The 115,343-nt window shown below is 70.0% G+C and carries 97 protein-coding genes (1 of these 97 running past the window's edge); 56 read left to right on the top strand and 41 right to left on the bottom strand.

All coding sequences use genetic code 11. The annotated features are described in order from the left end of the window. Window positions 1–111: 111 nt before the first annotated feature. Window positions 112–795, bottom strand: a complete 684-nt coding sequence (locus tag ABN273_RS37440; protein ID WP_349453866.1) for a DUF8829 domain-containing protein — start codon at window positions 793–795, stop codon at window positions 112–114. 457 nt (window positions 796–1,252) lie between these two features. Beyond that, complete coding sequence (locus ABN273_RS37445) at window positions 1,253–2,215, bottom strand: acyl-CoA desaturase (RefSeq protein WP_349453867.1); 963 nt, start codon at window positions 2,213–2,215, stop codon at window positions 1,253–1,255. Between the two features lie 215 nt (window positions 2,216–2,430). On the opposite strand from ABN273_RS37445, the gene ABN273_RS37450 reads away from it, so the two are divergent. The 4 genes from ABN273_RS37450 to ABN273_RS37465 are packed head-to-tail and all read left to right on the top strand — an operon-like array spanning window position 2,431 to window position 7,814. Then, complete coding sequence (locus ABN273_RS37450) at window positions 2,431–3,798, top strand: cytochrome P450 (protein ID WP_349453868.1); 1,368 nt, start codon at window positions 2,431–2,433, stop codon at window positions 3,796–3,798. Between the two features lie 2 nt (window positions 3,799–3,800). Continuing rightward, on the top strand, window positions 3,801–5,387 hold the full coding sequence (locus ABN273_RS37455; protein WP_349453869.1) for a peroxidase family protein: 1,587 nt from the start codon (window positions 3,801–3,803) through the stop codon (window positions 5,385–5,387). Further along, window positions 5,384–7,561, top strand: a complete 2,178-nt coding sequence (locus ABN273_RS37460) for an alpha/beta hydrolase family protein (RefSeq protein WP_349453870.1) — start codon at window positions 5,384–5,386, stop codon at window positions 7,559–7,561. The genes ABN273_RS37455 and ABN273_RS37460 overlap by 4 nt, the downstream gene beginning before the upstream one ends. A gap of 10 nt (window positions 7,562–7,571) precedes the next feature. Then, window positions 7,572–7,814: a hypothetical protein gene (locus ABN273_RS37465; RefSeq protein ID WP_349453871.1), complete on the top strand. Its 243-nt coding sequence runs from the start codon at window positions 7,572–7,574 to the stop codon at window positions 7,812–7,814. A gap of 371 nt (window positions 7,815–8,185) precedes the next feature. Here the strand turns inward: ABN273_RS37465 and ABN273_RS59780 are convergent, their stop codons facing one another. Together ABN273_RS59780 and ABN273_RS37470 are read right to left on the bottom strand one after the other, a co-directional pair. Continuing rightward, window positions 8,186–8,311, bottom strand: coding sequence for an integrase core domain-containing protein (locus ABN273_RS59780; protein ID WP_502911188.1), 126 nt, complete (start codon window positions 8,309–8,311; stop codon window positions 8,186–8,188). A 172-nt stretch (window positions 8,312–8,483) separates the two neighbouring features. Then, window positions 8,484–9,833: a sensor histidine kinase gene (locus tag ABN273_RS37470; RefSeq protein ID WP_349453872.1), complete on the bottom strand. Its 1,350-nt coding sequence runs from the start codon at window positions 9,831–9,833 to the stop codon at window positions 8,484–8,486. A gap of 464 nt (window positions 9,834–10,297) precedes the next feature. Between ABN273_RS37470 and ABN273_RS37475 the strand changes: the two genes are divergently transcribed. The 5 genes from ABN273_RS37475 (at window position 10,298) to ABN273_RS37495 (ending at window position 13,442) form a co-directional block, all read left to right on the top strand. Further along, window positions 10,298–10,423 (top strand): hypothetical protein, encoded by a 126-nt coding sequence (locus tag ABN273_RS37475; RefSeq protein ID WP_349453873.1) that lies wholly within the window; start codon window positions 10,298–10,300, stop codon window positions 10,421–10,423. 53 nt (window positions 10,424–10,476) lie between these two features. Then, on the top strand, window positions 10,477–10,620 hold the full coding sequence (locus tag ABN273_RS37480) for a hypothetical protein (protein ID WP_349453874.1): 144 nt from the start codon (window positions 10,477–10,479) through the stop codon (window positions 10,618–10,620). Between the two features lie 243 nt (window positions 10,621–10,863). Further along, complete coding sequence (locus ABN273_RS37485) at window positions 10,864–12,000, top strand: sensor histidine kinase (protein WP_349453876.1); 1,137 nt, start codon at window positions 10,864–10,866, stop codon at window positions 11,998–12,000. Then, the gene (locus ABN273_RS37490) at window positions 11,997–12,692 is read left to right on the top strand and encodes a response regulator (RefSeq protein ID WP_349453877.1); all 696 of its coding nucleotides are present in this window, start codon (window positions 11,997–11,999) and stop codon (window positions 12,690–12,692) included. The genes ABN273_RS37485 and ABN273_RS37490 overlap by 4 nt, the downstream gene beginning before the upstream one ends. Before the next feature lie 42 nt (window positions 12,693–12,734). Next, the gene (locus ABN273_RS37495; protein ID WP_349453878.1) at window positions 12,735–13,442 is read left to right on the top strand and encodes an FkbM family methyltransferase; all 708 of its coding nucleotides are present in this window, start codon (window positions 12,735–12,737) and stop codon (window positions 13,440–13,442) included. A gap of 116 nt (window positions 13,443–13,558) precedes the next feature. Here the strand turns inward: ABN273_RS37495 and vanY-N are convergent, their stop codons facing one another. After that, window positions 13,559–14,128: a D,D-peptidase/D,D-carboxypeptidase VanY-N gene (vanY-N, locus tag ABN273_RS37500; RefSeq protein ID WP_349453879.1), complete on the bottom strand. Its 570-nt coding sequence runs from the start codon at window positions 14,126–14,128 to the stop codon at window positions 13,559–13,561. Window positions 14,129–14,330: 202 nt separating this feature from the next. Between vanY-N and ABN273_RS37505 the strand changes: the two genes are divergently transcribed. Genes ABN273_RS37505 through ABN273_RS37515 form a run of 3 tightly spaced genes read left to right on the top strand, consistent with a single transcriptional unit; the run spans window position 14,331 to window position 17,003 of the window. Continuing rightward, window positions 14,331–15,005, top strand: a complete 675-nt coding sequence (locus ABN273_RS37505) for a response regulator (RefSeq protein WP_349453880.1) — start codon at window positions 14,331–14,333, stop codon at window positions 15,003–15,005. Window positions 15,006–15,012: 7 nt separating this feature from the next. Continuing rightward, window positions 15,013–16,518 carry an ATP-binding protein gene (locus ABN273_RS37510; RefSeq protein WP_349453881.1) on the top strand — a complete coding sequence of 502 codons (1,506 nt, stop codon included), beginning with the start codon at window positions 15,013–15,015 and terminating at the stop codon, window positions 16,516–16,518. After that, on the top strand, window positions 16,515–17,003 hold the full coding sequence (locus ABN273_RS37515; protein ID WP_349453882.1) for a GerMN domain-containing protein: 489 nt from the start codon (window positions 16,515–16,517) through the stop codon (window positions 17,001–17,003). The genes ABN273_RS37510 and ABN273_RS37515 overlap by 4 nt, the downstream gene beginning before the upstream one ends. A gap of 47 nt (window positions 17,004–17,050) precedes the next feature. On the opposite strand, the gene ABN273_RS37520 is transcribed toward ABN273_RS37515, so the two are convergent. Continuing rightward, complete coding sequence (locus ABN273_RS37520) at window positions 17,051–18,103, bottom strand: aldo/keto reductase (protein WP_349453883.1); 1,053 nt, start codon at window positions 18,101–18,103, stop codon at window positions 17,051–17,053. 128 nt (window positions 18,104–18,231) lie between these two features. On the opposite strand from ABN273_RS37520, the gene ABN273_RS37525 reads away from it, so the two are divergent. The 4 genes from ABN273_RS37525 (at window position 18,232) to ABN273_RS37540 (ending at window position 21,416) form a co-directional block, all read left to right on the top strand. After that, window positions 18,232–18,879 (top strand): TetR/AcrR family transcriptional regulator, encoded by a 648-nt coding sequence (locus ABN273_RS37525; protein WP_349453884.1) that lies wholly within the window; start codon window positions 18,232–18,234, stop codon window positions 18,877–18,879. Between the two features lie 159 nt (window positions 18,880–19,038). Then, window positions 19,039–19,812 carry a hypothetical protein gene (locus ABN273_RS37530; protein ID WP_349453885.1) on the top strand — a complete coding sequence of 258 codons (774 nt, stop codon included), beginning with the start codon at window positions 19,039–19,041 and terminating at the stop codon, window positions 19,810–19,812. Window position 19,813: 1 nt separating this feature from the next. Beyond that, window positions 19,814–20,005: a hypothetical protein gene (locus tag ABN273_RS37535; RefSeq protein ID WP_349453886.1), complete on the top strand. Its 192-nt coding sequence runs from the start codon at window positions 19,814–19,816 to the stop codon at window positions 20,003–20,005. A gap of 526 nt (window positions 20,006–20,531) precedes the next feature. Beyond that, on the top strand, window positions 20,532–21,416 hold the full coding sequence (locus ABN273_RS37540) for an alpha/beta fold hydrolase (protein ID WP_349453887.1): 885 nt from the start codon (window positions 20,532–20,534) through the stop codon (window positions 21,414–21,416). Window positions 21,417–21,498: 82 nt separating this feature from the next. Here the strand turns inward: ABN273_RS37540 and ABN273_RS37545 are convergent, their stop codons facing one another. Next, on the bottom strand, window positions 21,499–22,440 hold the full coding sequence (locus ABN273_RS37545) for a LacI family DNA-binding transcriptional regulator (RefSeq protein ID WP_349453888.1): 942 nt from the start codon (window positions 22,438–22,440) through the stop codon (window positions 21,499–21,501). Between the two features lie 218 nt (window positions 22,441–22,658). Here ABN273_RS37545 and ABN273_RS37550 point away from each other — a divergent pair, with 218 nt between their 5' ends. Genes ABN273_RS37550 through ABN273_RS37570 form a run of 5 tightly spaced genes read left to right on the top strand, consistent with a single transcriptional unit; the run spans window position 22,659 to window position 27,314 of the window. Next, window positions 22,659–23,399, top strand: a complete 741-nt coding sequence (locus tag ABN273_RS37550) for an ABC transporter permease (RefSeq protein ID WP_349453889.1) — start codon at window positions 22,659–22,661, stop codon at window positions 23,397–23,399. Continuing rightward, window positions 23,396–24,187, top strand: a complete 792-nt coding sequence (locus tag ABN273_RS37555; RefSeq protein ID WP_349453890.1) for an ABC transporter permease — start codon at window positions 23,396–23,398, stop codon at window positions 24,185–24,187. The genes ABN273_RS37550 and ABN273_RS37555 overlap by 4 nt, the downstream gene beginning before the upstream one ends. After that, window positions 24,184–25,161 (top strand): ABC transporter ATP-binding protein, encoded by a 978-nt coding sequence (locus tag ABN273_RS37560; protein WP_349453891.1) that lies wholly within the window; start codon window positions 24,184–24,186, stop codon window positions 25,159–25,161. Before ABN273_RS37555 ends, ABN273_RS37560 begins: the two co-directional genes overlap by 4 nt. A gap of 24 nt (window positions 25,162–25,185) precedes the next feature. Then, window positions 25,186–26,244 (top strand): extracellular solute-binding protein, encoded by a 1,059-nt coding sequence (locus ABN273_RS37565; RefSeq protein ID WP_349453892.1) that lies wholly within the window; start codon window positions 25,186–25,188, stop codon window positions 26,242–26,244. After that, window positions 26,241–27,314: an adenosine deaminase family protein gene (locus ABN273_RS37570; protein WP_349453893.1), complete on the top strand. Its 1,074-nt coding sequence runs from the start codon at window positions 26,241–26,243 to the stop codon at window positions 27,312–27,314. The genes ABN273_RS37565 and ABN273_RS37570 overlap by 4 nt, the downstream gene beginning before the upstream one ends. A 645-nt stretch (window positions 27,315–27,959) precedes the next feature. Here ABN273_RS37570 and ABN273_RS37575 read toward each other — a convergent pair. Further along, complete coding sequence (locus tag ABN273_RS37575) at window positions 27,960–28,910, bottom strand: LysR family transcriptional regulator (protein ID WP_349453894.1); 951 nt, start codon at window positions 28,908–28,910, stop codon at window positions 27,960–27,962. A gap of 187 nt (window positions 28,911–29,097) precedes the next feature. Between ABN273_RS37575 and ABN273_RS37580 the strand changes: the two genes are divergently transcribed. The 8 genes from ABN273_RS37580 to ABN273_RS37615 all read left to right on the top strand — a co-directional run bounded on the left by ABN273_RS37580 (window position 29,098) and on the right by ABN273_RS37615 (window position 38,943). Then, entirely contained in the window at window positions 29,098–29,916 is an 819-nt protein-coding gene (locus ABN273_RS37580) for an alpha/beta fold hydrolase (RefSeq protein ID WP_349453895.1), read from the top strand. Between the two features lie 261 nt (window positions 29,917–30,177). After that, window positions 30,178–31,785: a phospholipase A2 gene (locus tag ABN273_RS37585; RefSeq protein WP_349453896.1), complete on the top strand. Its 1,608-nt coding sequence runs from the start codon at window positions 30,178–30,180 to the stop codon at window positions 31,783–31,785. 307 nt (window positions 31,786–32,092) lie between these two features. Then, window positions 32,093–33,997 (top strand): S8 family serine peptidase, encoded by a 1,905-nt coding sequence (locus tag ABN273_RS37590; protein ID WP_349453897.1) that lies wholly within the window; start codon window positions 32,093–32,095, stop codon window positions 33,995–33,997. 288 nt (window positions 33,998–34,285) lie between these two features. After that, window positions 34,286–35,170 (top strand): alpha/beta fold hydrolase, encoded by an 885-nt coding sequence (locus ABN273_RS37595; protein ID WP_349453898.1) that lies wholly within the window; start codon window positions 34,286–34,288, stop codon window positions 35,168–35,170. A gap of 106 nt (window positions 35,171–35,276) precedes the next feature. After that, window positions 35,277–35,636, top strand: coding sequence for an alcohol dehydrogenase catalytic domain-containing protein (locus tag ABN273_RS37600; RefSeq protein ID WP_349453899.1), 360 nt, complete (start codon window positions 35,277–35,279; stop codon window positions 35,634–35,636). 65 nt (window positions 35,637–35,701) lie between these two features. Then, on the top strand, window positions 35,702–36,109 hold the full coding sequence (locus tag ABN273_RS37605; protein ID WP_349453900.1) for a zinc-binding dehydrogenase: 408 nt from the start codon (window positions 35,702–35,704) through the stop codon (window positions 36,107–36,109). Window positions 36,110–36,427: 318 nt separating this feature from the next. After that, a complete protein-coding gene (locus tag ABN273_RS37610; protein ID WP_349453901.1) occupies window positions 36,428–36,862 on the top strand; it encodes a cupin domain-containing protein in 435 nt (144 codons plus the stop codon). Window positions 36,863–37,104: 242 nt separating this feature from the next. Next, window positions 37,105–38,943, top strand: coding sequence for an RICIN domain-containing protein (locus ABN273_RS37615; RefSeq protein ID WP_349453902.1), 1,839 nt, complete (start codon window positions 37,105–37,107; stop codon window positions 38,941–38,943). 92 nt (window positions 38,944–39,035) lie between these two features. Here the strand turns inward: ABN273_RS37615 and ABN273_RS37620 are convergent, their stop codons facing one another. From ABN273_RS37620 to ABN273_RS37640, 5 genes are all read right to left on the bottom strand, one after another. Continuing rightward, on the bottom strand, window positions 39,036–39,956 hold the full coding sequence (locus ABN273_RS37620; RefSeq protein ID WP_349453903.1) for a VOC family protein: 921 nt from the start codon (window positions 39,954–39,956) through the stop codon (window positions 39,036–39,038). Window positions 39,957–40,303: 347 nt separating this feature from the next. Continuing rightward, entirely contained in the window at window positions 40,304–41,974 is a 1,671-nt protein-coding gene (locus ABN273_RS37625) for an amylo-alpha-1,6-glucosidase (RefSeq protein ID WP_349453904.1), read from the bottom strand. A gap of 17 nt (window positions 41,975–41,991) precedes the next feature. Continuing rightward, window positions 41,992–42,798 (bottom strand): carbohydrate ABC transporter permease, encoded by an 807-nt coding sequence (locus ABN273_RS37630; RefSeq protein ID WP_349453905.1) that lies wholly within the window; start codon window positions 42,796–42,798, stop codon window positions 41,992–41,994. Then, complete coding sequence (locus ABN273_RS37635; protein ID WP_349453906.1) at window positions 42,795–43,745, bottom strand: carbohydrate ABC transporter permease; 951 nt, start codon at window positions 43,743–43,745, stop codon at window positions 42,795–42,797. The genes ABN273_RS37630 and ABN273_RS37635 overlap by 4 nt, the downstream gene beginning before the upstream one ends. Before the next feature lie 4 nt (window positions 43,746–43,749). Then, complete coding sequence (locus ABN273_RS37640) at window positions 43,750–45,027, bottom strand: sugar ABC transporter substrate-binding protein (RefSeq protein WP_349453907.1); 1,278 nt, start codon at window positions 45,025–45,027, stop codon at window positions 43,750–43,752. Between the two features lie 253 nt (window positions 45,028–45,280). Here ABN273_RS37640 and ABN273_RS37645 point away from each other — a divergent pair, with 253 nt between their 5' ends. Then, on the top strand, window positions 45,281–46,306 hold the full coding sequence (locus tag ABN273_RS37645) for a LacI family DNA-binding transcriptional regulator (RefSeq protein WP_349453908.1): 1,026 nt from the start codon (window positions 45,281–45,283) through the stop codon (window positions 46,304–46,306). A 1-nt stretch (window position 46,307) separates the two neighbouring features. Here the strand turns inward: ABN273_RS37645 and ABN273_RS37650 are convergent, their stop codons facing one another. Further along, window positions 46,308–47,144, bottom strand: a complete 837-nt coding sequence (locus tag ABN273_RS37650) for a MauE/DoxX family redox-associated membrane protein (RefSeq protein ID WP_349453909.1) — start codon at window positions 47,142–47,144, stop codon at window positions 46,308–46,310. After that, window positions 47,141–49,051 (bottom strand): ABC transporter ATP-binding protein, encoded by a 1,911-nt coding sequence (locus tag ABN273_RS37655; protein WP_349453910.1) that lies wholly within the window; start codon window positions 49,049–49,051, stop codon window positions 47,141–47,143. The genes ABN273_RS37650 and ABN273_RS37655 overlap by 4 nt, the downstream gene beginning before the upstream one ends. A 293-nt stretch (window positions 49,052–49,344) precedes the next feature. On the opposite strand from ABN273_RS37655, the gene ABN273_RS37660 reads away from it, so the two are divergent. Both ABN273_RS37660 and lanL read left to right on the top strand, forming a co-directional pair. Then, on the top strand, window positions 49,345–49,515 hold the full coding sequence (locus tag ABN273_RS37660; protein ID WP_165959921.1) for an SflA family class IV lanthipeptide: 171 nt from the start codon (window positions 49,345–49,347) through the stop codon (window positions 49,513–49,515). 143 nt (window positions 49,516–49,658) lie between these two features. Then, entirely contained in the window at window positions 49,659–52,337 is a 2,679-nt protein-coding gene (lanL, locus tag ABN273_RS37665; protein WP_349454005.1) for a class IV lanthionine synthetase LanL, read from the top strand. Between the two features lie 91 nt (window positions 52,338–52,428). Here lanL and ABN273_RS37670 read toward each other — a convergent pair whose 3' ends face one another. Then, a complete protein-coding gene (locus ABN273_RS37670) occupies window positions 52,429–53,325 on the bottom strand; it encodes a LysR family transcriptional regulator (RefSeq protein ID WP_349453911.1) in 897 nt (298 codons plus the stop codon). Between the two features lie 70 nt (window positions 53,326–53,395). On the opposite strand from ABN273_RS37670, the gene ABN273_RS37675 reads away from it, so the two are divergent. Continuing rightward, window positions 53,396–54,529 carry a YeiH family protein gene (locus ABN273_RS37675; protein WP_349453912.1) on the top strand — a complete coding sequence of 378 codons (1,134 nt, stop codon included), beginning with the start codon at window positions 53,396–53,398 and terminating at the stop codon, window positions 54,527–54,529. A gap of 40 nt (window positions 54,530–54,569) precedes the next feature. On the opposite strand, the gene ABN273_RS37680 is transcribed toward ABN273_RS37675, so the two are convergent. Then, on the bottom strand, window positions 54,570–55,442 hold the full coding sequence (locus ABN273_RS37680; RefSeq protein ID WP_349453913.1) for an LLM class F420-dependent oxidoreductase: 873 nt from the start codon (window positions 55,440–55,442) through the stop codon (window positions 54,570–54,572). A gap of 422 nt (window positions 55,443–55,864) precedes the next feature. Here ABN273_RS37680 and ABN273_RS37685 point away from each other — a divergent pair, with 422 nt between their 5' ends. Next, window positions 55,865–56,071, top strand: coding sequence for a cold-shock protein (locus ABN273_RS37685; protein ID WP_349453914.1), 207 nt, complete (start codon window positions 55,865–55,867; stop codon window positions 56,069–56,071). 123 nt (window positions 56,072–56,194) lie between these two features. Here ABN273_RS37685 and ABN273_RS37690 read toward each other — a convergent pair whose 3' ends face one another. From ABN273_RS37690 to ABN273_RS37700, 3 genes are read right to left on the bottom strand one after another with little or no spacing between them, the layout of a single operon-like run. Then, a complete protein-coding gene (locus ABN273_RS37690; protein ID WP_349453915.1) occupies window positions 56,195–56,704 on the bottom strand; it encodes a hypothetical protein in 510 nt (169 codons plus the stop codon). Window positions 56,705–56,750: 46 nt separating this feature from the next. Beyond that, window positions 56,751–62,849 carry an NUDIX domain-containing protein gene (locus ABN273_RS37695; protein ID WP_349453916.1) on the bottom strand — a complete coding sequence of 2,033 codons (6,099 nt, stop codon included), beginning with the start codon at window positions 62,847–62,849 and terminating at the stop codon, window positions 56,751–56,753. A 49-nt stretch (window positions 62,850–62,898) separates the two neighbouring features. Next, entirely contained in the window at window positions 62,899–63,306 is a 408-nt protein-coding gene (locus tag ABN273_RS37700; RefSeq protein WP_349453918.1) for a YbaB/EbfC family nucleoid-associated protein, read from the bottom strand. A gap of 115 nt (window positions 63,307–63,421) precedes the next feature. Here ABN273_RS37700 and ABN273_RS37705 point away from each other — a divergent pair, with 115 nt between their 5' ends. The 4 genes from ABN273_RS37705 to ABN273_RS37720 all read left to right on the top strand — a co-directional run bounded on the left by ABN273_RS37705 (window position 63,422) and on the right by ABN273_RS37720 (window position 66,063). Continuing rightward, window positions 63,422–63,727, top strand: coding sequence for a hypothetical protein (locus ABN273_RS37705; protein ID WP_349453919.1), 306 nt, complete (start codon window positions 63,422–63,424; stop codon window positions 63,725–63,727). Window positions 63,728–63,904: 177 nt separating this feature from the next. Next, window positions 63,905–64,618 carry a GntR family transcriptional regulator gene (locus tag ABN273_RS37710; RefSeq protein WP_349453920.1) on the top strand — a complete coding sequence of 238 codons (714 nt, stop codon included), beginning with the start codon at window positions 63,905–63,907 and terminating at the stop codon, window positions 64,616–64,618. Window positions 64,619–64,721: 103 nt separating this feature from the next. Further along, window positions 64,722–65,189 carry a ribonuclease E activity regulator RraA gene (gene rraA, locus ABN273_RS37715; RefSeq protein WP_349453922.1) on the top strand — a complete coding sequence of 156 codons (468 nt, stop codon included), beginning with the start codon at window positions 64,722–64,724 and terminating at the stop codon, window positions 65,187–65,189. Between the two features lie 97 nt (window positions 65,190–65,286). After that, window positions 65,287–66,063, top strand: a complete 777-nt coding sequence (locus tag ABN273_RS37720; RefSeq protein WP_349453923.1) for an SDR family oxidoreductase — start codon at window positions 65,287–65,289, stop codon at window positions 66,061–66,063. Between the two features lie 7 nt (window positions 66,064–66,070). Here ABN273_RS37720 and ABN273_RS37725 read toward each other — a convergent pair whose 3' ends face one another. Next, entirely contained in the window at window positions 66,071–66,559 is a 489-nt protein-coding gene (locus tag ABN273_RS37725; protein ID WP_349453924.1) for an NUDIX domain-containing protein, read from the bottom strand. Between the two features lie 180 nt (window positions 66,560–66,739). On the opposite strand from ABN273_RS37725, the gene ABN273_RS37730 reads away from it, so the two are divergent. Further along, the gene (locus ABN273_RS37730) at window positions 66,740–67,660 is read left to right on the top strand and encodes a DMT family transporter (protein WP_349453925.1); all 921 of its coding nucleotides are present in this window, start codon (window positions 66,740–66,742) and stop codon (window positions 67,658–67,660) included. A gap of 112 nt (window positions 67,661–67,772) precedes the next feature. Next, a complete protein-coding gene (locus ABN273_RS37735) occupies window positions 67,773–70,487 on the top strand; it encodes a SpoIIE family protein phosphatase (protein WP_349453926.1) in 2,715 nt (904 codons plus the stop codon). A 22-nt stretch (window positions 70,488–70,509) separates the two neighbouring features. Here the strand turns inward: ABN273_RS37735 and ABN273_RS37740 are convergent, their stop codons facing one another. Further along, window positions 70,510–70,824 carry a winged helix-turn-helix transcriptional regulator gene (locus tag ABN273_RS37740; protein WP_349453927.1) on the bottom strand — a complete coding sequence of 105 codons (315 nt, stop codon included), beginning with the start codon at window positions 70,822–70,824 and terminating at the stop codon, window positions 70,510–70,512. A gap of 140 nt (window positions 70,825–70,964) precedes the next feature. On the opposite strand from ABN273_RS37740, the gene ABN273_RS37745 reads away from it, so the two are divergent. Further along, window positions 70,965–71,732, top strand: a complete 768-nt coding sequence (locus ABN273_RS37745; protein WP_349453928.1) for an alpha/beta fold hydrolase — start codon at window positions 70,965–70,967, stop codon at window positions 71,730–71,732. Between the two features lie 236 nt (window positions 71,733–71,968). Here the strand turns inward: ABN273_RS37745 and rpoB are convergent, their stop codons facing one another. Together rpoB and ABN273_RS37755 are read right to left on the bottom strand one after the other, a co-directional pair. Then, a complete protein-coding gene (rpoB, locus tag ABN273_RS37750) occupies window positions 71,969–75,433 on the bottom strand; it encodes a DNA-directed RNA polymerase subunit beta (RefSeq protein WP_349453929.1) in 3,465 nt (1,154 codons plus the stop codon). A gap of 204 nt (window positions 75,434–75,637) precedes the next feature. Beyond that, window positions 75,638–75,949 carry a hypothetical protein gene (locus ABN273_RS37755; protein WP_349453931.1) on the bottom strand — a complete coding sequence of 104 codons (312 nt, stop codon included), beginning with the start codon at window positions 75,947–75,949 and terminating at the stop codon, window positions 75,638–75,640. A gap of 139 nt (window positions 75,950–76,088) precedes the next feature. Here ABN273_RS37755 and ABN273_RS37760 point away from each other — a divergent pair, with 139 nt between their 5' ends. The 4 genes from ABN273_RS37760 (at window position 76,089) to ABN273_RS37775 (ending at window position 78,824) form a co-directional block, all read left to right on the top strand. Next, complete coding sequence (locus ABN273_RS37760) at window positions 76,089–76,502, top strand: ribonuclease domain-containing protein (protein WP_349453933.1); 414 nt, start codon at window positions 76,089–76,091, stop codon at window positions 76,500–76,502. A 7-nt stretch (window positions 76,503–76,509) separates the two neighbouring features. Next, a complete protein-coding gene (locus ABN273_RS37765) occupies window positions 76,510–76,899 on the top strand; it encodes a barstar family protein (protein ID WP_349453934.1) in 390 nt (129 codons plus the stop codon). 34 nt (window positions 76,900–76,933) lie between these two features. Then, window positions 76,934–78,472, top strand: a complete 1,539-nt coding sequence (locus ABN273_RS37770; RefSeq protein WP_349453936.1) for an OmpA family protein — start codon at window positions 76,934–76,936, stop codon at window positions 78,470–78,472. A 157-nt stretch (window positions 78,473–78,629) separates the two neighbouring features. Then, window positions 78,630–78,824 (top strand): DUF5708 family protein, encoded by a 195-nt coding sequence (locus ABN273_RS37775; protein WP_349453937.1) that lies wholly within the window; start codon window positions 78,630–78,632, stop codon window positions 78,822–78,824. Here the strand turns inward: ABN273_RS37775 and ABN273_RS37780 are convergent. The 3 genes from ABN273_RS37780 to ABN273_RS37790 form a co-directional block, all read right to left on the bottom strand. After that, window positions 78,791–79,282 (bottom strand): peroxiredoxin family protein, encoded by a 492-nt coding sequence (locus ABN273_RS37780; protein ID WP_349453938.1) that lies wholly within the window; start codon window positions 79,280–79,282, stop codon window positions 78,791–78,793. The genes ABN273_RS37775 and ABN273_RS37780 overlap by 34 nt on opposite strands. Before the next feature lie 50 nt (window positions 79,283–79,332). Continuing rightward, window positions 79,333–79,926, bottom strand: coding sequence for an RNA polymerase sigma factor (locus tag ABN273_RS37785; RefSeq protein WP_349453939.1), 594 nt, complete (start codon window positions 79,924–79,926; stop codon window positions 79,333–79,335). 69 nt (window positions 79,927–79,995) lie between these two features. Next, entirely contained in the window at window positions 79,996–81,009 is a 1,014-nt protein-coding gene (locus tag ABN273_RS37790; protein WP_349453940.1) for a hypothetical protein, read from the bottom strand. A 129-nt stretch (window positions 81,010–81,138) separates the two neighbouring features. Between ABN273_RS37790 and ABN273_RS37795 the strand changes: the two genes are divergently transcribed. Continuing rightward, window positions 81,139–82,236: a sensor histidine kinase gene (locus tag ABN273_RS37795; protein ID WP_349454006.1), complete on the top strand. Its 1,098-nt coding sequence runs from the start codon at window positions 81,139–81,141 to the stop codon at window positions 82,234–82,236. Continuing rightward, window positions 82,176–82,805 carry a response regulator gene (locus tag ABN273_RS37800; RefSeq protein WP_349453941.1) on the top strand — a complete coding sequence of 210 codons (630 nt, stop codon included), beginning with the start codon at window positions 82,176–82,178 and terminating at the stop codon, window positions 82,803–82,805. The genes ABN273_RS37795 and ABN273_RS37800 overlap by 61 nt, the downstream gene beginning before the upstream one ends. Window positions 82,806–82,854: 49 nt before the next feature. Here ABN273_RS37800 and ABN273_RS37805 read toward each other — a convergent pair whose 3' ends face one another. Then, window positions 82,855–84,615, bottom strand: coding sequence for a right-handed parallel beta-helix repeat-containing protein (locus tag ABN273_RS37805; RefSeq protein WP_349453942.1), 1,761 nt, complete (start codon window positions 84,613–84,615; stop codon window positions 82,855–82,857). Window positions 84,616–84,679: 64 nt separating this feature from the next. Here ABN273_RS37805 and ABN273_RS37810 point away from each other — a divergent pair, with 64 nt between their 5' ends. The 3 genes from ABN273_RS37810 (at window position 84,680) to ABN273_RS37820 (ending at window position 86,795) form a co-directional block, all read left to right on the top strand. After that, window positions 84,680–85,531, top strand: coding sequence for a TetR/AcrR family transcriptional regulator (locus ABN273_RS37810; RefSeq protein WP_349453943.1), 852 nt, complete (start codon window positions 84,680–84,682; stop codon window positions 85,529–85,531). Window positions 85,532–85,618: 87 nt separating this feature from the next. After that, the gene (locus ABN273_RS37815; protein ID WP_349453944.1) at window positions 85,619–86,218 is read left to right on the top strand and encodes a TetR/AcrR family transcriptional regulator; all 600 of its coding nucleotides are present in this window, start codon (window positions 85,619–85,621) and stop codon (window positions 86,216–86,218) included. Between the two features lie 205 nt (window positions 86,219–86,423). After that, window positions 86,424–86,795, top strand: coding sequence for a sensor histidine kinase (locus tag ABN273_RS37820; RefSeq protein WP_349453945.1), 372 nt, complete (start codon window positions 86,424–86,426; stop codon window positions 86,793–86,795). Window positions 86,796–86,837: 42 nt separating this feature from the next. Here the strand turns inward: ABN273_RS37820 and ABN273_RS37825 are convergent, their stop codons facing one another. From ABN273_RS37825 to ABN273_RS37855, 7 genes are all read right to left on the bottom strand, one after another. Continuing rightward, window positions 86,838–87,551 carry an alpha/beta fold hydrolase gene (locus ABN273_RS37825; RefSeq protein WP_349453946.1) on the bottom strand — a complete coding sequence of 238 codons (714 nt, stop codon included), beginning with the start codon at window positions 87,549–87,551 and terminating at the stop codon, window positions 86,838–86,840. Continuing rightward, complete coding sequence (locus ABN273_RS37830) at window positions 87,548–89,023, bottom strand: glycoside hydrolase family 43 protein (RefSeq protein WP_349453947.1); 1,476 nt, start codon at window positions 89,021–89,023, stop codon at window positions 87,548–87,550. Before ABN273_RS37830 ends, ABN273_RS37825 begins: the two co-directional genes overlap by 4 nt. Next, the gene (locus ABN273_RS37835; RefSeq protein ID WP_349453948.1) at window positions 89,020–90,165 is read right to left on the bottom strand and encodes a glycosyl hydrolase family 95 catalytic domain-containing protein; all 1,146 of its coding nucleotides are present in this window, start codon (window positions 90,163–90,165) and stop codon (window positions 89,020–89,022) included. The genes ABN273_RS37830 and ABN273_RS37835 overlap by 4 nt, the downstream gene beginning before the upstream one ends. Beyond that, window positions 90,063–91,112 (bottom strand): glycoside hydrolase family 95 protein, encoded by a 1,050-nt coding sequence (locus tag ABN273_RS37840; protein WP_349453949.1) that lies wholly within the window; start codon window positions 91,110–91,112, stop codon window positions 90,063–90,065. Before ABN273_RS37840 ends, ABN273_RS37835 begins: the two co-directional genes overlap by 103 nt. A gap of 126 nt (window positions 91,113–91,238) precedes the next feature. Further along, complete coding sequence (locus tag ABN273_RS37845; RefSeq protein WP_349453950.1) at window positions 91,239–92,810, bottom strand: DUF3502 domain-containing protein; 1,572 nt, start codon at window positions 92,808–92,810, stop codon at window positions 91,239–91,241. Between the two features lie 28 nt (window positions 92,811–92,838). Beyond that, entirely contained in the window at window positions 92,839–93,705 is an 867-nt protein-coding gene (locus ABN273_RS37850) for a carbohydrate ABC transporter permease (RefSeq protein WP_349453951.1), read from the bottom strand. Then, a complete protein-coding gene (locus ABN273_RS37855) occupies window positions 93,702–94,688 on the bottom strand; it encodes an ABC transporter permease (protein ID WP_349453952.1) in 987 nt (328 codons plus the stop codon). Before ABN273_RS37855 ends, ABN273_RS37850 begins: the two co-directional genes overlap by 4 nt. A gap of 251 nt (window positions 94,689–94,939) precedes the next feature. Here ABN273_RS37855 and ABN273_RS37860 point away from each other — a divergent pair, with 251 nt between their 5' ends. Together ABN273_RS37860 and ABN273_RS37865 are read left to right on the top strand one after the other, a co-directional pair. Then, window positions 94,940–95,926: a hydroxyacid dehydrogenase gene (locus ABN273_RS37860; protein ID WP_349453953.1), complete on the top strand. Its 987-nt coding sequence runs from the start codon at window positions 94,940–94,942 to the stop codon at window positions 95,924–95,926. Between the two features lie 179 nt (window positions 95,927–96,105). Then, window positions 96,106–97,206 carry a LacI family DNA-binding transcriptional regulator gene (locus tag ABN273_RS37865; RefSeq protein ID WP_349453954.1) on the top strand — a complete coding sequence of 367 codons (1,101 nt, stop codon included), beginning with the start codon at window positions 96,106–96,108 and terminating at the stop codon, window positions 97,204–97,206. A 91-nt stretch (window positions 97,207–97,297) separates the two neighbouring features. Here ABN273_RS37865 and ABN273_RS37870 read toward each other — a convergent pair whose 3' ends face one another. Further along, complete coding sequence (locus ABN273_RS37870) at window positions 97,298–98,500, bottom strand: esterase-like activity of phytase family protein (protein ID WP_349453955.1); 1,203 nt, start codon at window positions 98,498–98,500, stop codon at window positions 97,298–97,300. A 239-nt stretch (window positions 98,501–98,739) separates the two neighbouring features. On the opposite strand from ABN273_RS37870, the gene ABN273_RS37875 reads away from it, so the two are divergent. Then, window positions 98,740–101,778: a protein kinase domain-containing protein gene (locus ABN273_RS37875; RefSeq protein ID WP_349453956.1), complete on the top strand. Its 3,039-nt coding sequence runs from the start codon at window positions 98,740–98,742 to the stop codon at window positions 101,776–101,778. On the opposite strand, the gene ABN273_RS37880 is transcribed toward ABN273_RS37875, so the two are convergent. Together ABN273_RS37880 and ABN273_RS37885 are read right to left on the bottom strand one after the other, a co-directional pair. Further along, a complete protein-coding gene (locus ABN273_RS37880) occupies window positions 101,779–102,798 on the bottom strand; it encodes an LCP family protein (RefSeq protein WP_349453957.1) in 1,020 nt (339 codons plus the stop codon). 38 nt (window positions 102,799–102,836) lie between these two features. Beyond that, window positions 102,837–103,949, bottom strand: a complete 1,113-nt coding sequence (locus ABN273_RS37885; RefSeq protein ID WP_349453958.1) for a D-glucuronyl C5-epimerase family protein — start codon at window positions 103,947–103,949, stop codon at window positions 102,837–102,839. A gap of 91 nt (window positions 103,950–104,040) precedes the next feature. Between ABN273_RS37885 and ABN273_RS37890 the strand changes: the two genes are divergently transcribed. Together ABN273_RS37890 and ABN273_RS37895 are read left to right on the top strand one after the other, a co-directional pair. Continuing rightward, window positions 104,041–106,869 carry a methyltransferase domain-containing protein gene (locus ABN273_RS37890; protein WP_349453959.1) on the top strand — a complete coding sequence of 943 codons (2,829 nt, stop codon included), beginning with the start codon at window positions 104,041–104,043 and terminating at the stop codon, window positions 106,867–106,869. Further along, a complete protein-coding gene (locus ABN273_RS37895) occupies window positions 106,866–107,906 on the top strand; it encodes a glycosyltransferase family 4 protein (RefSeq protein WP_349453961.1) in 1,041 nt (346 codons plus the stop codon). The genes ABN273_RS37890 and ABN273_RS37895 overlap by 4 nt, the downstream gene beginning before the upstream one ends. Here the strand turns inward: ABN273_RS37895 and ABN273_RS37900 are convergent. Together ABN273_RS37900 and ABN273_RS37905 are read right to left on the bottom strand one after the other, a co-directional pair. After that, a complete protein-coding gene (locus tag ABN273_RS37900; protein ID WP_349453962.1) occupies window positions 107,873–109,099 on the bottom strand; it encodes a polysaccharide deacetylase family protein in 1,227 nt (408 codons plus the stop codon). The two genes, ABN273_RS37895 and ABN273_RS37900, sit on opposite strands and share 34 nt — an antisense overlap. A 74-nt stretch (window positions 109,100–109,173) precedes the next feature. After that, on the bottom strand, window positions 109,174–111,252 hold the full coding sequence (locus tag ABN273_RS37905; protein WP_349453963.1) for a SpoIIE family protein phosphatase: 2,079 nt from the start codon (window positions 111,250–111,252) through the stop codon (window positions 109,174–109,176). Window positions 111,253–111,588: 336 nt separating this feature from the next. Between ABN273_RS37905 and ABN273_RS37910 the strand changes: the two genes are divergently transcribed. Continuing rightward, window positions 111,589–114,192 (top strand): hypothetical protein, encoded by a 2,604-nt coding sequence (locus ABN273_RS37910; protein ID WP_349453964.1) that lies wholly within the window; start codon window positions 111,589–111,591, stop codon window positions 114,190–114,192. A gap of 68 nt (window positions 114,193–114,260) precedes the next feature. On the opposite strand, the gene ABN273_RS37915 is transcribed toward ABN273_RS37910, so the two are convergent. Then, a protein-coding gene (locus ABN273_RS37915; protein WP_349453965.1) for a LacI family DNA-binding transcriptional regulator crosses the window boundary here: on the bottom strand, window positions 114,261–115,343 show its 3' portion. 24 nt of this gene lie beyond the right edge of the window; only the last 1,083 of its 1,107 coding nucleotides appear in the window; its start codon lies off the right edge, out of view; it ends in the stop codon at window positions 114,261–114,263.

A 115,343-nucleotide genomic window follows, 5' to 3' on the forward strand; every position in this document is an offset into this window, starting at 1 on the left:
AACCTCATCCGCCTGGATGCCTGGTGGAACGGACACCCGCTCGACCGGACCCGCACCAGCCACCTCGCCCGCCTCGAACTGGCAGAACTCGCTCTCGCAGCCTGAGACGAGTTAACCAGCAGGATCGAAGGAACGCATGATGACGCCGCCCGCGGCTCTGGCGGCCCGGGCGAAGCTCAGCATCAGGGACAAGGCCATGATCTCCATGCTCATGGCTCTCATCGCGTTCTTCCCGAGCTCGACCTCTGCGACAACCTCCAGGGGGTCGTGCGCTCCGTCGCTCACGTGGCAGGTGAACATGTGCGGGCCGGGACCCACGTGGGTCGAGAGCCACGCGAGCAGGTCGGCGGTATGTTCCTCCGCTTCCAGCACCACTCCGTGCGGCAGAGGGTCCAGCAGATCCATTGTCCGGATGCTGAGCGTCCGGAGCCGTTCTCGATGCGCGAGCGAGGCCACGAGTTCGGCGATGGGCTCGCCCCGATATGGGAAGGGCTCATCCTCCTCGCACACAGCCAGGGCGTATCGAGCCCTGCTCATGGCCGAGTCGGGCGGCAACTGCTCCGCCTGGCAGTATTCGGAGTATTCGGCGGGGATGAAGGCCCCGGTCATGACTCTGTGGCCGGCCCCGAGCATGGAGCGCATGGTTTGCTCGCATACGGCGAGATATCGATCGTAGTCGTCGAACTCGAATGACGGGTAGGACGCCGTCATGGTGGCCAGGTCAAGCTCGTCCAGGAGCAATGCCATACCGATGACATCGCCCCGGCGGGTCTTCCGCCTTCGCTTCTTTCCCATGCGGGGACAGTAGTGAGGGCCGCCCGCCTGCATGCTCCCCGAACCGCATTCTGTGGACAAGGCGGTCCGGCGTGTGCCGCACCCAGTTGGCCGGCGAGAACGCTGTTGAGCCGCACAACCTGGATCGCCCAAGAACGCGCGGTTGCTCGGTGGTTGCTCGCATGTGCGCGATACAGCGCGGCAAACACAGGTACCGGCCGACAGGACAGCGGGGAGAATACCGGCCACAGCACTACAAAACGACACTCGGTGGCACTGAGCTGCACCGTTGCGCAGGGGCTGGGGTTCTTCGTGTCCGGCTGTCTACGGCTCTTGCCGAGCGTTTGCGGGTACCTGCGCCAAATACGTGCGCACGTTCGTGGCGGCCTGGCGATCACTCATCGCGGAGTGCGTCAGTAATGCGGCGCCGGCCGTCGATCGCTGCGGCCAGGTCTCTATGGGCGGCAGGCTCGCCGTGTCATCGCAGGGAGTCGGCACCGTAGTCGGGACTGTGGTCGGTGCGGTGGGTCGTCAGGCGATCGGGGTTCGGCCAGCGTACGCCGTGGGCCCAGCCCGCCCGCTCGAACCAGCGGATCAGCCGCGCGCTGGGGTCGAGCTGGCCCTTGAGCACGCCGTGCCGGGCGCAGGTCGGCTCCACATGGTGCCAGTTGTGCCAGCCTTCGCCGAGTGTCAACATCGCCACCCACCACACGTTGGACGAACGGTCCCTGGTGCGGAACGGGCGGTCACCGAAGGTGTGGGCGATCGAGTTCACCGACCAGGTGACGTGGTGCACCACGGCGTAGCGGATTAGACCGCCCCACAGGAGCGCGCTCCACGCGCCCGACCACGACATCGACCACAGTCCGCCGGCGGCTGCCGGGAGCGCGAACGACATGAGAACGACCGCCGGGTAGGCGGCGTCGAAACGTCGCACGTCCGGGTCGGTCAGCAGGTCCGGCACCCAATGCCGGCGACTGGAGCGGTGATGGGCCGTGTAGAACCAGCCGATGTGGGCGTGCAGCATGCCGCGCAGCAGCGCCAGGCCGCTGTCGCCGTAGCGCCACGGCGAATGCGGATCACCTGCGCGGTCGGCGTACTTGTGGTGGCGGCGATGCTCGGCGGCCCACAGCGTGAGGGGGCCTTCGACGGCCATGCCGCCGGCCAGCATGAGCGCGATCCGTAGCGCCCGGTTGGCCTTGAAGGCGCGGTGGGTGAAGAGGCGGTGGTAGCCGATGGCGATCCCGAAGATGCTCACCAGGTACATCGCGACCGCGATGATCAGGTCGCGGGGGCCGATGCCCCAACCCCAGGCAGCCGGCACCGCGAGGGCCAGCAGCAACACGGGCAGGACGACCAGGACGATCAGATAGGCGGTGCGGCGGCCGGTGGTGACCGTCACCGTCTCCACCGTGCCCGGCTGCGGCATGGGTGACGGCACGTCTCCTCCCATGGTGATGCGGAACGATCGGGCTCCCATTCAACGGCCAGGCCCATGGACTGTGGCAATGCCCTGACAGTGACGGGGCAATTACCGTGAGGAAGCAAAACAATGCACTCGGCTGTCATGAAGAAAAGGTGTGACACCTCCCTAGATTGTGATTGCACAACGTGATCATCGTTGTGCGCTCCGACATCAGGCGGAAGGTCCACGGAATGGGTGCTGTCGATCAGGCGACCACGGGCGGCCATCTGGAGAGATACGACGAGGCGCTGGCCAGGGACCCGATGTCCGCGTTCAGCCTGGTCCGGGAGTGGATGCGTACCGACTGGCGGAGCCTGTTCGCCGAGTTGCGCGAGCGGCGCCCCATCTTCGTCACACCCGCATTCACGGTCGTGACCCGCTTCGCCGACGTCGCCGAGGTGCTCTCCCACGAGCAGGTCTTCTCGGTACGTGCCTTCGGTCCGCGCCTCGACGCCGCGCTGGGCGCCCCCTTCATGCTGGGCAGGGACGCCACGCCGATGAACTGGCGGGAAAAGGGCCTGATGCAGCTCATGCTCGACCCGCGGGACGCGGCCGACGTGCGGGAGCTGGCCGGCTGCCTCGCCGACGAACTGCTCGACGCCGCCTGGCCCGACGGACGCCTCGAAGCGGTCAACGGGCTGTTCCGCCCTGTCGCCCTCGGCGTGTGCGCGCGGTATTTCGGCGTTCCCGGCCCCGATCCGCAGACCCTGGGCCGGTGGACGCGGGCCATCGTCGCCGACGGCTTCGCCAACTTCCTCGGAGATCCGGAGATCCAGGCCGCGTCCGTCAGAGCCGGCACCGAGCTGGTCGGATACCTGCGAGACCGCCTCGCCGAGCACCGGGCCACGCTGCGGGCCGGACGGGACCTCCCCGACGACGTCTTCGCCCGCCTCGTCCGCTCCTCCCTGCCCGCCGGGGCCGCCGTGACCGACGACCGCATCGTGATCAACATGGCCGGACTGCCGCTGGGCTTCGTGGAGAGCGCGCCGGGAGCCATGGTGGAGGCGGTCGAGCAGCTCCTGTTGCGCCCGCGGGTGCTCGCGGAGGCCACGGCCGTCGCCGGAGACCCCGAACGGTTCGACCCGTACGTCTGGGAGGCACTGCGGTTCAGCCCGTTCTTCAAGCTGCTTCCCCGGCTGTGCGAGCGCGACCATGTCCTGGCCGCCGGCACCCCGCGCAGCACGGTGATCCCCGCGGGCACGTTCGTGCTTGCGGCACCGGCCTCCGCCATGTTCGACGCGGCCGTGGTGCCGGCACCCGACGAGTTCCGCCTCGACCGCCCTCGCCACCATCAGCTGTTCTTCGGCTCCGGTCATCACGCCTGCCTCGGCGTGCACGTGGGCGGCGCGGTGATCGCCGAGACCGTACGCCGCCTGCTGCTGCGTCCCGGCGTGCGTCCGCTCCCGCCGCCGGCGGGCCGCGTCAAGCGGACACTCGGGATCTTCCCCGACACCTTCGCCCTCGGGCTCGGCACCGAGGGGCGGGTCGCCACCGAAGGGCTCGCCACCGAAGGGCTTGGCGCCGAAGAGCGGCTCGGCATCGACGGGCGGGAAGGCTGACGATGGCGGCGAGCCGAGCACGCGCACGCAGCATCGCCACGGACGGTCTCGCCAACCGGCTCAGGTTCCTGGCCCTGACCAACGGCCGACCGTTCTGGGACCTCGTACAGAGAAGCCAGCCGGTCCGGCGCGCGATCAACGCCTCGCTGATCGACCATGCGATCCGCGAGATGCCGCCGCGCCCCGAGCCGCTGAGCACCATGGCCGACTACACCTCGTGGGCCTCCTTGACCGACCGCACCTACAGCGGCAGGCACCTGCCCCCGATCGCCGTCGCCGAAGGGAACCGTCCTACTCCCGAGAGCGCCGGCCGCCTGTTCACCCGCGGCGAATCCATGATCCCCTGCCCGCGCTCCACGGTGCTTTTCGCGTACTTCGCCCAATGGTTCACCGACGGTTTCCTCCGCGGCGACACCAACATCCCGCGCGACCCGCGCAAGAACAGCTCCAACCATCACATCGACCTGAACCAGGTGTACGGCCTCGACGAGGCGGCGACGGCCGCACTGCGCGCGTTCGACGGCGGGCTGCTCAAGAGCCAGCTCATCAACGGCGGCGAGTTCCCGCCCTACCTGTGCGAGAACGGCAAGATCAAGCCGGAGTTCGCCCCGCTGAGCGTCATCCGCTTCGACCAGCTCTCCGACGCGCAACGCGACACGCTGTTCGCCACCGGCAGCGATCGGGGCAACGGCCAGATCGGCTTCACCATGCTCACGGTGCTGTTCCTGCGCGAGCACAACAGGGTGGCGCGGCTGCTCGCCAGGGAACATCCGCGCTGGGACGACGAGCGACTGTTCCAGACGGCCCGCAACATCCTCATCGTGCTGCTGATCAAACTGGTCGTCGAGGAGTACATCAACCACATCACCCCCTACCAATTCCGGTTCACCCTGGACCCGCGGCTGTCGGCGCGGCTGGCCCGCGCGCCCTGGCACCGGCAGAACTGGGCCTCGGTGGAGTTCAACCTCGTCTACCGCTGGCACAGCCTGATCCCGTCCCACCTGACGGTGGGCGGGCGTGACCTGCCGATGGCCCAAACCTTTTTCGGCAGTGCGCTGATCCCCGGCCCCGGCCTCGGGCGGTTGTTCGAGGACGCCTCCAGCCAGCGGGCCGGCCGCATCAGCCTGTTCAACACCGACCCCGTCCTGCGCGAGATCGACGTGGCCAGCATCGCCGACTCCCGGGCGCTCGGCCTGGCCCCGTACAACGACTACCGCGAGCACTGCCGCTTCCCCAGAGTGCGTGCCTTCGAGCAGATCTCCAGCGATCGGCGGGTCAGCGGCGCGCTGCGCGAGCTCTACCGCGACGTGGACGACGTCGACCTGTACGTCGGGCTGTTCGCCGAGGAACCCGGATCCCCCGCCGCGATCCTGCCTCCGCTGCTGACCAAGATCATCGCTATTGACGCCTTCTCCCAGGCGCTCACCAACCCGCTGCTGGCTCCGCGGATCTTCAACGCCGCCACGTTCTCCCCGGAGGGTGTGCGGGTCATCGCGGCCACGCGCACGCTGTCGGACGTGCTGCGCCGCAACACGCCGGAGGACCTGAGCCCCCGCCTCGTCAGCATGTCCCGGCGGACCCGGTCATGACCGCGGAGAACGATCCGGCCGCCGGGCCGCTGCGCGCCGCGGCCCGCGAGCTGGTGGACATCGCGCTCACGATCCAGGACGCGGCGGCTCACGCCACGGCCGCGCTCACCGACGACGCACTGCTGCGCGCCCTGCCACACGCTCCCTCGGCGGCCCGGCAAACCTACCGAGCGCTGCTACGGGCCACGACGAACCGTCAGGGCCTCGGGTGCGCGCTCACCGGCGGCCGGCTGGCCACCGTGTCCGCCAAAGCCGGTGCCATGCTGGGGGCCGAGAGTCTGGCCGTACGTGTGCTGGCCACGTCGCTTCGGTTGCGCGTGGCAGCCGTGGCGGTCGCTCACCCCGAGCTGACCGGGGACCCCATGCTCGCCCGGCTCATCGACGCGGCCGCCGCCGACCGCGATCTGGAGGCCGTCCGGGCCCTGCGCTCCCTGCTCAAGGACCGTGGTGCGGTGCACGCGCTCAGCCAGCTCGCCCCGGTCTTCGGCGAGGTTCTCGCGCTGCGCGCGCTGCTGGACGAGAACCCGCTCAACGACGCCACCGCCTGGCTCATCGCTACGGGAAAGGGCTTCGCCACCGCCGATCCGATCACCGGCATGAGCAACAGGGCCGTCGCCGTACTCGACACCGGGGAGGGCGCCGCGCGCCGGATCGAGCTGACCGCGGCCGAGTCGGCCCGGCTGTGCACGCGGGGGTCGTTGCTCGGCTTCCTGGGCAACATCAGCACGATCGGCACCACCGGGCGGGCCCTCGTCCAGAGCGTCGAAGGACCCGACGGTGTGATCCGCCACGTCCTCCAGGCGCCGGGCATGCGAGTGGGACGTCCCGACGGCGAATCGCCCCAGGACCTGCTCGGGGCGTTCAGCAGCGCCGTCCTGGCCAGCAGCCCCTACAGCCGCGCCCTGGCCGAGGCCGTCGCCGACTACGGGCTTCCTCCGGGCGCTGAACTGGCGCTCGTCGGACACAGCGCCGGCGGGGCGGCGATCATGAACCTGGCGCAGGACCCTGACTTCTGCGCCCGTCACACGGTCACCCACGCCGTCGCCGTCGGCTCGCCCGTCGACTTCAAACACCCCGCCGACCCGCGCACCTGGGTGGCCAGCGTCACCAACCAGCACGACATCATCCCCACCCTCGACGGGCAGGGCGCCGGCACCTGCTTCGACCTGCACCCTGACTGGTACGTGGTCGATTACGGCGATTCCACCCACCTGTTCCCGCACTGCCACAGCATCGAGCACTACCTCGCCAACATCACCGACCACCTGCCTGAAGCTCGCGATCTCATCGACGAGCGGCTTACGCCCTTCCGGGGGCAGGTCGTGCGTTCCCAGGCGTACCTGCTGTTCGACCGCCCGCCCGACCCGGAGGAGTTCCCCTTCCTGACCGTGCCCACCCGCGCCGTGGAAAGTCCGGAGGGAACCGTCGAACTGCCGATCAGGTGCCGCGACGGCAACGCGCTCACGGCGTACTTCGCCGTGCGCCCGACAGCGGCGGCCGGCCTGCTGGAGGGCACGGGGCTCGGTCCCGCCGTACAGGTGGCGGGCCATGCGCTGGTCGCCGTGCACGCTGCCTGGAACCGGCACACCAGTGCGGGCGGCTACGGGGAGTTGCATGTCGGCGTCGTCGCACCCGGCCCGTTCCGTCGACGCTCCCGTCCTCCCGTCTGGTCCGACCTGCTGAGGCGACGTTCCTGTCTTTCCGTCTGGCCTGACCTGCTGCGGGCGGCGGACCTGCGCCGCTCCGGCAGCTTCCTCGTCGGCTCCGCGGTCGACACCACGATCGTCCGCGCCCTCGGCCCGCGGCTGTGGGGCGGCGAGACGTACCTGACCCCCCTGGAGCTCCGGCTCGGCACCCGGTCCGCCCACGTCACCGTCGGCCAGATCCTCACTCTGCGTGGACGGCTCGGTCCTGGACTGCCCCTGAGCGATCCCGGCCTGGTCGGCTACACACGCGAGGCCGGTGCCGTGCTGCGGTCCTGCGTCCGGACCCGCGGGCAGGCCCGGCTGCACCCGGCGCCGTCATTGCGGCTGGTCGTCGAGCCGCAGTCGACCCACCCGCTGGCCGACCAGCTCTGCGAGCTGGGGCTCGACGGCGCCCGCCCGCTGCTGTGCCTGTCGGCCACCACCCGCCAGACGCTCCGGGACGCCGCCGTCCCGGTGCCGCCCGCCTGACGGAGGAGTCATGTCCGCCCAGATCGCCGCGATCATCGCCCACGCCGAAGTCCTGCGTTCGGACGCCCGCGCTCTTGCCGCCTGTACCGAGCGCCTGCGCGCGATCGAGGCAGGGCTGAAGGCCGGCGGCGGGGCACCGCATTGGCTGCACGCATCGGTGACCGCCCACCTCGCCGCCTGCGCGGCGGCCGCCGCCGACCTGGAGACGGCCGCGCAGCGCCTGAGCCGCTACGCGGACGAGGCGAGCCCGTGACAGGGGCGACTCGCCACACGCGGGCCAACGACAATAAAGCGAAAGCGGGCGTCGCGATCAGGGCGTGTGTCTCATGGACATGGCCGGTAGGCTCCCTTGCGCCTGAAGGGTGACAGCACTCCACGGGCGAGGATCGTTGGCCACGCCGCGCGAACACATATCGCCGACGGTAAAGGATGTGCGGTTGCTCGCGTGTACGCGATACAGCGGGGCATCCATCGGGTTCAGGTCCCACCCGCCCTACCTAATCCACCTGCGGCGCTGCATCAGGCATGGACTCCGTGGGTCGGACGCCATCCCGCGCGGGGACCGAACGGGGACCGCCCGCAGCATCGCCGACGCGATCTTTATGCCGTCCCCGCCTGCAGCGGTCAAAACTCGCACTCACCTTGATCGGGAGGTGGTTGCCCACGAGCCTGATGCGGCCGATGCGCGTTGTAGTGATCGATGTACTCGTTCAGGGCCGAGCGCAGGTGACGTTGGCCGTAGATCAGCATGCGGTCGGTGCGCACCGAACGGATCCAGGCCGCGGCCCAGCGACATCAGCCAGCCGAACACCCGGAGCGCGAGCAGATAGAGCAGGCGGACAAGCACAAGACGCGGTCTTTCCTGCGGGAACGGACCCCATGGGGACCAGCGACTGACCGGGCTACGACGCCGGGAGTAGTTTCAGCCAGGCGCCAGTGGGAGGCTCAGGACGAATTTGGCGCCTTGCGGTGAGTCCTCCACGGTCAGGGTTCCTTGGTGCACTTGGGCGATGGCCCGCGAAATGGCAAGGCCGAGACCGCTTCCTTGCGGATCACGCCGGCGCCCTTCCGCCAAGCGGACGAAGGGTGCAAAGACCTGCTCGCGGTCCGCTGGGAGGATGCCGGCGCCGTCATCAACCACACTGACCATCGCCTGTCCGCCCAGGCGCGCCACACGGACCTCAACACACGTCCGGGCGTGACGCTGGGCGTTGAGGAGAAGGTTCATCAGCACCTCGGTGAGTTGCACGGGGTTGCCGTACACCTCCACGTCCTCTTCGGCTTGGATTCGGACCGGGACCGTGGTGTCCTGTCGTGCGACTTCCTGCCGTACCAGAGCAGTGAGATCTACCTGTTCGTGCTTGTGCGGGGAGGTGCGCACGCGAGTCAGCGCCAGCATCTCGTCGATGATCAACTGGCAGCGGTCCAGTGTGGACAGAGAATCTTCGACCGCAACGCGCGGGTCCACATCGGAATACAGCAACGCCTCTTCCAATTGGGTACGTAGCCCCGTCAGCGGGGTGCGCAGCTCGTGTGACACCATCGAGGCGAAATGGCGCTGATGGTCGACCGCTTCCTGCAACCGCGACAGGGTTTCATTGGCGGTGCGGGCCAGCCGCGCGATCGCGTCCCGCCCGGGCGGTTGCGGGACGCGCAAGCTCAGGTCGGTCACGGTGACCTGGGCGATCCGCCTCCGTATCGCCTCGACCGGGCGCAACGCCTGCCGGACCAGTATCCAGGTCGCCCCAGCAAGAATTGCGCTGCCGATCAGGGCGCCGCCGCCGAGGACAAGCTCCAGGGCGTGCGTGGCCAGGATCGTGGGTTGACGGCGACCGGCGTAGACGATGTGGGACTCGCCGCCCCACAACAGCTGCTCCTCTTGCGGCGAGGGCCTGACAGCGGTGAGCATCACACACTGCGCGGCGCTACATTCCGTGCGGTGCTCGATGCGGTCGTCGGATGGGGGCCAGAACTCGCTCAATCTCGGCCGTCCCGCAGCGGCTCTGTTGGCCGACACGACCCGTCCGGATGAGTCGATGAGCTGGATCAGGCTGACGTCGGAGGTGGTCACTGGGGGTGGAGGCCGTGCCTGGTTCATCGCTCCGATCCAGTCGACGGCCGCGCGCTCGGTGTTTTCGAAGATCCGCTGCTCGACTTCTACGCGGATCATCAGATCCGCGGCGATTCCGATCACGCTGAGAGCTATCAGCGACAATAGTCCCGTTGCCAACGTCAGGATGGCCTGGACAGAAAGGCGGCTGGGAAGCGACACTTGTTACCTTTCTGGTCCTGCTTGCCTCGCAAGAGATGCCAGACACGTTCAGCTCTCGTTGTTGCCGCGCCTTTCTCGCTGCCGGCGTGTGTCCGGCATGCAGGCCTGACGGTCACTGAGAATCGCCAGCGCTCCGCACCGCCGGAAGTTGTCCTGTCCATGGGCTCTGTGAAAGGTGGCCTTGCATGCTCACCGCTATCACTTCCCAGGCCGGTCATGGTGGGCGACCACGCCTACGGTCAAATTTCTTCGATGCTTTGTCCGGTTTCTCGGCGCATGCTCCAAGCGCCAGTCATGCCGTCGGCTCGCAGTTGCTCCACCGACGGTGTGGTCGTTGCTGTACCGGCGCAGCCGATGGCCGTCTGTACCTGCCGTTAACGTCATCTGTGCAGGTCAAACGGGGTTCCTGACCCTTCGCGACGTGTACCTGTTCCGGCTGCCGACAGCCACCGGGGCGGAGCAGAATGATCATTCGTGCTCTTCCGCTGGGCGAGGAAGCGTCATGCTCGCATGTGCGCGTGCTTCGCCGCTTTGTCCCCGCGGCGGCCTTCGACAAGCAGATCCGCGAGCTCAACCGGATGCCCGGCTGACAACCCAGCTCTCGCCCCACAAGCACACCGACACGAGGGCTGGCAAGGCAGTCGTGGCCGAGGCCCTGCACGTCGGCCTCATGGACACCGACATGGGGGCGCGATTCGACGGTTCGGAGAGCAGCCCGGAGGACGTCGTACGGCAGGCGTTCGACGGCGTCGAGGAGGCGCGTTCGAGGTGCTCGCCGGCGAGTTGACCCGTAACGTCAAGCGTGCCCTCTCCGCCGTCCTGTACCCCGAGCCGGCAAACTTGGCCAAACGATCAAGCCGGGCGCCTTGGCGGGAGTGGATGAGGCCGAGGGTTTGGTGCCGGTCATGTGCCTGCCTTCAGAAGCAGGATGACCTCGTCGGCCGCTGCCGGGAGGTCGCCGGGGCCGGATTCGATGAGCACGTAGGGTTGTGGCGTGTTGAGCATCGTCCATAGCGCTCATCGTGCTCGGGTGCCCGCTTCCCCGGCCGACCCGGGGAAGCCCATGGTGCCGCGAAGTCTGTACTTTGTCGCCGCGGGATTGGCCGCCCTGCTCAATGGATGGGCGTTCGCGGTCGTTCTCGGGGCGGGCGTTCCCGGGGTGCTGTTCGGGGCGTTATACGGGCTGCCGGTGGTTGTGGCGTGGTACCGGCCGATGGTCGCGTGGTGGCTCATGCTGGGGCTGCTTCTCCTTGCGACGGCGCTCAGCGTCGCCGACTGGCGGCCCTGGCTCCTGAGTGAGTCGGTGACACAGGCACCAGTGATGTTCACCCTGGCGCTGGTGTCCGCGCGGCGGGTCACGGCCGTGGCGTTCCTGACCACGCTGGCGGCGGGGGTGTTGTCAGTGCTCTGGGTACGGCCCGAGTCGCCGCACGTGGTGCAGGCCATGGTGAGCTGGAGCCTGGAGCTGCTGGCTGTGACGATGATCGGGCACAGCTACAGGATGCGGCGGCTGAGCACCCTGCGGGTCGCGGAGGAGCACGGCAAGCGGCGGCTGCTGGAGGAGCGCGCGCGGATCGCCCGTGAGCTGCACGATCTGGTGGCTCATCACATGTCGGTCATCGCGGTGCAGGCCTCGACGGCCCCGTACCGGATCAAGGGCGGGGCATCGGAGGAGGTGCTGCGGGAGTTCCGCGACATCAACGCCGCCGCGAGCACCTCGCTGACTGAGCTGCGGCAGCTCCTCGGCGTGCTGCGGGGCGATCGGGACAACCCGCTGACAGCACCGCAACCGAGCCTCGACGGGCTTGCCGAGCTGGTGGAGTCGGCGCGGCGGGCGGGCACGCCGGTCAACCTGGAGCTGCCGGAGCACACTCCCGAGGTCGGCGCGGCCATGTCACTCACGGTGTATCGGATCGTGCAGGAGGCGCTGAGCAACGTGATCAAGCACGCCAACGGTGCCGCGACAGCGGTGACGATCGCCCTGGACGGCCGGAACCTCGTGGTCGAGGTGGTCAATGAGGCGGGGGCGGAGTCGGTGCCCGGATCCGGGTACGGGCTGGTGGGCATGCGCGAGCGGGTGGCCCTGGCAGGTGGTGAGTTGTTCGCGGGAACGCTGGCCAACGGGCGTTACGCCGTGCGGGCCGTACTGCCGCAGGGGGAGAAATGATCTCCGTTCTGGTCGCGGACGATCAGGCGATGGTCAGGGGAGGGTTCGCGGCGCTGCTGTCGGCGCAAGCCGATATCGCGGTCGTCGGCGAGGCCGCGGACGGCCTGGAGGCGGTGGACCTGGCCAGGAGGACGCGGCCGGACGTGGCGCTCATGGATGTCCGCATGCCGCATCTCGACGGGCTTGAGGCCACCCGGCGGGTGGTCGAGAGCGTTCCCGGCACCAAGGTGGTGATCCTGACCACGTTCGACATCGACGACTACGTGTACACGGCGCTGCGCGCCGGGGCCAGCGGTTTCCTGCTGAAGGACGCGCCGCCGGCCGATCTGATCAGCGCGGTGCGCGTGGTGGCCGCGGGAGAGGCGCTGCTGGCGCCGTCGGTGACGCGGCGGCTCATCGAGGAGTTCACGAGCAGGCAGTCGATCGACGAGCGCGAGGCGTTGCGGCTGAACGTGCTCACGCCCCGCGAGCTCGACGTGCTCAGGCTCATCGCCGACGGCCAGTCCAACGCCGACATCGCGGGCAGCCTGACGATCGCGGAGGAGACCGTCAAGTCTCACGTGGGACGGATCCTCGGCAAGCTCCACCTGCGCGATCGGGCGCAGGCCGTGGTGCTGGCCTATGAGAGCGGCCTGGTGGTGGCCGGGCGTCACTCCGCAGAGGCACGGCGGAGCAGACGGTTGCGCTCCTGAGGGTGATCCGCGTGCGCCGATCTCACCCCTACCGTCCTTGGCATGATCAGATTGTCGACGGCGGCCATGGTGGCCCGCACACTTTCCCGGGAGTCCGAACTGCGCGGGTTGTCGCAGCTCGTGGGGCGTGGCGACGTGTGCCTGGACATCGGCGCCGCCTACGGGATGTACACCTTTCCCCTCGCTCGCCTGGTGAGGCGCACCGGGCAGGTGCACAGCTTCGAGCCGCTGCGCCTGCCGTACCAGATCCTGGAGTCGGCACGGCAGGCCGCGGGGGCCCGCCACGTGATCACCACCAATGCCGCGCTTGGGCCCTCCAACGGGCGGCAGAGGCTCCGCTTGCCGTACCGGTTCGGGCTGCCCAACCACGGCTGGGCTCACCTGCAGGTGGGGGTGAAACGTCCGGGTGATTCCGGGGGCAAGACCCTGGAGGTGCCCGTTTACACCATCGACCACGTGTGTGAGACCCGCAGGATTCCATGGGTGGACTTCATGAAGGTGGACGTGGAGGGGTTCGAGTCGGCGGTCCTGGAAGGCGGGCGCCGCACGATCGAGCGCCACCGGCCCAACCTCCTGCTGGAGATCGAGGACCGTCATCTCGACAAGTACGGCATGAGCGCGGCCGACGTGACGGAGCCGCTGCTGAGGATGGGATACCGCATGTACATCTGGCGGCGCGGCCACTGGCAGAGGACCGACGCGATAGACCATCGGCGCCGCAACTACCTGTTCAGCAGCCGGCTTCCCTGACATCGAGCTGGACCGGATCGATGGGGTCACGGGCCGACCTTCTCGAGGCGATCGACCAGCGCATGCACCAGCGTCAACATCCCCAAATCGCACACATGGGTGGACCCGGACCTGGGCTACTGGTCCCCGTTCTCGATGACGTAGCCCACGCCGGGGTGGGGTCGTCGCCGTGGTGGCGTGCCGCCGCAGTCTGGGCGGTGCTCGAAGTGCCACCACTCGTTGTCGTACATGCGGTAGAGGTCGTAGCGGGCGCCGTGTTCCTCGAGCCAGCGCGCGCCTTCGTGCGGGCGCACGTCCAGCGCGATGCCCTTGACGTGGCTGGATTCCGCCGGTGGCAGCACGAGCATTCGTGCCGAGGCCGGGGAGCCGGAGCGGCGCACCTCCTCGTCGAACATCCGTTGCTGGACAACGGGATCGCGGTATCCCGAGGTGAGGCCGATGAGCTGGCCGTGACGCCAGAGCGCCTCGGTGCGCGCCGCGGTGAACGCCGCCATGGCACCGTCGGTGAGCCCGGTGAGGTCCTCGGCGGGGAATCGCATCCGTAACGCCCAGCGGCAGGCCAGTTCGCGGGCGCGGCCGGGATGGCGGACGAACGCCGCGGGCAGCAGGAGCACCGCCAGCACCAACGTGACCGCGGCGTACAGCCGGTCCCGGGGCCGAGGTGGGAGGGTGCGTGGTTCGTTCATGACGAATACGATTGGCGCCGAATGTGCGTGCGTTGTCAGCCGCATGTCACCGTTTCTCGACGGCTGCGACCGTCGGCGCGATCGTCGGCGCGACCGTGACACAACCATGACACGGCGCGGACGAGGCGGAGACACGGCCGGCCCACAGTGGATGGGGTTGACCGGCGGGCGAATTACGGAGCGTGCTGTGAAACTCGGCGGCGTGTCGCGAGTGTTGTTGATCGAGGATGACCCGGCCGTGCGGGAGGGTCTGGAGCTGGCCCTGACCCGGCATGGGCACCGGGTCCGCGCGGTGGAGTCCGGCGAGCAGGGGCTGGACCGGCTGCGTACGGACCTTCCCGACGTCGTCGTGCTCGATCTGATGTTGCCTGGCATGGACGGGTTCGAGGCCTGCCGCCGCATCCGGGCGACGGGGGAGGTACCGATCATCATGCTGACCGCGCGCGGCGACGACATGGACGTGGTGGCCGGGTTGGAGGCGGGCGCCGACGACTACGTGGTCAAGCCGGTGCAGCCCAGGGTGCTCGACGCACGCATTCGCGCGGTGCTCCGGCGGATCGGCCGGGACCAGGCGGAGCTGGAGCGGTACGGGGACCTGACCATCGATCGGGCCGGGCTGGTGGTCGCCAACCGCGGCGTGCCGGTCAGCCTCGCCCCGACCGAGCTGCGCCTGCTGCTCGAGCTCTCCGGCACGCCGGGCCGGGTGCACAGCCGCCAGCAGCTGCTGGAGTCGGTGTGGGAGCACGGGTATTTCGGCGATTCGCGTCTCGTGGACGCATGCGTGCAGCGGTTGCGCGCGAAGATCGAGGACGACTCGGCGGCGCCCGTCTACGTGCAGACGGTGCGTGGGTTCGGGTACCGGTTCGGGCCGGTGTGAACAGCCGGTGACACCTCGGCCGAGCCTGGGGCTGCGTGCCCGGCTGTTGCTGGCGTTCGCACTGCTGTGCGTGGTCACCGCGGCGGCGGTGGCCGGCGGGATCTACGTCCAGGCCCGCAACGACATCCTGCAGCGGGCCCAGGATGCCGCGGTGGAGGCGATGAGAGGCCGCCTGCAGACGGTCTTCCCGTTGTCGAGTGCGACGCCGGACTCGGAGGAGCTCGACCGGATCGCCCGCACCGTGGCCGACGGGAGCGGCCCCGTCATCGCCGTCTACCACGGCATGTACTCGACGGTCGGATGGGCGCCGGGGCTCGGCCCGCCGCCGGGGGACGGGAGGGCGCCCAGGAGCGCGTCGCCCCTGCATCCCGGGGTGATTCCACAGGGGCTGCGGCAGATGGTGGCGGTCGACGGCGACATCGGGTGGCAACGCGTGGTGTGGCAGGGCGCGCCCTTCCTGATCATCGGCGCGCCGTTGCTGATCACCGAGCGGGGCGGGGAGGCGCGGTGGTCCGGCATCGAGGTCTACATCGGGCACAGCCTGCTTCCCGAACAGCGCAGCATCGACGGGCTCGCCGCGTCCGCCTGGCTCACCGGGGGGGCGGCCCTGGCGTTCGCGGTCGCCCTCGCGTTGCTGGCCACCCGTGGCGTGCTGGGCCCGGTGCGCGAGCTCGGCCGGGCGGCACGCCTGCTGGGCGAGGGCGAGCTGCGGACCAGGATCGCGGTCCGCGGCTCCGATGAGCTGGCCGACGTGGCACACACCTTCAACAACACCGCCGCGGAGCTGGAACGGCACGTCGAGCAGCTGCGCGGGATGGAGGCCGACGCCCGCCGGTTCGTGGCCGACGTGTCCCACGAGCTGCGCACCCCGCTGGCCGCGCTCGCCGCGGTCGCCGACGTCCTGGACGAGGAGGCGGCCCGGCTGCCCGAGACCGCCGGCAGAGCCGCCAGGCTGGTCAGCCAGGAGACGCTCAACCTCACCGGGCTGGTGAACGACCTCATCGAGATCAGCAGGTTCGACTCCGGCGTCGCGGCCCTCGCGCTGAACGAGGTCGACGTGACCGAGCTGGTGCGCGCGACCCTGCGTACCCGGGGCTGGCCGGAGCAGGTGCACACCGAGCTTCCACCCGCGGTGACGGCACGGCTGGACCCGCGCCGAGTGGACGTCATCCTCGCCAACCTGGTCGGCAACGCCCTGCGGCACGGCGAGCCACCGGTGTCGGTACGGCTTTCCGCCGACCCGCACTGGATCGCTCTCGAGGTCCGCGACCACGGACCGGGGCTGGACGAAGCGGTGCTGCCGCACGTGTTCGACCGGTTCTACAAGGCCAGCGCGGCCAGGGCCAGGTCCGAGGGCAGCGGCCTCGGCCTGGCCATCGCGCGGGAGAACGCGCGTCTGCACCGAGGCGACCTCACCGTCGCCAACGCCCCGGACGGCGGCGCCGTCTTCACGCTGCGCCTGCCGCGCCGGGCAGACGATCCGGACGGGCAGATCAAGGGAGGCCCCGAGTGAAGACCGGGCTCGCCCGCCGCATGCTCGCCGCGGGCCTCGTATCGCTCGTCACCGTGGCCGGCTGCGGCGTACGGCCCAGCGACGCCATCTCCGCCGGCGACCCGCCGAGCGGACCCGTCGCGCCAATCACGACGATCACCCTCTACCTGGTGAAGAACGGCCAACTCAGCGAGGTAACGCGGCGGCCCGGCGGTCGTCCAATGTTCCAAGCGGACACGCTCGCGCTGCTGGCAGCCGGACCCACCCCCGAGGAACAGGCGCGCGGATTCACCACCGACGTCCCGCCCGAAGCCGGCCCGTTCTCGGTGACCGCCAAGCCGGCCGGCGACTTGGTGGTGACCCTGTCCACTCCGGCCGGCGAACTGTCCACACTGGCCGTCCAGCAGATCGTGTGCACGGCCGCCGCCAGGGCGCCGGAAAAACCTGTCCAGGTCACCGTCGTCGGTGCTGGGCAGAGCGTCGGCCCCCGGAGCTGCCCGGCGTAACGGTAGCGACCTGTCCCTCTACTTTGGCTGGATCGCCGTGGTCTTGGTCAGGCGGCAGCGCGTTCGTCGAGCGGCCGGCGGCGCAGGCGCGCGTGCTCGATGGCGGGCGGGTTGTAGGCCATGTCGAGCGTGCCGATGTCGGTGCCGGGTGGCACGATCTCGTCGATCCGGTCGAGGATCTCGTCGGTGAGCGTGACGTCGACGCCGGCGAGCAGGTCGTCGAGGTGCTCCATGGTGCGCGGTCCGATGATCGCGGACGTGACGCCGGGGTGGGCGACCGCGAAAGCCATGGCCATGTGGGTCAGCGGGATCCCGGCGTCCTGGGCCAGCGGGATGAGCTGCTCGACAGCGTCCAGACGGCGCTCGTCGCTCAGGTGCTTGAAGCCGAACCGGGACCTGTGTGTGGTGTTCTGCTGGTTCTTGCGGTAGCGGCCGGTGAGCAGGCCTCCGGCGAGCGGGCTCCAGACCAGGGTGCCCATGCCGTACTGCTGTACTACGGGGAGGACTTCGCGCTCGATGCCGCGGTTGAGTATCGAGTACGGAGGCTGCTCGGTGCGCAGCCGGGTCAGGCCGCGCCGCTCGGCGACCCAGTGGGACTGGACGATGTCCGAGGCCGGCAGCGAGGAGGTGCCGATGGCCCGGACCTTGCCGGCACGCACCAGGTCGGTGAGCGCTGAGAGGGTCTCCTCGATGTCGGTGTCGGGGTCGGGCCGGTGGATCTGGAACAGGTCGACGTGGTCGGTGCCCAGGCGGCGCAGCGAGCCGTCCAGGGCGCGGACCAGCCAGCGGCGTGAGGCACCCGACCGGTTGGGAACGACCGGGGTGGCGCCGCTGGGGTCGTAGTCCACGGGAAACCTGGCCTTGGTGGCGAGCACGATGTCGTCGCGGCGCCCCTTGAGGGCCTTGCCCACGATCTCCTCGGACTCGCCGTGGGAGTACATGTCGGCGGTGTCGATGAAGTTGATCCCCGCGTCCAGGGCCTTGTGGATGATCTTGATCGAGTCGTCATGGTCAGGGTTGCCGACGGCGCCGAACATCATCGCGCCGAGCGCGTAGGGGCTGACCTTGATGCCGGTCCGGCCGAGAGTGCGGTACTGCATGACGCTTCTCCTGGGGTTGTGGTCGAGGTGTGGTGGGGGCTCGTTCGGATGCCGTACGCTCAACGAAGCGGAACGTCTTTCCGGAACTATACGGAAAGGCTTTCCGGTTATGCAAGCGAAGGAGTGCTGTGACGGAGAACACGGCGCCGGCCGGAGTGGACTCGACCGGCTCGGCGGGTGCGGGCGGACCCGGACGCGGGCCGCGTCGGCTGCGAGCCGACGCGCAACGCAACATCGACTCCTTGCTCGAAGCAGCGAAGGCCGTCTTCGGCACGTCAGGCGTGGACGCGCCCGCGAAGGAGATCGCCGATCTGGCCGGCGTCGGAGTCGGAACGCTGTACCGGCACTTCCCGCAGCGCTCAGACCTGGTCAAGGCCGTGTTTCAGCGCGAGGTGGATGCCTGCGCCGACGCGGCTCCGGCGCTGACCGCAGCGCACGAGCCGGCAGTAGCACTCGCGAAGTGGCTCCACCGGTACACCGAGTTCCTCGCGACCAAACGAGGACTCGCCACAGCCCTCCACTCGGGCGATCCGGCCTTCGACGCCCTGCCCGGCTACTTCATGCAGCGACTCGGCCCCACCCTTGGGTCACTGCTCGAAGCCGCGACAGCAAGCGGCGAGATTCGTGCCGGCATCAGCCCCAAGGACCTCCTGTACGCCGTCGCCAATCTGTGCATGCCGGTGACGGACGAGGGAGTCGCGTACAGCCAACGCATGGTCGCGCTCCTCATCGACGGGCTGCGCTACGGCGCCGGTAGGAGCCAGGCTCGCCCCTGAAGTCGTACGCAGACCGGTTCCTTCCTGCGGGATCCGAGCGGACAGGCGGAGCAGTCGCGCGACCTGTTTCGACGCTGCCCCTTGGCACGGAGCCTGGACGCCTGCGATTTCCCGGTCATGATGGGAGCGAGCCGACCTTTCCTCCGAAGGGTGTCCCGCATGCCGGTGTTCGGGCTTATCGTGCCGTGCTCGCTCCTTCCTTTCGGGCTGGGCCTGTCTGTCCTGATCGTGTTGGTCCTCGAATGGCTGGCGCCGGACGTGATCCCGTTCGAGCTGGGCACCTTCTGGGCGGTCCGGCAGCCCTTCTCGACGGCCTTCGGCGACTCGATCGTGCAATCCTGGCCCGTGCTCGCCGCCGGGGCTCTGCTGACGCTGATCTTCCTCCCCGCCAAGCGGCAGCAGCAGCGCCACCTGGCTCTGTACGGCGCGCCGGAGGGCCGGGTGGTCACGCTCGGCCCCGGTGCGGTCGTCTTCAACAGCGTGCTGGAGGAGGTCCTCTTCCGGTGGCTGCTGTTCTACGCGGCGATCGCCGGCGCGGTGGCGATGGACTACATCGTGCTCGGGTTCGCCGAGCTCCACCCGGTCCGGTGGTTCTTCACCGAGCTGCTGATCCCGGCCGCCGACTGGGCCACCGCCGGGCGATTGCACGATGTGCTGACCGCCGGCCCATGGACGGTGGCCGCCGCCATGCTCACCAGCAACGGCCGGTTCCGCAACGGCCACGCCTACCAGGGGCTCCTCGGCTTCGCCTGGTCCTGGTACATGGGGATGTTCCTGTTCCTGATCATGTTCGAGCACGGCCTCCCGCTGGCGATCGCCGTGCACGTGGCCTACAACCTGGTCATCCTGGCCGTCCACCTGGCCATCGTGGGCACGATGCCGCGCCTGCTGCTGCTCGAGCGACCGCCCCTCCCGTACGAGGGGGAAGAATGATGTGCGCAGGCTACGCGCCGCACGGCTGCCCTTCGTCGCCGCGGTCGGCAAGGAGTCCACGTCGGCCCTCTGGCTCGCCGGAGCCACGCAATCGGCGCTCAAGTCCGTCGTCGACCAGCACGAGACGATCAACCGGCTCGGCGCGAAACTCTCCGGCACCGAGGACCTGCACACCGCCATCGCCATCCGCTAACCGCACCGCCGCGACGGCCGTGGAACCCGGCCCCCTGCAGGACCAGTTCGTCCAGTCAGCAGACCGCCTCTTCGAGGCCGTTCTGTCGCGCTACGAGTGAACCGCCGGGCGGGGCCGCGGACGAGCTGTCCACGGCCCGTGGCGAGTTGCCCGACCGCAGTGTCGATGCTCTGCGGGCTCCCTCCCGACGACGCTCGAGTTCGACTCGAACGTCGCACTATCGATCTTCAAGCGCAACTGGCCGGCGCCCGGCTTCACTTGGATGGGCATCGAGGCCTTCACCGCCTGTTCCTGCTGGAGGAGGAGGATCGGCGAACGGTCCTCATGGGCGAGCTGTTCTGGGTGGAGGATGTCGTCGTGATCTGCGGGCCGACCGGCTCATGGCCACTGCGTGGAGCCCGCATGACGACGGCGAGCTCCGCGGGAGCGCCGAGGCCGATCCGTGCTCCCGGCCGGTCGGCGACACACGGACTGACCAACCAGATGACTGTCGGTGCCTTGGGGAAGTCGAGCGAAAGGTGCTTCCATGCCTACATCACCCTTACCCACCATCACGGATCCGGCCGCTGTCTCGGCTGACCAGACCCGCATCGGCTACCGCACCGTGGGCACCGGGCCAAGCCTCGTCCTGATCCAAGGCGCCATGGGCACCTGCGAAAACTTCACCGAACTCGCCGACCTGCTCTCCGACTCCTTCACCGTGATCCTGCCCGACCGCCGCGGCCGCGGCCTGAGCCCACGCCCCTTCGAACCCGGCCACCAGGCCGCCCGAGACATCGAAGACCTCGCCGCAATACTCAACGCCACCGGCGCCACCGACATCTTCGGACTCAGCACCGGCGCACTGCTAGCACTCGAAGCCGCCCGCACACTCCCCAACATCCGACGCGTCGCAGCCTTCGAACCCCCCATCTACCTCGACGGCCTGCCCACCGAACTCATCACCCGCTTCCACCACGACACCACCCACGACGACCTGCCCGCCATGCTGATCACCGCCATGAAACTCACCGGCCTCGCCCCACGCCCGATCGAACTCATCCCGCGGCTCCTCCTGGAAGCCGCCATGCGCCTCGTTCTACGCCGCGAAGCCCGAGCAAAGCCAGGGCGTTACGCCTCCACCGCCGAACTGGCCCGAGCCCTGCCCTACGACATCGCCGTCGTCGAGCAACTCCAAGACATCACCCGCTACAGCGCCATCAACGCCGAAGTCCTGCTCCTCGGCGCCGAACACAGCCCGCCATACATGCGAGCCGCACTGAACGCCCTGGCCAACACCCTCCCCACAGCCCAACGCATCGAACTGGCCGGCGTCGGCCACGGCGCCGCCTGGAACACCGACCGCAGCGGCAACCCCCACACGGTCGCCCCCGCCCTACGCCACTTCTTCAACCCCGCACAACCGAACTGAGCAAGCCCGACCAAGAAGTAGGCCGGACGGCGTCCTCGGCGCGGGCCGCCGGGCGAACCGGATCCCTCTGCGGGCGATCCCCCTAGCTGATCGGGACGGTGAGGCGGCGGCTGGTGGGGGGTTGCTCCCTGCGTTCGCCGAGGAGGGTCATGAGCTGATCCATGGCCACCTCGCCGAGCTTTTCGCCGTCCACGTCGATCGAGGGCACGTCGCTCAAGCCGAGGCTCTCGACGATCACGCGCTCCGAGCTGACGACGACATCGCGGATTCCGCGGCTGAGCAGGGCGAACATGAGGCCGAGGCCGATCGAGGTCGCGTAGGGGACTACGGCGGTGGCGCGGGCGGCCACCACGGCCTCCGTCGTCTCCACTCCGGCGGCGAACGTCGAGGGGTAGGGGCCGAGCATGGTCAGCGTCGCGCCGCTCGACTCGGCCGCGGCGCGGATGGCTGCCTGGCGCTGGCGATCCTGCCAGGAGCCCGCCGGACCGCCGATGTAGACGATGCGCTCGTGGCCCTTCTCGACGAACCAGGTGACGAGCGCGCCGAAGGCGGTGGCCGTGTCGGCGACTGCCGACGTCATGCCCTCGACCTCGCGGTCGATGAGCACGGTCGGCTTGAACGACGCCGCGGCGCGGACGATCTCGTCTGAACCCCGGGGCGCGGTGAGCAGGAAGCCGTCGACCTGGTGCGCGAGTTGCTCGACCGCAGCGAGCTGGGCCGCGTGCTCCAGAGAGTGCACCGCGATGGTCAGCTGCATGCCCGAGTCGGCCGCGCGTGCCTGGGCACCGCCGATGATCGGGGTGAAGAAGGTGTTGTCGAGCGTGGGCACCACGACGGCGACCACCCCGGTCCTCCCCCGGGCCAGCTGGGTGGCTGCCCGGTTGGGGACGAATCCGAGCTGCTCGGCGGCTGCGCGGACGCGGGCCACCGTTTCCGGGGCGGCCAGGTCCGGCCGGCCCAGGGCGCGGGAGGCCGTCGCCTTGGAAACCCCGGCCAGCGCGGCGACGTCCGCGAGTGTCGGCACTGATCTCCTCCTTGAGTCGTTACCCGGAATTCACACGGGGGTTTGTGCGTGAGGCCGCTCATAATCTATGGTCAGGCTCATGCAACCGGTTCCACAACCGGTTCCACTGCAAGCGTACGCCACAGAGAAAGGACGCCGACATCTCCCGCACATCGGCCTTTCTACTGGTGCCTGGTCTCGTCCTTCTCATCGCAGGTTTCCTCGTTCCCTCCGCCGCGATGCTCTTCGCGCCGCCGGACGTGCCGACCAGCGAGATCTTCGCACGTCTGGGCGAGATGCTCACGGATCCCTACGACCTGGAGGTGATCGGGCGCACGGTCGGGCTGGCCCTGGCTGTCACGATCATCTGCGTCGTCCTCGGCTTCCCCATCGCCTACTGGCTCGCCCGCTCGCCGTCACGCTGGAGCGGGGTCTTCCTGGCAGTGGCGATCTTCCCATTGATGCTGAGCAACGTGGTGCGGACGTTCGGCTGGCTGGTGATTCTCGGCTCCAAAGGGGCGCTCGGCCAACTGCTCGTCCAGCTCGGCATCGTCGACGTGGCGCCGCAGCTGCTCTACACCAAGCTGGCGATCGTCCTCGGCCTCACCCAGCTGTTCCTGCCGCTGGCGATAATCTCCTGCTACTCGGCCGTCGCCCAGGTCGATCCCGGCCTGGACGACGCCTCGCGCGGGCTCGGCGCGAGCAGGATCCGTACGATGTGGAACGTCGTCATCCCGCTGACCATGCCGGGCATCGTGGTGGCCGCCACCCTGGTCTTCGCGGGGTCCGTCACCGCCTACACCACGCCCTATCTGCTCGGCGGGTCCAGCCAGCGGATGCTCTCCACGCAGCTGTTCAACTACGCGAGCACCACGGTCGACTGGGCCTCCGCCTCGGCGACGGCGCTGATCATGACGGTTCTGGTCTTCCTGGTCTCCGGGCTGTCCTCGCTGATCGGGCGGAAGGGGGCCACCTCATGAAGCGGCCGATCACAGCGGCGCTCGCGGTCATCGGCTACGTCATCATGATCGTGCCGATCATCTTCGTGGTCGCCACCGCTTTCACGGCGGGAAGCACCCTGAGGTTCCCGCCCGACGGGATCTCGCTGCGCTGGTTCGACGAGGCGCTCGGCTACGAGCCGTTCATCGAGGCCGCGATCTCCAGCCTGGAGCTGGCCGTGCTGGCCACCGCGCTCGCGCTGCTGATCGGCGTGCCTGTCACGCTCGCCGTCCACCGTGGCAAGCTTCCTGGCAAGGGCCTGGTCGAGGGGTTGTTCCTGTCGCCGCTCATCGTCCCTGAGCTGGTCGTCGGCCTCGCGCTGTTCCAGCAGCTGATGATCGGCCTGGATCTGGACAACTTCAGCACCCTGCTGGTCGGGCACACGGCGCTGATGCTGCCTTATGCGGTACGCGTGACCGGCGCCTCGCTCGCGCTGGCCGACCCCGTCCTGGAGGAGGCCGCCCGGGGTCTCGGCGCCTCGCCGCTGCGCGCGTTCTTCAACGTGACGTTGCCCGTCCTGCGTCCGGGGATCTTCTCCGCCGGGCTGCTCAGCGTGGTCACGTCGTTCAACAACGTGCCGCTGTCGCTGCTGCTGCAGGGCCGCGACTTCCGGACGCTGCCGGTGACGATGCTCGACTACGTGCAGCAGTCCTATGACCCGATGGTCGCCGCCGCTTCCACCCTCATCCTGGCCGCCACCGTGGTCATCGCGGTGATCGCCGAGCGCACGGTCGGATTCGCCAAGATCTTCGGAGGGATCAACCAATGACCGCCGCCGCCGAGTTGATCGGAGTCTCCCAGAGGTTCGGCTCCTTCACCGCCGTCGACAAGATCGACCTCGCCGTGCCGGCCGGGAAGCTGACGACGCTGCTGGGCCCGAGCGGCTGCGGCAAGACCACCACGCTCAGGATGATCGCGGGCTACTCGGCGCCGACGTCGGGGACGATCCGCATCGACGGGATCGACAGCACGCGCACGCCGCCGGAGAAGCGGAATCTGGGGATGGTCTTCCAGTCGTACGCGCTGTTCCCGCACATGACGGTGGCCGACAACGTCGGGTACGGGCTCAAGCTACGCAAGGTGCCGTCCGCGGAAAGACGGTCGCGGGTCATGGAGACGCTCGAGCTCGTCGGGCTCGCGCACCTGGCCGACCGCAAACCGAAGAAGCTCTCCGGCGGGCAGCAGCAGCGGGTGGCGCTGGCCAGGGCGATCGCGATCAGGCCCAAGCTCCTGCTGCTCGACGAGCCGCTGTCGAACCTCGACGCCCGCCTGCGCGTCCAGATGCGGGCCGAGATCAGGCGCATCCAGGCGGAGACCGAGCTGACCGTCATCCTCGTCACCCATGACCAGGACGAGGCGCTGGAGATGTCCGACGAGATGGTCGTCATGAACGAGGGCAGGATCGTGCAGCAGGGCCCTCCTCAGCAGGTCTTCCCCCGTCCGGCCGACCGCTTCGTCGCCGAGTTCCTCGGCTACGAGAACTTCCTCACCGCGGCCGACGGCACCCCTCTGACCATCCGGCCCGAGCATCTGCGCATCGCCGAGCAAGGTCACGGCCTTGACGCGACGGTGGTCGACGTGGCCTTCCGCGGCGTCGACCTGCTGGTCTCGCTCGACGTGGTCGACCCGTCAGGCGCGACCGTCAGGCTGCTGGCCGACGTACGCAGCGGCGCGACCCTGACGCCCGGATCGAGCGTCACGGTGATCGCGCCAGACGACCATCTGGTCTCACTCCCCCGCTGAAAGCCCGCTGAAAGAAGGAAGCCCATGCCCACGCGCCGCGCCGTACTGGCCGCTGCTCTGACAGTGCTCGCCGCAGCCGGATGTTCCGGCTCCGGCGCCGGCTCCAGTGAGAAGCAGGCCGATCAGAACACCATCGTCGTCAGCACCTTCCCCTTCGGTGTGAAGGAGTTCGAGCAGGCGGTCGTCGCTCCGTTCACCAAGCAGACGGGGATCAAGGTCGAGCTGGACACCGGGTCCAACTCCGACCGGCTGTCGAAGCTGAAGCTCGCCAAGGGCGAGCCGGAGGCGGACGTGGTGCTGATCTCGGACTACTTCGCCGCGCTCGGGCAGAAGGACGGCCTCTTCCAGAAGGTCGACGTGCCCAACATGAAGGAGCTCGCGCCGTTCGCGACCGAGGGCGCCTACGAGGGGCCGGCCTACACGCACCAGCTCAACGGGATCATCTACAACACCGGCAGGCTCAGCCAGAAGCAGGCCGCCGACTGGGCGCTGTTCGCGAACGCGGCGAACAAGGGAAAGGTCGCGCTTCCCGATATTTCGGTGACCGCCGGACAACTCATGATCTCGGGGGTGGGTGAGTCGTACGGCAAGGGCCCGTACGACATCGACACCTCGTTGCAGACCCTGGCCGGCTGGGCGCCGAACGTCCTGCAGTTCTACACCTCCTCGACCGAGGTCACGAACCTGCTGACCCAGGGCGAGATCGTCGCCGCCGACGCGCTGAGCGGCTTCGCCACCAAGCTTGTCACCTCGGGCGAGCCGATCGCCTGGACGGCTCCCGCCAAGGGCCGCTACATGGCCACCAACCGGGCGATGATCCCCAAGGGCGCGCGCAACCAGCAGGGAGCGGCGAAGTTCATCGACTACATGCTGTCGGCCGAGGCGCAGAGCGCCATGGCGAAGGCCGTCGGTGACCTGCCCACGAACTCGAAGGCCGAGATCCCGGCCGACATCGCCAAGGTGACGGGCGAGGCGGCGAAGGACCCCGTGGCCGCCGGGTTCAAGACCCTCGACCCCGCCCAGCTCGTCGACACCCGCGCCACCTGGGTCGACCGCTTCACCCGCGAGGTGGCCGGCAAGTGAACCTCGACCTGATGCCCAAGGTCGATCTGCACTGCCACCTCATCGGCACCGTGCGCGCCTCGACCTTCGCCGAGCTGGCCAGGCGGGAGGGGCTCGACCTGCCCGACGCGCCCGAGCAGATCTACGCGGACGTGAACTCGCTCCCGCCGGACCCGGCACTCTACCTGGACACCCGGATCCCGGTTCCGCAGGGCAGGAGCGCGGACGAGCCCGAGGTCTCCTACTCCCTGTTCCAGGTGTCCTCGTGGGTGCTCCAGGTGCTGCGCGACGCTGACGATCTCACCAGGATCACCTACGAGGCGTTCGAGGACGCCCACCGCACCAGCGCGACCAGGCATCTCGAGCTCTCCTTCGACGCGCTGACCGAACAGCAGGAGAAGCTCGGCTACGCCACGGTGGTCGAGGCGTACGCCGAGGGCATCAGGATGGCAGAACGCGACTTCGGCATGTCGGGCAGGCTCATCGCGGCCATCGACCGGAGCAAGTCGGGCGAGGAGGCGCTCTCCTGGGTACGCACTGTCGTGGACAACCCGCACGACTACGTGGCGGGGATCGGGCTGGACAACCTGGAGACCGCCGGGCCGCCCGAGCGGTTCGAGGCCGCCTTCCGGCTCGCCGGTGCGGCCGGGCTCCGCCGTACCGCTCACTCCTCCGAGCACGCGCCCGTCGCCGCCAACACGATCACCTGCCTCGACGTGCTCGGGTGCGACCGGATCGACCACGGCTACTTCGTACTCGAGGACGACGAGGTCGTCGCCAGGGTCAGGGACGAGCAGATCCCGTTCACCGTCATCTCGACCACCTCGCGGCGCTCGTGGCGGCCGTGGCGGCGGGCGTCGATCGCGGCGATGCTCGAGGCCGGGCTCAACGTCATTCCCGCTTCCGACGACCCCGGGATGTTCCCGACGTCGCTGGCGAACGAGTACCGGATCCTCTCCGATCAGCTCGCCGTGCGGGATGAGCGGTTGCGTGCGATGGCGCTGGCCGGGGTGGAGGCGTGTTGGCTGCCGGAGCCGGAGAAGGACGCGCTGCGCGAGCGCTTTGAGAGAGAACTCGCGAGCGCGGAGTGATCGGCGCCGGATGGTTGACCTTGTTCGGGTCGTACGTGAGTGACAAGGTCAGGTGAGACACCTCTCTCACAGGAGGTCATGCGCCGATGGCTGTCGCGGGCCCGGGGCCAGTGAATCGGCTCGAACGCTGGTTGCTGGCACGAGCATGGCGATGGTGTGTCTTCGAGGCGATCGCCGCTGTGGGGATCCCCCTCTGCGCCGTGGGCTTGGCGTACGGAGGAACATGGCTCGCGATACATGGCCCCGGCTGGCTGAGCCCGGCTTTCGGCACTGTGCTGTTCCTGGTCGGCTTCATCGGCGGCTCCGTCTCTTCATTCCTCTACGTACGAGGCGAGAGGTGGATCTTCCTCCAGTTCCCCGCGGCCTTCGCGAGCGGCATCCTGCTGGGCGTGGCGTCCGGCGCAGTGAGCGCGGCCGTGGCCGGCGACGTGTTGCGCTCCCGGGGCGAGCCGACGACGTGCAGCTCTGATCGCGGCGGTCGTGCTGCGGCTCAGCTATGTGGCCGTTGTTGTGCTCATCCTCCGATACCGACCCGACAGGCGCTGACCGACATGGCGCGCTGCATGGCGGGCGCAGCGGCGCGCTCAATACGCGCCAGCGGGTGGTTCGGGCGGTCGACCCAGGCGTACATCCGAGCGATTCACGCTAACCGGGTGGCCGCAGCCCGGCCTCGGGTTCGGGAAACCAGGCTTCCTGCGGCACCGTGAGCCAGAGGTGGGCGGCGGTCAGCTCGTCCGCGGCCCGGTGCAGGGCGCGCAGGCCGGGGTGGTCGGTGTCGGCCCGCCAGATCATCGCCCAGGGGAACAACGCGACCGGCTCCACCAGCGGTCGCAGGACGGCGCCGGGCACGGCGGGCTGAGTCGTCATGGTGAGGATGGGGGCGTTGCGGTCGCGGATGTGCTGGGCGAGTTCGTCGACGCCCTGAACGTGCGGGTGCGCCAGGGCCGGGTCGACTCCGAAGGGCGCCAGCAACTGGAGCACCGCGTGCTCCCAGCCCGGCGTCGCGTGGTTGCCTGCGCGGATGCAGACCCCGGTGCCGCGAAGCGCTTCCAGCGGCACGGCGTCGGCCTGGGCCAGCGGGTGGTGTTCGGGCAGCAGTACGGCGATGGGCTCATGTCGTACGGCACGCTGCCGTACCCCGTCGAGCCGGCCCGGCACGCGGCCGAAGGTGACGTCCACCTTCTCGGCCAGCAGCAGCGGCACGGCCGCCTCGGTGCCGGTGTGGAAGCGGGCGAAGAACTCCACCTCGGGAGCCCGTCGGCGCGCCTCCGCCAGCACCAGCGTGGGGGTGAGGCCAGGGCCGACGACGTCGACGGTCAGCGACTGGGGCTCGCCGCGTAGTTCGAGCAGGGTCGAGTCGTACAGTCCCAGGATCTCGCGCGCCCGGCTCAGCAGCAGCCGCCCGGCCGGGGTGAGCGTGACGCGTCGCGTGGTGCGCTCCAGCAGCCGGGCCCCGATCCGGTCCTCCAGCCGGCGGACGTCACGGCTGAGCGCCTGCTGGGCCACGAAGAGCCGCTGGGCGGCCCGGCTGAAATGCAACTCCTCGGCCACGGCCACGAAGTGGCGCAGCAGGCGGATCTCCACGTCGTCAGGCACGGTTCCTTCATAACCGATTGACACGCCTGGCGCGTGAATCGCGTTCGAACAGGTGTTTGACACCACGACGCCGGGGCCGCCACGATGGCCGTGCAAGATCCACCGATCGGCTCGTGGCCGCGACAGTGCCACCCTTGCTGACCGCAGTCGTCAGATCTCACACCGCCCCCGCACTTAGGAGGACGCCATGACCCCCACGATCACCACCGCCACGCTCGACGTCCCGGGCGCGCGCCTGTACTACGAGGTACGCGGGCAGGGCCCGCTCGTGGCGCTGCTCGGCGCCCCGATGGACGCTGCGTCCTTCGCGCCGCTGGCCGACCTGCTGGCCGCCGACCACACGGTGCTCACCACCGACCCGCGCGGCATCAACCGCAGCCGGCTCGACGACCCCGAGCAGGACTCCACCCCGCAGTCGCGCGCCGACGACCTGTCCCGGCTGCTGGCGCACCTGGACGCCGGGCCGGCCACGATCCTGGGCTCCAGCGGCGGCGCGGTCACCGCGCTGGCCCTGGCCCAGGCCCGTCCCGAGCAGGTCCACACCGTCATCGCCCACGAACCCCCGCTGGTGAACCTGCTGCCCGACCGCGAGCGGCTCCACGCCGGAACCGACGACCTCATCGCCACCTACCTGGCCGGCGACGTCATCGGGGCGTGGGCGAAGTTCATGAAGCAGGCCGACATCACGCTGCCCGAGGGGGCTCTGGAGATGATGTTCGGCGGTGACCGCGATCCGCAGCACATCCAGGACGAACGCCGCTGGTTCGCCCACGAGATGATCCACACCAACCGCTGGCTGCCCGACCTGGACGTCATGCGTTCGCTGCCGATCCGCTTGATGGTCGGCATCGGCGAGGACTCGGCCGGCGAACTGTGCGACCGCACCTCCAGGGCTCTGGCGGACGCCCTCGGCGTCGAGCCCGTCCTGTTCCCGGGCGACCACACCGGCTTCGCCGATCAGCCCGACCGTTTCTGCGCCCGGTTGCGTGCCGTTCTGCCGCAGTGATCCAAATGACCGAATACGCCTTCACGCCATGCCGCCGAGCCATTGTTCGCGAAGGCCCCACACGAGCTCCATAAATTATCGATAAGCTCGCCATATGATTTCCCGACCTGCGTGAACGCACGAATGATTTTCCCCCGAGGCATAGCTTCGTAGGCGATTTGAACACCGTTCCAGGAAATTGTCCAGCCCTTGCCGAGCGATTTACCAGCACTTACTCTCCAGGTGATCAAATCACTTTCCTTCTTTACCTGGAGGCACCACTTGCGCCGATTAGCGCTCCCCGCCGCCATCGCGTCGATGCTCCTCCCCTTCCTCGCCCCGGAGGTCTTCGCCGCCGCGCTCGACGACCCGCCGCCGGCCGACGTTCAGGAGATCGGCCCCGGCCAATACTCCTCCGACACCAAAACGTTCAAACTCACCGAACTGGACGTGTCCGCCGGCGCGATCGGCCGCAAGCACGGCGTGGCTCTGACCGGCGGCGATCTGGCCCGGCCGCAGTCGGCTCCGGCCACCCGCCCCGAGTTGGGCGTCTTCGGGCCGGGCTGGCAGGCCGAGTTCGCCGGCGGGACGATCAACCGGAAACTGGCGAACCAGAACGGCACCCTCGTCGTCACGGAGCTCGACGAAGGGACGTCGACCAGCTACCCCCTGAAGAGCAGCGTCTCCTTCCCCGACGGCGGCGGCGTCCTGACGTACGAGGCCGACAACGGATCCAAGATCACCGAGACCACCAAGTGGGACGCGAACGTCGGAGCGATGCGCACCACGACGGTCGAGACGCTCGCGATGGATCCGGGCCCCGTGGAGGCGGGCGACGAGGGCTTCACCAACGACGACGGCACCCCCATCAGCACCGGCGACCTTCAGCTCACCTACACGTGGACCCGGCCGGCCGGGGCGCCGAGCGCCGACCCCTGGCGGGTGACCGATGTGGGCAGCACCGCCTTCGGCAAGTCCACGATCACCTACGACGCCCAGGGCCGCGTCAGCACCGTGAAGGAGCCGGCCGGCACCACGGAGCCCGCGTCCGTCACCAGGTTCACCTACGCCACGGCCACCACGGCCACCGGCACCTCCAACGGCGACTACGCGGGCCGGCTCAAGGAGATCGCGGTCACCTATGGAACCGAGGCGCCGCAGACCGAGGCGAGCTACGCCTACGACCTGAACGGCCTGCTGCGCACCGTGAGCGATCCCAGCGTCGGTGCCGTCCAGGGGACCTACGCCTACGACTCGGTGGGGCGCCTGTCGTCGATCGAGTCCCTCACCAACGGCGACTGGCAGCTGTCGTTCCCGGCGGGCGCCGCCGCTCCCCAGGTGGTCGCCACCGGCACCGACATGCCGGAGAACGGTGGGACGACCACGGGCGCGGCCGGGCTCGACGACCCCAACGCCACCGAGCCGCCGGCCAGCGACTTCCTGCCGGAAGGCGTGGATCCCCCGCAGTCGTACCCGAAGAAGTGCAGCACGGCCGTCACCTGGATGTGGTACACGAAGTCGGGCTGCTCAGCCTGGGCGTTCCACGGCGGCAAATGGCGCAAGCCCGACTGGAAGCGGACCGCCAGCGGCTTCAAGGTCAGGGGTATCTACTACGACCACTGCACGAGTTCTCCGGACAAACCCCACAATTTCGATATGCGGCCGGCCTGTGACTCCCACGACTACGGGTACGGGCTGATCCGCAACAAGAAGAAGAACTACAAGTACTACCTCGACTTCACCCGTACGCGAAAGCTTGACGTGGACAACCGGTTCTACATCACCATGCGCGACAAGGTGTGCGGCGGTTACTTCATCCTCTTCCGGCCCGACTGCAGGGCATGGGCATGGGTGTACTACCAGGCCGTCAAGAAGAAGGGCAATCCCTGAGCACAGCGTGAGTCCGACGTGACACCTGAGCTCTGACCTTTCGGGAACTTTCCCTCGGCCGGATGGCGGCATCGGCCGCCGTCCGGCCACCCCTCATGCCGGCGTCGTTTCCCTGCACCTCCCTTAGCGTAAGGCGCGGTACGTCATGAAATCACGAGTCTTATCCTGTGTCGTCGCGGCGCTGGCGGCCACGGCGATCGCGACCGGGCCGGCCAGCGCGGCAGCGGCCCCCCAAGCTGTCCCCCAAGCAACTCCTCAGGCGGTTTCCACCCCCACTCCGACAGCGATCCCCTGGATCGAGCCCAAGTTGAGCGAGCGGGCGGCCGCCGCGGGCAAGATCAGAGTGAACGTGGTCAGCAAAACCCGTGCCGACCTGCCGGACGCGGCCGCCAGCGGCCAGGTCGTCCAGCAACTGTCCCGCTTCCCCCTGGTCACCCTGCGCGTCGACCAGGCCGGGCTGGACCGGCTGGCCAAGCTGCCCAGCGTGGTGAGCGTGACCGAGGACCGGCCGGTGCCGCCGGTGCTGGCCGAGAGCGTCCCGCTGATCGGCGCGGACAAGACCAGGGCCGCGGGCAAGACGGGTGCCGGCAGCGTGGTGGCCGTGCTGGACACCGGCGTCGCGGTCAACCACCCCTTCCTCAAGGACCGGGTGCTGGAAGAGGCCTGTTTCTCCCCCATCGACGCCGACTACTCCGCCACCAGCCTGTGTCCCGACGGCAACGCCCAGCAGGAAGGGCCCGGCGCCGCCGACACCGACCAGGGCCCCTGCGCCGACCCCGCGCTGGACTGCGACCACGGCACCCATGTGGCCGGCATCGCGGTCGGCGACGGCCAGGGCGTGACCGGTGCCCCGCCGGCCGGCGTCGCGCCCGGCGCCGAGGTCGTCGCCATCCAGGTGTTCAGCAAGTTCGCCTCCGAGGACCTGTGCGGGGTGGGCGCCGCCCCGTGCGTGCTCAGCTTCACCAGCGCGCAACTCGCCGGCCTGGAGAAAGTGCTGGAACTGAAGGAGGCGGGGGTGCCGCTGGTGGCCGCCAACCTCAGCCTGGGCGGCGGCCAGTACACCGCCGCCTGCGACGGCGACCCGCGCAAGACGGTCATCGACGGCCTGCGCACCGCCGGCGTGGCCACCGTGATCGCGGCCGGCAACAACGGCTACGGCGCTGCCGTAGCCGCCCCCGCCTGCGTGTCCTCGGCCATCGCCGTCGGCGCGACCACCGACCAGGACGGCGTGGCCGCCTTCAGCAACCGCGGCGCGCTGCTGGACCTCTTCGCCCCCGGCGTGTCCATCGTCTCCTCCGTGCCCGGCAACAAATGGGCCTCCTTGAACGGCACCTCGATGGCCGCCCCGCACGTCACCGGCGCCCTGGCCGTGCTGCGCCAGGCACTGCCCGACGCCCCGCTGGCCCAGCTCGAAACCGCCTTGAAGACCACCGGCAAAGCCATCGCCTACAACGGGGTGACCATCCCCCGCATCCAGGTCGACACCGCCGTACTGGGGGGAAATGCCCCTGAACCCGGCGCCTGGACCGTCCCGTACTACGAGAACATGAAGGACACCGCGATCCCCGACCACGGCACCGTGGAGTCCTCCATCCCGATCAACGACCTGATGGGCACCGCGCCCGCCACCACCGAGGTGTACGTCGACATCCACCACACCTGGCGCGGCGAGCTGAAGATCGACCTGATCGCCCCGGACGGCAAGGTCTACCCGCTGGTGGCCAACGATCCCAACGACAGCGCCGACATCATTCACGAGACCTTCCAGGTCAACGCCAGCGCCTCCCCGGCCAACGGCACCTGGAAGCTGCGCGTGCAGGACGTCGAATGGGTCGACACCGGCTACATCGACGGCTGGTGGATCCGGCTGCCGTGCTTCGGCAACTGGGACGACGCCGCCATCCCCGATCCCGGCACCGCCGAATCCAGCATCGTCCTGGCCTGGATCAACGGCAACGCCCCCACCCGCACCCGGGTCCACGTCGAGATCGAGCACACCTGGCGCGGCGACCTGAAGCTCGACCTGGTCGCGCCGGACGGCAAGGTGTACGCGTTGCGTGCCGCCGATCCCAAAGACGGCACCGACAACATCGACGAGAACTACTGGGTGAACGCCAACGTCTCGCCGGCCAGCGGCACCTGGAGACTCCGCGCGGAAGATCTCACCAAGGGCGACAAGGGCTTCATCAACGGATGGACCCTGACGCTGTAGAGGCACCTGCGGGGCGGCTGCTCGCGCGTTTGTCGCGGGCAGCCGCTCCGGCCGTTCGTCGCTGGGTGAAACTTTCAGCCATGAAGCACGGCCCCGGCCGGGACGGTTTCCTAATAATCAGCCGCTAATTATTATGGTGCCGACTTCGGGGGTGGAGCGCCATCACATTCGTCGCTGCGTCTGCTGGTGCTCTGACTTCTTCACGACGGGCCGAAACACTGTCCACGGGACGCATTCGTTCGGCAGGGCTCCTCGCGTCAACCAGATGAGCGATCGAAAGGTGCTTCCATGCCCATATCGCCATTACCCGCCATCACGGATGCGGCCGCTGTCTCGGCTGACCAGACCCGCATCGGCTACCGCACCGTGGGCACCGGACCAAGCCTCGTCCTGATCCAAGGCGCCATGGGCACCTGCGAAAACTTCACCGAACTCGCCGGCCTGCTCTCCGACTCCTTCACCGTGATCCTGCCCGACCGCCGCGGCCGCGGCCTGAGCCCACGCCCGTTCGAACCCGGCCACCAGGCCGCCCGAGACATCGAAGACCTCGCCGCAATACTCAACGCCACCGGCGCCACCGACATCTTCGGACTCAGCACCGGCGCACTGCTAGCACTCGAAGCCGCCCGCACACTCCCCAACATCCGACGCGTCGCAGCCTTCGAACCCCCCATCTACCTCGACGGCCTGCCCACCGAACTCATCACCCGCTTCCACCACGACACCACCCACGACGACCTGCCCGCCATGCTGATCACCGCCATGAAACTCACCGGCCTCGCCCCACGCCCGATCGAACTCATCCCGCGGCTCCTCCTGGAAGCCGCCATGCGCCTCGTTCTACGCCGCGAAGCCCGAGCAAAGCCAGGGCGTTACGCCTCCACCGCCGAACTGGCCCGAGCCCTGCCCTACGACATCGCCGTCGTCGAGCAACTCCAAGACATCACCCGCTACAGCGCCATCAACGCCGAAGTCCTGCTCCTCGGCGCCGAACACAGCCCGCCATACATGCGAGCCGCACTGAACGCCCTGGCCAACACCCTCCCCACAGCCCAACGCATCGAACTGGCCGGCGTCGGCCACGGCGCCGCCTGGAACACCGACCGCAGCGGCAACCCCCACACGGTCGCCCCCGCCCTACGCCACTTCTTCAACCCCGCACAACCGAACTGAGCAGGCCAAACCCAGAGTCAGCGGGCGCATGCCGCTGCGGATGGTGTGTCCGGCATCCGGGTACGTTCGTCGTGTTCGCCATCTCCGCCATGAACGAGGCCCTGTCATGCAAGCCATCACGGTCCGAGACCGCTCCGCCGGCCTGGCCGGGCTTTCCCTGACGGAAGTGCCGTACCCCCGCGCCGCCGAGAACGACGTCATCGTGCGGGTGCACGCCGCCGGTTTCACCCGCGGCGAGCTCGACTGGCCGGCGACGTGGTCCGATCGCGCGGGCCGCGACCGTACGCCGAGTGTGCCAGGGCATGACGTGTCCGGTGTCGTCGCCGAGTTGGGGTACGGAACCACCGGCCTGACCGTCGGCCAGCGGGTGTTCGGGGTGACCGACTGGGCCCGCAACGGCGCGCTGGCCGAGTACGTGGCAGTGGAGGCCCGCAACCTCGCGCCGCTGCCGGACAGACCGTCCTGATCCACGGCGCCGCGGGCGGAGTCGGTTCCCTCGCGGTGCAGCTCGCGCGCGAGGCAGGAGCCCGAGTGATCGGCACCGGCAGGACCGGCGACAGGGACACCGCACTCCGTCTCGGCATGGACGCCTTCCTGGACCTGCAGTCCGATCCCCTGGAAGACGCCGGCCAGCTCGACGTGGTGTTCGACGTGATCGGCGGCGACATCCTGGACCGCTCGGCGGCGCTCGTGCGAGCCGGCGGCACGCTCGTCACCATCGCCTCGCCGCCCACGGTCCGGCCCCGGGACGGGCAGGCGATCTTCTTCGTCGTCGAGCCCGACCGCGCCCGGCTCGCGGACCTGGGCCGGCGGCTCCGGGACGGACGGCTCCGCCCGATCGTCGGGGCCGTGCGGACGCTCGCCGAGGCACCATCCGCGCTCGCACCCGCCCAGCGCACCCGCGGCAAGACGATCATCCGGGTCACGGAAGACGAATAGCCGGCCACGTACGCGACGGTGTGGCGCTCTCCTCCGACGCAGTCCGGGGCCGGCTGCGCCTGAGCGGACCATGACGAAGGCTTGAACTCGTCCTTGGCCGGCCTCGAAATACCGCGGGCAGCGTACTCAGGCAACTCCACTCCGTCTGGACAGGAGAGCCGTCATGATCCGGATACGGTCTGCCTGTGGCTTTCTGGCTGCCGGCATGGTCGCGGCAACCGTCGGATGCGCTGGTGACCTTCATCTCCGACACAGGCGATGAGCTCAAGGTCGAAGACCCGCCGAACTAGCCGCCGCCAGAGAGGACGAAGGAAATCCATGAGCTTCGAACATGCGCACCACCTCGAGAACCCCGACGCGACCACTCCGCCGCCGAGGATCGAACTCATCTCGTCGGTGCCGGCGCCGCCGCCGATGCCGGACAACGCCGAGGCGATGACGATCCTGGTCACTCTGCCGCCGGGCAGTGCGGGAAACCCGCCGCACCGCCACACCGGTCCCGCGTTCGGGTACCTCATCAAAGGTGAGATGATCTTCGAATTGGAAGGCGAACCGCAGCGCGTCATCAAGGCCGGCGAGTCGTTCTGGGAGCCGGGCGGCGACCTCATCCATTACCAGGACGCCAATAATCTCCCGGACGCCGAAACCGAGTTCGTTGTCACGATGTTCGGTGTGGCCGGGCAGCCGATGCTCATCCCGGTGAGTGCGGAAGAACTCGAAGAGCGGCGGGACCGCCGAGCGCCTCGCCCTTGACCACTGCGAGTGGGGCCCGCCTTCAGGCGATCAGGCCCTCTTTACATGCCATTGACACGTCTCCATCAGGAGATCTACTATCCGGTCGAATCGATTCGCTACTAGATGCTGAGCATTCTCACTCGCCGGAGTTCATGCCCGAGTGAGGCTTGGCTGCATGCGTTCGAATCGGTTCACAGTCGCGTTGCAAATCGTTGGGTCCCTCTCGCCTCATCCACCCCCACTCCCCCTAGGAGCCACCCATGAGGACGACCACGCAACGACCGCCCAGCAGACGCCTCGCCCTCGTCTCCCGGCTGCTGGCCGGGATGCTCATCGCCGTCATCCTCCCGGCTACCCCGGCGCCGGCGCAGGCCGCGGACGAATCCATCAGTGTCGACTTCGCCGTGGCCGGCGGCGCCCCGGCCTACCGCGCGTCCGGGTGGATCTACGGCATGACGGAGAACGCGTCCGGGCCGGCGGACCACTTCTTCCGTGACGTGAAGTTCCGGTACATGCGGGCCGGCGGCGCCCAGCTCGGCTCACCCGGCGGCTGGGTGTCGGGCGCCTACGAGCGCAGGTGGAACGCCACGCTGGCCCAGGCCCGCCGGACGATCGCGCTCGGCGGCCAGTTCATCATCCTCCCGCACGACCTGTGGGGGGCCGACGGATACCCGATCTCGCGCTTTCCTGGCGACGGCGGCAACTGGTCCGACTACGACGCCTTCCTCACCCGCCTGATCAACGACGTGCGGGCCGCCGGGATCACCGTGCAGTGGGACATCTGGAACGAGCCGAACCTCTCCCTGTTCTGGAACCGCCCGCAGGCCCAGTACTTCGAGCTGTGGCGCCGCAGCCACCAGCGCATCCGCGCCGCCTTCCCGAACCACCTGATCGTCGGCCCCAGCTGCGCCTGCGTACCCTCGACCACGCACAGCTGGTGGAACGCGTACCTCGACTTCGTCCGCGCCAACAACGTCGTCCCCGACATCGTCAGCTGGCACTCCCTGCCCGGCGACCCGGTGGCCAACGTGGCGGCCGCCAACACCACGCTCGACGCGCGCGGCATCCCGCACCCACGCCCGTACCAGATCAACGAATACGCCGCGCCCAACGAGCAGAACCCGGGAGACGGGTCGTGGTACATCGCCCGGCTGGAACGGGCAGGCGCCGACGGGCTGCGCGCGAACTGGGCGAGCGCCGGCAACCTGCACAACGATCTCGCGAGCCTGCTCGTCCGCAACGGCACAGGGCAGCACCTGCCCAAGGGCGAATGGTGGGTCTACCGCTTCTACGCCTCCCAGACCGGCCAGATCGTCTCGGTGACCCCGAGCGCGTCCTACGACGCCTTCGCCACCAAGACGACCGGCATGGCCAAGATCCTGGTGGGCGGCGGCGGGACGACCGGCAACATCGCCGTCAATCTCCGGCGGCTCGACACCACCAGCGGCATCGCGCAGAACAACCAGGTCCGCGCGGTCGTCCAACGCATCTCGTACAACGGCGGCGGCGCCGTCCAGGGGCCGATCACCGTACAGAACACGGTCCTGACGCTGTCCGGCACCGGCGCCACGCTGAACCTGCCCCACACCAACGCCGACGAGACGTTCACCATCACGCTGCTGCCGCCGTCGGAGAGCGGCTTCCAGTCCGTCGCGGTCGCGCAACACTCCCAGCAGTGCCTGGACAACACCGACCTCAGCACCGCCGATGGCAACGTGCAGCAGCAGTTCTTCTGTGAGGGCGGCGATCAGCAGCTGTGGAACTTCCGGCCGGTCGCCGGCGTGGCGGGCACCTACACGCTGGTCAACCAGCAGAGCGGGAAGTGCCTCGACGTGAGCGCGTCGTCCACGGCCGACGGCGCGCCGGTACGCCAGTGGGCGTGCAGCAGCGGAGCGCAGAACCAGCAGTTCACGCTGCGCAGGGTCACCTATGCAGGCAACGATCCCCGGGACCACCAGCTCGTCGCCCGCCACAGCGGCAAGTGCGTCGACGTCAGCACCATCTCGACCGCGCCCAGGGCTCCCATCCACCAGTGGACCTGCAACCCGGCGGGCCAGGCCAGTCCGCTCAACCAGACCTGGCGGCTCTGGGGCCGCTGACCGCTGCCACGGGGTCAGGCCGCGTTCTGAGCGGGGACGCCTTCGCACTCTGGAGGACAGAGCCTTCCGTGCGGAAAGCGTACAGAATCGGTCTAGGTGCTGTGCGCCCCGGTCATGAGCGCGGCCAGGTCTTCGGGGTGCAGGAACGACGGAGGCGGTGGTGGGCCCCAGTTGAACAGGCCGAGGGCGCCCTCGAGGGTCTCCGGGGTCCAGAGTTGGTCGTCGATGATGCAGTCCATGTCGGAGTAGTACTCGCTGAAGTTGCCCGCGGGGTCCTTGAGGTACCAGAAGAAGTTGGACCCGGCGTGGTGCCGGCCCAGCCCCCATACGTGCCGTTCGGGATGGTCTTCCAGCATGCGCGTCGCGCCGCGGCCGATGTCGTCGATGTCGTCGACCTGCCATGAGGTGTGGTGCAGGAAGGTGACGGGAGCCTTGAGTACCAGGATGTTGTGGTGGTCGGTCGAGCAGCGCAGGAACGCCCCGACGTCCTTGACGTAGTCGCTGGCCTTGAAGCCGAGCCCGTCGCGGAAGAAGGCCGTGGTGACGGTGAGGTCGGTGGTCGCCAGCACGGCGTGTCCGAGCTTGCGGGGCCGTACGGGGTCGGTGCGCAGGATTCCGGGCGCGCGGGTGCCGATGCGGTCATGGCGGCCAGGGCCGTTGTACGGGGTGCCCGCCCGAGGGTCCTGGGCGAGGCGGTCCTCGATCTGGACGACGGCGCGAACCCCGGTGACCAGGTCGTGTGCGACGAGCTGGGCGGGACCGAGCTGGGCGGGGACCTCCAGGGCACGCAGCCGGGAGGCGGCGGCCGCCAGATCGTCGGGATCGTCGGCGCCGATCCGCACCTCGACCAGGCGCCGGGTCGGAGCCGTGACCACACGGAGCTGGTCACCGCCGTCGGTGGTGGCCAGCCATCCGTCCGCGCCGGGCCGCAGGCCGAATTCGGTGTAGTAGGCGATGGTTTCCGCGGGGTTGGGCACCCCGATGATGATCGAGCTGAGCCGGTGCAGCGCCATCACGCGCCTCCTTCGACAAGGGTCTGGCGGAGCTCGCCGATGCCTTGAATGTAGGACACGAGCTCGTCCCGCCCTGGGATGGCTGACCGGCCTGGCCATACTCACGGGTGCAACGCCCATCGCCGGATCGGAACGTCCATCCTCGGAACACTTCTCCTTGTCGGGTCGCGCACGCGATCAACACGAAGGTGCCGTACGACAAGTGGCAACGGGTTCACATGGCCACGGGCCTCGCCTTTGTCGTGCTGACCACGCACATGGTGACGGCCGCGGAGGGTGTCCGGTGACCTCGCCGGAGGCCCGTCTCCGGTCCGGGCCTCCGGCGACCCTGACCTGTCAAAACCGGATCACGTCCTGGTCCGCCTCTCGTGGGCGGCGGCGAGGATGAGGTAGGCGCTGGCCGTCCAGGTGTAGGCGCGATCGCGCAGACCCTCGCCGGTGCGGGCGTCGAAGTTCTCGGCGAACCCCGACTTCTCGCACAGTGCGCGGAAGCGGGCGCTGATCTCATCGGCCAGCTCCGAGTGTCCGGCTCGGCGCAGCCCGTCCTCGATCAGGACGGTCGAGGGCGCCCAGATGGGGCCGCGCCAGTAGCCGTCGTCCTGGTAGTGCTCAGAGGCAGGCAGCTCCGTGGCGGGGCCGAACGCGGTCAGGTGCTGCTCGATCCGGGCGGCCAAGGCCGTGCGGACGGGTTGCGGCAGCTCCTCCCCCAGTGCGATCGGCATGAGGTCGAGCAGGCTGGAGCTGGACCAGGTGCGTCCGGAGTGTGCGCCGCGGGCGACGAACCGTTCGCCGTCCCACAGCTCGGCGAGGAGGGCGTCGCGCATCCGGTCGGCCTGCTCGCTCCATCGGGCGGACCCGTCCGGGTCGGTGGCCAGGCGGGCCAGTTCGCGCATCTGGAGAACGAGGAAGGCGGCCAGGTCGGCGGTCTCGACGACGCGCTCGGGGTCGAAGGTGGTGGCGTTGTCCCAGCCGCTGTCGTTGCCGTGCTGGTAGTACGGCAGATCCCGCCCGGGGGCGCGGCGGGCCGCCAGCCAGAACGTGGTCCAGCGTTCCAGCAGCCGGTAGGTCTCGGCCGGGTCGGGCGCCGCGGGGAGGTGGCGCAGGGCCCAGCCGTGAATGGGGGGCTTGACGAAGTTGTAGAGGAGCTCGGAGTGGGTGACGGAGTCGGGCAGCGCGCCGGCGGCGTCCTGGTGGTCGAAGGGCAGCAGGAACTGGTCCCAGGCCAGGTCGGGCAGGCCGCCTGCGAGGGCGATGGCGTTGAAGCAGTGGTCCCAGCTCCACACCTTGTCCATCCAGTGCTTGGACATGAGCACGGCCGGGCGGGTGACGAACCCGGCCGGGCGGACGGCGGCCGACCACAGCACGTAGGCGGCCAGTTCGGCGGCGGGCGTGCGGTCGCTGCGCCAGGGCGCGACCGCCGCGGCGAACGCGTCGAACTCGGCCCGCGCCGCCTTGGCCACCTGCTCGAAGGCGTCCGTGCCGGCGTACGGGGCGCGGGCGGTTTCGTACTCCTCGATGGCGATCTCCCAGTCGCCGCTGAGGACGAGACCGCGTTCGGCGGTGCCCAGCGCCTGCGTGCCGAGGTGTTCGGCCTGCCCGCCGAGGAGGGTGATCCGGTAGCGGCGGCCGGTCTGGTAGACGGTGAAGACGTACGAGCCGTCGACCGGGTCCTGGTAGAAGTACGGGCCGCTGAACGGCGTCAGTACGGGGTCGGCGGCCAGCAGGCGGAGCCCGAGGCCGCGGCCTTTGACCCGTACGGTGTCGGGGTTCTCGTAGGCGAGGTCGATCCGGCCGTCGTCGTGGCTCCAGGTGAGCTGGTGCGGGGTGGCGGTGACGGCGGTCGCGGCGGTGGGGATCAGCCGCAGGATCGCGTGCATGCCGGTCTGGTGCGAGACCAGGTGCACGTCCTCGGCGTAGGTCTTCTCCGCCACCACGGGCGAGAAGCCGAACCAGGATCCGCGGTAGCTGAACGGGATTTCCCGCAGGGAGAACACCGGGCCTGAAGCGGCGACGGTCATGAAGCGAAGGTCCCTTCTCAGTCTTTGACGGCGCCCGCGGTGACGCCGGCGGCGACGTAGCGCTGGGCGACGACGAGCAGGATGGTGGCCGGGATGGAGGCGATCACGGCGGTGGCCATGATGGCGTTCCACTCCTGGTTGTTGTTGCCGATGTAGTGGTAGATGCCGAGGGTGATCGGCTGGTGGTCGCCGCCCTGGTCGAGGGTGGAGGCGAAGACGAAGTCCGACCACGCCCACAGGAACGCGAACAGCGACACGGTGATGATGGAGTTGCGGCTGACGGGCAGCACGATCGAGACGAACGTACGCACCACTCCGGCGCCGTCGGTGCGGGCGGCCTGCAGCAGCTCCTCGGGGATGCCGGACATGAACGTGGTCAGGATGAGGACCGCGAACGGCACGGCGAGGGTGGAGTCGGCCACGATCAGCCCGGCAACGGTGTTGAGCACGCCGGTGGACAGGAAGATGGCGTAGAAGCCCATCGCCATGATGATCCCGGGGATCATCTGCGCGATGAGCAGCACGAAGCTCAGCGCCCCGCCGCCGCGCGGGCGCAGCTTGGCCAGCGAGTACGCCGCCGGCGCCGCGAGCAGCAGGGTCAGCGCCACCGTGCCCAGCCCGACGACCAGGCTCACCCCCAGGTAGGGCAGCTGCTGGTCCAGCACCGCCCGGTAACCGTCCAGGGTGCCGTCGACCGGGAACCAGTTCGGCGGGCTCTTGCGCATGTCCTGGTCACGGGTGAACGACACGTTGATCATCCAGTAGACCGGGAACAACATCACGGCGGTCAGCACCAGCCCGGTCGCGGTCTTGAGATGCCTCATATCGGGCCCTGCCTTCGCTGCACGCGGATGTAGATCAGCCCGAAGACCAGCGCCGTCACGATCAGCAGGTTGCCGACCGCGGCGCCGGGCCCGAAGGAGGGCACGAGGTTGCCGAACCCGAGCCGGTACGACCAGGTCGCGAACGTGGTCGAGGCGCCGCTCGGCCCGCCCTTGGTCATGATCCAGATGATGTCGAACACCTTCAGCGTGTAGACCAGGCCGAGCAGCAGCGTGATCGCCGACACCGGCCGCAGCAGCGGGAACGTCACCTTCCAGAACCGCTGCCGGCCGTTGGCGCCGTCCAGCGCGGCGGCCTCGTAGATGGCCGGTGAGATCGCCTGCAGCCCGGAGTAGAGCACCACGAGGTTGAACGGGATGCCGATCCAGATGTTGGCGATGACGACCGACCACAGCGACCAGTCAGGCGAGGTCAGCCAGTTGACCGGCCCGATCCCGAACCAGGCCAAGACGGCGTTGACCACGCCGGAGTCGCTGTTGAGCATCCACGACCAGGTCGAGCCGGAGACGATCAGCGGCAACAGCCACGGCACCAGGAACAATGCCCTGAGCGTGGCCGACAGCCGGAAGTTCTTCTGGAAGAACAGCGCCAGCGCGAGCCCGATGCCGAACTGGAAGGCCAGCGACACCAGCGTGAACACCACCGTGTGCCACAGCGCGGGCCCGAAGGTCACGTCGGCGAACACCTTCGCGTAGTTGGCGAACCCGGCGAACGGGGCGTCGCCCTGTACGAACGAGCGCACGGTGTAGTTGCGCAGGCTCAACTCGACGTTGCGGTAGAGCGGATAGGCGTAGAACACCAGCAGGTAGAGCACCACCGGGGCGAGAAAGGCCCATGCCGCCCACTGGCCGGATCGCACGCGTGCCGCCCGATGACCTCGTGCCGTCGCTCGGGCGGGACGCGCCGGCGCCTGGATGACTCGGCTCATGCTGCTACTGGGTCGCGCTCGCCGCAGCCGACTGCGCCGCCGCCATCGCCTCCTGCGGAGACTTGGACCCGCTCAGCGCCGCCTGCACCGCGCCCCACATCGGCTCGGAGATCTTCGGATACTTGGTGCCCAGATCGTCGCTGGTGCGGCCCTTGGCCGCCTTGACCGCCTCCACCCACACCTTCAGGTCGGGCGTGGCCGCCACCTGCTTGGCCTGCACCGCCTCCGTGGGCGCGATGTAGGACAGGGTGGTGGTCGTGGTCAGCGAGTTGTCCGTGCTGGTCAGGCAGGTCACCAGCTTCTGGGAGGTGGCGTAGCGGCCGGTGTCGGACTGCACGGGGATGCTGACGAACTCGCCGCCGGTGGGGGCGGGCGCGGTGCCGCCGCCCTTGCCGGGGACCGGGATGATGCCGTAGTCGAAGCCGGCCTTCTTGGCGTTGGCGAGCTGCCAGGTGCCGTTCTCGGCGAACGCGTAATCGCCGCCGGCGAACTCCTGCCAGCTGGTGGTCTGGGTGTTGTTGATGACGGAGTTCGGGGCGTACCCCTTCTTCAGCCAGTCGGTCCACAGCGCCACGGCCGAGACGCCCTCGGGCGAGTCGAGCTTGGTGAGAGCGGCGCCGGAGCCCCAGAACCAGGGCAGGAACTGGAAGCTGCCCTCCTCGGTGCCGATCGCCGAGAACGTGATGCCCTTCTTGCCCGCCGCCTTCACCTTCGCCAGCGCCGCCGTCAGGGATGCCCAGTCCTTCACCGAGGCGATGTCCACCCCGGCCTCCTTCAGAACCTCCTTGTTGTAGTACAGGGCGAGCGTGTTGGCGCCGATCGGGACGCCGTAGGTCTTGCCGCCGCTCTGTCCTGCCGCCAGCAGGTTCGGCGCGATCGTGGAGACGTCGAGCTTGTTCTCCTCGGTGGTGGTGAGCACCCCGGCCTCGGCCAGCGTGGAGACGACCGGATTGTCGACGATCAGCACGTCCGGCGAGTTGCCCTGCTGAGCCGCCAGCAGCGCCTTGTTCGTCAGGTCGCTGGTGTCGTAACCGGTGCGCTCGACCTTCACCCCGGCGTCGGTGCCGCACTTCTCCAGCAGCCTCACCCACTCCGAGCTCTTGTCGTACTGCGGATACGGGTCCCAGATCGTGTACGTCCCGCCCCCGGCGGACTGGCTCGCGCTCGCCGAAGCGCCGCCGTCGCCGCCGGACGATGACGAGCAGGCCGCCAGCCCGCCCACGGCGGCCAGGACCGCCAGACTCGCGCCGGCCGCACGCCGGCTCCTTGCCGCTGATCTCATTGAGCTGACCTCCGCTGACAGGCGTTACGCGGCTGTTTCCGAACGATGTCGAATCGATTCGGCGAATCGGTTCGACCGAAGATAGGCCCGCTCCACCCTGGGCGTCAATGGGTGGTGCGGTACGGTTTTCCGGGAGGTCGCGCGCGATACGCGGCACGCGGCACGTCGTGGCCGCGGAATCCGGCAGCGTACCCTTCATGAACCGGTTCGACCTACGATGGTCGCCGACCGGCGGACCGGACGAGGAGCACGGGTGAACATCGGAGAGATCGCCAAGCGGGCGGGCGTGTCACGCAGCACCGTCTCGTACGCGCTCACCGGCAGGCGCCCGGTGTCGGAGGAGACCAAGCGCCGCATCCTGGCGGTCATCGACGAGCTGGGCTACCGGCCCAACGCCGCCGCCAGGGCGCTGAAGGAGGGCCGTACCCGCACGATCGGCCTGGTCATTCCGCCGGCCGGCCAGCGCCTGACCGACATGCAGCTCGGCTTCGTGGCCAGCGTGGTCGACGCCGCCGCCCGCGCCGACCTGGACGTCCTGCTGTCACCCTCGGGCGGCGAGCACGACCGCTCCTTCGAGCGCGTCGTCACCGGCCGGCGGGTGGACGGTGTGATCCTCATGGAGATCCGCCTGGAGGACGACCGGGTCGCCCGGCTGCTGGCGAGCGGACTGCCGTTCGTCGGCATCGGCCGCACCCGCCACCCGGAGGACATGTCCTGGGTGGACGTCGACTACGAGGCGCTCATCACCAAGTGCGTCCACCACCTGGCCGACCTCGGCCACCGGCAGCTGGCGCTGGTCAACCGCAACGCCGAGCTGGTCGCCGCCGGATACGGCCCCGGTCACCGCGCGCAGGCCGGCTTCGACCGCGCCATCGCCGAACGCGGCCTGCACGGCGTGCAGGTCTGCTGCGGCGACGACGCGCAGGCCGGACAGTCCTGCCTCCAGCAACTCCTCGCCGAGCACCCGGAGTTGACCGCCATCGCCACCATCAACGAGGCTGCGGTGTCCGGCATGTACCGCGCGCTGGCCGAGGCGGGCTTGACCGTGCCCGGCGACTTCTCCATCGCCGGGGTGGCGGCCCGGCACTGGGCCGAGAACCTGCACCCGCCGCTCACCGCCGCCGACGTCCCGGCCGACGAGATGGGCGCCCGCGCCGTCGAGCTGCTCATCCAGCGCATCGCCGACCCGGCCACGGCGCACCGCCACCTCCTGGCCGCCCCGCCGATCTCGCTCCGCAGCACAACCGGCCCCGCGCCCGGCCACCGGCGCGCCATCTGACCTATCGTCCACTCGAATCGATTCGACTCAAGACCTGCTCCAGTTGTGCCGGCTCGGCCGCGCCGCCGGCCGCCAGGACGGTGCGGGCGCGGTCGGTCACCACCACGTACGGCGGCCACGGGATGTCGTTGCGGTCGAAGACGTCCGGGTCCACGACCACGGGCAGCCCGGCGCCACCGTACCCGTCCACCGCGCTGACCAGCACGACCTCCAGGCGGGCGGCCATCGCGGCGAACTCCGGCAGCATCGTCCTGCACAACCCGCACGCCGGTGAGACCAACGCGTACACCACCCGGTCACCGGCCGGCTCCGGCGCCCCGGCGAGGGCGAAGCGGGTGCCGGGACGCGGCCCGGACGAGGGCCTGCCGGCCCGCAGCAGTCGCGCGGGCAGGAAGGCCAGCCCGAGCAGGGCCGCCGCCACCGGGAGCTGGACGGGTGCGAACGCGACCGGCCCGGTCAAGGCCGCCGTCACCGCGAGGACCAGCAGCAGGCCGGTACGCAGCAGCGTGCCGGCCCCGACGAGGTCACGGCCGCCGAAGCAGCCACAGTCCACGGCCATCCCGCGCCGCAGCACCGAGGCCATGGCCGCCAGGAACGCGGCGAGCAGGGCCGCCGCCACCACCGCTCCCCACCGCTGACCGCCCGGCGCGAGCAGCAGCCCGGCGGCGGCGAGCTCGGCCGCGAGCACGGCCACCGCGGCCGGCCCGGCCAGCCCGCCAGGCAGCACCCGGTAGCCGGCCACCGACCGGGCGAAGCCGCGCACGTCGCGCAGCTTGCCCAGCGCCGCCACCAGCAGCATCGCGGCCACGGCGAGGTACGCCGACTCGGCGACGATCATGGCACCGTCTGCTGGAAGGCCGAGGCCTGCAGCTCGTACAGGCCGGCGTACAGGCCGTCGCGTTCCATCAGCTCGGTGTGCGTGCCCTGCTCGGCGACCGTGCCGCCGTCGAGCACGTAGATGCGGTCGGCGTAGCGGACGCTGGCCAGCCGGTGCGTGATGAGGACGATGGTGCGGCCGTCGGCGTGGCCGCGGATCCGCTCGAACAGGGCGTGCTCCGCGCGGGCGTCCAGGGCCGAGGTCGGCTCGTCGAAGATGACCAGCGCGGCGTCGCGGTAGAACCCGCGTGCCACGGCGATGCGCTGCCACTGGCCGCCCGACAGGTCGTGGCCGCCGCGGAAGCGGCGGTCGAGCAGCGCGTCGTAGCCGTCGGACAGCCTCGCCACCACCTCGTCGGCGCCCGCCGCGGCGGAGGCGGCGGCAAGCCGGTCCTCCTCCAGGGGGCGTCCCATGAGGATGTTCTCGCGGACGGTGAGCGGCCAGCGGGTGTGGTCCTGGGCGATCACGGAGATCTGCCGCCGCAGCGCGTCACCGTCGAACGCGTCGAGGTCGACGCCGTCCCAGCGGATCGTGCCCTCCTGCGGCCGGTACAGCCCGGCCAGCAGCTTGGCCAGGGTCGTCTTGCCGGAGCCGTTCTCGCCGACCAGGGCGATGACCTCGCCCCGGCCGACGCTCACACTGACCCCCGACAGCGCGGGCCGGTCGGCGCCGGGGTAGGTGAACGTGACGTTCTCGGCAGTGAGCAGGCTGAACGGAGCCGGCTCAGCGGTGGGCGAGAGTGCGGTGGGCGGCGAGGGGACGCGCTCCCGTGCGAGTTCGCAGAAGGCCAGGTAGTCACCGAAGTAGAGGCCCGCCTCGTAGAGCCGGTTCATGGTCTGGATCAGGGCGGTGAGCGACATCTGCCCGGTCCTGATCGCCAGCACGGCCGCGCCGGCCACCGACAGCGGGATCACGCCGACGGCCAGCAGCACGCCGAGCACCACGTACCCGCCGGCCGTGGCCACGCCGGTCAGCAGGTCGCCGCCCGCCTTGGTCGCGGCCCGCCGCCGCGCCACGTCGAGCTGGACGTCCTGCTCCAGGTCGGCCACCCTGCCGTACTCGCCGAGCAGGAAGTCCCGCAGCGTGAACGCCCGCACCTCGGCGGCGGGCTGCCGCTCGGCCATCAGGTCCGACAACATGAACTTGCGCCGCCGCGCGGCGGACAGCCGGTAGAACGCCTGATAGCCCAGCCGGGCCATACGCACCGCGGCCCAGCCCGCCGGCACGGCGGTGACCAGCAGCAACGGCATGAGCAGTGGGTGCAGCAGGCCGAGTGCCACGGCCGAGGCGAGCACGCCGACCGCGCCGGTGACCACGGCGATCGTCATCTCCACCACGGTGGCGGTGTCGGGCACGCCGCTGTCACGGGCCCGCCGCATCGCGTTGTGGAAGTCGTGGTCGTCGAACGCGGCCAGCTCCACCCGGGTGGTCAGCTCGAACAGACGGGTCTCGGCCAGCCGCTCGACCTGCGGCTTGAGCCGCGCCTGTGCCCACCCGGCGCCGGCCAGCAGCGCGCCGCGCAGCCCCGTGGCGGCGGCCACGAGCAGCAGCGAGGGCAGCGCGCTCCACACCCGATCGGGCGTCGGACCGGCGGAGAACAGCGAGGCCAGCACATCGGAGGTGGCCACCAGGCCGAAGACGGTGAAGACCCCCGCCGCGAGATTTCCCACCAGGGCCACGGCCGTGTCGCGGGGACTGGCCTGCCACGCCATCCGCAGCGCGGCGGCCACCAGGGACGGCAGCCTGCGGGCGATCGTGCCGAGGGTGGCGGCCAGCAGGTGCTCGTCGTGACTCTCCCAGTACGCGACCACGAGCCCCGACCTGTCGTCCGGGACGCTCGTACCGCGCCGGCGCCGCCAGAGCTTCACGCGAGGGCGCCGTTTCGAGGCAGGCACGCCGAAGATCCCCCCATCACGCACGCCAATCTAGAAGATCGAACTCCCCGTGTAAAGGAGCATGTCAACACATTTATGGCCGTTAACGGCCACCCCTGGACAGACTTCCGGATATATGCACATAATGCGTCCGTTTGCTCGCGACGGGGGAACGTGTAAACGATTCGCCGGTCGTGGGCAGGGCACGGGAAAGGCGCCTACCGGCACCATCCCGACGCTCGGATCCCCACGTCGGCCGCCCAAAGGCGGCCAAGGAAGGAGCCCTTATGTCGGTCCTCGCCCTTGAGCCCCGCGACGCCGGAGTCCTGGAGTACGAAGACCTCGCCGTCGACTTCGAAGGCGAGCTGAGCAAGCTGCTCCACGGCCCTCAGGCCTGCGTCAATACCTGCAAGCGGACGGTGTGCAGCAGCTTCCCGTGCTGCCCGTCCATCGTGTGACGCCTGCGTGTGAAGCGCCTGATCCCACGCGGTGACGCGTGGTGATGCGAAGCGCTGGGGAAAGGCCATCGGCGCTGTTCTGATGGCCTTTTCTCGTATCAGAGGATGCGCACCGTTATCGAGGGGTTACTGTGGATAGTAATGTGCTCGACCGCCTTACCCAATTTGCAGATTCGAATGGTAGGGAAATATACGAGGACGACACGTGGATCAGCGTTCACGACTCTCGCCGTGACATTCCATTACAGGGCTGGAAAATCCACGTTTCCGCACGTCCCGGCACCCTCGCCGACACCCTTGACCGCGTGTTGCCGATCCTGGCGGGCGCCGGCTGCGCCTTCAAGGTCGCCCGCTCTGCCCACAGGCTCATGGAGCTCAACTCCGGCGACGTCGACCCCGGAGCCGTGGGCAAGGCCATGACGGTCTACCCGGAGCAGGACGCGGTGGTCGAGCTTGGCCACGCCCTCGCCGACGCCCTGTCCGGGCTGTCGGCCCCGCGCATCGTCAGCGATCGCCGGGTACGCCCCGACGCTCCGGTCTACTACAGGTACGCCCCGTTCGCCCCGCAGTACCGCGTGGACGAGAACGGCGACTTCGAGCTGATCGTGATCGGTCCGGACGGCGAGCAACTGCCGGGCGCGGCCGGCCCCGAGTTCACCTGCCCGCCCTGGGCGACGGACCCGTTCCGCCCCGCGGACTCCACCGAGGACCGCCCGCCGGACGCGCAGCAGCCCGGTGAACGGCCGTCACTGGGAACGCTGCCGCCCGCGGAGACGGCAGGGCAAGGCGCCGAGGGGAGTACCGGCCGGGTCATCGGCGGCCGGTACCGTGTGACGTCCGGCGTCGTGCGTGGCCCGCGCGGCAACGTCTACCGCGCCACCGACGCCGTCGGCCGGCGGGTCGTGGTCAAGGAGGCCCGCGCGTACGTCGGGGAGAACGTCGAGGGCTGGGACCTGCGGATGTACCTCCGCAACGAGCTGCGCATCCTCCAGGCGCTCAAGGGCGTGGCGGGCATACCGGACCCGATCGACCACTTCCGGCACGGAGCGGACGAGTTCCTCGTCATGACCGACGAGGGCAGCCGCGACCTCAACCGGTTTGTCGCGGAGAACGGCCTGTTCACCAGGGAGTCCGCCGACGGCGAGCGCGACCTCGGCGCGCTGGCCGCCCGGCTGCTGGAGGTGATCGACGCGGTGCACTCGCGCGGCGTCGTCATCCGTGACCTGTCGCCCAAGAACGTCGTGCTCGGCGAGGACGGCCGCTGCACCCTCATCGACTTCGGCAACAGCAGGTACGAGGGACTGCAGCTGCCCGGTTGGAGCCGCGGCTACAGCGTCCCCGACCAGCACACCGACCGCGACTCCGTGCCCGCCGACGACTACTTCTCGATGGGCGCCACGCTGTTCTTCGCGGCCACCGGGATGAACCCGATCATGATCGGCCCGGACCCGGTCCGTAACGTCGAGCGCACGCTCATGTGCCTGGCACGGATGTTCCCGGACGTCACGACGGGCGTCGTCGGCCTGCTGCCCGGCCTGTTGAGCCTCGACCCCGCCGACCGCACCGCGGCCGCCGCCGAGATCAGATCCGCCCGCGGGTCGCGCCCCGAGGCGGCCGCGTCCGGCTTCAGCGACGGACGACCCGCCACCGAGCGCCCACCGGCGGGGCGGTGGAGCCTGCCCGCCACGCCGAAGCTCACCGGGGAACTGCTGTCCAAGGCGCTCGACCACACCGTGCGCGAGTGCGCGGCCTTCGCCGAGCGGCTGATGGCCGCGCCCGAGGACGCCCGACGGGAGAGCCCGCCGGTGACCAACGTCTACGGCGGCTGCGCCGGAGTCGGCATGGAGCTGCTGCACCACCCGGAGGCCAAGGCCGTGGCCGCCGACCTGGCCCGGTGGACGGCCCGCGTGATGCCGCCCGCCAAGCTCCCGCCCTCGCTGTACTTCGGCCGTACCGGCACCACGCTGTTCCTGACCGCGGCCCGCCTGACCGCCGTGCCGGAGCTGGCGGCGCCGGCCCCCGTCACCCTCGACGGCCCGCAGCGGGCCGACCAGGCGCACGGCGTGGCAGGCATCGGCTCGGGCCATCTGGCGCTGGCAGCCGCCGAACCGGGCGACGCCCGGCACCTGAGGATCGCCGACGAGTGCGCCCGGCTGCTGATCGCCGGTGACGTCACGCGGTCGGAGGACGCCGTGGCGCCCGCGCAGCCCGGCTCCGGCGTGTCTGTCGACACGGCGTACGCCCACGGCGACGCCGGCTGCGCGGACTTCCTGCTCTCCTACCACGAGGCCACCGGCGACCGGGCGGCCGGCGAGGCGGCCAGGGAACGGTTCGCGGCGCTGGCCGTACGCGCCGAGGCGCTGATCGGCGAGCTGCACGGCCCGGATGCGCGGGCGATGGGGGCGTCCTGGTGCCAGGGCATGTCAGGCATCGTCGGTGCGCTGGCGCACGCGGCCCGCGCGTACGGCGAGGACCGCTACCTGGACCTCGCCGAGCGGGGCGCGCGGGCGTGCCTCGTCGTCGCCCCGCAGGCGTGGGTGGTCTCGCAGTGCTGCGGCCTGGCGGGCATCGGCGAGGCGCTGATCGACCTGGCGATGGTCACGGGCGACGGCGGCTACTGGCGCGGCGCGGAGGAGATCGCCGAGCTGATGCTGGTACGGGCCGGCGGCGAGCCGGCGCAGCCGGTCTTCCCCGGCAACGACCTCGACAAGCCGGCCTACACCTGGAGCACCGGTACCGCGGGCGTCCTGTCGTTCCTGCGCCGCCTCGACCGCCGCTCGGGCACGCGCCTGTGGACGGCCGGCTGGCGGTTGCCCGAATAGCCCGGATCAGCAGCGCGAAGAACGTGTCGCCGCGGACGATCTCGAACGGGTCCTGGCGGCGACGATGCGCTCGTTCGACGGCCGACGCGGGTCAGGGGCGGCTGGCGATGGTCAGGAGGGTCGCGGCAGGGCCCGCGAGTGGGCGGCCCCGGCGCCAGACCGCGCGCATGCTCCGCACCAGGTTGAGGCCCGCCAGCGGCACCTCGACGAGGCGGCCGGTGGCCAGTTCGGCTTCCACCGCGTACCAGCTGAGCACCGCCGGGGCCGCGCCCGCCTGGGCGGCGCCCTTGACGGCCGAGTTCGACCCGAGCTCCAGGCGCGGGCTGGCCCGGTGGTGCCCGGCGAAGGCGACGTCCAGGGTCTCGCGGGTGCCCGAGCCTTGCTCGCGTACGACCAGCGGCGTGGCGGCCAGCTCCGGGCCCCTGAGCAACGTGCGGCGGCGTGCCCACGGGTGTCCCGGGGCCACCACGACGACCAGCCTGTCGGTGCCCACCACCCGGCTGGCCAGCCCGTCCGGCACGTTGGGCCCCTCCACGAACCCCAGCTCCACGGCCCCGGTCCCGGCCAACACCAGCGCCGCGACGTCGGCGGAGTTCAGCACGTCCAGGCCGACCTGGACCCCGGGCTCGCGGCTCTGGAACTCCCCGAGCCAGCGCGGCACCAGGTACTCGGCCACCGTCATGCTGGCGGCCACCCGCAGGTGCGCCGCCTCGCTGTGCCGGACGGCTTCGGCGGCCCGCATGAGCTCCTGCGCGGCCGCGAGCACCTGCGCGGCCCAGCCCGCGACCATCTTGCCCTCGGCGGTGAGTGTGGAGCCGCGCGGCGTCCGCTCCAGCAGTGGCAGGCCGAGACGCCGTTCCAACTGGGCGATGCGCTTGCTCGCGGACGGCTGCGCGATGCCCGCCAGCTTGGCCGCCTGGCCGAGGCTGCCGAGCTCGCCCACGTCCACCAGGAGCTTGAGCGAGTCGAGATCGGGCAACGGGGTCATAGCCATAGGCTATGACCTCCCAGGCAACGCGCGGCTACCGGCCCGCTCGATGGCCCCGAAGACTGGGATCATGATTCTCGCCCCCACCAAGGCATCCCTTCTGCCGGGCATCGCGGCGTGCGCGCTGGCGGTGGCGGCCGCTCTGGTGGTCAACCGGTTCGTGCCGGGGCTCAGTCCCGCCACTGCCGCCGTGGCCTTGGGATCGGCCCTGGCCAGCGCCGGGGCGATCCGCACGCGGCTGCGCCCCGGGCTCCTGTTCGTCTCCCGGCGGGTGCTGCGCGCGGCGATCGTACTGCTCGGGCTGCAGATCGCGGTGCCGCAGATCCTCGCGCTCGGATGGCAGTCGCTCGCGGTCGTCGCCGCCGCCACGGGGCTAACGTTCGTCCTCACCCCGCTGGCCGGCCGCCGCCTCGGCCTTCCGCCCGGGACGTCGCTGCTGGTCGCCACGGGCGTGTCGATCTGCGGGGCGTCGGCGATCGCGGCCATGCACGACAGCACCGACAGTTCGGACGATGACGCTGCCGGCGCGCTCGCCGTGGTGGTTCTCTACGGCAGCGCCGCCATCGTGGTGCTGCCGCTGCTGGCGTCCTGGCTGGGCCTCTCGCCCGAGCAGCTCGGAGTGTGGGCGGGAGCCGCCGTGCACGAGGTCGCCCAGGTGGCGGCGATCGGCGCCGCCTCGGGCACCCTCGTGACGGCGGTGACGGTGAAGCTGGGCCGGGTCGTCCTGCTCGCCCCCATCGTCGCCATCACCACGTCCCTGCGCCGCCGCGCGGCACCACCTGCCGGCGCGCCGGCCGCCAGGACGTCTGCCGGCGCACCGGACGCCGGCCGGATGCCCGTGGTTGTGCCCGCCGGTACGACGGCGCCCGCGTCCGCGCGCGGCACCGCGCTCTCCCCCACTGTGGCACCGCCCGCCGCCGCTCCCACGGCGGCGGGCAGCCGGAACAGGACCGCGATCATGCCGCTGTTCGTGGCCGGGTTCCTGGCGATGGTGGTCGTGCGGAGCACAGGGCTGCTGCCGCCGGCGGTGACCGAGAACGTGCCCGTGGTCACGAACGTACTGATGGCCGCCGCCCTGTTCGCCCTCGGCACCGGTATCGACCTGCGGAAACTGCTCAAGGGCGGGCGGGTCATGCTGCTCGGGGGCATCGCCACCGGGCTCATCGGAGCGATCTCGCTGGCGGGGGTGTCACTGCTCAGCTGACTCCGGCGTGTGCCGCGATGCCGGCCGGGCCGTCTCCGCCCTAGAGGTCCGCGATCGCCGGGACCACCTCGCTGCCGATGATCTCCAGCGGGGCGATCGCGGAGACCCCGGCGACCCGCCCGTGCGCGACGCTGAATCCCTGCTCGGCCAGGGATCCCAGCGAGTCGACGAGCTGCGGGACGTTCTCGCCCTTCTCGCCGACGTCGAAGTTGAACAGCACGGTCTTCTCGATCGCGTCGTAGTCGGTGCCCTCGCGCTCGCAGTGCGCGCGCAACACCTCGAGCTTGCGAGACAGCTCAGGGCCTGGGAACAGGTTGCACGCCTGGGCGTACTTCGCCACCAGGCGCAGCGTCTTCTTCTCGCCGGACCCGCCGATGAGGATCGGCGGATGCGGGCGGGAGATCGGCTGCGGCGAGTTGAGCGTGCGCCCGAGGTGATAATGCTCTCCGTTGTACGGCCGCTCGGTCTCGGCCCACATCTGCAGGCAGATCTGCAGCGCCTCCTCCAGCCGCTCGAACCGCTCGGCCAGGGGCGGGAAGAAGAGCCCCAGGCCACGGGCCTCTTCCTCGTTCCAGGCCGCCCCGATGCCGAGCATGGCGCGGCCGCCGGACAGCACGTCGAGCGTGGTCACCATCTTGGCCAGCAGCCCGGGATCGCGGTAGACGACGCCGGTGACGAGGGTCAGCAGCTTGGCCCTGGTGGTGTGCGCGGCCAGGAAACCGAGCGTGGTGTAGGCCTCCAGCATCTCGTGCTCGGCCGGACCGACCACCCCGATCTGCCAGACGTGGTCCATGACGCTGATCCGGTCGAAGCCCGCCTCCTCGGCGCTCCTGGCCACGTCGGCGAGGTCGGGCCCGAGCCTGCCGGCCCCGCCCGGCCAGGTGAAATCGGGAATGTGCAGACCGAGCTTCATGGCGGCTCCTGAACGTCGGCATCCACCGGCCAGCCTACAGAGCTCCCTTCGGCCGATCACGAGCCGAGATCCATGGCCCGGGCATCACCGCTCCGTGCCCGCCCGGCCGCCGCCGAGAGCAACGACAAATAGGGTCATATGACATCTCCATTCAGGTTTCCCGCCATGCATTCGAAACCGGACAGGGGCCCGGATTACGTCGGAAGCCTCACTGTGAACGCCGTGTCACCGGCACCACCGCAAGCGTGTGCTAGCCTGTCGGGTGTTGCAGTTATGGTTCCCATAGAGACTTTGCGCGCGCCTGCCAGAGTAATTTTCGGGCGCGTTTTTGTTTGCCGGTCATTTCCGGATGGGCTCATCGCGGCGACACGGATTTCGCGCGGCGCGACTCCGTTACCTGCACGTATCTGAAGGAGATCGACATGGCTACCGGAACCGTGAAGTGGTTCAACTCCGAAAAGGGCTTCGGCTTCATCGCGCAGGACGGCGGCGGCGCCGATGTCTTCGCGCACTACTCCAACATCGTCTCCAACGGCGGCTACCGCGAGCTGACCGAGGGCCAGAAGGTGTCCTTCGACATCGTCCAGGGCCAGAAGGGCCCGCAGGCGGAGAACATCGTCCCCGCCTGACCTCGAGCGTGTCGTAAGTCCGGGCCTGCCCTCCCATCGGGGGTCAGGCCCGGACTGCTTTCCCGGCAGGCGCGGCAACGGCAGGCCGGTCACAGCCGGCGCGACCAGGATCCCCCGGGAAGCTCACGCCCCGTCCTGCGTACCCACAACGATCACGCCGGCCATGTGCAGGCTGGTCAGCAATGTCCTGTCGTCGGCCGGGTCGAGCCAGACCTGCAGGTCTGCGGGCCCCGACGGCCTCGGCAGCACCCCGGCGGGCTCATAGAAGGTCGAGACCAGGACCAGGGGAACCGGCGCCTCCCATCGAGCGGGGGCCGGTGGTTCGTGTCGTCCGCCGAGGATCACCACCCGCTCGGCCTCGCTGCACGCATCGAGTCGTCCTCCGGCCGCGAGCTGAGCCTGCGTCCTGACCTGCATGTCCATGGCGAGGCGGACGCGCGCCGACGCGCGCTCGCCGTCGGTGGCGAGCGAGGCGTAGCCGGGGACGAGCATCTCGACCAGCTCGGCGAAATCGTCGGCGTAGCCACGGTAGGTCCCGCCCGCATAGATCATCTCATAGCGGTACGGCCGGCCATCGCCGTTGATCGGTGCGGCCGGAGGCGGCTCCATCGCCGAGGTGTTACGGATGATCACGGCCACTGGATGGCATCCCGTTTCGTGGTGAGGTCGTTCTGCGTCGTCATGCCGCGCGCAACCAGCGAGTGGCGGCGTACACGGCGGTGAGCTGCTCCTTGTCGGCGGCCCGCCAGAACAGCTCGTCCATCAGACAGCGGAAGGAGAGGCTTCCCTGCTCGGTGAGGTCGAACGCCGGATCCAGCTTGAGGAGCTCGGCGTGGGTGCCCAGCAGGTCACGCTGCCCCCGGTTGGGGGGCTCGCCCAGCAGCACGTTGCGGAACGCCGCATCCACCACCGCGACCGATACCTTCACCTGGGACTGGATCAACGGGGCGTAGAGCGAACCGTCATTCAGGCGGAACTCGACATGGTCTTCCGGAGATCCGGTTATGCTCTCCAGGTTCACCGCGTACCCGTGGTCGGTGCCGGCCCTGCTGTTGTGATCCCGCACCAGGCCTATCGACTTGTAGCCCGCTGCGGGCTGCCGGTTGGGGCGGCAATACTTGAGGCCCCGGTGGCTTTCCCGCTCCGGGTTGTGCCCGAGTCTGAACAACGTGTCGCTGTGATGGTCCACGTAGTCCACCACGCTGGTGTAGTTCTCCACGATGTGGTCGTAGTCGTATGTGCTCACGTGGATGTGCCCACCGGTTTGGGCGCTGGCCGTGCCGCCATGCGCTCGGATGATCTCGCAGGCGATGCGGAGGTTCTCCCAGGTCGCCGGCTCGTCGTACAGGATCGGCGAGACCAGTTCGCCCGCGACCGAGCCGTCCTGCTCCAGCCTCCAGAGACCGCGCCCGCCGTTCCGTCCCGAACGGTAGCCCTGCGTCTGCATGGTGTGGTAGTCGTGCACCTGGGTGTCGCCGGTCAGACCTGCCCTGTACAGGTCGCGGGCTATGGCGTCCCGGGCTCGGCGGCGGGCGTCGCCGACCGGCAGGTCGAACTCGAGCTCCAGCCCGAACCCGCGCCCGCCGTCACGGGCCGCCAGGGATGCGGTGGCGTTCTTCAGCAGGTAGGGAATCACCGCCTCTCCCCTGGCGGCGCGTTCCACCGCCTGGTCGTACGCGCGCCGGAACGCCGCGAAATCCCTCACATAAGACACCTCAGGGACCTCCGGCCAGCGCTTCCACGCGCGAACCCGGGCCTCCAGCGAGGCGACCCGTTGCTGCTCCGCCACGGCCAGCGGGTCGGGGCCGGCGAGCCGTGACAGGGAGCGGCGCAGGGGAGGGTGGGCCTGGCGATACGCCTGCCGCGCCGTGGCGTGCTCCTGGACTGCGGCCTGCCGGGCGTCCCGGACGGTCGAGGGGGCGAGATCGTGCAGCCCCGGCGGGACGTGCGGCGTGTCCGGCTGCCGGCCGATCGCGGGACGGCCGGCGTGCTGAGTGAGGGCGTCGAGCACCTGCCGCCGGTCGACCGGCCCGAAGAGGTCGAAGCCGTCCCGCTGGACCTCGACCGCCCGCTGGGCCAGCCGTTCGACGGAATGGTCGAGACCTGCCTCTCCCGCCAGCCGGCGCAACGGGTCGAACACCCACAGAGGGGATGGCGCCTCGGAGCTGGTGATCTCAGCCAGGCGCGAAAGCACTCGCGCCTCGTCGTCGCCCGGACGCATGACGTCGCGCTCGGCCGCGACCCGCAGTCCGTCCCAAAGATGCGGATCTCGCGCCCGGTGGGCGATGAGGCGGTCGATGATCTCCTGGCGGCCGGCCGCCCGCGCGAGGTCGGCACCGTCCGCCTGCGCCTCCTCGGCCAGGCGGACGAATTGCTCAACGGAGCGTCCTTGCCCGACGTCGCCGGCCAGGTGCTCCAGCGGCTCGACGGTGCGGAACCTGTCCAGGGCCAGTCCTGTGACGATCTCGTACAGGCGCGCGACCAATCGTGCTGTCGAGTCGCGGACATCGGGTAGCGAAAGGCTTTCGGTGAGCAGCACGCCGGCCCACAGATACGCGTCTTGTCGCCAGAACTGGTCCAGGCCCGCACGGAATGCCGGCTCCCCGGTCGTTCCGCTGGGGAAGTAGCCATTCTGGTGGGCCGCATGGATGACCGGGAGTAATTGCTGGACGTCGCTGATGCCGTACCGCTCGAGCACGGGTCTGACGAGATCTCGAGCCTTCCTGTAGGTGACAGGGTCGCCCATCATCTTCACCATGAGCCCGACCGCGCGTTCTTGCCTGACATTCGCGTCGAGGAGACCGACCACGGTCTGGTACCGGTGCCCCGTCCAGCGATAAGGGTCTGCCTCCATGGACCTCCTGAGGATGTCGGTCAGGGCTGCGCGGTCGGTCGCGCTGTCTGGGGACATGCCATACCGCCGGGCGTCGTTGAACACTTCGACCAGGGCATCGATGTCGTGGGGCAGGCCAAGTGCGGCCGCCACTTCGGAAATCTCGTCCGGCGGGTTCGGTCCGCCGATGGTCCGGCTCATCAATGCCAGAGCCCTGATCGTCGTCTCGCCGTGGTCGCGGACACGCAGCTGGGCTGACAGGCGCCGGCCTTCTGCCAGGAGCTCCGCATCCGGCACGGTCGGCGACGAGCCGGAAGTGTCCCGGCGGTTCGGGTCTGGAGTGTTCCCGTTGTCAGGCGTCCAGCGGTAGAAGATCGCTGCGGCCTCGGCGAAGTTCCGTGGCCGCGCGTCCGCTACAGAAGAGAGACCGGTCGCGGTGTTCGGTGGGGCGGGCACCCGGTGCGTCGCCGCCGGGGATGTGGGCGGAGCCGGGGGCGCCGGCGGGCGGGAACCGGTGTCGGAGCTCGCCAGGATGCGTTCGAGTTCCGCGCGTACGTCGGGCCACGCTCGGGCGAAGTCGGGGTGCAGATTGAGGCGCGACACCTCCTCCACCAGCACCCATGCGTTGTCGAGGGACTCGCGGGACGCGGGCCACACGTCAGCCAGGTACGACATCTCGCCGATGACGGTGTCGAACGCCCAGCCGCCGTGATCGTCGTGATGCACTCCCCGCACGTTCACCTCGTCCGTGTTCAGCCTGTTCTCCTCGCGGGGTTCACGGAGACCGGCATCGATCGGGCCTTCGCCGCTGTGGCGGGCGCCACCGGGCGGTCCCCAGGTCCCTCCGTGGTGCGTCTCCATGGAGCGGAGTTGCAGGAGAACACGAACCTCACCGTTAGGAAGGCGGTGGAAGAGCAGCAGACCTGCCCCGCCTTCGGTTCCCCAGTGCCGGTGCCCTTGCTCGCACTGTGTCCATGCGTCGGTGGGCGTCCGGACCTGCCAGCCGGCTGGAAGAGTGGGATGCGCTGCGGACATGCCGGGGGCGCCGATGTGCGGTGGTCGCAGCACGGTGACCTCGCCGGGCGTGGCCAGCAGGACGAACTCGTTGAGGGGTAGCTGGCCCATGCCGGTCCACGGGGTCGACAACACCTGTGAGGCAGGGAAGACCCCTGCCATGACCGCCCCGTCCCCCAGACCGGTGTACCGCTTGGCGACTCCGGGGAGAGCGCTCCAGGACTGCAGCGGCAGTGCGGGCGGAGCCGGCACGACATCGCCGTCGGCGGCGTCCGCCAAGCCCGGGACCGGATGCAGTGGGTCGAACGCTATTCCCCGGTAAAGCACCAACTCGTCGATCCCGCGGCTTTCCAGTTCGCGCTGCGTCTGCGCGTACTGCTGCCGGAGGAAGTCGCGCAGCATGTCCCCGCTACGGGCGTGCACGTCCCTGGCGGTCCTGTTGCGGTTGGGATCACCGTACGCCTCCAGGTCGAGAACCCCGGTCAGCCCGAACTCCTCGCGCGCGGCCATGTGCATGGCCAGCCGCTCCGGCAGCATCTCACTGGCGCCGTATCCCCATGTCCGCAGGAGCTCCTCGGCGGCCAGCCGTCTCACTATGTCGTGCGCTTCGGGCGAGTCGAACGGTATCTGGCGGATTATCCGGCGTGGCTCATCCGCGTACTTGCGGGAGCCTTCCCCGAAGGACGCGATGGAACTCCGTTCGACCGGCTGCCAGGTCCTTAAGGTTCTGCCCATGAAGGGGAGCTCGCTCAGGACGAGATCGTACTCGGGGTTGCCGAGCGCCTCCGCCAGATTCCCCTTGCGCCCCACGCCGAGCATTTCCTTCGTCGGGGATCGCATCGTGTCCATCAGCATCTTCACCGTCGCGGCATGGGCGGCCTGCCAGCCTGCGGCGCTGATCGGGTCGTGTTCGCCGTCCCGGCTGAGCAGGTCCGCCACCCGCCTCACCACCGGCTCGAGCCCGCGAGGGTGCTCGGGCAACGCGCTGGACCGGGCGACGGGCACGCTCGCGTCGCCCTGGAGGCCCGTACGCGGCATGTCGGCCGTGGCGCCTGAACCAGGCCCCTCCGCAGGGCGTTCCCCGTGCTCGGAGGAGTGCGGACGGACGGACGCCGCCGCCGCATCGGCGATCGGCGCGGGATCCGCGAGCATCGCCTCGGCAGACCGGTCCCCGTGACCCGTCACCGGGCGAGTGGCGGCCGGGCCCGCCACGGGGCCCGGCACGGGCTCCAGGGCCGGCCCCGTCCGGTCCTGGGGGGTCCTCGAGAGCGTCGATGTCTGCGGATCGGCCGCGTCGGGCGTCGCGGGCCGCGTTGCGGCGGTCTTGGGATCCGCGTGCTCCTGGCCATGATGGCTTGCCTGTGCCGCGTCGTGTTCGGGGATGCCTGCGTCATCGGGGGGCGCGGTGACGATCGCCGGGACGGTGGCCGGGAGCAGTGAACTGCGGGGGAGCTCGCCCGGGACCACGGCCTGGGTCCGCGGAGCGGCGGGGGCGGTCTCGCCGCTCGGGGCTCGCTCGGCTGGGAGGTTCTGCGGGGGTCGTACGGGTGCTCCGCCTTGTTCGGCTCCGTCCCCGGCCGGACCGTGCAGGAGTGTGTCATGGCGCCGGATGACCTCACCCGCGATCACCCGGTCCGAGTGCGGCTGGGGCGGGTTGGCGCCCGGTTCGGACGGCTGCCGGTTGATCAGGGTGTCGACGTCGGCGTGGTGTTCGGGCCGGGGGTGGAACGACAGGGCAGCGGTGTCGTGCCCCGCGGCCGGCAGGATGTCGCCGCCGGACGGGTCGTGCGGCACGCCACCGGGAGGAGGCGGAGGCTGCTCTACGGTTGGGTCGTGCGGCACGGCTCTGGGAGGAGGCGAAGGCTGCTCTCCGGGTGAATCGTGCGGTGCGGCAGTGAGAGAGGGCGGGGGCTGGCGCGGCGCGTCGGTGTCGGCGTGCGGGACGTTGGCGGACGGGGTGTCGCCGATCTCTGCGACCGCCCCGATCGGGATGTAGCTCACCCGCGCCGAGGCGGGGACGTCGAGGCCGCCGGCGACGCCGGCGATGAAGGTGTAGGCCAGGTGCGAGGCGTCGAGTTGCCCGCTGAGCGCCAGCCCGGGGACGGCGCCGGCGGTCCCCGCCACACCGCCCAGCAGCGCCTGGCCGTACATGCTCTGCCCGATCGCCACGATCCTGTCACGCACGGCCAGTTCGGCCTCCGAGGCGACGTACACCATCTCCCGGCTCAGCAGGCGCGAAAGCCCCACGTTCGCACCGGCGAACAGGGCACCGGTCAGGGCGCCGCTGCCGAGCGACATCGCCAGCGAGGCGAGGTCGAAGTCCCCCTCTTCGCGATCCCCCCAGATCTGCTGCGCCGCCTGCACGCCGAAGTCCAGGCCGCCCATGATGCCCGCGAACTTCAGCATGTTGACGAGGACGAGCCGCTTCATCGTCTGGATGTTCACCTGGGTCAGCAGCGTGTGGTGCTGGATCAGCCGGAGAACGGCCGGGCCATTGACGTAGATCCAGACCAGCAGCTTGACGATCACCGCGCCGAGCAGCGCAAGGGAGGCATAGATCATCCACTCGGTGTGCTGCATCCGCACGCCGTGCTCGCGCAGAGACTTCGCCTCGTCCCGGAGCGCCCGCTCCAGCAGGTCGAGCAGCGCCCCCTCCGAGTGGGGGTCATCCGCTTCCTGCTGCCCGCCGAGCGCGGCGAACACCTGCTCGAACGCCTCCTTGGCGGCGCCCTGCCATTCATGGCCGCGCAGCAACCGCACGATCGCGGAGGCGTCGTCCGTATTGAGCTTGGCCAGGAAGTCCGCCACATCCTCCAGCGCCTGCGCTTCGTCGATGACCCCGCCGACGAAGGCTTCAGGGAAGGCCCCTCCCGTCAACGGCAGCGCCATCGGCTTCACCAGGTCGGGCACCAGGCTGAGATCAAGCCCCATCAGCCGGTGTCATCCCTCTCGGTCTATCGTCGTGATCGGCACGGGCTGATCACGATGGCGACCGCGGAGCCCGCGGCTCTGGCGTGCCGGGGTGCGGCAGGAATGACTCGAAGCTCGTTCCCTCGCCGAACAGGTCCTCGAACGGAAGATCCGGTACGCCGAAGGGCTCCATCAACTCCTTCATCTCACCGGAAACCTGGCTGGTCGCCCGGCCGATCTGCGCCACGATCGAGGCGGACAGCTCAGACGGCGACAGCTTGCGGTAAACCCGGGGGTCCAGCTCGATCTCCCGCACCTCACCGCGGGGGCCGACGGTCACGGTCACCATGCCGTCCTCCGACGTGACCGTCGCCGACAGGTCCCGTACCTTCTCCTGCATCTTCTTGAGCTGTTCGGTCTGCTGGTTGACCTCCTGGACGAGTTGCTCCAGCAGCCGCCAGTGCTCGTCCGTCGTCATCCCCGTCCCTCACATCCGATCACATCAAGCATCAAAGGCCTCAGAGGCACCATTCTTCCCGAAATATCGATATTGAGCGCGCTGATATCCACACGTGCCGCTAAGCTGCCCAGCCGTGGAGCTCAACGGCGTCGCCTACAGCCATGACCACCTTCACCGGCTCTCGGACACGGCCGACCGCATGGCCGACGACGTGTCAGAGGCCCGCATCCGGTTCGAGACCTCGTGGGGCAGGGCCCGCGCCGCCCTCGGCGACGACGACTACGCCCGCATGTACTGGCAGGCACACGGCCAGCGGATGGAGAACATCGGCATCGGGCTCGAACTGCTGGCGACCGCGCTCCGGGAGGAGGCGACCAAGCTTCAGCGGGCGTCGAAGACGTACAAGGCCGGCAATGACGCCAGCACCGTGCGTACCTGAGCCGACGTCGCGCTCCGGCCAGCGCGACACTTTGTTATAACCTACGACACCCCCGCCGCATTCAGCTGGCTATGGCGGCTACAAGCGGTTGCCGGGTCTGTCGGTCGACATGGTCGAGACAGGCAACGATGGGCAGCGGTATAGGTTATAACCGATCAGCGACGCGACGGGACAGCGATGAGCGAATCAGCAGCCGAGCTCTACACGACCAAGGCGGACTTCGCGTACCTCCGCGTCAAGGAGCTGATCCTGTCCGGGACGCTGCTGCCCGGCTCGGTCATCGCGCAGGCGCAGCTGGCCCGCGACATCGGCATCAGCACCACCCCTCTGCGCGAGGCCCTGCGCCGCCTCAAGAGTGAAGGGCTGGTCGAGCTCGACGCCCACCGCGACGCCCGCGTCGCGCCGCTGGCCGCCGAGGAGGCGCGCGACCTGCTGGAGCTACGCCGCTCCCTCGACCCGCTGGCGGTCGCGCTGGCCGCCGAACGCCGTACGAAGGCGGACATCGCCGCCATGCGCGCCGCCCACGAGGGCCTCGAGTCGCTGCCCGGCAACCCCGCCTACGAGCAGCTCGTCGCCCACCGCGAGTTCCACGCCGCCCTCTACTGCGCCTCGCACAACGACCTGCTCATCCAGACCCTCGACGGCCTGTGGGACAAGGCCGACCGCTACCGGCGCCTCGCCCTGGAGGTCGAGCGCGGCCAGGCGGCGCGCGACCGCAAGGCCGCCGAGCATGAGGCCCTGCTGGAGTACGTGATCGCGGGCGACGCCGAATCGGCCGCCGCCGTCATGCGCGAGCACATCGACACCAGCCTCGGCGCCCAGGCCGCCTGGCGCCTGCGCAAGCAGCACACCGGACCGGACTTCCCCGGCCAGGGCGAGGGAGATGCCTGAGGCCTGGCAGCGGCATGGCTCGGCGTGGGCCAGCCGCTGACCATGTCCTCGAACCGGCGTCGCCGCCCGGCGACTTCCCGTCGATCCGCAGAAAGGTTCCACCATGACCGTTGTCACCGCAGACCTGTACGACGAGCGCGGCGACCAGCTCGACTCCTGCGACCTGCAGCTCCGCCAGTACGGCGGCCGCCGCGCCTTCGCCGGCACCATCGTCACCGTCCGCTGCTTCGAGGACAACGTCCTGCTCAAGTCCGTCCTGGACGAGCCCGGCGAGGGCCGCGTCCTGGTGGTGGACGGCGGCGGCTCGCTGCACACCGCCGTCATGGGCGACGCCATCGCCGGCATGGCCGTCGCCAACGGCTGGGCCGGCGTGGTCATCAACGGCGCGGTACGCGACGTCGCCGCCCTGCGCGAGCTGGATCTGGGCGTGAAGGCCCTCGGCTCCAACCCGCGCAAGAGCGGCAAGGAGGGCACCGGCGAGCGCGACGTCCCCGTCACCTTCGGCGGCGCCACCTTCCGTCCCGGCGCCGAGCTGTTCAGCGACGACGACGGCATCCTGGTGACGCGCTGACCGCCTTTGTCGACGCTCCGCCGGTGATGGCCGGCCGCCACACCCAGCCGCGCCACAGCCCGGTGCGCGTCGAGCAAACGCTTGGTAGAGTCAGGGCGTGCTGCTGGACGGCGAGGTCGCGGTCGTCACCGGAGCCGGTCCCGGACTGGGGCGGACTCTGGCGCGGTTGCTGAGCGAGGAGGGCGCCAGGGTCGTCGTGGCCGCCCGCACCGCCGCCACCGTTGAGAAGACCGCCGCCGAAGTGCCAGGCGTGCTGGCCGTACCCGCCGACGTGACGCGGGTGACGGACGTACGGCGGCTCGCCGACACCGTGATCGAACGGTTCGGCCGGGTGGACGTCCTGGTCAACGCCGCCTTCCCCGGATCGCACCGCAAGAACGTGCTCGACATGTCCACCGGCGATCTGGAGGCATGGCGCAGGGCCGTCGAGACAGGCGGCTACGGCACTCTGCTGGCCTGCAGGTTCATCGCACCGCACATGGTGGCCCAGCGCTCCGGCTCGATCGTCAACATCACCTCCATGTCGTCCCGCAAGGGCTACGCGGGGCGCAGCGACTACGCCGCGGGCAAGGCCGCCGCGCACCTCCTGTCGCACTGCCTCGCCGACGAGCTCGGGCCGTATGGAGTGCGGGTGAACTGCGTCGCGCCCGGCTGGATCGCCAGCGAGGTGCTCGACGAGTGGATGCGCACCCGGGCGGCGGCGGAAGGCGTGGCGTTCGAGGAGATCCTCGCCCGCGACGTCTCGGCGATGGCGCTGCGCCGCGTCGCCACGGAGGAGGACGTGGCCCGCGCCGTCGTCTACCTCGCCTCCCATCACGCCAAGGCCGTCACCGGCACCACCATCGACGTCAACGGCGGCCAGCTGTTCACGTGACCGGGAGTCAGACGGGCGACGCGTCGGCGGGAAGGTAGACCGTACGGCCGCTCTTGCGGGCCCGGCGTGCGGCCGGGATCCGCGCCGCCGTGGTGCTCGGGAGCCTGCTTTCGGCCTCCTTCCAGCCGAGGAACTCGGCGGCGTCGAGCTCGTCGGCTTGGAGCCTGATCCGGCTGGGGTCGGGGATGACGCCGCCGTCGAAGAGGAAGTTCAGCATGGCGCGCGGCCGCTCCCCCACCGGCGGTGCCCAGTCGACCACCAGCAGATCTCCGACCTGGACAACCAGCCCGAGTTCCTCGGCGATCTCCCGCATGGCGCACTCGTGCGGCGGCTCTGCGGCTTCGACGATGCCACCGGGGATGCCCCAATGCGGGCGGTAGTTCGGCTTGACGAGCAGGACGCGGTCGTCGTCGTCAGTCAGCAGCACGCATGCCGAGGCATACGCCGCCGGCAGGGTCGCGTACCAGTCGGCTGGATCGAGGTACGGCTTACTCATATTGCTCGACATAGCAGTTCGCCTTCGCTGTCCGCGGCGGTGTCTTCAACACCGTGATACCCACGGCGGCGATGGCGGGTGGCGCGGCATCACCGACGCCGAGCCGGCGAACGCGCCGATGAGCGAGCACTCCCTCGTTCGAAATGGTTATTTGTCGGTCCTGACCGCTACCCTCCATAAGTGCTCAAGCCTTGGTTGCCCGGTTTCCTGCTGCTCGCCGCCATCTGGGGAAACAGCTTCTTCTTCATCAAGGTCGCGGTGGAGGCCTTGCACCCGCTCCAGGTCTCGTTCGGCAGGATGGCCATCGGGGCGCTGGTGCTGCTGCCGGCCGCGCTGCTCGGCGGCAGGCGGCTGCCGCGCGATCCGCGTCTGTGGGGGCACTTCCAGATCGCCTCGGTCGTGCTCACCACGCTGCCCTTCACCCTTTTCGCGTACGGCGAGCAGTACGTGTCCTCCGTGGTCGCCGCCATCTGGAACGCCACCACCCCGCTCTGCACGCTCGCCTTCACCCTGCTGCTGCGCACCGAGAAGGCGACCCCCGCCCGGGTCGCGGGCCTCGGTCTCGGCTTCGCGGGCGTCATGGTCGTGCTCGGGGTCTGGCAGCCCATGGCCGGCGGGCAGCTCGGCGGCAGCCTGGCCTGCTTCGGCGCTGCGGCCTGCTACGGGCTCGGCGGGGCCTACATGGGCCGCTTCATCACCGGGCGGCGCCCGGAACCACCGGTCGTGCTGGCCGCCGGGCAGCTGCTCAGCGGTACGGTCCAGCTGGCCGTGATCACGCTGCTGGCCGGGGTGCCGCTGGTGGACCCGCACGCGCCGGCCTCGGTCTGGTGGAGCCTGGCCGGGCTCGGCGGGCTCGGCACCGGGGTGGCGTACCTGCTGCTCTACTGGGTGCAGGTCCGCGCCGGGGTCACCACGACCTCGACGGTCACCTACCTGCTGCCGGTCTTCGCCGCGATCTCCGGGGTGGCGATCCTGGGGGAGAGCATCAGCTGGAACCAGCCGGTCGGCGCCCTCGTCATCCTCGCCGCCATCGCCCTCACCCAGCGCGCCGCCCGCCGCCCCGTCCCGGCTCTCCCCGAAGAGGCCGCACAACGTACGTGACGGGAGGCCGAGCGGCCGTACCGCAGGTGGTTATACTCGGGTCATATACCCCCATATATGCAGATTCTTCCCGGATCGATACCAGAGACACGGTGAAGGGAAGTACATGGGGATGGGCGAACAGCGTGCGCGAGGTCCGCGGATCGTGCCGGCGGGTCAGGTTTCCGAGGAGCGGAAACGGCTGCTGGCGGAGGTCGGTGACGATCTGTGGGGCATCGAGCTCCTGCGGTTCGCGATCCAGCAGGCGGTGGCCGAGCTAGGCGGGCTGGGCGGCATGGTGCATCTGCGCGGCCCCAGCCAGGGCGGCGGGCTGCGCCTGGTGGCGAGCAGTGGACTGCCCCCTGCTTGTGCCCAGGCGTGGGAGCGTATCGACGGCAACGGCCCGCTCGCCCCGGCGCGCGCGTTCCGGGATGCCGGGTCCGTACGGGTGTCCATGGCGAACGTGGTCGCCGGCATGCCTCAGCAGCCCACGAGCGGGCGGCCGGACGGCTCCTCGGCCGCGCCCTGGTCATGGCCGGTCGGCACGGCGATGGTGGCTGTCCCGTTGCTGTGCCCCGGCGGCCCGGTCGGAGCGCTGTCGGTCGTGACGGTCGCCTCGCACGAGCCGTCGCCCGGGCAACTGGCCTTTTTCGACGCGCTGGGCCGATGGGTGGGCGAGCGCCTGAGCAAGTCCTCCGCGACGCCGCCCGATTCGCGACTCGCAGGCCGGCGGGAGCAGCCCACCGGCTCGCATCTGCCGCAGGAGCTGCAGACGGTCGGCACGTGGGACTGGGACATCCGGACCGGCGACGTCATCTGGAACGACGCGATGCTCGCCCTGTTCGGCGTCGACCCGGACACCTTCGATGGACGCATCGAGACCTGGATGGGCATCATCCACCCTGACGATCTGCCGTGGGTGCTGGCCGAGATGGATGAGGCGATCTGCGCGGGGAGGATGTACAGCAGCGAGTACCGGGTGTGCCGCCCGGACGGGACGTCCGCCTGGGTGCGGACCCGCGGCCGGCTGGTGGTCGATGACAACGGCGAACCGGCACGCATGATCGGCACGCTGTGGGACGTCACCAAGACCCATGACGACCTGGAGGCGCTCACCGAGCCGGGGCCGGGAGCTGCCGAGCGCGCCGCCGCAGAGCGGGCCTCCCGCATCAAGCAGCTGACCAGAGCGCTGGCCGAGGCGGCCACCGTGCGGGACGTCGTGGAAGCATGCGCCGATCACGTCCTGCCGTCGTTCGGCGCCGCCGGGCTGATACTCGCCTTCCTGGAGGGCGGCCACCTGCGGCCGGTCGGGTTCACCGGGTACTCGAAGGAGTTCGTCGAGCGGATAGCCCGGATACCGGCCTCCGGCGGCCCCCCGATCGCGGAGAGCCTGCGCGATCGCACCCCGATGTTCGTCAACTCGGTCGAGGAGTACATCGAGCGCTACCCCACGACAGCCGAACTGCCGGCGGCGGGCGGCAAGAAGGCGTGGGCCTTCCTCCCCCTGATCGCCTCGGGGCACCCGGTGGGCAGCTGCGTCGTCTCCTTCTCCGAGCCGCGCCGGTTCACCGGCGAGGAGCGCAACCTGCTCACCGCGCTCAGCGGGCTGGTCGCCCAGGCCATGGAACGGGCCCGCCTGTACGACAAGGAGCACACCCGCGCCCGGGAACTGCAGCGCGGACTGCTCCCCCGCGGCTTGCCGTGCCTGCCCGCCGTCACCGCCGCGGCCCGCTACCTGCCTGCCGGCAAGGACATGGAGGTGGGCGGCGACTGGTACGACGTCATCCCGCTGTCGGCGGACCGGGTCGCCATCGTCATCGGCGACGTCATGGGGCACGGCGTGGCCGAGGCGGTCACCATGGCCCGCCTGCGCACCGCGGTGCGCACCCTGGCCGACCTGGAGCTGTCTCCCGACGAGCTGCTCTCCCACCTCAACGACCTGGTCAGCGACCTGGGCGACGACTTCTACGCCACCTGCCTGTACCTGGTCTACGACGCCACCAACCGCTCCTGCGCCCTGGCCCGCGCCGGCCATCCCCCACCCGCCGTGGTCCGCCCCGACGGCACCGTGCTCTTCCCCGAGGCCGACCCGAACTCTCCTCTCGGCGCCGCCACCCCGCCCTTCGACATCGTGGACATGGAACTGCCCGAAGGCAGTCTGCTGGTGCTCTACACCGACGGACTGGTCGAATCGCCCACCTTCGACATCGACCAGGGCATGGCCCAGCTCGCCAAGGCGCTCAACGGCACGATCACCGGGTTTCCGCCATGCCGGCATGCGCCGGACGCGGCCGGCCCCCAAAGCGCCGAGTGCCTCGAGTGCCTCTGCGACCGCCTCACCACCACGCTGCTGCCCGGGGAGGAGACCACCGACGACGCTGCCCTGCTGATCGTGCGTACCCACGCGCTGCCGGGTGACGACATGGCCTGCTGGCCACTGCCCGATCACCCCCGGGCCGCGGGCGAGGCCCGCGAGCACGTCCGCGCCCAGCTCCACGACTGGGACCTGGACGGCCTGTCGATGACCACCGAGCTGCTGGCCAGCGAACTGGTCGGCAACGTCGTCCGCCACGCCAGAGGCCCCATCCACCTGCGCCTCCTGCGCAGCAACGTGCTCACCTGCGAAGTCTCTGACGGCAGCCTCACCACACCCCGCATCCGCCGCGCCGCCGACACCGACGAGGGCGGGCGCGGGCTCCAGCTGGTCGCCGCCCTCTCTCATCGCTGGGGCACCCGCTTCACCGCCAACGGCAAATGCATCTGGACCGAACAGCCCCTCAAGCCCGAACCAGCCACCCTGCTCCCCGAGCAGAGCCCCCTGGAGCTGTACGAGCTGCTGAGCGATTGATGCCGCGCCGTCATGTCCCGCGTCAGTTCCGGTTGTCGTACTCCTGGCGGGCCGAGAGCAGAGCAGGGACGGCGCGGCGGGCCCACTGCGCGAGTGCCTCCAGGGGCTCGCGGATCTCCTCGGCCAGCGGAGTGATCGCGTACTCCACGCTCGGCGGCGCGTCAGGGTGGACGGTCCGGGTGACCAGTCCGTTGCGTTCGAGGTTGCGGAGGTTGAGCGTCAGCATGCGGCGGCTGACGCCCTCGATCGCGCGCTCCAGCTGGGTGAACCTGCGCGGCCCTTCCCCCAGCTCGACCAAGATCTGGATGCACCACTTGTCCCCAATCAGTCTGAGCACCTCGGGGAGTGGGCATGCGACCTGGTCCGTTACCGCGGTGTTCCGTTGCGACAAGAAAGTGCCTCCTTCTCAGGTCATCGATCTTGCCGCAGGATGATGCCCGTTACAAGTCGTAACGTTCCTGGACAGAGGGGTTTGTCGTGCCTTTCGCGCGCAGCAACGGATACAAGATCTTCTTCGAGGTCTCGGGGAGCGGCTCGCCTGTCGTGCTGCATCCGGGCATGTTCGAGGACGGCCGGCACTGGGCTCACCTCGGTTACACCGAAATTCTGGCCGCCTTCCACACGGTGATCGCCATCGACCCGCTCGGGCTGGGCGCGAGCGACGGGCCGCGCGAGCCGGCGGCGTACGCGCTGGAACGCCGGGTCCAGTACGTCACCGCCGTGCTGGACGAACTGGGCCTCGGCCGGGCCGCCTTCTGGGGGTACTCGCTGGGGGCGATGACCGGCTACGCGATGGCCGCGCATGCCCCCGAGCGGCTGACCCGGCTGGTGGCCGGGGCCTTTGACCCGAACGGGTTCAGGTCGCGGGTGCCGGACGTGCTGGCCGCGCTCGGACTGCCCGGCGACTTCGATGTGTACGAGATCGTCAAGCAGGGCGCGCTGAGCTCTCCGTACCAGGTCGCGGTGATCGAGCGCGGCGATCCGGCCGCCCACCGCGCCAACTACGAGATGTTCTCTCGCGAACCTGGCCTGGGCGGCAGGCTGGCCGCGTCCGGCGTGCCGGCGCTGATGTACGCGGGCACGGCCGACCCCTGGCACGATCCCATGCGGGACTACGCGCGGTCACAAGGCGTGGAGTTCTTCCCCGTCCCGGATGCCGACCACGGCGGGGCCTTGCGGCGGCCGGATGAAGTGCTGCCGCGCGTGCTTCCGTTTCTGTCTGCAGACAACCAGCAGGACGCCTGATCTTCGCCGGTCGCCTTGCGTGGCGAAACTCCGCGAGGTCGGCAATCCGGCGCGGGGCGGCATGACGACGAATACGACCTCGGCCGCTTCCACGGCCACGGTCTCTTCCTCCGCGGGATGATGTCCCACGCCATAGCCCACGCGGATCCGGCGTTCTGCACGGCGAGACACACGTAGGACTCCCGGCAGGACGAGCGGCGAGACCGCCGCTCGTCCTGGCTCACCGGGCACCCGGGTCAGACCTCGTCGATGCTGATCGTCCCCTCGTTGGGCCGCCGCGACAGGTCGATGCCGAGCTCCTCCGCGGCGCGGAAGACGTCCTCGTCGGTGTCGCGCATCTCGATGGACATGCCGTCGCTGGAGAGCACCTCGACATTCAGGCACAGCGACTGCATTTCCTTGATGAGGACCTTGAAGGACTCCGGGATGCCAGGCTCGGGGATGTTCTCGCCCTTGACGATGGCCTCGTAGACCTTCACGCGGCCCAGGACGTCGTCGGACTTGATGGTCAACAGCTCCTGCAGGGCGTAGGCGGCGCCGTAGGCCTCCAGTGCCCACACCTCCATCTCACCGAAGCGCTGGCCACCGAACTGGGCCTTACCACCCAGCGGCTGCTGAGTGATCATGGAGTACGGGCCGGTCGACCGCGCGTGGATCTTGTCGTCGACCAGGTGCAGCAACTTCAGGATGTAGATGTAGCCGACGGCGATGGGATAGGGGAACGGCTCACCACTGCGGCCGTCGAACAGCTGGGCCTTGCCGCTGCGCTGCACCAGCCGATCCCCGTCGCGGCTGGGGATGGTGCTGTCGAGGAGCCCGATGATCTCTTCTTCGTGGGCGCCGTCGAAGACCGGGGTAGCCATGTTGGTACGTGGCTCTACCCGTTCGAAGCCCTTGTCGCGCAGCCGCTCGGCCCAGGCCTCCTGGATGCCGGAGATGTCCCAGCCGCGGGCGGCGATCCACCCCAGGTGGGTCTCCAGGACCTGGCCGACGTTCATCCGGCCGGGCACGCCCAGCGGGTTGAGGATGATGTCGACCGGGGTGCCGTCCTCCAGGAACGGCATGTCCTCGACCGGCAGGATCTTGGAGATGACGCCCTTGTTGCCGTGGCGGCCGGCGAGCTTGTCACCGTCGGTGATCTTACGCTTCTGGGCCACGTAGACGCGGACCAGCTCGTTGACACCCGGCGGCAGCTCGTCGCCCTCCTCACGGGAGAACACGCGCACCCCGATGACCTTGCCCTGCTCGCCGTGCGGCACCTTCAGCGAGGTGTCACGCACTTCACGGGCCTTCTCACCGAAGATCGCGCGCAGCAGCCGCTCCTCCGGAGTCAGCTCGGTCTCGCCCTTGGGCGTGACCTTGCCGACCAGGATGTCGCCGGGCACGACCTCGGCGCCGATGCGGATGATGCCCCGCTCGTCGAGGTCGGCCAGGACCTCCTCCGACACGTTCGGGATGTCCCGGGTGATCTCCTCCGGGCCCAGCTTGGTGTCACGGGCGTCGACCTCGTGCTCCTCGATGTGGATCGAGGACAGGACGTCGTCCTGCACCAGCCGCTGGGACAGGATGATCGCGTCTTCGTAGTTGTGGCCCTCCCACGGCATGAACGCCACCAGCAGGTTCTTGCCGAGCGCCATCTCACCCTTGTCGGTGCAGGGGCCGTCGGCGATGACCTGGTTGACCTCGACCCGGTCGCCCTCGGCGACGATGGGCTTCTGGTTGAACGAGGTGCCCTGGTTGGAGCGCTTGAACTTGGCCACCCGGTACGTCGTCCGGGTGCCGTCGTCGTTCATGACCGTGACGTAGTCGGCGGAGACCTCCTCGACCACACCGGCCTTCTCGGCGCTGATCACGTCACCCGTGTCGGTCGCGGCACGGTATTCCATGCCGGTGCCGACCAGCGGCGCCTCGCTCTTGAGCAGCGGCACCGACTGCCGCTGCATGTTCGCGCCCATCAACGCCCGGTTGGCGTCGTCGTGCTCGAGGAACGGAATCATCGCGGTGGCCACCGACACCATCTGGCGCGGCGACACGTCGATGTAGTCGACCTCGCCGGAGCGCACGTACTCCGTCTCACCGCCCTTGGTGCGGACCAGGACGCGGGCCTCGGCGAACGAACCGTCGGAGTTGAGCGCCGAGTTGGCCTGCGCCTTGACGTAGCGGTCCTCCTCGTCGGCCGTGAGGTAGTCGATCTGTTCGGTGACCCGGCCGTCGACGACCTTGCGGTAAGGAGTCTCCACGAACCCGAAGGCGTTGAGGCGGCCGAAGCACGCGAGGTAGCCGATGAGGCCGATGTTGGGGCCTTCAGGGGTCTCGATCGGGCACATCCGGCCGTAGTGGGACGGGTGCACGTCGCGCACCTCCATGCCCGCCCGCTCACGCGACAGACCACCGGGACCGAGCGCGTTCAGCCGCCGCTTGTGCGTCAGACCGGCCAGCGGGTTGATCTGGTCCATGAACTGCGACAGCTGCGAGGTGCCGAAGAACTCCTTCATCGACGCCACGACCGGGCGGATGTTGATCAGAGTCTGCGGCGTGATCGCCTCGACGTCCTGCGTGGTCATGCGCTCGCGCACGACGCGCTCCATCCGGGCCAGGCCCAGACGGACCTGGTTCTGGATCAGCTCGCCGACGCTGCGGATGCGGCGGTTGCCGAAGTGGTCGATGTCGTCGACCTCCACGACGACCTCACCCATCGAAGCCTCGCCGGCGTGCAACCGGACCAGGTAGTCGATCACCGAGACGATGTCGTCCTCGGTGAGCGTCCCCTGGGAGATCTCCGCGTCGACGCCGAGCTTCTTGTTGATCTTGTAGCGACCGACCTTGGCCAGGTCGTACCGCTTGGCGTTGAAGTACAGGTTCTCCAGCAGGGTCTGCGCCGACTCCTTGGTCGGCGGCTCACCCGGCCGCAGCTTGCGGTAGATGTCCAGCAGCGCGTCATCCTGGCCGGCCGTGTGGTCCTTCTCCAGGGTGGCCCGCATGGACTCGTACTGGCCGAACCGCTCGAGGATCTGCTCGCTGGTCCATCCCAGTGCCTTGAGAAGCACGGTGACGGCCTGCTTGCGCTTGCGGTCGATGCGCACACCGACGCTGTCGCGCTTGTCGATCTCGAACTCCAGCCAGGCACCCCTGGACGGGATGACCCGGCAACCGTAGAGATCCTTGTCGGACGTCTTGTCCACGCTTCGTTCGAAGTAGACGCCGGGCGAACGGGTCAGCTGCGAGACCACGACACGCTCGGTGCCGTTGATGATGAACGTGCCCTTCGGCGTCATGAGCGGGAAGTCGCCCATGAACACCGTCTGGCTCTTGATCTCACCAGTGGTGTTATTGATGAACTCCGCCGTCACGAACATCGGGGCGGAGAAGGTCATGTCCTTGTCTTTGCACTCATCGACTGAGTACTTCGGCGGCTCGAACCGGTGGTCGCGGAACGACAAGGACATGGTCCCCGAGAAGTCCTCGATCGGACTGATCTCTTCGAAGATCTCTTCGAGGCCCGACTGGGTCGGGACGTCCTTGCGCCCGGCCTGGCGAGCCGCCTCTACCCGGGCCTTCCACTTCTCGTTTCCGAGCAGCCAGTCGAAAGACTCGGTCTGCAGGGCCAGAAGGTCAGGAACTTCGAGGGGCTCCTGGATGCGCGCAAAAGACACGCGACGGGGACCAGCGGGTACGGCGGAGGCGTTGCGCGAGGCTGCCAACAGATGTCCTTCCGGAGGGCACGGATGGAATCGAACTGCGCGCATGCCAGACGCCCCAACAACCACTAACGCGGAAGCGGGACGTCAAAAGGGCAGCACGAGAGGGCAGCATAACCTAAATCAGAAACGAATGTCCACACTTACTATTAGCGTCAACCTCGGTGCCAAGGCCACTATTTCATGGCCTGAATGGATTCGTCAATCTCAGTTTTCCGGCACTGGGCGGCGGCGTCCAGTTGGGGTTACCGGCGCGGGTGAGGGGTCTTCCAGGCCGAGGGTGAGGCTCCCGCCACACAGCCAGGACGGCACGGCCGCCCCGAGCTGGTACTTGGCGTGCAGGCCGAGCGCGTGCCGCAGGCGGTCGGCGATCTCCGGGTAGAGGTCCTGCCCCTGGATCCGGGCGGTCTCGGCCAGCTGGGCCTTGCTGACGAGCACGCCGGGGTGCGCGAAAGCGGCCGGCGCGGTCCTGGCCGTGGCGGCGGGCGGGGACGAGACGGGGGCGATCAGCGTGACCACCAGCGCGAGTGCGCTTGCCGCCGACCCGACGTATGGGACGGCCGCGAAATATTCACCATACTTTTGACGACTTTGTCTTTTTTGATCTGACTTAAGCGGTGATCATTACGGTGTCCGTCGCACCCCACAAGGAGGCTTCGTGCACACTCCCCAACGCCCCGGACCGTCCTGGCCGGTGAGGCTCACCGTCGTCCTCGCCGCCATCGTCTCCGTCATCGCCCTGGTCGGCATCACCCCAGCCGGCGCCGCGGTCTACAACTCCTGCACCATCTCGCGGTGCGCCGACGCGCGCTCGGCCAGCTCGATCTGGGCCTCCAAGGGCTACCCCACCTCCCGCGGCTGGTACTCGTGGCCGGACGGCAGGTACAACTACACCGGCGGGCGCTTCTACAACCGCGAGGGCCAGCTCCCCAGCGGCGCCACCTACTATGAGTACGACGTGTACTCCCGGGCGCGGGGTGCCGCGCGGGACGCGTACCGGATCGTCGTCAACCGCAGCACCGGCGTGGTGTGGTTCTCGCCCAACCACTACACCGACTTCTACCGGCTCTAGGACTGCCATGACCTCCGCCGCACACCCGCTGCCGCACTGGCTGACCGTGTCCACCAGCCCAGCGCCCGCGGTGGTGGATGGGCGGGTCTGCCGGACCCGCGCCGCCTTCTTCGAGGAGGTGGCGCGGGCTCTGCGCTTCCCCGGCTACTTCGGCCGCAACTGGGACGCGCTCACCGACTGCCTGCGCGACACCGGCGCCGTCGCCCTGCTCGTGGAGCACGCCGAGGAGCTGCTCGACGCCGAGCCTCCCGAGCAGTTCGCCACGTTGCTGGCCGTCCTCGCCGACGCCGCCGAGGGCGGGCTGACCGTGACTCTGCGCACCGACGCTGCCCACGAGGCCGCGCTCCGGCAGCGGGCCGCCGCCGCGCTGACCGGAAGAGCCGGCGCCGGGAATTAGGTCGTCAAGATACAAATACGGCAGTATCTCCCAGATGAACCACCGGATCGCCGCCCCCTTGATCACTTTGTTCGCGATCTCGGCCTGCGGCCTGTCCTCGCAGGCCGCACCGCGCACGTCGGCACCGCCGGCGACAACGCCCTCCCCCAGCGCGACCAGCAAGCCGAGCACAGCCGATCAGGACACCCGCCCCGCCTTGGCGCAGACCCGCAGCACCAAGACCGAGAACCTCAAGGTCGAGGTCGTCGGGCTGAACCGGGTCAAGAGCAAACACCTGGTCGTCCAGCTCAGGTTGACGAACACGGGCAGCGAAAAGCTGCCGTGGACCGGCGAGATGGGCGACAACACCCGCCCGCTCGGGGAGATCCGCTGGGCATCCGGCATCGGGGTGCTGGACGCGCAGGCGCATTCCTGGATCCTGCCGTACCAGCCTGCCGGCTCCCCCTGCCTGTGCAGCGACCAGGACCGTGACGGCCTCGGCTACTTCATCGAACCGGGCAAGTCGATCAGCCTGTACGCGGTCATGCCCGCCCCCTCGGGCAACCCGTCCACCACCACGGTCGTCACCCCCGTGGGCCCGCCGATGACAGACGTCCCGATCAGCGACGACCCGCCGGTCACGCCGTCCGGCATGACGATCCCCGACCCGGACGCCGAGCCCGTCACCACCGTCACCCGCCGTCTCGTGACCCCGTCCGAGTCGCTCGACAAGTCGGAGGAAACCGCGGACGACGGCCGGGATCTGCAGGTCAACCTCTCCTCCGACGTGCTGTTCGCGGTGAACAAGGCCACGCTCACCCCCAAGGCGAAAGCGGTCCTGGCGCGTACCGCGAAGCTCATCGACGCCTCGGCCGGCGCGACGGTGAAGGTGGCGGGGCACGCGGACTCCTCCGGCAACAACGCCATCAACGACCCCCTGTCCACCCGCCGCGCCCAGGCCGTGCGCCAGGCGCTGTCCGCGCTGGTCACCAGGCAGGGCGTGGGCTTCCAGGCCAAGGGGTACGGCTCGCGCCGCCCCCTGTACGGCAACGACACCGACGAGGGCAAGCGGCGCAACCGCCGCGTCACCGTGACCTTCGCCAAGCCCCAGTCGCCGGCGTCCGCCGCGCCCGCCACGACCGTCACTCCCGGCGCGACCGGCCTGACGGGCACCGGCCAGGCGGACGGCCAGCCGATCTCCATGGAGATCACCGGCCTGCGGCGGCTGCCGGGCGGCCTCGGGCTGCTGACGTACCGGATCGAGAACCAGGGTGCCGGCGAAGCCTGGTTCAACGAGCTCCACCACGCGCGGGACTGGATGTCGTTCAAGTACCAGGCCGCCTCCAACGTCACGCTGACCGACGTGGCAGCCCGCCGCCAGTACCTGCCCGCCCGCCTCCAGGTCGCCGACGACAAGGGCGGCTTCGACTCCTACTGTGCCTGCACCGACGTGTCCGGCGTACGCCTGAACACCGAGAAGTTCGGCCCCGGGCAGCAGCGCGAGTTCTGGAGCCTGTTCGCACTGCCCGAGGCGGCCACCACGCTGAAGGTGAAGATCGGGAGCTTCCGCGATCTGCAGGTGCCGATCCAGTAGCGGCTGGACGAGGTGAGGCCCGGACGGCGCACCCACCTGTCCACCGGAATCAGCCGAAAGATGTACGCGACCTCCTCAGTCCGCAGGAAGCCTCGCGACCCTGCCCTTCACTAGGGTTTCCGGAGATTCCACCCCTCGCGATCGAAAGAGTTCCCTCATGGCCTCCGCCCGCAAGACGCTGATCACCGGTTCGGCCACCTTCGTCGGGGGGCTGGCGCTGTGGCTGTTCGGGCTCGACGAGGAGATCTTCATCTTCACGCCGTCGAAGGTGGGGGTGGTCCTCATGGTCGTCGGCGGGCTGGAGGCCATGTACGGGATCTACAAGGGCGTGCGCGGCGACGATCCGGCCTGAGCGCGGAGACCCTGCACAGCGGCAGCGATCCCGTTCTTGTCGTAGCCGCTGGTGGGCAGGGTGGCGCCGTGCGCATGGCGGATGATGCCCTGGGAATCGATGAGGATGTCGCCTGACTGCTGCAGCGAGCCGAAGACCTTTCTGCTCAGGCCGAGCATCTCGTGCGGAGTGCCGCGGCGCCCGACGAGGACGGGGAAGGGGACCTGGCGCTTGGCCTTCCACGCGGCCGCTTCCTGACGGTCCTCGGGAACGGCGACGAACACCTGGACGTTGTCGGCCGCGAGCTCGTCGCGGCCCCGGATGAGATCTCGCACGTGCCTGTTGCAGACCGGGCACGACGTCGACCGCATGAAATAGATCAGCACGGCATGTTTGCCCCGGTAGTCGGACAGGCGGACGGCCTGGCCGTCGGTGTCCTCGAGCACTACGTCGGGCGCGGGCGATCCGGTTTCGAGCATGGCGGAACTTCCTCTTCGGACTCGGGTGGTGGAAATGCGGTCGGCTCAGGTCAGGCGCTGGTGGTTCCGGGGTCAGCCGGGCCGCCGGTGGGGCCGGTCATGCCGCCCAGGCTGAGCCGGAGCCTGCTGCGGGCCCGGTGCAGCTGGGACTTCATCGCGGCGTTGCTCAAGCCGAGCATCCCCGCGACCCTCCGGCCCGGGTAGCCCAGCACATCCCGCATGATCAGTACTCTGCGCTGAACATCCGGCAGCTCCCTGATCGCCTGCGCGACGAGTTCGGCTTCCAGCCGCCGGATGACCTCGTCCTCGGCTGACGTCGCCAGACCGGCGCCGGCCTCCTCGGTGCGGTCGAACAGCAGTCGCGCGCGGCGCAGGCACTCGTTCCGGACGATTCTGAACATCCACGATGCCAGTGCCCCAGTGGCGCGTAGCGAGCCGATCTTCCGATAGAGGATGATCAACGCTTCCTGCGCGGCGTCCTCGGCGTCCTGCGGGGACGCACAGAGATGCTCCGCGAAGCGCCGCACGTGAGAATGGGCGCCGTCGATCACCGCGGTGATCGACTCGCGATCGCCGGCCTGCGCAGCCTCAATGAGCTGCGCGCTCACCCAGGAGCGGTCAGCCGGCCTCATGACGTCACGCATACCCATCTCCTTCTCAGTGTGACCGTCACCCCATAAGAGGGCCCCGGACCGCGAAAGGATTCACCGTTATCAGAGCCGACCGCGCCGGCCGCCGGCCGCCTCCCCCACTCCGGCCGCCTCGCCCACCCTGACGTCCCTGCGGCGCAGGTGGTACGAGACGGTGGCGGTGGCCAGGGCGGCGCCCCAGATCGGCCAGAAGCACTCCGGGAGCCAGGCCCCCCATTCGTCCAGGCCGAAGCGGCCGGCGATCGTCCACCGGATGTAGGTCAGCCCGGCCACGGTGATGATGATCGAGACGAACCCCGCCGGGATGACCGCCAGCAGCGGCGGCACCCGCCTGCCGCGCAGCCCGGGGATCCAGCGGGGGAAGATCTCACCCCACCGCTGGGCCAGGCCCAGGGTGAGCACGCCGCCGAACGCGCCGAACGTCGCCAGGTAGGCCCCGGCCAGCCACAGGCCGCCCGCGCCTTCGGCGAGGAATTCCCGGCTCACCCCGAGCGGGATGCCCAGCGCCCAGGCCCACCGGGTCAGGCAGTACACCAGCGGCACCACGGCGGCCACGTACGCGGCCCTGCGCCCCCGCGACGGGGTGAACCAGTGGGACCGGCCCCGGCCGCAGGCCAGCGCCGCGGCCGTCAGCAGCAGCCCGCCGAGCACGCAGACGAGCTGGTTGAGCACGGGCCACGGCCAGGCGTCGGCGAACGTGGCCCCGCCCAGGCCCCAGCCGAAGACCGGCGCGACCAGCAGCAGGGGCGTATAGGCGACGCCCATCATGAGGCGGGAGTCGGGGATCACCAGGACCAGGAGCGCGGCGATCGGCCACGCCGCGAACAGGGGAGCCCGGCCGCCGCCGCGGGTCAGCGCCAGCGCCGTCACCATGGTGAGCAGCGCGAAGGCGGCGATCCACCAGCCGAAGCGCGGCGTCGTACCGGCCAGGATGGACAGTGCCCCGTCCGGGTCGGGGTCGGAGGCGCCCCAGGGAAAGCCGGGCATCCCCAGCGCCCATGCCGCCCCGAGCACCCCGTAGGCCAGCGCCCACACCGCAGCCGCGTAGCCGCGCCGGCGAGAAGTAACGGTTTCCATGGGATCAGCGTCGCGGCCGGGCCCGTTGCCGGGCGAGATGCCGTTCGGCACCCTTGCCGCCGGTGAACATGCCGTTCGGCACCCTGTGGGTGCTTCTGGCGCGGGCATATCCTCGGTGCGGTGAGCTTGATGTGGGTCGCGGCCTCCGTGCCGGTGCTGGTTGCCGTCGGAGCGGCGGCGGCCGTCCTGTTCCGCCGGCCGCTCAGGTCGCGGCTGCCCGCCCTGGTCTGGCCGGCCGCCGCCGTCTCCTTCGCCGTCACGCTGGCCTGCGTCCTCGGGGTGGCCGCGCCCGCGCCGGGCGCCGGCGCGCTGTGGATGACCGAGAGCCTGGCGCTCATGGCGCTGACCGGCCTGGTCGTCCGGTACGCGCCGCCGCGGCAGGCCGCCGCGGCCGCGCCGGCGGCGGGTCTGGCCGCGTCCGTGTGGCTGCTGCGTTCGTTCACCCCCGCCTCGCCGCTGGAAGGGGTGGGCGTCTGCGCGTTCTGGGGCCTGGGCGCGCTCCTGGCCGCCGCCGTCGGCGGCTACCTGCGCCATGTCGAGGCACGCGAGACCCGCGCGGTGGCCGACGCCCGCGCCGCGCTGCGGCTGCGGCTCGCCAGGGACCTGCACGACTTCGTCGCCCACGACATCAGCGAGATGGTGGCGCACGCCCAGGCAGGCACGGTCACGGGCGATCCGCTGCGGGCGCTCGAACGCGTCGAAGCGGCGGGGCAGCGCGCCATGTCGATGCTGGACCGCACCCTGGACATGCTCCACCACGACCGGCCCCGCTCCCCCGCGGGCGACCTGAGCGGCATCCGCGCAGCCGCCGAACGTTTCTCCGCCGCGGGCGCCGCTCAGGTCCGCCTGCGCGTGGATCCGCACGTGACGGTTCCCGCGGAGCTCGGGGCGCTGGCCTACCGGATCGTGGTCGAGGGACTGACCAACGTACGGCGGCACGCTCCCCAGGCCACCCGGGTGGGCCTCACCGTCGGCGCCGAATCCGGCGCGCTCGAGATCACGATGGCCAACGACGGCGTGACCGGAGCGCGCGGCGGGCGGCGCGGCGGGTCCGGCCTGGCCGGGCTGGCGGCGCTCGTCCGGGAGCAGGGCGGTGACCTGGCGACGGAGGCCGTAGGGGACGGGTGGTCGTTGATCGCCCGACTGCCGCTGGCACAATCGCCGGAGTGGCCACCCGCATCCTCATCGCCGACGACCAGGAAGGCATCCGCAGCGCCTTCCGGCTGATCCTCGACGCCCAGCCCGACATGACCGTCGTGGCGGAGGCCGCCGACGGCCGGGCCGCGATCGACACGGCCAGGGCGATCGAGCCCGACGTCGTGCTCGCCGACATCCGCATGCCCGGGGCCGACGGCATCGAGGTGGCCCGCGCCCTGTCCGGCACGGGCATCCACGTGGTGATCGTCACGACGTTCGGGCTCGACGAGTACGTTCACGCGGCGCTGCGGCACGGCGCGTCGGGGTTCGTGCTCAAGCGCTCCGGCCCCGCGCTGCTCGTCGAGGCCATCCGGGCCGCGATGACCGGTGACATGCTCATCAGCCCCCAGCTCACCGTCCGGCTGCTGCGCGAGCGTGGCCTGCCGCGCGAGCGGCCGGACGTCGTCCTCACCGAGCGCGAGGACGAGATCGTCGCGATGGTGGCGCAGGGCAAGACCAACGCCGAGATCGCCGCGGAGCTGTTCCTCGCGCCGGGCACGGTCAAGAACCACATCGCGGCCGTCCAGCGCAAGATCGACGCCAGGAACCGGGTCGGCATCGCCGCATGGGCCTGGGCCACCGGCAGGGCCGAGCCATGAGCTCAGGCGCAGGCCGGCGACCAGAACGGGACGGCGCCGGTGCCGGGCTTCACCGGCGCGACGATCCCGCCGAGCGCGACCCCGCCCGCGGACGGGCGAGCCCCGCCCGTGACCGGATGCCGGCGGTGGCGGCGTTCAGTTCCCGTTCGTCCTTGAGCGTCACGTTCCCTTCGTAGGTCACCCCGCTGGGCGGGCCATCGTGCCCGACCGGGTCGGCGTCCCAGAAGTTGCCCCGGTAGACGACGTTCTCCAGCGGCGGCGCCACCGTCAGCACGGCCGTGCTGTCCGCCCGCGCGACGACGTTCCCCTCCACCGTCACCCACGAGGCCCCGTAGTCGGTGTAGAGCCCGAAGTTGTACGGCGTGCGCGTGTCCTCGATGACGTTGCCCTGCACCAGCGCCCCGTCCGCACGCGAGGTTCCCTGCGCCCCGGCCAGGTAGATCCCGCCTCCGTCGGCCAGCACCTGCATGGTGTCCACGGTGAGGTTGCGCAGGACGCGCGTCCCCTCCCCCGGGCCCACGACGATGCCGCAGTGCGGCACGTCCGCGACCTCGTTCCGCGCGACCACGCACCCCTTCGTGCCCATCACGGCGATCCCCGGCGACCCGCTGTACTCGAGCCCGGCGTGATGCACCCAGGTGTCCTCGATCGTGACATCCCGCCCGCCCGACACCGAGACGCCGCCGCCCGACAGTGTGTCGAGGTCACATCCGCGCACCACGACCTCGGCGCCGCCCGTGATGCTCAGCCCGAACGCCCCGAGCCGGGTGAACCGGCAGCCTTCGATCTCCACCCCGGCCACGTCCGCGAACGTCACGCACGCCGGGATCGACGCCGACGCGGCCGGGAACGTCACCGACATCCCCTCGCCCAGGACGGCCGTCTCGACGCCGCCGCCCTCGTAGTAGCCGCTGCCGTGATAGTGCAGGAAGCCCTCGGGACGGCTTGGCCGCAGCCAGGTCGCGTCGGCGAACACGATGCCTCGGAACGACACGTTCCGCGTCCCCACGGCGTTCAGCAGCGTTTCCAGCACCGGCGCGACCACCCGCGTGCGCTCGGGATCCTCGCCGGGGCCAGGCAGGTAGAGCAGGACGTGCCGCCCGGGACGTGAGCGGTCGAGCACGAAAGTGCCCGGCTCGCTGAGGAAGGCGGCGTCGTTCTCGATGCGGGTGGGCAGCCCGGGGCCTTGCGACGTCTGGCCCTCCCAGGTGGAGTTGTAGAGCTCGGCGGCCCATCCGAACACCGGCTGCGCCATGGTGATCACCGTCGGGCCGCCGCCCGCCGAGACGCCGGCCACTCCGCAGCGGGCCTCTGTCCACGGGTAGACGCCCCGGTAGACGAACTCCACGTCGCCCGGGCTCCGCCACCCGAGCGGGTCCGCACTGTCTGTGACGTAACCCGTGACGTTTGCGGCGGCAGTGCCGGGCAGGCCGGGGATGCCGGCGCGGAGGGCGCGGCGGCCGTCCACGTAGAGCTGGCGGAAGTCCAGGTGGCCGACGTCGGCCGACCACACGCCGTCCGCCCGCACCTGCCAGCCCGTGATGAGGCGGCCGCCGCTCACCACGGCCTCCTCCTGCTCGGGCGTGCCGTAGCCGTACGCCTGGTAGACGGTCCCCGAGTCGGCCTCGGTGAGCTCCAGGGGCCCGGCCGGCACGTGGACGCCCGCCCTGAGGTGCACGACGACGTCACCTGCCGACTCTCTGGCTGCCTCCCTGGCCGCGGACCGGGCGCGTTCGAGCGTGGCGAAGGGACGCTCCGCCGTGCCCGGCCAGGTGTCGTCACCGGAAGGCGCGACATGGAAGTGGAACATCAGGACCTCCATTTGTGGTTTATGGCGTACACGTAGTAGTACACCATAAGCAAGGAGGGCGCCAATGACACGAGGCAGAGCCGGGGACCCGGACCACGGGGTGGAGTTGCTGTGGCGAGCGCGGGAGCGCGAGCCGCGGCCCGGCCTCAGCCTGGGCAGGATCGTGCAGGCCGCCATCGAGCTGGCCGACGCCGAGGGCCTGGCCGGTCTGTCGATGCGCAAGGTGGCCGACCGGCTCGGCTTCACGACCATGTCCCTCTACCGCCACGTGCCCGGCCGGGACCAGCTCGTCGACCTGATGGTGGACGAGGTCACGGGCGAGCACCCCGACGACGTGCCCAGCGCCGAAGGCTGGCGGGCGCGGCTGGAGGCCGGCGCGCGGCAGGCGTGGCGGATCAGGAAGAGGCACCCCTGGCTGGGCGAGGTACGCGGCACCCGCCACCTCCCAGGACCCAACGCCGTCGCCCACTACGACTACATGCTGAGCACCCTCATCGACACCGCGCTCACCCCGTCCGAGGTGATCGCCGTCGTCGGCGTAGTCGGCAGGTTCGTCGACGCCGAGGCCCTGCTCCTGCTCGAGACCCAGCGCGAGGAACGGCGCAGCGGCGTGTCCGAGCAGGAGTGGTGGGGCGCGCGCGACACGCTCTACGAACGCCTCGACCGCTATCCTGCGATCACGCACCTGTGGACGGCCGGCGGCTGGGACGCCCCCGAGGACTCCTTCGAGTTCGGCCTGCGCCGCCTGCTGGACGGCGTCGAGGCCCTCATCAACAGCCGTGACGAAAAGCGTGACGAAACTCAGCAGTGCGAGGAGTGCGGAAGGCCTCTGGAGCCCGGGGCGTCGGGCCGCCCACGCGTCTACTGCTCCCGCGCCTGCCAGCAGCGCGCCTATCGCAAGCGCAGATCCGGCTGAATCGGCCCGGAAATCGGCGGAAGCGGTTCCCCGCGGGCGCCGCACGCCGCCGCGTCTCCGTACCCCTGCCTGTACGATCTCGCACCTATGGAGGACACCGCGGAGAAGGGCCCGAAGCGCAGGCTGCTCGACGCCGCCATCGGCCACCTGGCCGACAGGGGGACCTCGGATCTCACGCTTCGCGGGCTGGCGGCCGCGATCGGCACGAGCCACCGCATGCTGATCTACCACTTCGGCTCGCGCGAAGGACTGCTCGTCGAACTTATCCGCGCGGTGGAGGAGGAGGAGCAGGCGGCCCTGGCCGACCTCCAGCGCGAGCTCGACGACGGAGCACCGGTGGCCGAGGTGGCCCGCCGGTTCTGGCGACGGCTGACCGACCAGGCACGGTTGTCGCAGGAGCGGCTCTGGTTCGAAATGTGCGGCCAGGCGTTGCAGGGGCGGCCCGGCACCACGCACCTGCTGGACAGAATGGTCGAGGGCTGGCTGGGGCCGTTGACGGAATTGAGCCGCCGCGCCGGGCTGCCGCCGGCGAAGGCGCGGGCGAACGCCCGGCTCAGCCTCGCCGTGGCCCGGGGTCTGATGATGGACCTGCTGGCCACCGGGGACAGGCAGGCGGTGGACGAGGCGATGGACCATTTCCTCGACGTGCTCCTGTCCGGCGGCGCGACCGGTCGCATCGGAGGGTGATTCCCTGCATACCCTCTGATACCCCCTTGTGCGTGTAGCATCTCGGACACAGGGGATGAAGATCCGCGGTGGCGGTGATCTGACCGCCGTGCGGAAACGGCGCGAGACCTCCTAGCCATCCGCCGCTCTTGCGACACCACGACGATGGGGCCCGATCTTGGAACGTTTGGAAGAGCAGTCGCATGAGGCCGAGAGCCTTGCGCGGATGTTGGAGAAGCTGCTTGAGGACTGGTCGGCACGCTCGGGGGTCGCGGTCGAGATCTGGGCCCTGCCCAAGGGCGATGTTCCCGACCTCGCCACTCGCAACGTGTTCGCCGCGGTGCAGGAGGCGCTGGCAGGCATCGAGCGCCACGGCCGTGCCCGTACGGTCTCGATCGCCGCCACGCTGGCCGCAAGCGGCCTGCGGCTGACGGTCAGCGACGACGGGGACGGCCTTGCCGACGGTCAGGCCGACCGGGAGGTGGCCGTGATGAAAGCGTGCTTCGCCGAGATCGGCGGGGAGCTCACGGTGAACCGAGTGCCCGGCGAGGGGAGCACCATCACGGGCATCGTCCCGGCCCGGGCTCTGCGGAGTTGACGGCCGGGCCGTGGCGCGGCACGCGTCACGGCCCGCCGGGACTCAGCAGCCCCACTCGGCCAGCACCAGGTCCACGAACCGCGCGGGATGGTCGAGGTGCAGGAAGTGCCCGGCGTCCGGCCACACCACGGTCGTGGAGCGCGGGTGCCCGGGCAGGCCCGCCTCCCACTGCGCGGCCTGCGGCACATTGTGTACGGCGAGCACCGGGCACGTCCGCCTGGCCAGATAACGCGCGGATTCCCGGCGCACCCCGAACGCCCCCGGCACGGTGTACATCCCGGCGTAGCACTCGGCCAGCACGTGACCCGGCGTGGCCAGCAGCTGCTCCGTGATCGGCGCGGGCAGCGGCCCGAGCTGCCGCAACGCCGCGTCCGCACCGTCGGCACGCAGCGCCGCCAGCCGCCCGGGGATGAGCCGCTCCTCCGCCTCGTCGGCGCCGTAGGCGGGGGCGATGACCACCAGCGCGCTGACCAGGTCCGGATGCTCGACCGCCAGCGCGGTGACCACCTGGGCGCCCATGGAGTGCCCGATGGCCACCACCGGCCCGTCCAGCAGCGGCAGCAGGTCACGGGCCAGGTCGGCAGGCCGATATCCGGTTGCCGGGGCCGGTGACCTGCCGTGGCCGCGCAGGTCGGGGGCGATCACCCGGCGCTCGCCGAAGTCCAGCGCGTCCCACACCCGGTGGTCGCCGCCCCAGCCGTGCACCAGGAGCAGCGCAGGCCCTTCGTGGCCCCGGGTCGCCACGTGCACGTTCATGTGTCGTATCTGATCTGCTCGAACCGTGCGGCGCAGCCCTCGCCCGCCAGGTCCTGCACCCAGAATCCGACGAACGCGCCGGTGAAGCCGAACGCGCGCACGTGACCGTCGATGAACTCGTCGGCGTGCTCGTCCGACACGATCGTCGCGTCCAGCTCGGGACCGTCGTTGAACCGCACGACCGGCCCGTCGAACTCCACCCGCAGCCTGACCTCGGGTCCCGCCGGGCCGAGCAGGTGCTCGGTGCGGGTGCCCCGGTCGCTGCTGGTCAGCACCAGGCCGTCGGTGGTCAGCGCGAGGTAGTGCCAGTTGCGCGAGTTGTAGTACGCGGTGATCCCCGCCGATTGATGGACGCTGTCCGGCTCGAACCGCATGACGGCCTCCAGGGAGCACTTCTGCGCTGTGACCCGCCGCGCGAGCAGGCTCGGGCTGCGCAGGCCGTACGGTGACTGGCCGCCCTGGACGGTGAAGCCGCCGGGGTCGGCGACCAGCCAGTCCGGCGAGGCGGGCCGCCGCAGCGTGCTCCAGTCCGTCCCGAGCCCGCTCGGGGAGTCCTCGGGCGCCGGCCACGGATGGGCGGGCAGCGCGGGCGGGACCACCTCGGCGGCGGCCACGCCGCCCGCCACGCGCGGCCAGCCGTCCTCCCAGACCACGCGCTGCAGCGCGGTCTCACGCCCGAGCACACACCTGCGATTGTGGTACGGCCGCGCCACGAGGTGAGCGACGTACCACTCCCCCGTCTGCGTCTGCACCAGGCAGCCGTGCCCCGCCTTCTGCAGTGCCACGCTCGGGTCGTGCCGCGAGGTGAGCATCGGCCCCGCCGGGTCCTCCTCGTACGGCCCGGCCAGCGAGCGGGACCGCAGCACCGTGGCCCCGTGCTCGTAACCGGTGCCACCCTCGGCCACCATCAGGTAGTACCAGCCGTCGATCCGGTAGATGTGCGGGCCTTCGGTGATGTTGCGGTTGGGCAGGATCAGCTCGGGTTTGCCGCCGTCGAGGGGTTGCATCTCGATCCCGGCGAACCCGCGTCCGGGCCGGGAGTCGAAGACCATGTTGAGCAGCCAGCTCCGGCCGTCCTCGTGGTAGAGGGCGGCGTCGAAGCCGCGGCCGGGCAGCCGCACCGGATCGGACCAGGGCCCTTCGATCGAGGGCGCGGTGATCAGGTAGTTGGCGATGTCCTTGTACCCGAGGGCGTAGTTGTCCATGACGCCGTAGACGAGGTGGAACAGCCCGTCGTGGTAGGTCAGGTCGGGCGCCCAGACGCCGCCGGAGTCGGGCACGCCGGACAGGTCGAGCAGCCTGCGCTCGGTCAGGATGCCGCCGAGCGGACGCCAGTTCACCAGGTCGCGGGAGTGGTGGACGCGCACGCCCGGGTACCACTCGAAGGTCGAGGTGGCCAGGTAATAGTCATCCCCCACCCGCACGATCGACGGGTCGGGGTGGAAACCGGGCAGTACGGGGTTGCGGATCATGCGATCTCCACACTCTTTCCAGCAGGCAGCTCAACTTCTCGGCGCAGGCCCGAGGCACGATGGATCACCGTGACAGTCTGATCTATCGGCGAGGTGAGCCGGGCGCGAATGCCGTCACCCCAGGTCAGCTCCTCGACCGTCACCCGGCCCCGGCAGCGGACGCCGCTCACGCGGCCCCGCTCCAGGGCCGACGGCAGCGCGGGCAGCAGCTCGACGATCCCCGGCCGCGAGTAGACCAGCAGCTCGAGGAAGACGCCCGGCAGGCTGATGGCCGCGTCGGCGTTGTAGATCTCCCGGCCGGGGTTGTGAGAGCTCATCAACGAGTCGAAGAACATCCCGTTGTCTAGAATTTTCCGGACATTCGCCCAGGCCAGCTCCCCGTCCTTCAGCCGCGCGGCCGCCAGCGCCCGATGCAGGCTCCCGTGCGCCGACACGTTCTCATCGCCCCTGAGCAGGAGGGCTTCGCGGGCGGCCGTCGCCAGCTCCGGCGTGTCGTCGGGGTTGATCTCGTGCAGCGGCCAGACGGGGTACAGGTGGCTGACATGCCGGTGATCTTCGTACGGCGCCACGTCCGCGATCCACTCGGCGAGCGCGCCCCTTTCGTCGATCTTGTACGGCGGAAGCCGCCTGCCCGCCGGGGAGTCGCCGAGCGCGTGCCTGGCCGCCGCGACGTCCATGGTGGCGTTGACGCAGGCGAAGGGACCACCGCCCGGCCCCACCTCGGGCGAGAACGACGGCACGACGCTCCCGTCCGTCCCGGCGAGGAAGTCCTCCCAGAACAGGCGGCACTCCGCCAGCCAATCCGCCAGCTCGGGGACCGGCTCGCCGGTGGTCTCTGCGTGTTCCACCAGCGGATAAAGCAGCCAGTCCGCCCCGGCCAGCCACATCGTCCACGGCCACTTCGCGTTCAGGTGGAACAGGTGGCCGTTCTCCCCGTCGGTGCGGCTCGGCGCGAGGATGCCCCTGGCGCCGTAGATCTCTCTGGCGTTGGTGCGCCAGTGGTCGATCTGGCCGCGGATGAGGTCGGCGTACCCGTCGATCAGCTCCGGCAGCGCGCCGATGTTGACGCCCGACATCTGGAGGTTGAGGTTGGCGTCGGTGGTGAAGTCGCCCGACCAGGCCGCTCCCCACGCCCCAGCCACAGGCCGGTCAGCCGGGGCGGGAGGATGCCGCCGGAGCTCAGCAGGAGGTAGCGGCCCGCGTGGAACAGCCGCTCCAGCAGCGCGGCGCCGGCCAGCTCGCCGACCGGCCTGGCCCGCTCGTCCGGGGTGGCGCCCAGGTCGAGGGTGACGCGCTCGTAGAGCGGGCGGTGCCGGGCGACGTGCCTTTCCAGCAGGCCGTCGTACCCCAGCGCGGCCAGCTCTCCCAGGTCGGCGGCCGGGAGCGGCTCCGCCGGGCTTTCGTCGTACCGGGCCGTCTTCGTCAGCAGCAGCACCTCGGCCGCGCCCGTCACCGTCACCGTGTCGCCCTCCACGGCGACGCTCCCGCCGCGCGGCCGGACCAGGGTGAGCCCCTCGAAGCCGACGGCTCCGCCGCCCTCGGGCGGGTAGGTGCCGCGGATCCGCAGGAAGACCTGGCCGTCGCGCTCGCCGGCCGCCGTCTCGTAGCGGACCGTGTCCGGCCTGCCGGGCAGGTCGCCGGTCAGGCGGAGGGTGACGTCACCGGTGAGGCGCTGGACGACGACGGCGTCGGCCCGGGAGACGAAGGCCCGGTGCGACTCCGTGGTGACTTCACCGGTGGCGAAGTCGGTGGTGCGGCGGTACTCCCCACTCGACACCGACCGTGAGATCACCAGCTCCCAGCCGGGGTGGAACGGCTGCGTCCACTCCAGGCTCCGGCCGTCGGCCGCCAGCGCCTGGGCCTCGACCGGCCGCCCGGCCAGGATCAGGGAACGGATCTCCGGCAGCAGGTGCGCGATGGCGGGCGGGCGGCGGTCGCGGGTGCCGTTGGGCAGCACGAACCGGTGGTGGTTGACCACCACCCGTTCCTCCCGCGGCTCGCCGTACACCATGATCCCGACCTCGCCGTTGCCGGAGAGGAACGCGTCCTCCCAGGTGAGCGCGGGCGACAGGTCGAGCAAGGAGTGCATCAGTCCTCCAGGTAGAGCACCACGGTGCTGAGCGGTCCCACCTCGATCGGGCGGCCGAGGGGGACGCGGCGGCCGGTGACGAGATTACGGGCGTGGCCGGAGCCGGTCACATGCAGGGTGTCATTCTCACTGGCCCTTGAGGTAGGCGTCGGCCTGCTTGGCCATCTCCGCCTGCACCTTGGCCAGGCCCGCCCTGTCCAGCGCCTTCTTCAGCTTGTCCAGCCCCTGGTCGACGTCCACCGCGCCGATGAACAGCGGGTTGGCGAACTGCGTCATGGCGGCGGTGACCTGGGTGTTCTCCCGCTTGATCGGCTCCGGGTCGGGAACGAAGCTGGCGTACGGGTCGATGGTGAAGTTGTTGATGTCCTGTGCCCAGTCGAACCACTTGGTCTCGGACTCAGTCATGTCCTTGACCCGGCGCTCCAGCTTGGCCCGCCAGGCGAGGGCGAAGCCGGGGAAGGTGTACGTGGACAGCTTCTCGTACTTGTCCTCGCCGATGGGGTTCCAGTCCTTGCCGGCGATGCCGTAATTGAGCAGGTCGTGGTTCTCCTTGATCGACACCCAGTCCTGCAGTTGCATGGCCTTCTCGTTGCTCTGGCCCTTGGCGTTGAGCACGACGAAGTTGTCGCTCTGGAAGGTCTGGTACGGCTTGGCGCTCTCGCCGCCCTTGAGCGGCATCACGTTCGCGATCATCGCGCCCGGCACGTTCTTGGTCAGCTCAGGCAGCGCCGTGGAGGACAGGCCGTCGGTCATGGCCCAGCTGCTGGCGACGCGGCCGGCCTTGAACTGGGAGTCCAGCGCCTTGGTGTCCAGGGTGAGGGCGTTCTTGTTGATCAGCCCGTCCTGGTAGTACTTCCGGATCTTGCGCAGCGCGTCCACCATGCCCGGGGCCTCCCACCACGGGATCGGGTTGGACGAGCCGGTCTGCTTGCCGTCGGCGGCCAGGACGAAGTTGAGCGAGTCGCCGGTGAAGGAGGCGATGCTCATGGTGGGGTTGTCCCACATGTAGGGGTTGAGCCAGCCGACCGGGTTCCACGCCACCAGCAGCTTGGGCATCCGGGAGCTGACCCCGATCGGGATGATGTCCTTGTTCTTCTGCTTGACGTCGTACCAGAACTTCTCCAGCCCCGCGAAGTCCGTGATGTCACTCATGCCGAGCTTCTCCGCCAGGTCCTGGCGGATGCTGAAGTGGTGGAAGCGGGCGACCGAGTTGATCTGGGGCAGGCCGTAGAGCTTGCCGCTCCACCGGTTCAGTTCGATGATCTTCGGGTCGATCGTGGCGGCCAGGTTGGGGTACTTGCCGCTGGACAGCAGGCTGCTCAGCTCGACGATCGAGCCGCTGGCCGCCAGCTGGGTCATGTTGAGCCAGCGCGCCTGCAGCGCGGTGTCGAACTTCTCCCCGGCGGTGAACTTGAGCAGCGCCTGCTGGCCGTAGCTGGTCCACGGGATGAACTGCGGCTTGATGGTGAAGCCCAGGTCGGCCTGGAGCTTCTTGTTGACCTCGGCCAGGACGGGGTCCCAGCCGGCCGGCAGGTCGCCGGGGAGCAGCAGGCTCAGCGCGAGCGCGCCACCGCTCGCGGCGCCGCCGGTGCTCTGCGGCTTCTGAGAGTCGTCCGAGCAGGCGGCGAGGAGTGCGGCGAGGGACAGGCCGCCGCCGGTGGCCAGCAGGCGGCGCCGCGACATGATGTGGTGGGACACGGTAACTCCTGAGGTGGGGGGAGCTGGATCAGCCCTTGGTGGCGCCGAGGGTGATGCCCTTGACGAAGTAGCGCTGGGCGAAGGGGTAGGCGAGCAGGATCGGGCCGATGGTGACGGCCGTGAGAGCCAGCCGGAGCTGGTAGACGGGGGTGGCCGCCTCGGCCAGCTGCGGCAGCATCTGCGTGAACGAGATGTTGGAGATGAGGTTCTGCAGCACGAGCGGGAGCGGGAACTTGTGCACGTCGTCGATGAACAGCAGCGCCATGAACCAGTCGTTCCAGTAGTGCACGGCGTAGAAGAGGCCGACGACGGCGAGGATCGGCTTGGACAGCGGAATCGCGATCGTGAAGAAGATGCGCAGCTCGCCGGCACCGTCGATCTTGGCCGATTCGAAGATCGACTCCGGCAGCTGGCGGAAGGCGCTGACCTGGACGAAGACCAGGAACGGCATGACCAGCAGCGGCAGGATCACCGAGAAGTAGCTGTTCTGCAGCTTCAGGTACTGCGTGACCAGCAGGTAGAGGGGCACCAGACCGCCGGAGAACAGCATCGGCAGGTAGGCGAAGACGGTCAGCGGCCGGCTGATGCCGGGCAACCGGCGGGCGATCACCCAGCTCAGCCCCGAGGTCACCGCCAGGGACAGTGCCGTGCCCACGACCGTGATGAAGACGCTGGCGAAGTAGGCGTCGAGCACCGCCGGACCCGTGAAGATCATCTTGTAGGCGGTGAGGTCGAAGGCCGCGGGGAACAGGCTGTACCCGGTGGTGGCCAGCTCGGTCTCGCTGGTGAACGACCCCGAGATGATCATCCAGAACGGGATCGCGCAGGCCAGCACGGCGAAGGAGACGCCGATGATGCTGACGACGGTGAACGGTTCCAGCTTCTTGCCGCTCATAGGATGCTGGTCTCCTTCGAGTACTTGCGCTGGATCAGCACCGCGATCAACACGAGGATGAAACCCACGACCGACTGGAACAGGCCGACCGCGGCGGTGGTGCCGAAGTCGCCGAGTTGGCGCAGGGCGCGGAAGACGTAGGTGTCGATGACGTCCGTGCTGTCGAACAGGGTGCCGTTGTCCCCGACGATCGCGTAGATGGTGCCGAAGTCGCCGTAGAAGATGCGGCCGACCCCCAGCACCAGCAGGACCGCCGCGGTGGGCTTCAGCAGCGGGAGGGTGATGCGCCAGGCCATCTGGGCCCGCGAGGCTCCGTCGATCATCCCGGCCTCGTAGACCTCCTCGGGGATGCCGGTGATCGCGGCGAGGAAGATGACGCTCAGGTAGCCGCCGAGCTGCCAGACCTTCACCACGGTGAGGATCCACGGCCACGGCCCCGGCTCCGTGTACCAGTCCACCGCGGGGAACCCGAGGCCCCCGAGTGCGTCGTTGACCGCCCCGCCCCCGCCGGAGGCCCCGGCCAGCAGCACCTGCAGGATGATGCTGATCACGACCGGCGAGACGAAGTAGGGGAAGAAGACGACGGACTGGGAGACCCGCTTGAAGAAGGTGCTGCGGATCTCGTTCAGCATGATCGCCAGAATCATCCCGGCGGCCAGCGTCGCGATCAGGAACAGGATGTTGAGGAAGAGCGTGTTGAACAGGATCCGCGCCGCGTCCCCGGACTCCAGGAAGTAGGCGAAGTTCTCCAGCCCGTTCCACGGGCTGTCGAAGATCCCCAGGTTGACGTCGAACTGCTTGAACGCCACCACCAGGCCGGCCATCGGCAGGTAGTTGAAGACAAGGAAGAAGACGACCGCCGGCAGCGCGAGCAGCCCGATCGTCCAGCTCGTGCGGACCGGCCCACGTCGGGCGCGGCGCCTGCCCGGCGGCCCGGAAGGCGGTCTCGTCTGAGGCTCTTGCCTCGTCTGTAGCGTGCTCATCACCGAAGTCCCGTCTGAGGCGGCAGCAGGTGGCTCTCATGGTTGATAGAAACCGTTCGCTGCGAACGCTACGTCCGAGTGGTCGACACCTTCAAGGCTGCGTTACGGAGACGTTACACATCAACAACGCAGGACAACCGGGGAACCCTGGTAGCAATTTCGATCAGGCTCAATCGACGCGGACCGTTGACCGCACGAGGCTGTGCTTCTAGTTTAGAAACCGGTCTCTATCCGAATGGAGGGCTTTCCCTGTGTCCACACGCCCGAAGGCGCTGTTCGCCATGAGCGAGGAACATCTCGCCCTGCTCTTCCCCGCGCCCTTGCTGCGGCGGCTGGACACGCTGGCCGACATCGACGTCACCCTGGTGGCCGAGCGTTTCGACGACCCGCGCCTGCCTCTGGCAGACACCGAGATCCTCCTCACCGGCTGGGGCTGCCCGCCGCTCGACGAGGCTGTGCTCGCCGCCGCGCCTCGCCTGCGCGCCGTGCTGCACGCGGCCGGATCGGTGAAGAGCCTGGTCACCCCCGCCTGCTGGGAACGCGGCCTGCTGGTCTCGTCGGCCGCCGCGGCCAACGCCGTCCCGGTGGCCGAGTACACCGTCGGCGCGATCCTGCTGGCCGGCAAGGGGGTGTTCGCCCTCAACGAGCGCTACCGGCGCGCACGCGCCTTCACCCTGGCCAAGATCGAGCAGGGGATCGGCAACAACGGCCGCCAGGTCGGCATCGTGGGCGCCTCCCGCATCGGCCGCAAGGTGATCGAGCTGCTGGCGCCGTACGACCTGGATCTGTGCCTGTACGACCCCTACACCCAGGTTCCCGGCGTGCCGCAGGCGTCGCTGGAGGAGCTGCTGCGCCACAGCGACATCGTCAGCCTGCACGCCCCCGCCACCCCCGAGACCCACCACATGCTCGACCGCACCCGGCTGGCGCTGATGCCGGACGGCGCGGTGCTGATCAACACCGCCCGCGGGTCGCTGGTCGACACCGACGCGCTGGTCGCCGAGCTGAAGTCCGGGCGGCTGTCGGCGATCCTCGACGTCACCGAGCCCGAGCCGCTGCCGTCCGACTCGCCCCTGTTCGACCTGCCCAACGCCTTCCTCACCCCGCACATCGCCGGCTCGCACGGCAACGAGCTGGCCCGGATGGGCGCCGTCGTCGTGGACGAGCTGGAACGGCTGGCCACCGGGCTGCCGCTGGCGCACCCGGTCAACCACGACGACCTCGACCGGGTGGCCTGAAGTGAGCGCGGCCGGCGGCCCCCCGTGTGGCTCGGTGTGGCGCGCGAGCGCGCCGTCCGCGACAATCAAGCTGCCCTGCCGCTCTTCCCGGCCACTGCCTAGACCGGTCCGGGCACACTACGCGTGGTGCTGTGCCAGCCGTGCTCAGCACCACTGCTCCGCCTGACGAAAGGTGCGCCTTGCCACGCAAGCCGGGAAAGCCACAGCACGCCGCTCAGGAGGCGACGCCTGTTCACGCCGAGGGCGTCACCATCCGCGACGTCGCCGCCCGGGCCGGGGTCTCCGCCTCCACCGTGTCCCGCGTGATCAAGGGCGACTACCCGGTCGCGCAGGCCACCCGCACCCGCGTGCTGCGCGCCATGCGCGAGCTGGACTACGTCCTCAACGTGCACGCCCGCGCCCTGTCCGGGGCCGGCACCAAAATGGTCGCCTTCGTGCTCGACGACGTCACCGGACCCTCCTTCGCCTACGTCGCCAAGGGCGTCGAACAGCAGGCCACCGCCGAGGGCCGGCTGTGCCTGGTCTGCACCACGCACGGCGATCCGGCGCGTGAGCTGGCGGTGGTGGAGGCCATGCGCGAGCAGCGGGCCGACGCGGTGATCCTGGTCGGCGGCGGCTCGGCCGACGACGCCTACCGCCGCCGCATGACGCACTTCGCGCACGCCCTGGACAAGGCCGGCTCCCGGCTGGTGCTGTGCGGTCGTCCCCCGCTCGGCGACGACGTGCCGACCACCGTGGTCGAGTACGACAACGAGGCCGGCGCGTACGCCATGACCAGCCACCTGCTCTCCCGCGGCCACCGCCGGATCGTCTACCTCGGCGCCGCCGACGCCGAGGACCAGAACACCACCAAGATCGACCGCGTGCACGGCTTCCGCCGCGCGCACGAGGACTACGGCGTGCCGTACGACCCGGACCTCGTCCTGCCCAGCCATTTCTCCCGCAGCGCCGGCTACGAGGCCACCAAGCGCCTGCTGGCGGTCGGGGCGGAGTTCACCGCGATCTTCGCAGGCACCGACATGGTCGCCGCCGGCGTGCTGGCCGCGCTGCGCGAGGCGGGCGTACGGGTGCCGGAGGACGTGTCGGTCGCGGGCTACGACGACATCCCGCTCGCCGCCGACCTGGTGCCCGGGCTCACCACGGTGCACATCCCCACCGAGGAGCTGGGCCGCACCGCCGTACGGCTGGCACTGGACCTCAGCCAGCCGCAGCACGTCGTCCTGGGCACGCACATCGTGGTCCGCGGCTCGGTCGGCAAGAGGACCGTGACCCCTCGCTAGGGTCCCCTGCCGACCGGGCGGCGTCAGCGCCGCCAGATCACCGCTGAGGGCGTGCCGGCGTCGATGGTGACGTCGCCGCTCCATCGGAAGATCAGCGCGCGTGCAGGCGCCAGGGCAGGCGGACGGTGATGAACTCGTTGTTGTCCGGCTGGCCCGGCGTGCGTCCCGACGAGAACGGGAAGTTGTTGTCGTTGAGGATCCCGATTGTGCGGTCGTTCAGGAGGACGATGTCCTCGATGGTCTGGAACGGAAAGCGGAACGTCTTGCCGAACCCGCCGAGCCCCTTCGGGTTGGCCAGGTTCAGCAGGTCGGCGGCCAGGGTCTTGTCCAGCGCGCCGTCGTGGTCGCGGTCGCGGCTGTCAGTGAGGTAGACGCGCTTGAGCGCGGCGGCGTCGCCCTGGTTGCCGTCCCGCTCGATGATCAGGAAGCGGTGGTCGTCCACCGCGATGGCGTCGCCGATCGCGTTGGCCGGGCTGTCCAGCCGGTACGTCCAGCGCTTGCCGGTGTAGGCGCGCTTGCGGACGTCGAACTCGTTCAGCCGCAACGTGCCCGCGGGGTCGCCGCTGACCGTCCCCTCCAGCAGCGGATACAGCCGCCGCCCGTCCGCGGAGCGGGCCATGCCCTCGAAGCCCTTGCTGCCGGCCAGGTTGGGGGTCGCGCCGTTCAGCGTCGGGTTCTCCGGCGCCTTGACGCCGGGCAGCTCGATCGGCGCCTCCAGCAGCGTGCCGCGCGCCGAGAAGTGCAGCAGGAACGGGCCGAACTCGTCGCCGAGCCAGTACGTGCCGTCGTCCGCCCGCACGATCGACTCCACGTCGAAGTCGGCGCCGGTGAGCACCCGATCCGCCCTGGTCAGCGGCCAGGACACCCGCTTGTCCGGGTCGGACAGGTTGAAGCCGCCCAGCACCTGCACAGTGCCCGCCGCAGTGCCCGCCCGGAAGTCCGGCTTGATGCGGTGCACGCGCAGCAGGAAGTCGGCGCTGTTGTTCTTGGCGCCGAACCCGTTGTCGGACAGCACGTCGAAGGTGCCGTCACCGCGCCGGACGATGCCGCTGAACCCCTGGACCGGCTGTCCGGAGAAGGGCGGGGTGACCCCGTTGACGGGGGCCGTACCGAGCTGCGAGCCGGACGGCTCGCTGCCGGGCACGAAGGTCTGCGCCGGGAGCGAGGCGAACCCGGTCAGCGTGGCCTGGCCCGCGCCCTCCGGCTCGGCGGCGGCGTAGGAGGCGGGACCGGCCGCGGCGGCGAGGCTCACGGCCAGCACGGCGGCACCCACCGCCATAGGGATGCGTTTCATGCCGGGCAGGCTAGAGGTGTCACATGACGCGATTGCCAACACAACGTGCACACAACGTTCACCTTTGGCCGTCCGGCCGGGCCCGGTGCGGGCAGTCGTGCTGCAGCACGTAGATCGCATGCCACGGGCATACCCGGGCCACGACCATGCGATCTACCGCACGGGCGTCGTCTCTGCCCGGGTGGAGCTTGTGGCCCTATGATCGGAGACACCCACATTCGCCCCCGCCCAGGAGTCTTGTGCCGGACATCCAGCCCCTCAGGCCCGGAGATCCCAGGTCCGTGGACCGGTACCGGATCACGGGCCGGATCGGCGAGGGCGGGCAGGGGACGGTCTACCTGGGGGTCGACAACGACGACGACCAGCAAGTGGCGATCAAGATAATGACGTCCGTCGACGCCTCCGACACCGAGTCCCGGCTCCGTTTCCAGCGGGAGATCGAGGTCGCCTCCAAGGTGGCCTCGTTCTGCACGGTGCGCGTGCTGGGCCACGGGGTCTACGACGACCGCCTCTACATGGTGAGCGAGTACATCGCGGGCGAGTCGCTCCAGCAGCACGTCCTCGCCAGGGGGTCGCTGGAGGCCTCGGCGCTCACCCGGCTCGCCGTCAACACCTCCACGGCGCTGGTGTCCATCCACAACGCCGGGATCGTCCACCGGGACTTCAAACCCAGCAACGTCCTGCTCGGCTCGGACGGCCCGTACGTGATCGACTTCGGCGTGGCACGGGCGTTCGGCGACAAGACCGTGACGGTCACGGGGGTCCTGGGCACGCCCGCCTACATGTCTCCCGAGCAGCTCGCGGGCGAGCGGGTGACCCCGGCCTCCGACATGTTCAGCTGGGGCCTGACGATGACCTTCGCGGCGCTGGGGCGGCCGCTGTTCAGCGGCAACACCATCGCGGCCATGGCCATCACCCTGCGCCAGGGCGAGATGGACCTCAGCGAGATCGCCGAGCCGCTGCGCTCGATCATCGCCTCCTGCCTGGTGCGTCAGGCCGAGTCGCGGCCGACCGCGCGTGAGGTGCTCAACACCCTGATCGCGGGCGATCAGCCGCAGTCGTGGCCTGCCGTACGCGAGGCGTCCACTCCCCCGATCATGCCCTCGGCACAACCCGGTCCGGGCGATCAGCCGCAACCGTGGCCCGCAGAACGCGAGACGTCCGCCCCCGTGATCTCGCCCTTCGCGCCGCCCGATTCGACCCCCGGCGCCGTCCGGCCCGCCCCGGCGCCGTTCCCCGACCCGATCTCGCGGCCCACCGGCGTCGCGCCGCCGACCCTACGTTCCCGCAAGCGGGTGGGGCGGCTGGCCATCGCAGGCGCGGTGCTGGTGGCGCTGACCGGAGCGGGCGTGGTGCTGGTGCCCCGGTTGGTCTCGGGTCCGCCGGCGCCGCCCGGTTCCACGCAGGTCGCCGCCGGGTTCGGCGCCCCGATCGGCTGGCACCCCACCGGTCACTTCGCGGCGGTCACCGCCGTCGCCACGGCCGAGGTCGCCGGGCGCCTGGTCACGGTGACCGCCAGCGAGGACGGGACGGTCCGGCAGTGGGACGCGCGTACCGCGCAGCCGATCGGCGCACCGATGCCGGGTCACGGCGACTGGGTGCGCGCGGTGGCGACCACCACCGTGAACGGCAAGCCCGTGGCGGTCACCGGCAGCGACGACAAGACCGTACGCATGTGGGACCTCACCATCGGCCGCCCCATCGGCGCCCCGCTCACCGGCCACACCGGCGCCGTGCTCGCCGTCGCCACGACCACCGTGAACGGCAAGCCCGTGGCGGTCACCGGCAGCGACGACAAGACCGTACGCATGTGGGACCTCACCACCGGCCGCCCCATCGGCGCCCCGCTCACCGGCCACACCGGCGCCGTGCTCGCCGTCGCCACGACCGCCATGGAGGGCAAGCCGGTCGCGGTGAGCGCGGGCAAGGACCGGGCGCTGCGGTTCTGGGATCTGCGGACCGGCAAGCCCGCGGGCGCGGCCAGGGACGGGCACACCGACTGGGTGCGGGCACTGGCCGTCACGCCGGACGCGGTCGTCTCCGCCTCCGACGACAAGACGGTCAGGCTCTGGGATCTTGCCTCCGACCGGGTCGTCACGATCCGCGACGTGCCCGATGTCGTGATCTCGCTCGCGGCGATCAAGACGGGAACGTCCTGGACGCTGCTGGGCGCGGGCCGTGACGGTGTGATCCGTGGCTGGGACACCGCTGGCAAGCCGGTGGGCACCCCGCTCACCGGGCACACCGGATACGTCATGGCCGTGACGGCGGCCGTGGTCGACGGCGCCCCGCTCGCGTTCTCCGGCGGCGCGGACAAATCCATGCGGGCGTGGGACCTGAGCAAGTGGAGCGCCTCGGCCATGGCCGCGGGCACTCCCGGTCATTCCGCCGCGGTCAAGGCGGTCGCGCTGGCAACCGTGGGCGGCAGGCCGATGGCCGTCTCCGGCGGGGCGGACAAGACCGTCCGGATGTGGGACCCGTTGACCGGAAGAGCCATCGGCACCCCGCTGCTCGGGCACGCCGACCAGATCGTGGCGATGGCCGCCGGCACCGTGGGCGGCAACCCGGTGGCCGTCAGCGGCGACGCGGGCGGAGTCCTGCGGATGTGGCGGCTGGACACGGGGGCCGCGCTGGGCAAGCCGCTCACCGGCCACCGGGGCAGCGTCAACGCCGTCACGATCATCAACGACGTCATCGTCTCCGGCGGCGCCGACGGCCGCCTGCACCGGTGGAACGCCGGCACCGGGGCTCCCCTCGGGCCGCCCCTGCCGGGGCACCGCAAGCCGATCAGGGCGCTGGCCTCCGCGATCGTGAACGGCAAGCCCGTGGCGATCTCCGCGAGCGAGGACCGTGAGCTGCGGTTGTGGGACATCACCGCCGGCAAGCAGATCGGCGCCCCGCTCACCGGCCACCAGGGCGTCGTGCTCGCGGTGGCCACCGCCGTGGTCGACGGCCGTCCCGTCGCGGTGTCGGCGGGCGAGGACCGCACGGTGCGCCGCTGGGACCTGATCACGGGGACGGCCATCGGCACCCCGCTGACCGGGCACACCGACTGGGTGCGAGCGCTGGCGGCGGTCGGTGGGCGGGTGGTCTCGGCAGGTGACGACCGGTCGCTGCGCGTGTGGGACCTGCGCACCGGCAAGGCGGTCGGCAAGCCGATCAGCGGGCATGCCGGTCCCGTGTACGCGCTGGCCGCCGGCCAGGCAGGCGGCACGACGGTCGCGGTCTCCGGCAGCACGGACTGGACCGTACGCGCCTGGAACATTCTCGGCGGGTGACTACCGGACCGTGTCCACCGAGTTCCCCGTCCCGCTCTTCTTGACGTATTCGCGTGCCCGGTCGGTCTTGATGGCCTCGCTCAGCGCGCGGGTCTTGCGGTTGTCCAGGTAGACGACGCTCTGCGCGCCCTCCATGCCGGTTCCGCGGGTCGGCATCGTGAAATAGTCGGACGCGTCCAGCTCCGCCAGGTCGATGAGGCGGCTGCGGAGCATCTGCAGAGTCACGCCGTCGTCGACGGTGGTCGCCTTGGTGATCGAGCGGAGCAGCACGTCGACCTTCGCGGGGTTGGTCAGGGTGCCGGCGCTCAGCGTCCGGTCGGAAAGGGCCTTCAGCAGCGCCTGCTGGCGCTTGATCCGGTCGAAGTCCCCGCCGGGGAGGTTGTAGCGCTGCCGGACGAACAGCAGGGCCTGCTCCCCGTTGAGGTGGTGGCGGCCCGCCGTCCAGGTGGTGCCGGTGTTCGTGTCGCGCACCGTCTTGGCCACCTCGACGTCCACCCCGTCGACCGCGTCGACGGCCGCGGCGAACCCTTTGAAGTCGATCGCGGCGTAGTGGTCGATGCGGATGCCGGTGAGCGACTCGATGGTCTTGATCAGCAGGGCGGGGCCGCCCCAGGAGAAGGCGGCGTTGATCTTGGCGCGGCCTCGGCCGGGGATGAGCACCCAGGAGTCCCGGGGGATCGACACGACGGCGACGTGTTTCCGGTCCTCGGAGAGGTGGGCCAGCATGATCGTGTCGGTGCGCTGCGAGCCGGGCACCCAGAGCACCCCTTTGGCGCCGTCTCCCGTGGTGGCGGCGTCGGCCCTGCGGTCGCTGCCCACCAGGAGCCACGTCTCTCCGTGGCCGGGCTTGGGTTGCGGGCGCTGCTTCTCCTCCTCCCGGGAGGTGGGCAGGGCCGTGGGTAACCGCACGATGTCGCTGTCGAGGCTGGACTGGTAGATGAAGAGCCCGCCGGTGCCGAGCGTCCCCAGCAGCACCAGGGAGGTCAGGGATATCCACAACAGGCGACGTAAGCGGCGCATCCCTCGATACCTCCCGAGATCGATTAGTGGACTTTATGCTAATTGCCGGGCAGCGCCTTCCCGTTGAGGTAGCCGAGCCAGCGCTGCTCGATCTCGCGGTAGCGCCCCCCGGTGATCGCGTCCAGCGCCGACAGCTGGGTGACGTGCAACGAGTGATAACTCCAGCGGGCGGGGTTGGGCGCCGTCGCGGGCGTCCGGGTGTAGTGGAGGAGGTCGTAGGTGGTCCGGTACGACAGGTCGTACAGCGGCAGGATCCTGTCGAGGGTCTTGAGCCCCTGCTGGAACATCTCCTTCGCGGCCTTGTCGCCCATGAGCTCGCCGACATCGTGCACGCCGATCAGGGCGAACAGGTAGCCGTTGAGCACGTGCGTCGGGGTCGGCGTCGGGTACTCCTCGAACCAGTCGAAGCGGCCCTCGAACCGGCGGAGCACGCCGCCGTCCTCCACCTTGGTCCGCAGGGGGCCGAGCGCCCGCAGCGCGGCGTCGCCGTAGCGCGACTCACGCGTCTTGTCGTACATCTTGGCGAGGAACGCCGCCCCGATGCCCTGGGCCATCCCCGAGTACCAGCCGGCGCGCAGCTCGCCGGCCAGCCCTTCGCGATAGGAGTAGTCGAAGGGCACGGGCCAGCCGCCCTTGGCGTCCTGGTGCTCCAGCAGCCAGCGGGCCACGGTCTCCGCCTTGGGCCGGTATTTCTCGTCGCCCGTGGCGACCCACTTGCTGTAATTTTCCATGCCGTATTGGACGACCTCGACCGGATACTGGAAGGTGCCGAAATCGTAGGTGCTCGCCGGGATCCCGTCCGGCCCGATGGAGATGCGCCGCCAGGTGGTGACGTCCACGCCGGCGAAGTGCAGCCAGGGCCCGCGCGGGTCGTGCTGCTTGATGAGCGGGGTCTCGTCCTCGAAATACTCGGCCCGGACGACACCGTCGGCGCCCGTGGAAACGGTCACTTCCAGTCGTTTCGCCAGCGCGTCGAGCGGCACGTAGAGCTCGTCGTCGACCCGCAGCCCCGGCACGGTCTCGTGGAGGAGCCCGACGGGAACCTGTGTCGCCTCGACCGCCGTGGGCGGCCTTCCCGCGCTGGAAGGCGCTGACGAGGTGCAACCGATGAGGGCGCACAAGGCGATCACCAGGACGATGAACTTACGCATGACAGGCACCTTGATTACCGCCCTTAACGGTTATTTCGAGAAATGGTAATGTCGGGCCTTCACTGATCATCGCCCAGGGGTCCCTTCCCACATGAACCATGATCGCGTCCATTGTGCCTATAACGGGATAGATGTCGACCCCGAAACCCAGGCACTGACCAGGAACAGGCTGCACTGGCTCCTGGATCACCTCCCAGGGGGTCGCGTCCTCGACCTGGGCTGCTCCCAGGGGACGCTGTCCATCCTCGCCGCCCGCCGAGGCGACCAGGTGACCGGCGTCGACATAGAGGAAGAGGCCATCGCCTTCGCCGCGAGGCTGGCCGCCGAGCTGCCCGCCGACGTGGCCGCCAGGCTGGCCTTCCTGCGGGGCGACGGCGAACGCCTCGGCTTCCCGGACGGCTGCTTCGACTCGGCGGTCGCCGGAGAGCTGCTCGAGCACGTGGCGGACCCCGGGGTGATCCTGACCGAGCTCCACCGGGTCCTGGCGCCCGGCGGTACGCTCCTGCTCTCCGTGCCCCACGGGCTGATGCCGCACCACGACCATCGCCGTACGTTCTACCGCGCCGGCTTCCGCCGCCTGATCGACCCCCTGTTCGAGGTCCGCGAGCTGACCGTCCTGGGCCGGCACATCGCCGCGGTGGCCGTACGGCGGGATGAGCCGCGGGGTGTCCCCGCCTACCTGCTCAGTCCGGAGGAGGCGGACTTCCTCCAGCGCGAGGAACATCTGGAGCAGCGGTTACAGAACGTCCGCGACAAGCTGGAGCGGGCCAACCGCCTCTACCGCGACGTCACCGCGGCCAACGCCGAGCTGAAGGCGCAGATCGGCGAGAGCAGGACGAGACAGCACGTCCTCGATGAGTTGTCGGCGCTCCAGGACACCGTGCGCCGCATGTCGTTCAGCATCGCGGACGGGGCCGCCACGGAACGCGCCGGGCTGCAGGAGCAGCTCCACGCGCTGACCGAGGAGCGTGACCGGCTGCGGGCCGGCATCCGCGCGGCGGAGAGCGAGGCCGGCCTGCTCCGCGCGGCCGCCGCCGCCGCCGAGGCGGAGCGGCACAGGCTCCTGGAGTCGATTCAGGGGCTGAGCGCCGGCCTGGAGACGGTCCGCGAGACGGCCGAGGCCGTGACCGCCCAGCGGGACGAGCTACGCGCTCTCGTCCGTGCCCAGGCAGAGGACCTGCGAACGGCCGAGGCCGCCCACGGCGACGCCCTGAGGGCTGCCGAGGCCGCGCACGGCGCGGCCCTGAGAGCCGCCGAGGCCGCGCACGCGGAGAATCTGAGAGCGGCCCAGGCTGCGCACGCGGAGGACCTGAGGACTGCCGAGGCCGCGCACGCGGAGGATCTGCGGGGCCTGCGCGAGCACGTCGCCACGCTCGAGGAGGAGCTCCAGACGGAGCGGGCGGGCCTGACCCGGCTCCGAACGGTCTACAACGGCGAGCGGCACCGGCACGAACTCACCCAGCAGCGCCTGAACAAGCTCGTCACGGTCGAGTCCAAGCTCCGGCAGGAGAACGAGCGACTGCGAGCCAAGCTGGAGACGGTGACCGGCCGGCTGGCGGACTACCGTGAGCAGGTCAACAGGATCCGCTCCTCGCGAGCCTGGCGCGTGTTGTCCGTCTACCGGCGGTTACGCCGCCCCGGGCGGGCCGACCCGGCGCAGCCCGGCCCGAAGGCCGGCCCCGCGCCCTCCCCCGCCGCCCCGGCCCGCGCGGACGTCACGCCGCCGTCCCCACCCCCCGCCCCCGCCCCGGCGCCACAGCCACGGCCGGCCGAGGTCGCCCCGGTGCCGGTGGAGGAGTTCAGGATCGGGCTGCACGAGTGGATCGAACGCGCCAGGGCGGCCGAAGGCGACGAGGTGGTGCTGATGTTCTCGGGCACGACCTTCGTGCAGGAGGCCCGGGGCAACAGGCCCATCCGCCTCACGCGCGTCTACCTCGGCCGCGGCTGCCCGGTCTTCTTCAACTACTACCGCTGGCGCGACACGGACCCGCTGCCCTCGCACCCCGATCCGCTGCTGTTCCAGAGCCCGATCGACATCACCCCCAAGCTGCTCGACGAGGTGCTGAGCGCCGACTTCGGCGGCAAGCGGAAGCTGCTGTTCGCCTCGTTCCCGCACGAGGCGATGGTGCGGACGCTGACCCACGCCGCCTCGCACGGCTGGGTGACGATCTACGACGCCCGCGACGACTGGGAGGAGTTCGCCAAGATCGGCATGGCGAAGTGGTACCACCCCGGTTACGAGCGCTACCTCGTCGCGCACGCCGACGTGGTCACGGCGGTCTCCGCGCCGCTGGCCAGGAAGATGGAGACGCTGGGCGGACGGAAGGTGAGCGTCAACGCCAACGCCCTGGATCCGGCCTTCCCCGCCCCCACGGCCCCGCGCCGGCCGGACGCCACCACGATCGGCTACTTCGGGCACCTGACCGACAAATGGTTCGACTGGGACCTGTTGATCCGCGCCGCCAAGACCTATCCGCACTACACCTTCGAGCTGGCCGGGCATCAGAACCCCGACCTGAGACTGCCGGAGAACGTGCGCCTGCTCGGGCTGCTCGGCCATCGGGAGCTGGCCGAGCTCAGCGCCGGGTGGGCGCTGGCGCTGATCCCGTTCAGGAACGGCGCGCTGGCCGACGCGGTGGACCCGATCAAGGTCTACGAGTACCTCCATCTCGGCCTGCCGGTGCTGAGCACCTACTTCCCGCAGTGCGTGGACTATCCGGGGGTACGGGTCACCGAGTCGGCGGCGGAGTTCGTCACCGCCATACCCCAGGTCGCGGGATCGGCCCTCGACATCGGCGAGATCCGTTCCTGGCTCGCGCGCAACACCTGGGAGCGCCGGGTGGACGCGTACTCGGAGCTGGCCGAGCAGGTCGTGCGGAAGGGCCGCGAGGGTCTGCTGACGCTGCTGGAGTGCCGATGAAGGTGCTGTTCTGCTACCGCTACGGCGTGATCGGCGGGGTGTCCACCCAGCTGCTCAACCGGTACACGCACTTCTCGGCCGAGTTCGAGATCGGCGTTCTGTACGAGGCGGACCACGGCATGGTCGCCCACTTCCCCCCGGGAGTGGCCCGGGTGACGGCCACCGACGAGGCCCGCGAGGCCGCCATCAGGGATGCGGACCCGGACATCCTCGTCGTGATCGACAGCCCCAGCTTCCTGTCCGCGTGGCAGCGCGCGGGCTCCCCCGGGTCCTTCATCCTCGAGGTGCACACGACCACGACCAACCTCTCCTACCTGGGCGAGCTCGCGATCCGCCCCGACCACATCGTGACCGTGAGCGAGTACATGCGGGAGAAACTGGGGGCCTTGGGACTGTCCCCGATCAGCGTGGTCCCCAACTGCCTGGACGAGCGCTGGTACGCCGAGACCGTGCCGCCCGCGCTGGGCTCCACGCCGGTGGCCTGGATCGGCAAGCTCGACGGGCACAAGCGCTGGCGGGCCGCAGCCGACCTGCTCGGCCGGATCGCGGCCGCGAGGCCCGGCGTCACGCCGCTGATCGTCGGCGGGTACACCGCCCCGGCCGGCGAGGTGTCCGCGTTGACCACCAAGCTCGCCACCTCACCCGCCCTCGGCTCGGCCCGCTGGCTGCCGCGCCTCGACTACGACCGCATGCCCGCCCTGTACTCCGCCGTCGCGGCGAACGGCGGGCTGACCGTCTCGACGACGACCGACGAGTCGTTCGGCATGTCGGTCGCCGAGGCGCTGGTGCGGGGATGCCCGGTGATCGCGCCCGCGGTGGGCGCGCTCCCCGAGATCCTCCCGAAGGAGGCGCTCTATCCGCCGGGAGACTGGGCGGCCGCGGCGGGCAAGGCGCTCCGGGCGCTGTCGGATGCCGGCTTCCGCGCCGCCCTGATGAGCACGGCCCAGGTCGTCAAGGAGCGCACGCACACGGAGTACGCGCTGGCCGCCTTCCGCAATGTGCTTCAGCGCAGCGCGAAGTCGTCGAAGGTGGCCTGACCCGGTGCGGTCAGCACCAGGCCGAAGCTGACCCCCGCGGCGTCGGCCAGCCGGGGCGCCCAGGTGGCCTGCCGCCAGGTCGGCGTGGCGGGGAAGACGGGGCCGTCGCTCCAGCGCGACCACACCCCGTCACCTGTCCGCTTGCTGAGCGTGAACCGTACCGGCGCGGTCGAGGTGTACCAGACCGACAGGCGTCCCGCCTTGGGCGCGCACTCGCCGTCGTCCTGCTTGATCGCCAGCCTGAGCTGCCCCGGGTCGCCTCCGGTCACCTGGATGCGGCCGGCCCAACGCCCGGTGTGCGCGCTCGGCACGCGGCTGAACGCGGCCGCCGGAGATCTTCCGTCCAGCTGCCAGCAGTCGGGGAGCCCCTCCTTGCCGAAATAGTTCTCCAGCGAGGCGTTCATCACGATCGACGGTGCCTTGAGCGGCGGCACGGGCCGCACGTCGCCGCCGATGACGTCGCCTACGGTGCGGACGGGGACCTTCCGCTCCTTCAGCCAGTCGAGGAGCTCGGTGAAGATCTTGGGCTTCACTCCCAACGATCCGCAGTTGTCGCAGTAGTCATGGAAGACGAGGATCGCCCAGCCCTTGTGCTGCTCGGCCGCGATCACGTACTGCTGGATCTGCGGAAGCGTGGCGTTCGCGCCGACCGCCAGCGGCGTGTTGAGGTTGTACGGGTCCCCCGGCGTGGTCTGCTCCGCGGCGGCGCCCGCCCGGCCTCTGCCGCTGCTGTAACCGCACTCCTTCACCACGGCCTCGGCCGCCGCGTTGACCGCGTGGAAGGGGTAGGCGAACGATCTCGGGGTGAAGCCCATCGCCTCCAGCGCGGACCGGTCGCCGCATATCTCTCTGCGCTGCTCGTCGGGGTGGAGAGTGGGCAGCCTGGCATGCGTACGGGTGTGCCCGCCGATCTCGTGCCCCGCCTGGGACAACTCCGCCAGCTGGGTCTGGCTGAGGTAGCCGGGAGCCTGGATCCGGGTGCTGAGGACGTAGAAGGTGCCGGCCATGCCGCGCTTGGTGAGCTCCTGCGCCATCTGTTCCTGACGCTCCAGACCGTCGTCGAAGGTGAGTGAGACCACGCCACCCCCGCTCGCCGACCCGGCGCCCGGAGTAGCCTTGACTCCCTGACCGCTGCATCCGGCGGATAACGCCGCCACGGCGATCGCCACACCCACCATCAACACCCGACGCATTTGCCTCTCCTCCCACCTCAGGGCGCACATCCTCCCATGCGCACCGATCCAGACGCATGCGGAATCCTCAGCCGTCAGCCCATGGGCTTGGCGCGGTGTTCCAGGAGGAGCAGCGCGATGTCGTCGGCGCGCTGGCTCGTGTGCGGAGCGTGCTCGAGGAGCGTTCTGCCGAGCTGCTGGAGCTCCTGTGGCTCGTGCGTCAGGTGGCCGGCCAGGTTGCCGATGGCGTGGTCCAGGTCGATGCCGGGCGTCTCGACGAGGCCGTCGGTGTAGAGGGCGAGCAGGGCGCCTGGCGGAAAGGGCACCTGCAGGGTGGGGTAGTCGGCGTCGGGGTCGACGCCGAGCACCAGGCCGACCGGCACGTCGATGATCTCGGCGGGCATGTTGGGCGGCCGCAGCAGCGGCGGAGGGTGCCCGGCACTGGCCGCGCGGAGCGTGCGCAGCTGCAGATCGACGTAGATGAGCAGGCAGCTGGTGAACAGCTCGGTGTCCACGTCGATGAGCAGGCGGTTGGTGTGCTTGAGCACGTTGCCGGGGCTGGCGCCAGCGACCGCGTTGGCGTGGATGGCGGTGCGCACCTGTCCCATGAGGGCGGCTGCCGTCACGTTGTGGCCCTGGACGTCGCCGATGACCGCGGCGGCCGAGGTGTCGGTCAGGCGGATCAGGTCGTAGAAGTCGCCGCCGATGCCGACGCCGCGGGTGGCGGGCACGTACCAGGCGGCCACGTCGAGGCCGGCGATCTCGGGCAGGCTACGCGGGAGCAGGGCCTTCTGCAGGGAGTGGGCGAGCCGGTCCTTGCTGTCGTACCGCAGGGCCCGATCAAGGGCGTGGGCGAGCATTCCCGCCAGGGCGGTGAAGGTGGTGCGCTCCTCGACGGTGAACGGGTGGGGCTCGTCGAAGGCGAACAGACAGGAGCCGACGCCCTCGTCGTGGACCTCCAGCGGCAGGAACGCCCAGGCGGACATCTCGTCCTGGCCCTCGGCGTGCGGGTACCTCTGCCGCAGTTCGTGCACGTCGGCGAAGAACGCCGGCGCCCCGGTTCGGGCGACGTCCCCGGCGGGCATGTCCGAGGTGATGGGCAGGCCGTCGAGCCGTTCGAGAACGTCCTGGCCGTAGCCGCGCGCGCCCATGACCCGCATCCTGCCGCCCTCGGCCACCAGTATCGCCATGGCCTTGACCTTGAACATGGGCATGACATGGTCGGCGACCAGATCGATGATCTCCGGAATGTTGAGCACCCGGGTCAGAGCCACCGCCAGCGGGAGGAAACTGTAGAAGACCTCCGCCCGGGTCAGGGCTTCCCGGCCCGATTCGGGTTCGTTCATGTGAGCCGGGTTGTCCACGTCGAGGGGCGCGACGCGCAAGCTGATACCGGACGGATCCGGATATATGCGGAACTCCACCACGCGGCCGTCGGGACATCGGGTGGCGCACGAGGTCATCTGCTGGCCGATCACGGCGGCACGGCAGCGGTCTTCGAACAGGGGATCCTTCAGCCAGGGCGCCACCTCCCACAACGGCCTGCCCAGCAGGCCCGTCACGTCGCCGTCGAAGAGCTCGGCCGCCGCGGCGCTCACGAACGTGATGCGGCCCTCCAGGTCCAGGACGAGACAGCCCACGTGGATCCGATCGAGATAGCCGCAGACAGCCGACTCGGGATGTTGTTCCGGCGCTGGAGGCGGCGCCGGAGTCAGGACGCGTGGCTCGCCTGCGCGGCTCAGCGGGTGCTCGACCGGCCGCTGAAGGATGGCGGCCACTCTGTCGCAGGCCGCGGCGAGGGCCTGCTTCTCGCGAGTGGCCAGCTCGCAGGAGTGTGACTCCGGCCAGAGCAGGAGGAACACGCCCCGCAGGGCCCTGCCGGTCATGATGGGAGCGGCGGCGATGGCGAACGGGTACGGCGCGGCGAGCGCGGTCGCGGGGAAACGCCGGGCGAGCTCTTCGTGGTCGGGCACCCAGACCAGCCGGCGCTGACGAGCGGCGGCCGCCACCGGGGTGCCGGCGTTCAGCCTGACCCTTGCCCAAGGCTTGACGAGCTGGGCCGGCATGCCGACCTCCACGTCCATGACCAGGAGCGGTTCGTTGTCCTGCAGGAGGTAGACGACGCCGATGTGGGCTCCGGACTCGCGTACAGCCTGGAGCAGCACCTCATCCATCTCGGACCCATGCCGTGGCATCGGGCACTCCGCTCCATCCTGCGGCAACGGCGCTGCATGCGAAGAAAACCCCATACAACGACCGTAAGAGGGGCGCGGCTGAGGCAAGAGCACGCATTGCCAGATCCTGGCCACCAACTGGGTGGAAAATGGCAGATTTGCCGCATCTCGCCCACTTCCCCCAAAACCTCCGCGTAACAATCTTGCAAACGGGTCTTCACCCCGCAACGTGTGACCGGTCACACTGTTGCTCCAAGGATGTGACCGGTCACATAACTCCTCGCCCGACTCCCCACCCCCCGAGCAAACTCCGTCCTGTTGCAGGAGAGGACACCCATGCAGCGACCCCAGCCAGTCCGGCGCGCCCACGTGGCCGGCGCCGTCGCGGCGCTCGCCGCCTCCGCCGTGACCGCCGCCCCGGCCGACGCGGCCACCGCTCCCGACGTGGTCACCGTCGACTTCGCGCAGCCCACCGGCCCGGTCCACGGCGGAGCGACCGGCATGCTCTACGGTCTGTCGGACCCTGGTGTGCCCGGAGACGCCCTCCTCGCCGGCGCCCGGCCGCGCACCGTCGCGCAGAAGGCGCCGGACGGCGACCAGCATCCCAACGGCGACGCGCTCGTGATCGCGGACGATCTCCTCGCCGCGGGCGGCGAGGAGATCGTCATCTACATGCAGGACGTCTACAGCCAGTGGCCCTACGAGAACCGCGGCATCGACGACTACCTCGCGAAGGTCGACACGATGGTCCGCAAGGTCGTCCGGGAGCGGCCGCAGGACAAGGACAAGTTCGTCTGGGTGCCGTTCAACGAGCCCGACGGCATCTGGTACCAGGACTGGGCGGCCGTCAAGGAGCAGTTCTTCAGCGACTGGAAGGCGGTGTTCGAACGCATCCGCTCGATAGATCCCGACGCCAAGATCGTCGGCCCGAACGAGGCGAACTACAACCCCGGGCGGCTGCGGGACTTCCTCACCTGGGCCAAGGACGCGAAGTGCGGCGACGGGAACTGCCTGCCGGACATCATGAGCTGGCACGAGCTGTCGCGCAGCCGGCTCGCCGACTACCGGGGCCACTACGAGCACTACCGCCAGATGGAGCGCGACCTGGGCATCGGCCCGCTGCCCATCAACATCGACGAGTACGGCAACCGGCGTGACATGTCCGTCCCCGGCCAGATGATCCAGTGGATCTCCCTGTTCGAGGACACCAAGGTCGACGCCGACATGGCGTACTGGACCTACGCCGGCAACCTCGACGACCACGCGGTGCGCACCCGTCAGGCCAACGGCGGCTGGTGGCTGCTCAAGTGGTATGCGGACCTGACCGGGCAGACGGTCAAGGCGGTCCCGCCGCAGTTGAACGTCGCCGACACCGTCCAGGCCGTCGCGGCGATCGACGAGTTCGCGCGGCGCGGCACCATCCTGGTCGGCGGCGGCTCCGAGCCCGTCCGGCTCGACATCTCCGGGCTCGCCCCCGGCGTCTTCGGCGAGCAGGTCGACGTCCTCGTGTCCAGGACGACCTGGAGCGGGTACGAAGGCGACGCGCGCCAACCGCCGGTCATCGCGGCCGGGCGGGTCGCGGTGTCCGGCGGCAAGCTGCAGGTGGACCTGCCGGGCGGGGACGTGATGGCCGCCTACCGGGTCACCATCGTCCCCGCCGGCGGCGACGCGCCGGAGCCCGACGCGCCGTGGGCGCTCTCGGTCGAGGCGGAGTCCGCCACGCTCGACTCGGCACAGGCCTTCGCCCAGGACACGACGGCGGACCCCCAGCTGTACGCGACCTCCGGCAAGCGGGACGTCGGCGCGATGAACAAGGTCGACTCGGCCGTCACGTTCCCCGTCACCGTGCCCCGCGACGGGCGCTACCGTCTGGGCATCTACCAGGGCGCGAACAAGGCGCCGGGCAGGCACGCGCTCTTCGTGGACGGCACGCTCAACCAGATCGTGCAGTATTCGGCGAACCTCGGGTGGACCTACCGTGGCCGTACCGACGTGGAGCTCCGGCTGACCGCCGGCACCCACCAGCTCTCCCTGCGCACCAGCGCCGACGGCACGAACCTGTTGCCGGGCAGCGACATCACGCTCGACAAGTTCGACCTCACCGAGGCCGGCGCGGCCGAGCGGGCGACGTACCCTGCCGACGAGGCACGGTTGTCCGGCGGCGCCCGGATCACGCGGCAGGGGAAGGGCCCCGCCATCGCCCTCGGCGGCGGCGCGCGTGCCATGTTCTTCATCGCCGCGAGCGAGTACGGCTACTACGACCTCGAGCTCTCCTACCGGGCACGCGGAACGGGCGACCTCCGGGTCCTCGTCGACGGGCGCGAGATCCCGGGCCTGCGGGCGCCCCGCCCGGGCGAGGCCTCCTCCCGTGCCCGGCTGTACCTCCCGGCCGGGATCTCCAAGGTCGAGGTCGGCGGCCCGGCCGGTATGGAGCTCCGCGGGCTCACCACGGTCCGGGCCGAGCAGGCGGACACGGCGGTCCACCGGGTGGAGGCCGAGCAGGCGCCGCGCGCCGGAACGGCCCAGGTGGTCGACGTGCCCGCCACGAGCGGCTCGAACGCCTCCGGGAAGGCCTATGTCGGGTACGTCGGAAACGGCGCGGGCAACACCGTGACCCTCCCCCGCCCGGACGGGTCCGGTCCCGGCGAGTACGTCCTGACCGTGCATTACGCCAACGCGGACCGGAACACCGGCCACGCGTACAACACCGACGTCATCAGCCGCTTCCTCGACATCACCGAGACCGGCGGCGCGACGACGCGCGGCGTGTTCCGGCACAACTACGCCTGGGACAACTTCTGGCCGCAGGCGACGCCGATCACGCTCACCACGGAGAAGGGCGCGCTCGTTCTCGGCAACGCGAAGGCGTACGGGCCCAATATCGACCGGCTGGAGCTCGCGCGGCTCGTCCTCGAGGTCGACAACAAGCCGCGTAACTGACACGCCACACGGAACTCTTTCCCGAGGGGACCCATGACTGAGGTCCCTTCGGGGAGGAGATCAGGCCCTCAGCGGCGCACGCTCGAGGCGCGGACCATCAGCTCGGGCTGGAAGAGCACCTGGCGGTGGCGGTGGCGCTCGCCCTCGTCGATCTCCTCCAGCAGCAGCTCCGCGGCCACCCGGCCGAGCTCCTTGCGCGGCTGGCGGATCGACGACAGCGGCACCGCGGCCGCCTCGGCGTAGTCGATGTCGTCGTAGCCGATGAGCGCCACGTCCTCAGGAACCCGCAGGCCCGCGACGGTCAGCCCGTGCATGATGCCCAGGGCGAGCAGGTCGTTGGCGCAGAACAGCGCGGTCGGCCGCTGCTCGGCGGGCATGGCGGCCAGGCTCTCGGCGGCGTGGCGGCCCGAGGCCAGGCTCAGCGACGGCACGTCGACGCGGACAAGTGAGGGCACCTCAGCGGCGCCCGGCAGAGTGCCGTTGCCCGCCACCCGCTCGGGGGCGTCCGGGGCGACGCCGTCGCCCCGCGCCGCCGCGCGGCCGACCACTCCCCCGGCCGCCGTGACGGTCTCCGACGCTCCCTTGTACCGCTCGGCGACCTGGCTGATGGTGTGCGGGCCGCCCACGAAGGCCAGCCGGCGGTGCCCCTGCGAGAGCAGGTGTTCGGCGGCCAGCCCTCCGCCGAGGACGTCGTCCACGGCGGCCGAGCACCGGTTACGCCCGGTGGCCCGGTGGTCGAGCAGCACGACCGGCGTCCCCCGCTCGATGAGCTGCTCCAACTGCTCGGTCTCCCCCTCGACGGGGGTGATGAGGATGCCCTGGACGCGCTGCTCCTCCAGGTGATCGAGGTAGCGCCGCTCGCGCGGCCCGTCCTGGTCACTGTTGCAGAGGCTGATGATCATGCCGTTGGCGTCCGCGGCGGCCTCCACCCCCTTGACGACGTCGGTGAAGAACGGGTTGGTGACGTCGAGGACCACCAGCCCGATCGTCCGCGTACGGCCGGAGCGCAGCGCCCGGGCGGATTCGTTGCGGACGAAACCGAGCTCGTTCATGGCGTTGAGCACCCGCTCACGGGTCGCCGGCGAGACCGTGTCGGGCCGGTTCAGCACGTTGCTGACCGTCCCCACCGACACGCTGGCCAGCTGGGCGAC

The organism is Nonomuraea sp. B19D2, assembly GCF_040137845.1.
Taxonomy (GTDB): domain Bacteria; phylum Actinomycetota; class Actinomycetes; order Streptosporangiales; family Streptosporangiaceae; genus Nonomuraea.

Coding starts and splice junctions, on each gene's coding strand:
- ABN273_RS37820 (WP_349453945.1), top strand. CDS start 86,424: ATGTTGGAGAAGCTGCTTGAGGACTGGTCGGCACGCTCGGGGGTCGCG.
- vanY-N (WP_349453879.1), bottom strand. CDS start 14,128: ATGAACGAACCACGCACCCTCCCACCTCGGCCCCGGGACCGGCTGTAC.
- ABN273_RS37440 (WP_349453866.1), bottom strand. CDS start 795: ATGGGAAAGAAGCGAAGGCGGAAGACCCGCCGGGGCGATGTCATCGGT.
- ABN273_RS37895 (WP_349453961.1), top strand. CDS start 106,866: ATGAAGGTGCTGTTCTGCTACCGCTACGGCGTGATCGGCGGGGTGTCC.
- ABN273_RS37635 (WP_349453906.1), bottom strand. CDS start 43,745: ATGAGCCGAGTCATCCAGGCGCCGGCGCGTCCCGCCCGAGCGACGGCA.
- ABN273_RS37710 (WP_349453920.1), top strand. CDS start 63,905: ATGAGCGAATCAGCAGCCGAGCTCTACACGACCAAGGCGGACTTCGCG.
- ABN273_RS59780 (WP_502911188.1), bottom strand. CDS start 8,311: ATGCTGATCTACGGCCAACGTCACCTGCGCTCGGCCCTGAACGAGTAC.
- ABN273_RS37560 (WP_349453891.1), top strand. CDS start 24,184: ATGACCGCCGCCGCCGAGTTGATCGGAGTCTCCCAGAGGTTCGGCTCC.
- ABN273_RS37785 (WP_349453939.1), bottom strand. CDS start 79,926: ATGCGTGACGTCATGAGGCCGGCTGACCGCTCCTGGGTGAGCGCGCAG.
- ABN273_RS37780 (WP_349453938.1), bottom strand. CDS start 79,282: ATGCTCGAAACCGGATCGCCCGCGCCCGACGTAGTGCTCGAGGACACC.
- ABN273_RS37540 (WP_349453887.1), top strand. CDS start 20,532: ATGCCTACATCACCCTTACCCACCATCACGGATCCGGCCGCTGTCTCG.
- ABN273_RS37885 (WP_349453958.1), bottom strand. CDS start 103,949: ATGCGTAAGTTCATCGTCCTGGTGATCGCCTTGTGCGCCCTCATCGGT.
- ABN273_RS37455 (WP_349453869.1), top strand. CDS start 3,801: ATGGCGGCGAGCCGAGCACGCGCACGCAGCATCGCCACGGACGGTCTC.
- ABN273_RS37675 (WP_349453912.1), top strand. CDS start 53,396: ATGATTCTCGCCCCCACCAAGGCATCCCTTCTGCCGGGCATCGCGGCG.
- ABN273_RS37465 (WP_349453871.1), top strand. CDS start 7,572: ATGTCCGCCCAGATCGCCGCGATCATCGCCCACGCCGAAGTCCTGCGT.
- ABN273_RS37640 (WP_349453907.1), bottom strand. CDS start 45,027: ATGAGATCAGCGGCAAGGAGCCGGCGTGCGGCCGGCGCGAGTCTGGCG.
- ABN273_RS37805 (WP_349453942.1), bottom strand. CDS start 84,615: ATGTTCCACTTCCATGTCGCGCCTTCCGGTGACGACACCTGGCCGGGC.
- ABN273_RS37595 (WP_349453898.1), top strand. CDS start 34,286: ATGCCCATATCGCCATTACCCGCCATCACGGATGCGGCCGCTGTCTCG.
- ABN273_RS37580 (WP_349453895.1), top strand. CDS start 29,098: ATGACCCCCACGATCACCACCGCCACGCTCGACGTCCCGGGCGCGCGC.
- ABN273_RS37685 (WP_349453914.1), top strand. CDS start 55,865: ATGGCTACCGGAACCGTGAAGTGGTTCAACTCCGAAAAGGGCTTCGGC.
- ABN273_RS37610 (WP_349453901.1), top strand. CDS start 36,428: ATGAGCTTCGAACATGCGCACCACCTCGAGAACCCCGACGCGACCACT.
- ABN273_RS37695 (WP_349453916.1), bottom strand. CDS start 62,849: ATGGGGCTTGATCTCAGCCTGGTGCCCGACCTGGTGAAGCCGATGGCG.
- ABN273_RS37770 (WP_349453936.1), top strand. CDS start 76,934: ATGAACCACCGGATCGCCGCCCCCTTGATCACTTTGTTCGCGATCTCG.
- ABN273_RS37530 (WP_349453885.1), top strand. CDS start 19,039: ATGCCGGTGTTCGGGCTTATCGTGCCGTGCTCGCTCCTTCCTTTCGGG.
- ABN273_RS37625 (WP_349453904.1), bottom strand. CDS start 41,974: ATGACCGTCGCCGCTTCAGGCCCGGTGTTCTCCCTGCGGGAAATCCCG.
- ABN273_RS37555 (WP_349453890.1), top strand. CDS start 23,396: ATGAAGCGGCCGATCACAGCGGCGCTCGCGGTCATCGGCTACGTCATC.
- ABN273_RS37855 (WP_349453952.1), bottom strand. CDS start 94,688: ATGAGCACGCTACAGACGAGGCAAGAGCCTCAGACGAGACCGCCTTCC.
- ABN273_RS37615 (WP_349453902.1), top strand. CDS start 37,105: ATGAGGACGACCACGCAACGACCGCCCAGCAGACGCCTCGCCCTCGTC.
- ABN273_RS37650 (WP_349453909.1), bottom strand. CDS start 47,144: ATGATCGTCGCCGAGTCGGCGTACCTCGCCGTGGCCGCGATGCTGCTG.
- ABN273_RS37850 (WP_349453951.1), bottom strand. CDS start 93,705: ATGAGCGGCAAGAAGCTGGAACCGTTCACCGTCGTCAGCATCATCGGC.
- ABN273_RS37880 (WP_349453957.1), bottom strand. CDS start 102,798: ATGCGCCGCTTACGTCGCCTGTTGTGGATATCCCTGACCTCCCTGGTG.
- ABN273_RS37870 (WP_349453955.1), bottom strand. CDS start 98,500: ATGAAACGCATCCCTATGGCGGTGGGTGCCGCCGTGCTGGCCGTGAGC.
- rraA (WP_349453922.1), top strand. CDS start 64,722: ATGACCGTTGTCACCGCAGACCTGTACGACGAGCGCGGCGACCAGCTC.
- ABN273_RS37475 (WP_349453873.1), top strand. CDS start 10,298: ATGATCATTCGTGCTCTTCCGCTGGGCGAGGAAGCGTCATGCTCGCAT.
- ABN273_RS37765 (WP_349453934.1), top strand. CDS start 76,510: ATGACCTCCGCCGCACACCCGCTGCCGCACTGGCTGACCGTGTCCACC.
- ABN273_RS37660 (WP_165959921.1), top strand. CDS start 49,345: ATGTCGGTCCTCGCCCTTGAGCCCCGCGACGCCGGAGTCCTGGAGTAC.
- ABN273_RS37775 (WP_349453937.1), top strand. CDS start 78,630: ATGGCCTCCGCCCGCAAGACGCTGATCACCGGTTCGGCCACCTTCGTC.
- ABN273_RS37550 (WP_349453889.1), top strand. CDS start 22,659: ATGCTCTTCGCGCCGCCGGACGTGCCGACCAGCGAGATCTTCGCACGT.
- ABN273_RS37460 (WP_349453870.1), top strand. CDS start 5,384: ATGACCGCGGAGAACGATCCGGCCGCCGGGCCGCTGCGCGCCGCGGCC.
- ABN273_RS37600 (WP_349453899.1), top strand. CDS start 35,277: ATGCAAGCCATCACGGTCCGAGACCGCTCCGCCGGCCTGGCCGGGCTT.
- ABN273_RS37490 (WP_349453877.1), top strand. CDS start 11,997: ATGATCTCCGTTCTGGTCGCGGACGATCAGGCGATGGTCAGGGGAGGG.
- ABN273_RS37790 (WP_349453940.1), bottom strand. CDS start 81,009: ATGGAAACCGTTACTTCTCGCCGGCGCGGCTACGCGGCTGCGGTGTGG.
- ABN273_RS37630 (WP_349453905.1), bottom strand. CDS start 42,798: ATGAGGCATCTCAAGACCGCGACCGGGCTGGTGCTGACCGCCGTGATG.
- ABN273_RS37670 (WP_349453911.1), bottom strand. CDS start 53,325: ATGACCCCGTTGCCCGATCTCGACTCGCTCAAGCTCCTGGTGGACGTG.
- ABN273_RS37840 (WP_349453949.1), bottom strand. CDS start 91,112: ATGCACTCCTTGCTCGACCTGTCGCCCGCGCTCACCTGGGAGGACGCG.
- ABN273_RS37810 (WP_349453943.1), top strand. CDS start 84,680: ATGACACGAGGCAGAGCCGGGGACCCGGACCACGGGGTGGAGTTGCTG.
- ABN273_RS37900 (WP_349453962.1), bottom strand. CDS start 109,099: ATGCGTCGGGTGTTGATGGTGGGTGTGGCGATCGCCGTGGCGGCGTTA.
- ABN273_RS37905 (WP_349453963.1), bottom strand. CDS start 111,252: ATGGATGAGGTGCTGCTCCAGGCTGTACGCGAGTCCGGAGCCCACATC.
- ABN273_RS37680 (WP_349453913.1), bottom strand. CDS start 55,442: ATGAAGCTCGGTCTGCACATTCCCGATTTCACCTGGCCGGGCGGGGCC.
- ABN273_RS37450 (WP_349453868.1), top strand. CDS start 2,431: ATGGGTGCTGTCGATCAGGCGACCACGGGCGGCCATCTGGAGAGATAC.
- ABN273_RS37815 (WP_349453944.1), top strand. CDS start 85,619: ATGGAGGACACCGCGGAGAAGGGCCCGAAGCGCAGGCTGCTCGACGCC.
- ABN273_RS37725 (WP_349453924.1), bottom strand. CDS start 66,559: ATGAGTAAGCCGTACCTCGATCCAGCCGACTGGTACGCGACCCTGCCG.
- ABN273_RS37620 (WP_349453903.1), bottom strand. CDS start 39,956: ATGGCGCTGCACCGGCTCAGCTCGATCATCATCGGGGTGCCCAACCCC.
- ABN273_RS37825 (WP_349453946.1), bottom strand. CDS start 87,551: ATGAACGTGCACGTGGCGACCCGGGGCCACGAAGGGCCTGCGCTGCTC.
- ABN273_RS37910 (WP_349453964.1), top strand. CDS start 111,589: ATGCAGCGACCCCAGCCAGTCCGGCGCGCCCACGTGGCCGGCGCCGTC.
- ABN273_RS37890 (WP_349453959.1), top strand. CDS start 104,041: ATGAACCATGATCGCGTCCATTGTGCCTATAACGGGATAGATGTCGAC.
- ABN273_RS37830 (WP_349453947.1), bottom strand. CDS start 89,023: ATGATCCGCAACCCCGTACTGCCCGGTTTCCACCCCGACCCGTCGATC.
- ABN273_RS37700 (WP_349453918.1), bottom strand. CDS start 63,306: ATGACGACGGACGAGCACTGGCGGCTGCTGGAGCAACTCGTCCAGGAG.
- ABN273_RS37565 (WP_349453892.1), top strand. CDS start 25,186: ATGCCCACGCGCCGCGCCGTACTGGCCGCTGCTCTGACAGTGCTCGCC.
- ABN273_RS37795 (WP_349454006.1), top strand. CDS start 81,139: ATGTGGGTCGCGGCCTCCGTGCCGGTGCTGGTTGCCGTCGGAGCGGCG.
- ABN273_RS37735 (WP_349453926.1), top strand. CDS start 67,773: ATGGGCGAACAGCGTGCGCGAGGTCCGCGGATCGTGCCGGCGGGTCAG.
- ABN273_RS37495 (WP_349453878.1), top strand. CDS start 12,735: ATGATCAGATTGTCGACGGCGGCCATGGTGGCCCGCACACTTTCCCGG.
- ABN273_RS37520 (WP_349453883.1), bottom strand. CDS start 18,103: ATGCAGTACCGCACTCTCGGCCGGACCGGCATCAAGGTCAGCCCCTAC.